Below are 114132 nucleotides of genomic sequence, written 5' to 3' on the forward strand. Positions count from 1 at the left end.
CCCCCGAGGGCGGAGCCGATCGCGATCGTGCCTTGGTTGGTGGCCATCGAGGCCGAGGAGACCCTCCCCAGCAGGCACGGCGGACGCATGTCTGGTCCGCACATGTCATGAGGCCCTTGTTCAAGAAGCAGCGCCGGGTGTGCGGCCCGCTGAAGGGACTTCCCTGTCGCACACTCGACGCTGAACAGCGGAGTCACGCCGTCGCGGCTGCCGCCCCGCCGGCTTCGACTGCGGCCTTGAAGTCAGGGTGGACCCCGATCTGGTCAAGCCACACGCTCATCAAGTTGTAGCAGTTGAACCTTTCGATCTTTCCGTCACGGAGGTACCAGAGGTCCGCCGCCGGCACGTCGATCCGGTTCCCGGTCGGCGGGATCTCGCCGGCCGGAGTCGGAAACCCTCCGAGATGCGTGCCCTGGATGCGCAACTCGACGGCGACGACATCACCGAACGCGTGCACCGCGAGCAGCTCACGGTGCACATCGGGGAACGAGCGGGCGAGACCCGCGATCACCTGAGGAATCTGCTCCCCGCGGAAAGTCTGCGAGGTCGACATGTCGTTGAACGACCCGTCCTCGGTGAACAAGGCCAGGAAACCGTCACCGTCGAGGATGTTCCCTTCCGCGAGCCGGTAAGCCTCACGAATGATCTTTTCGTTACTTTCCATTCCTGCTCTCCTCTGAGTTCGCAGCACGCCCACGGCCCGCGCTTGCCACTGAGCGACCCTTCAACTGTCGCAACAGTAATTGTTACAACAGATTGTCGCAACCTTCACTGTTACGACTGCACTGTCGTAACGTGGATCATTGCGATCGGAGGAGGCATCATGAGCGCCAACAGCAGGCTGACCATCGCCGCCCACGCGCTGGCCTGGATCGGTCTCTACCAGCGTCAGGGCCACGAGGTCGCCACCTCCGAGGGGATCGCTGCCAGCGTGAACACCAACCCCGTGGTGATCAGGCGGCTGCTCGGCGAGCTGCGCAGGGCCGGGCTCGTGGAGTCCCGGCGAGGCGCGGGCGCGGGCTGGTCGCTGGCGCGCGAACTGGGGTCGATCACCCTGCTCGACGTGTACGAGGCAGTGGAACCCGGCCCGCTGTTCGCGATGCACCGCACCACCCCGGACCAGGGGTGCGTGGTGGGTCACGGCATCCAGCCGGCGTTGCGGGACATCTACCAGGACATCGAGGAGACCCTGAGACACGAACTGGCCGGCGTCACGCTCGAGAAGGTACTCACAGACGTACTCGCGGCGCCTCGCCGGCCCCTCTGATCACTGGGCGGCCCCGTGCGCACGGATGGAGGCGGAATCCCGCGCCGAACTCGTTCGATCCACCGCCGGCACAGACGGCGGGCGCAGGCCGAGCTCAGTCCGCGACGCTCGTGATGAACGCGCGGATGTCCGCGGCCAGGGTGCGCATGTCCTCCCCTGCCTCGTGCCATGTGCTGGTCTCGAACCGCCATTCCTCCGTGGGCGCCCCGTCGCTGATCACCCACGTCAGTCGGACATGGCCACCGGAGTGGTGCTCCGCCGAGAGGGTCAGGTCGTCGCAGAGCGAGTGCCAAGTGCGCGCTCCTCGCCAGCCACGGAAGTCTCCCGCGAGTGAGGCGAGGAAGGTGTCGAGGCCGTCGCCGTTCCAAGTCTCCACGCTGGTCCCGACGCTCCCCCAGCGCCCGCGAGCCTGGACGAGGAAGTAGAGCGAAGAGTCGCCCTCGTACGGCCGGATCGGTTCCGACAGCAGGAAACCCTCGGCCACCTGGACCACGAGGACGCCGGACTCGTCATAGTCGATCACCCCAGCAGACTAGAGGCCCGGGCCGGGGGCACTGCGGCGGGGCGGCTGCTACCGTCCGTCACCATGACCGACAGCGTGTACGTGGGCAACGCCGGCAAGGATGCCGCGCTGGACCGGGGGTGGCTGCTGGGGCATTTCAAGGATGCTTCCGATCCCCGTCACAGTGAGGACGTGGAGATCAAGTGGGGTGTCCACCCGAAGGGGGACGAGCGGGCCCGGTGGGTGACCGGCGAGGAGCGCACCGCGCTGCTGGTCCTCGTCAGCGGGCGCTTCCGGGTGGAACTGCCCGGGCGCAGCGTCCTGTTGGCCGAGCAGGGGGACTACGTCGTGTGGGGCAAGGGTGTCGATCATTCCTGGTACGCGGAGGAGGAGTCCGTGGTGCTGACGGTCCGTTGGCCTTCCGTTCCCGGTTACAAGGTGACCGGGGAAGGCGTTGTGTGAGAGGGGCTTACGTCCTCGCCCCCGGGATTCCGAGAGGCCGCCCCCGCCGAACGGTACGCCATCGCGCAACCTCCGCACAGGCGCGGGCGATCGGCAGGCACGGAACGGCAGCCGTGTGGACCGCACCCGATCGCGCGGTCCCGCGCCCCGGAGGGTGACGCCTTGTCGTGGACCGCCCGATCAGGGGTAGAGGGAGGTCCACCGGAGCGGGACCACACGGAGTGGGACCACACGCCCTTGCAGGAGGTACCGACCATGACCGACGACGCCTATCTGGTGCTGTTCGACGACCCCGCCGTGTCGCTGGGTGTGCCGCTCGCCGCCGTGGAGGACGCGTCCTTCCTGGACACGCCGGCCGTGCGGGCGTGGCTGGAGGCGCAGGGCGTCACCGTGACGTCGCCGGGGCTGCGGCTGCTGCCGCCGGAGGAGACCTCCGCGATTCCGGAGGACGCCGAGCGGCTGCCCGTTCCCCTCGGGGACGAGGAGCTGATCCGCGTGCGGCAGCTCAACGCCCCTTACGACGTCGCCAAGATGGAGGAGGAACTGCTCGCCTACCGCTCCAGCACCGAGGGCCGTGAGGCACTGCTCACCCGTGCCGTCGCGGCCGGCGTTCCGGCGCACCGGATCGCCGAACTGACCGGTGAGGATCTGACGACCGTCAAGGCTCTCGTCCACTGACACGCACGGGGTGTCAGGGCTGCGCCACCGGGCTCTCCGGCATGGCGAGGTGGGCCAGGTCGCCCGGCGGAGGGGTGCTCACCGGCCACAGCGGGGCGGGCGTGCCGTCGGCGACCGCCGCCGGCGCGTCGGTGAGGTTCATGCGTTCGCGCAGCCGGCCGTAGAAGTCCATCGGGCCGAGGCGTACGGCGCGCAGCTTGCGCGGGGACGCGTACACGCCGATCCAGTCGCCCGGGCCGATGACGCCGCGGACCTGGCCGTCGACGCTGACGGCCGCCCGCCCGGACCGCTCCAGGACGCGCAGCCCGACGGCCTCGTCGGGCGCGGCCACGACCGAGCGGTTGAACGCCATGTGCGGCGCGACCGGCGTGAACACCAGCACCTCCGCGCGCGGCGACACGACCGACCCGCCTGCGGCGAAGCTGTACGCCGTCGAGCCGGTCGGGGTCGCGACCAGCAGCGCGTCGGCGGAGTACGAGGCGAGCAGCCTGCCGGAAATGTAGACGCCGACGGAGATCTGCCGGTCCCGGGCGAGCTTCTCCAGGACCACGTCGTTGAGTGCGGCCACGTCCAGCGGGACGCCCCACTCGCCGCCCGACTCGCAGTCGGGACGCACGCTGGTCGGCGGCAGCAGCGGGCCGCGTCCGTAGCGCATGAGCGCCTCGATGTCGGAGGGGACCTCGAGGCGGCGTGAGGCGCGCATCGTCAGCATCATCCGCTCCTCGACGTCGTGCCGGCCCTCGTACACCGCGTCCAGTGCGGAGCGCACGTCGGTCATGGGCACCTCGGTCAGGAAGCCCACCCGGCCGAGGTCGACGCCGAGGACCAGGGCGTCCGCGGCGGCGGCCAGCCGGGCGCCGCGCAGGAACGTGCCGTCGCCGCCGAGGGTGACGACCAGGTCGGGGTCGCCCGCGGCGGCCACCTCCTGGCGGGCGCTGCGCCGCTCGCCGGTGTCCCACACGTCGATGTCCTTGCAGGCGATGCCGTGGTCCGCGCTCCACTCGCGGACCGTGCCGGCGGCCGCCACCGCCTCGGGGTGTCCGCCGTGCACCACCATGCCGACCCGGTTCACCGTCATCTCCGCCTCCCGGCTGCCGTGCGCCCCGCCGGGACGGCACACCGGCCCGGTCCCGCGACGTCCCTCCCATCCTGGCCGTGCGCCGGTGTCCCCGCACGGCCGGGCGCTCGCGCGGGGACACGCCGACGGACGGCCCCGCGCGGTACGGGGACACGACGGCCCGGCACCGCACTGTGCGGTACGGGGACACGCCGACGGCCCGGCACCGCGCTGTGCGGTGCCGGGCCGTCCGGACGTCGTGGCGCCTGCGGCTCGTCAGCCCTGGCGGGCCTTGAAGCGCGGGTCCTTCTTGTTGATCACGAAGGTCACGCCCCGGCGGCGCACCACCTGGGCGCCGGGCCTGGACTTCAACGAACGCAGGGACTTGCGTACCTTCATCACGTACTCCTAATGAGAAGGCCCTGGTGAGGGCCGGTTCCGGTCAGCGGCCGGCTGCCGCGGCGCCGTAGCGCCGCTCGAAGCGCTCCACGCGTCCCGCGGTGTCGAGGACGCGGGCCGTGCCGGTGTGGAACGGGTGGCTCGCCGACGAGATCTCCACGTCGACGACCGGGTACGTCGTGCCGTCCTCCCACTCGACCGTCCTGTCGGAGTCGAGGGTGGAGCGGGTCAGGAACTGGAACCCTGCCGCGCGGTCACGGAAGACGACCGGACGGGAGACGGGGTGGATGCCATGCCTCATGGGTGTCCTTTCTCGCGGCCTCCGCCGCCGGGAGCGGCGGAGGCGGTGTGTGCGTCGACGACCTCGCGTGGACGTGCTTCGCCGGCTGCCCGAACGCTCTCGCGCGCGTTCGGCGCCCAGGCGCTCCTCGCGTCAGCGCTCCTCGCGGAAGAGGACGTGCTGTCCGGCGACCGCGTCGTACTTGCGCAGGACCAGCCGGTCGGGGTCGTTCAGACGGTTCTTGCGCGTCACGTAGGTGACGCCGGTGCCGGCCGTGGACTTCAGCTTGACGACCGGGCGTGCCGTGCTGCGTGCCATGAGGTGCTCCTTCCGCCGTCACCGCCCGAGTCGAATGACTCGCGCATGTCAGGCAGCAGGTGTAACAGCGGCCCCCGGTCCCCTATTCCGCCGCTCGCACGGAGTCAGTAGGCGCGTGCCACCACGGCGATGTTGCCGTGCTGGTCGTCGCTCTCCGGGACGGAGCCGTCCTCGGCGACCAGGCACCGCACGGTGACGCCCTGCTCGGCGAGCCTGGCCTCTCCCTCCACGCCCAGCGTGTCCCAGGCGATGCGCGCCCAGCCGGTGCGCGCCGCCTCCGCGGCCTCCTCGACCGTGGTCACCTCGACGGTGCGGTCGTGGCGGCGCTGACGGGACTGTGCCAGCAGCAGCGCCTGGTCGTCCTCCAGTACCGAGGGCAGGATCTCGAGCAGTGCCCCGATCGGCGTCGGCTCCTTGCTTCCCGGCACGCGGCGGACCAGCACGGCGGTCCCGTTCTCCACGTCACGTGGCCCGACCTCGACGCGTACCGGCACCCCCTTGAGCTCCCAGTCGACCGCGCGGCGGCCGAACGGCGTGTCGGTGCGGTCGTCGACGTGGACGCGGAGGCCGGCCGCCTTCAGCCGGTCGCCGATCCCGCGGACCGTGTCCAGGACCGCGTCGTCGCCCTTGACGGCCAGGACGACCACCTGGACCGGGGCCAGACGCGGAGGGACGCGAAGGCCGTGGTCGTCGCCGTGCATCATCACCAGGGCGCCGACCATCCGGGTCGTGGAACCCCACGACGTCTGCCAGACGTGTTCCTCACGGCCGTCCTTCGACAGATAGCGCGTCTCGAACGCCTTGGCGAAGTTCTGGCCCAGTTCGTGGCTCGTGGTCAGCTGGAGGGCCTTGCCGTCGCCCATCATGCCTTCCAGGGTGAGCGTGTTGATCGCGCCGGCGAACCGCTCCCTGACCGTCTTGCGGCCCGGTACGGCATCCATGGCGAGGACGTTCTCCAGGAAGTCGGCGTACACCTCCCGGTGGATGCGCGCGGCGTACTCCCGGGCGTCCTCGTAGGTGGCGTGCGCCGTGTGGCCCTCCTGCCACAGGAATTCCGTCGTACGGAGGAACACCCGGGGCCGCAGCTCCCAGCGGACCACGTTCGCCCACTGGTTGATCAGCAGCGGCAGGTCACGGTAGCTCTGCACCCACTTGGAGAAGTAGTCGTTGACGATCGTCTCGGACGTGGGGCGGACGACGACGGGCTCTTCCAGCTCCTTGCCCCCGCCATGGGTGACCACGGCCAGTTCGGGTGCGAAGCCCTCGACGTGCTCGGCCTCCTTTGCCAGGTACGACTGGGGGATGAAGAGCGGAAAGTACGCGTTCTGCGCGCCGGCCGCCTTGATCCGGGCGTCCAGCTCCTGCTGCATCCGCTCCCACAGGCCGTAGCCGTACGGTCGGACGACCATGGTGCCGCGCACCGGCCCGTTGTCGGCCAGTTCGGCCTTGCCGACCAGGTCCTGGTACCAGCGGGGGAAGTCGTCCGCCCGGGGTGTGAGAACGGGTGCCTTTGCCATGACGCGCAGGGTAGGACGCGGCTCCGCCGAGGCGCGACCCGATTACTTCCGCACGCCGGGGTGCCTTCCGTGCATGCGGACGCGGAGGTTTCCGGACGGTCCGCTCGCGGCGCTGCGACCGCGCCCGGGCGCGACGAGGGGCGGGTGTCGTGCACCCGCCCCTCGCCACGTCGTCGGCCGCCCGCGTCAGAACTTCGGTGTCGGCGCCTGCGCCTGCACCAGCGCCGCGGCCTCCTCCTCGGTCTGCACCGAGGGCGGGGAGCCCTCCAGCGGCTGCTGCGCCGTCTCCTTCATGAGGGCCACCGAGATCACACCGACCAGGGCGGCCGCCATCGCGTAGTACGCGGGCATCATGTCCGAGCCGGTCGCGCCGATCAGCGCGGTGATCACCAGCGGGGTGGTGCCGCCGAAGAGCGAGGCCGACAGGTTGTAGCCGACGGACAGCGAGCCGTAGCGCACGGGCGTCGGGAACATGGCGGGCAGCGCGGCCGACATGGTGCCGAGCAGGCAGACCAGGGACAGGCCGAGCATCAGCATGCCGGCCGACACCGCGATCAGGCTGCCCTGCTGCACCAGCACGAACGCCGGCGCGGACAGGATCAGGAAGCCGAGCATGCCGGTCATCAGCAGCGGCTTGCGCCCGTAGCGGTCGTTGAGCTTGCCGACCTGGTTGATGATCAGCATCAGCACCACCATGGTGGCGACGAGGATCAGCAGCCCGTGCGACTCCTTGTAGTGCAGCTCGTCGGACAGGTACGTCGGCATGTACGACAGCAGCATGTAGTCGGTGATGTTGTACGCGCCGACCAGGGCGATGCACAGCACCAGGGGCCGCCACTGATGCCGGAAGATCTTGGCGAGGTCGCCGCGGGCGGTGGTCTCGACATGGTTCGCGGCGTCGGAGACGTGGACGTTGCCCTCGCCCAGCTTGAGGTAGGCGGGGGTGTCGTCCAGCTTGAGCCGCAGGTAGATGCCGACGATGCCGAGCGGACCGGCGACCAGGAAGGGGATGCGCCAGCCCCACGCGTCCATGGTGTCGGAGCCGAGCCAGGCGGTGAGCGCCACGACCAGGGCGGCCGCGCCGGTGTAGCCGGCGAGCGTGCCCAGCTCGAGGAAGCTGCCGAAGTAGCCGCGCCGCCGGTCGGGGGCGTACTCCGCGATGAAGGTGGAGGCGCCGCCGTACTCGCCGCCGGTGGAGAAGCCCTGGAGCAGCCGGAAGAGGATCAGCAGCAGCGGCGCCCAGAAGCCGACCGCCGCGTAGCTGGGCAGCATGCCGATCGCGGCCGTGCCGATCGCCATGAGGATCATCGTGAGGGCGAGGACCTTCTTACGGCCGATCTTGTCGCCCATCGGTCCGAAGACCATGCCGCCCAGCGGTCGCACCAGGAACGCCACGGCGAAGGTGGCGAACGACGACAGCAGCTGCACCGTCTCGTTCCCCGAGGGGAAGAAGACGCGGCCGATGGTGCCGGCCAGGTACGCGTAGATGCCGAAGTCGAACCATTCCATGGCGTTGCCGAGCGAGGCGGCCTTCACCGCGCGCTTGACCGCCCGCTCGTCCGTCACCGTGATGTCCGAGCGCCGCAGCGGCGGGTTCCGCCGGCGGCGGATGGCACGGAACAGGGTCGGATGGCGCTTGGCCGCCTCGGGGGGCGGAGTCGGGCCGTTGTCGGTGGGGGACGTGGCTTCGTTCCTTTCCGGACAGAACGGTGCACCGGGAACGTAACAGCGTTCCCGTGCGGGCGCCGTGGCAGAGGCGCCCGTTGGGGTCGTCACGGCCGCCGTTCCGGGTGTGCCTCCGGGCGGGGCCACGGGCCCGTCTTCCCCCTGGTCTCACCTGTATGCCTCCGCTGCGCTGGTCGCCCGGGCCGAGCGGTGGTGCTGTGGGAGGCCGGGGGGAGCAAGCGTGCCCGGTGCGCGTCGGCGCCGGGCGGACCGTCCGTCCCACAGGAGGCACACGTGACCACCCCTCGCCCGCTCGTCCGGCCGGCCCGCGTCCTGGCCGCCGCCCTGGCCGCCGGCACGCTGTTCGCCACGGCCGCCTGCTCCGGCTCGGACAGCAGCGCCTCGCCCGAGTCGGACGCCTCGTCCACGGTCGCCGAGCGGGGCCTCGCCGCCGCCCAGACGACCTCGCCCGCCGCCTCGGAGTCACCGTCGGACCTCAGCGAGGAGGGCGCCCGGAACGCGCTGATCACCCCGGCGGACATCGAGGACGACTGGACGCAGGTGCGGGACCCGCGCGAGTGGCGGGACACCCTGCTGGTGGGCAGCGTCGACGTGGCCGCGTTCGTCGACGGCCAGAGCGACGTGCAGGACTGCCAGCGGCTGGTCGACGCGCTGTTCCAGGAGACGCTGCTGGGCAAGCCCACGGGGGCCTCCGCCGTGACGGGCTTCCAGCAGGGCGACTCCCGGCTGCTGTACCAGGTCGCCGCGTACGACAAGGCGGAGCTGGACGACTCCATGCAGTGGCTGAGCGAGCTGCCCGACGCCTGTGACCAGTTCACGCTGACCGGCGGTGACGCCGGGGAGCGCACGGTGCAGGTCATCGAGACGTCGCTGCCGCAGGCCGGCGACAACCGGCAGGGGCTGACCGTGACGGTGAAGGGCGAGAGCAACGGCGACCCCGTCACGCTGAGCCTGGACGTCGCCGCCGTGCAGATCGGCGCGGACGCGATCACGGTCACCAACGGCGGTCTCGACGGCGCCGACCACGACACCACGTCGGCCGCGGTCAAGCAGGGCACGCAGCGGCTGCAGGAAGTGCTGGCGGGGCTCACGCCGTCGCCGACGCCGAGCGGTATCAACTGACCGGGGCACGCGGGTGACGGATCCGGCGGGTTCCCCGGACGGCGGGGCGGACGCGGGCGGGGGGCCGCCTCCGGGCCGCGGTGACGGCGCGCCCGACGACGGTCCGCCTGACGCGGGCGGAGGACTCTACGGCCGGGAGCTGTTCCCGCCCGAGGACCCGCACGAGTCGGAGCGCATCGACGCCGCCGCGCTGGTGTACGACCCGGTCACCACCCGGCGGCTGAGCGAGCTGGGCGCGGGTCCGGGCATGCGGTGCCTGGAGGTCGGGGCGGGCACGGGGACCGTCGCACGGTGGCTCCTGGAGGAGGCCGGGGTGGCGGAGGTCGTCGCCCTGGACCGGGACACCCGCGCCCTGGCCGCCTGGGAACTGCCGGGGCTGCGGGTGCTCAGCGCGGACGTCACCGACGAGGACCTGGACCCGGGCCGGTTCGACCTGGTGCACGCCCGGTTCGTGCTGATGCACCTGCCGGGGCGCCGCGGGCTGGTCCACCGGCTGGCGGGCTGGCTCCGCCCGGGCGGTCTGCTGGTGCTCGGCGACGCGGTGGAACTGCCTGACACCCTCGACCGCTCCTCCGCCTACCGGCGCACCATGGACGCCATGTGGGCGGCGCTGTGGGCGACGATCGGCACCGACATCACCGAGGTGCCGGCGTACCCGCGTTACCTCCGCGAGGAGGGCCTGCGCGACATCGGCGCGGAGGTGGTCTGCCCGCCCCTGCTCCCGGGCGGCCCGGCGGCCCACTTCTGGTCGGACACCTGGCGGCGCATGCGCCCGGAAGTGGAGGCTACGGGCTTGGTGGACGCGCGGGTGGTGGACGAGGCACTGGCGTACCTGGAGTCGCCGCAGCTGGCGGAGGTGGGTCCGGGGATGGCGATGGTGTGGGGGCGCCGGGAGGACTAGGTGTGCTGTTCGGCGGATCACGCCGAGGACGCGGGTTGCAAGGCGCCACTCGTTTCCCCCGACCTGATCCGCCGGACAGGCCCTATCCGTCCGAGGTGGCCGGGCCCGCGAGGCGGTCCACGGGAAGGGCGGGGACGGTGCGTCCGGCGTATCCGGTGGTCGTGGTGGCGGCGAGGAGGGAGTTGAGGACGGCCTCCTCCACGGCGTCGAGGACCGCCTCGAAGAGGGGGCTGAGGGCGGCGTCGGCGAGCGGGGGCGCGGTGCCGGGGCGGGTGGTGGTGAAGGCGACGGCGTAGTCACCGCTGCCGTGGCTGTAGGCCGCGCCGGTGCGGGCGAGGGCGAAGACGGCCCGGCGGGCGACGCGGGTGAGCTGCCGGGCGTCGAGCGGGGCGTCCGTGGCGACGACGATCATGCAGGAGCCGGTCTCGGAGGCCGGTCCGCCTCCGTCGAGGGTGCGCCCGAGGACGCGCAGGGTGCCGCCGAAGTTGGCCTGCACCAGGGCTCCGACGGTGAAGCGGCGGTCGCCCGCTTCCGGTGTGCGGGAGGACGTCCCGATGCCCGCCTTGAACCCGAGGGCGACGGTGCCGGTCCCGGCCCCGACACACCCCTCGGCCACCGGCCCGTCCGACGCTGCGTCGAGCGCGGCCCGCACATGCTCCTCATGCACGGGCCGGCTCCGGATGTCGGACAGATACCCGTCGTTGCACTCCCCCACGACGGGATTGAGGCTCAACACACCTTCGCAATCCGGCTGTTCGAGCACCCACCCGACGAGCGCGTCGGCGACCCGGAACGCGGACAGCGTGGAGGTGAGCAGCACGGGGGTCTCCAGCTCCCCGAGTTCGGCGAGCTGGGTGGAACCGACGAGCTTCCCGTACCCGTTCCCGGCGAACACCCCGGCGGGAACCGCGGCCCCGGGCCGCACCCCGTCGGGCACGACGGCGGTCACCCCGCTGTGCACGTCGGGCCGGGGCCGGACGGTGGCGTGCCCGACGCGTACTCCCGGCACGTCGGTGAGGGCGTTGAGGGGACCGGTGGGGGTGGGCCCGACGACGATACCGAGGTCACGGGCGCGGGGGCGGGGGGTCGCGGACGGGTTCATGGGGCCAGACCGTACGGCACGGTGCGGCGCACCCGGCTGTCGGGCCACGGCTCAGGCCCGGTCACGGAGTGCGTACCTGTGGAGCTCGCTGCGGGCCTCCTCCGTGTCCACGCGCAGCCAGGAGCCGTCGCGGAAGCGGATCAGCAGGATCTGGGTGTCGAACTCACCGCCGAAGGGGTCTTCCAGCGTGGCCTCGCCGGGGGACAGCCGCGCGACGACCTGGGCACGCTTGTCGCGTCCCGTGCTGACCCGCTTGGGCGGTGCCGCGAACACGATGCCGTCCGGGCCGGCGAACAGCAGCCGCTCGTGGTGGGTCGAGTGGCTGTACCACCGCAGGAGGAACTGGCCGGCGGCGCCGTTCCAGTCACCGTCGAAAACGCTGTCCAGGCCGCGCTCTCCCACCGCCGCGTCCCTGCGCTTCTCGTCCTCCTTCTTGGCCCGGTGCCGCTCCTTCTCCTCCTTCGGGTCGAGGAAGCGCCCGACCGCCTCCTCCGCCTGGGCCAGCAGCATCAGCAGCAGAAGGAGCGGCAGGAACGGCGCACCGAGGATCGTCCCCGTCATGGCCAGTGGCGGTCGCCGGGCCGGCCGTGTCCGAGGATGGCCGGCGGCTCGCAGGACGTCCGCCGGGGGCTGCGGGATCTCCCCGATCCAGCACCACTCACCCGCCTCCGCCCGGACGTCGAGCCGCTCGGCCGTCCCGCTCTGCCTCGGTCTGCGCGCCATGCCAGAGGCTCCCTTGTGTACCGGCCGTGCGTGCGAAGGCGGGCATCCCGCGCTCAACCCAGCTTCGCCGACTGCGTCTTCACCACCGCCGGCGGCAGCTTCGCGTCGCTCGGACGGCCGGTGACCATCGCCATGCCGTCGGCGGCGAAGTAGACGCCGACGACGTCGCCCGCGCGGACGACCTGGGTGTGGAGGGTGTGCGACACGCCCTGGAACGAAGTCGTGGCCGAGAAGCCCACCGTCTCCTCGCCGGCCGGAGCGACGTCCTCCGCCTCGACCGACTCGTACACGGTGCTGCCGTTGCTCCCCTTGGCGGTGAAGCCGTCCCCGCACGCGGCCACGGCCTTCTTCACGTCCGCCAGCACGGCCTGCGCCTCGCCCTGTGCGTACGTCGTGAGCGTGACGTACGTGTCGGGCGCGCCCTGGGACTCCGAGTCCAAGGACCGCGTGAGGTCGGCCTGCGGCTCGCCCAGCGGCAGTTGGTTCAGCGCGAGGGCCAGCGGTGTGCAGGCCGGCTTGTCGGCGGTCATCTCCGACGAGGACGTGGCGAGGGCGAACTGATCGTCGTACGGCTTCACCACGTAGCCCTTGACCTCGGCGGGGGTGACCATCAGCCCGGCCAGCCGCTCGGCCGGCGCGGCCTGCTCCGACCGGGTCGCGGTGGGCCTGGGCTCACCCGTGGAGTTCTCCGGCTCGCCGCCTCCGCCGCACGCGGTGAGCGCGGTAAGGCAGAGAACGGCCAGGGCGGGGACGGAACGGTTCACGGAAGGGCTCCTCGTAAGCCTGTGGGGGGATGGTGAGGGGGTCAGCCGGCGAGCGGCGCTCGTGGTGGGGGGAGCAGACGAGGGTGTCCGTCTCGGGCGCTCGGCCTCGGCGGTACCGCCGCGTCGCCGCGCGGCGCCCTCAGCGCCTGTGCCTGGCATCACCGTGATGTCTCCCCCGCATCCCTGACCACCGTGCGTCGCGCGGCGCGTCTCGCCGTCCGGGTCAGGACGGCGGCACCGGTCGTCGGCCTCGGCGTCGCCGGTGATGATAACGAACGGCACTCACGCGGCCGGTGTCAGGGCGCGGGCGTCCCCGCGTCCGCCGCCGTCCCCTCCCCCGGCTGCTCCGTGTCCTCGGTCGTCAGCGCCCGCGCCAGAGGCAGGCGGGACAGCGCCAGCACGCCCGCCGCGATCAGTGCCGCGCCCAGGAGCTGGGGGATCAGCCACCAGCCCGTCCGGACGTACTCCTCGTAGACGGTGATCCCCAGCGCCAGGCTCACGCACGCGTCGCCCAGCGTCAGGGCCGGCTGGGAGGCGACCAGCGGGCCGGACTGCATCGCGTTCTCGAGGAAGAACAGCGCGCACACCCCGAACAGGGCGAAGCCGTACGTCTGCCAGGCGGTGAAGAAGGCGGTGACGCCGACGTCGTCGAGGGTGTGCATCGACGTCTTCATCAGCGCGGCCGTCATGGCGTACGAGATGGCCGTGGCGAGTCCGAAGCAGGCGGCGCGGCCGCGGCCCTCGGGGCGGCGGAGTGCCTCGACGACGAGCGCGGCGATGGCGGCGACGCACACGGCGAGGGCCGGGATCCAGTGGGTCATCGGCACCTGGGTGCGGTTGCCGGCGGGCGAGGCCGCGAACAGGACGATGCCGAGGCCCACCACGACCGTGCCGACGGCCAGCCAGCCGGCTCGGGACAGCCGCCCTTGGAGCAGGGCCGCGGCGACGACGAGAGCGAGGGGCAGCTCGAGGACGAACAGGGGTTGGACGATGGTGATCGGTCCGGTGGCGAGCGCCACGGCCTGGCAGACGCCGGCGGTGATCACGGTCGCGATGCCGGCCAGCCACACGGGCCGGCGCAGCAGGTCGAGGATCAGTCCGAGGCGCAGTCCCTCGGACTTGGGCACCGTCAGGGCGGCCTTGCGCTGGAGCACGGTCGCGAGCGCGTTGCTGAGCGCGGCGCCCAGCGCGAACAGGACCGGCAGCAACATGTCCACCCTCCACGACGAGTCGGTCCGCCCCCGGTCCCTGCCATGGTGACCGTCCTGCGGACGGCGCGCGAACGCGGGAGGGCGACCGGCTCGTCATCGGGCGGGCCGCCCACAGTGAGACTCCTTAAAGGCGCAGGGCCGCCCAGCGGTGGTACGCCTCGCGGGCGTCGGGGACGAACTCCTCGTCCCGCACCAGCTCGGCGAGCTGGGGCTCCGTCAGCCAGTCGTGCCAGGCGATCTCGTCCGGGTCGGGGGCGAAGGGCCCGGTCACCTCGGCCTCGTGCAGTCCGAGCCAGTAGGGGCTGATCACGCCCGCGCACCGGAACTTGAGGACGAAGCGGGGGCGGGCCCGTACGCCCAGTTCCTCCGTCAGCTCACGGGCGGCGGCCTTCTCGTAGGTCTCGCCGGGCTCCGCCGCTCCCCCGAGCATGAAGTTGACGCCGCCCGGGAAGCGGACGTCGTCGTGCGGCCGGCGGTGCACGAGGATCCTCCCCCGTGTGTCCCGGCAGACGACCGTCGCGACGCGGTGCAGCCACCGCCTGCGGATCGCCTCGCCCCTGTCGACCGCGCCGATCACGCGATCGTCGTCGTCCACCCGTTCGACCAGTTCCGTCATGATCACATGGTGCCCGAGGGGCGCCGCCCTGTCAGTCGTGCAGGCCGCGGGCCGCCGTCCAGGTCTCCGGGCCGCCGCCGCGCCATTCGACGCTCGGGGACCGTCGCAGCCAGTCGCCGTCGGCGTCGTCCATGCCGTGCAGCCGCAGGAACTCCACGACGTCCAGGAGGGTGTAGGCCATGCCCAGGAAGTGCGGGCCCGCGCGGACGCGGCGCCCGCCGTCGCCGGAGGGCGGGTAGATCACGACGGTGGGCTGGTCGCTCGCCATGGGTCCAGCGTGCACGGGCGGGCAGGGGCGCGCATGCGGGCGGCGGCTCGCCGCGGCCGCGGGGTCAGCCGCCGACCGGGCTCGGCTCGGGGACCGGCCGGCCGGGGAAGGAGCGGTCGCCGAAGAGGATGCGGGCCGCCGCGGCGCGGCCGGGCGGGGTGCGCAGAAGAGTGAACGCCGCGGTGGTCGCGGCGGGCGTCCGGATGTGCGCCAGTCCGTTGCGCAGTGCCAGCCGGCCGCGGAAACGGGAGCGGAGGGAGGCGCCGCTGTAGTGGGTCAGGGGGTCGGGGGCGCCGGTGCGCAGGGCGTCGTCGAGGACCTGGGCGGCCAGGTCGGACAGGCGCAGGCACGGGTCGAGGCCGCCGGCGGTCAGCGGCGACACCGCGCCGGCCGCGTCTCCGACCAGGAGTCCGTCCGCGCAGCCGATGCGGCGCAGCACCCCGCCGACGGGTATCGGCCCGCCGCGCCGCTCCACCGTGCCGGGGCGGCGCACGCCCTCCAGGCCGGGCGCGTGGGCGCTGAAGCGTTCCATGGCGCGGCGCAGGCCGTGGGGGAAGCGGTCGGCGTATCCGGCGACGCCGACGTGGGCGTGCTCCCCGTCGTTGACCGCCCAGGCGAGGTATCCGGGGGCGATCCGGGGGTCGAGGACGCAGTGGAAGGTGGGCGGTTCGCCGTTCGGGGCGACCGGGAAGACCTCCTCGGCCCCGACCAGCAGATGCCGGTTGCGGTCGAGGCCGAGGTCGCGGGCGACGCTCGACCGGGCGCCGTCCGCGCCGACGACGTACCGGGCGCGGACGCGATACGGCCCGTCGCGGCCGATCAGGTGGTACGTCCCGTCGTGCCGGCCGGCGTAGCGGGTGCCCAGCGCGAGCCGTACGCCCGCCTCGACGGCGACCGCGGCCGACGTCTCGTACAGCCCGGCCATGTCGCCGACGCGGAACTCGTCCCGGTCGCTGACCAGGGCGACGGGACGGCTCAGGCCGGGCGGGTAGAGCAGCATGCGCCGGATCGGCGGGCCGAGGTGGCGCTCGGGGAGCGGGAAGTCGTCGAGCGTCTTGCGCACGAAGATCCCGGTGGTGCGGATGGCGCCGGCCAGGGTGGTGCGCCGGTCCACGAGGAGCACGTCGTGCCCCTGCCGGGCGAGCCGGGTGGCGACGTGCAGCCCGGCCAGTCCGGCCCCGACGACCAGCACGTCGGTACAGGTCACACTCCCGGACGCCGGGCGGGCGGCGGGCGCGGGGGCAGGCGTGGCTGAGGGCATGAGGGGCTCCAGGGCTCGGGACGCGGACAGGGAGGCGCGGTGCCGACGACACCGCGCACACACCTGCACACCGATCGAATGACGATGGGAAACTATCGAAATTCGATAGGTGCGGCAAGTGCGGGTCCCGTCCGTGCGGGGCCATCAGGGTGGCGGCGGGCCGTGTCGGGCACCCGTACCCCGAGGGCGCTGGCCATCCTGGGCCGTGCGGCGCCTTCCGGAAGCGAACAAGGAGTACGGCATGTCCATGGACTCGGTCGAGCGTTTCCTCACGGCCCTGGACCCGGAGCACCGGGAAGCCGTCAGCGCGAAACCCGACGAGGAGCAGCAGCGGCTCGCCGACGCCTGGGAGCGGGAGCTGGCGGGCGACACGGAACTGGACACCCTGGACGAGCTCTCCCCGCCGGCCGCGGAGGCCGAGGCGGCCCGCCGCGTCCTCGGCCTCGAAGCGGGTTAGGGCCTGTCCGGCGGATCAAGTCGGGGGAAAGGCGCAGCGTCTTGCAACCCAGGTGAGCGGGGTCTGGTGCGTCCAGCTGCAAGGCGGAGGAGGGAGTCGACGCGGAGCGTCGGCGAGTGACGACAACGCCGCAGATGGGCGTGCCAGACCCCGCGTCCTCGGCGTGATCCGCCGGACAGGCCCTAGGGACACCGAGAGCGCCGGCGTCCGGGCCGGTACCGGTCAATTCCCCACTCCCAGCGTGGACATGAAGGCGGCCGGGTAGCGGTCCCCGCGTGCCGAACCCGGCGGCACCGCCTTCTCGATCTCGGCCAGGTCGTCCGCGGTGAGCTCCACGTCGAGCGCCGGCAGCGCCTCCGCCAGCCGCTCACGCGTACGGGCGCCGACGAGCGGCACGAGGTCCTCGCCCTGCGCCGCCACCCACGCGATGACCAGTTGGGCGACGGTGCATCCCTTCGCCGCGGCCACCCCGCGCAGCGCCTCGACGAGCGCGAGGTTGTGCTCCACGTTCCCCGCGGCGAACCGCGGGGAGGCCGCACGGTGGTCGCCCGGCCTGCCGGCCCGGTCCGGCGACCAGTGCCCCGAGAGCAGCCCGCGGGCCAGGACGCCGTACGCGGTCAGGCCGATGCCCAGCTCGCGCAGGGTCGGCAGCACCTCCGGCTCGACGGCGCGGGAGATCACCGAGTACTCGATCTGCAGGTCGGCGACGGGATGCACGGCGTGCGCCCGCCGCACGGTCTCCGCGTCGACCTCGGAGAGGCCGAGGTGCCGGACGTAACCGGCCTCGATCAGTTCCTTGATCGCGCCGACCGTCTCCTCGATCGGCACGTCGGGGTCGCGCCGGGCGGGCCGGTAGATGTCGATGTGGTCGGTGCCGAGTCGGGTCAGCGAGTGGGCGAGGAAGTTCTTCACCGCGGCGGGGCGGCCGTCGACCCCGCCGTACGTCGGGCTGGGGCCGCTCAGCATCCCGAACTTCACGCTCAGCACGTAGCTGTCCCGGTCCCTGCCGCGCAGCGCCTCCGCGAGCAGCAGCTCGTTGTGGCCCATGCCGTAGAAGTCGCCCGTGTCGATGAGGGTGACGCCGGCGTCCAGCGCGGCGTGCACGGTCGCGATGCTCTCGGCGCGGTCGGCCTCGCCGTACGAGCCCGACATGCTCATCGCGCCCAGGCCGAGCGCGGAGACCCGCGGTCCGGTGCTGCCCAGTGTGCGTGTGCGCATCATGTGCTCCTTCTGATCGGTACGTCGTCGTCGCCTCCACTGTGTGACGGCGACGGGGCGGGCGGGAGCGGAGCGTTCATCATGGGAGCGGCGCTCCCTGGATGGGAGTCCGGCCGCGCGGGACCATGGGGGCGTGGAACGAGAACAGCTCGCCGACTTCCTGCGCCGCCGTCGTGAGGCGATCCGCCCGGCCGAGGTGGGCCTCGCCGACGGCCCCCGGCGCCGTACGCGCGGACTGCGCCGGGAGGAGGTGGCGATGCTCGCCGGCATGTCGGTGGACTACGTGGTCCGCCTGGAGCAGGGCCGCAGCAGCCAGCCGTCGGCGCAGCTGCTGGTGGCGCTGGCCCGCGCGCTGCGTCTGTCCGACGACGAGCGGGACCATCTGTTCCATCTGGCGGGTCACCGGCCTCCGCCCGCGGACGGCACGGCCCGGCTTGCCCGGGCGGGGCTGGTGCGGATGCTCGACCTGCTCGGCGACACCCCGGCCGCGGTGCTGTCCGACCTCGGCGAGATGCTGGCGCAGAACCGCGCCTCCCTGCTGCTGATGTCGGACCTCACCGGCTTCCGCGGCGACCGCCGCTACATGATCTACCGCTGGTTCACCGAGCCGGAGGCGCGCGCCGTCTGCCCTCCGGAGTACCGGGAACTGCACGGCCGCAGGCTGGTCGCCGACCTCCGCGCGGCCGCCGGACGCCGGGCGGGCGACCCGGAGGCGGCCGGACTGGTCGAGCGGCTCGAGGCCGCCAGCCCCGAGTTCAAGGCCCTCTGGGCGGAGCACGAGGTCGCGGTCCGGCGCGCGGACCGCAAGACGCTGCTGCATCCCCGGGTCGGCCCGCTGCTCCTGGACTGCGAGACGCTGGTCACCCCCGACCAGCGGCAGGAACTGCTGGTGCTCACTCCGGCGGACGACGAGACGCGTGAACGGATGGAGTTGCTGCGGGTGCTCGGCAGCGAGGAGTTCCCGGCGGGGACGGCGAACCGCGACGGGCGGTGACGCCGCGCAGGGTCGACGCGCGGCGCGCCGCGAGCGCCGTAGAGGTGGCCTTCCGGACCCGTGGGCCACTCGCGTCCCGTCGGGTCCGGTCAGTCCGGCGCGCGGTTCCGCGTGTCATCCGGTCGCGTGACCGGCTCCGCGCGGCGCCCCGCCCGGTGCCGCAGGCACGACAGGACGACGACGAACGGCCACAGGGACTGCATGGCGGTCACCACGCGTTCGGCGACGCCCGCCATACCGTCACGGTGCATCTCCACCAGGAACCACGCCGCACCGGCGACCATCACCGACGTCGCCGCGAACGACGGCATCGGCCGCAGCGCCCAGGGCGTGCCGCGGCCGACGGTCGCGGCGAGGACCGGCCACAGGGCGAGCAGCGTGAACCCGACGGCGGCCACCGAGCCGTGCCCCAGGGAACCCCCGCTGCTCGGAGCGGGGACCATCGCCACGGCCAGTGCGGCCACTCCCCCTCCGGCGAGCGCCACCCGCCCCGCCGCCGCGGCCGCCCGCAGCCCCCACGCGGTGAGCAGATGGCAGACGCCCACCGCGAGGAACGCCCCGGTCATCACCCAGGAGCCCGAGGCGCCGTACGCCGCCAGGACACTGATCGTCTGCGTCACCGGGTCGTAACCGGCCCCCTCGAGCGCAGCCGAGATCGCCCAGCCCGCGATCAACAGCAGGGGCGCGCACCCCGACGAGAACAGAACCCACCTGGGAACAAGCAGCATTGGACCACCATATGCGGATCAAGCGGTTCGTATTGGTCCAAGTCGGTCTTGCTCTGAACCTCCCGAGATGAGCGGTTCGTCTCTTCGGCGTAAGGTGATTGCCGTGCATCCGGCCGTGGCCCCGAGCTGCGGCCGCAGTCCCTCCGGCCGGCCGGAATCCGCCCGTGCGCCCCTCCTGTGCGCCGGCGGTCGCGCACCGGCCCGGCCGCCCTAGCCCCATCTTGCGGAGGACCAACCATGGGCACGGTGACGACTTCTGACGGGACGACGATCTTCTACAAGGACTGGGGTCCGCGTGACGGGCAGCCCCTCGTCTTCCACCACGGCTGGCCGCTCAGCGCCGACGACTGGGACGCGCAGATGCTGTTCTTCCTGCAGCGCGGCTACCGGGTGATCGCCCACGACCGGCGCGGCCACGGACGCTCCGACCAGACGGCCGGGGGCCACGAGATGGACACCTACGCGGCCGACGTCGCGGCGCTGACCGACGCGCTCGACCTGCGCGACGCCGTGCACATCGGGCACTCCACCGGGGGTGGCGAGGTGACGCGGTACGTGGCGCGCGCCAAGCCGGGCCGGGTCGCGAAAGCGGTGCTCGTGAGCGCGGTGCCGCCCGTCATGGTCAAGTCCGAGAGCAATCCGGGCGGCACGCCGATCGAGGTCTTCGACGGGTTCCGCAGCCAGCTCGCGGCCAATCGCTCCCAGCTGTACATCGAGATCGCGTCGGGACCGTTCTACGGCTTCAACCGGCCGGGCGCGGAGGTCTCCCAGGGGCTGATCGACAACTGGTGGCGGCAGGGGATGACGGGCGCGACGAACGCCCACTACGAGTGCATCAAGGCGTTCTCGGAGACCGACTTCACCGAGGACCTCAAGAAGATCGACGTGCCGGTGCTGGTCATGCACGGCACGGACGACCAGATCGTGCCGTACGACGACTCGGCGCCGCTGACGGTGAAGCTGCTGAAGAACGGCACGCTCAAGACCTACGAGGGTTATCCGCACGGCATGTTGTCGGTGTATCCCGACGAGCTCGACACGGACATCCTGAACTGGCTCGAGTCCTAGCGGACGGTGGGCAGTCGGCCCCGCTCCTGGCCCCTCGCGGGTGCCGGGGCGGGGCCGCTGTGCCGTCGGGCCTACGGGGACCTGCGCCTTCCGATCGACGCCGTGGCGGAGGACGGGGACCGGGTGTGGGTGCGGCTCCGGATGCGGGGACGCCACACCGGTCCGTTCGTGCGGTACCGCGAGGGGCGGCTCGACCAGGCGGTGCCGCCCACCGGCCGGGAGATCGACTGCGAGCAGATCCATGTGCTCGCCCTGCGGGAGGGCCGGGTCGTGGGGCCACGAGGCGGTGCGGGACGACGTGACGATGCCGCGGCAGCTGGGCGTGTTCCCGCCGTCCCCGGCGGTGGCGCCGCGGATGGCCGCCTGGAAGGTGAGCGGGCGGGCCGCCCGGGCGGCGGAGGAGGTTACGCGGCGTGCTGCGGAGGCGGCATCGTCGGTGTGACCGGGCTCCGCGGAGGCGGCTTCGCCGTGACCGAACGCAGCGGAGGCGGCTTCGGCGTGACCGAACGCAGCGGAGGCGGCTTCGGCGTGACCGGGCGGCGCGGTCGGGAGGGAGAATGCCGGTGACCAGGCTCTCCCGGGTGCGGGAGCCGTGAGCGGGTGTGCGGGGTGAGGGCGGATGGAGCGGCGGGAGCAGCGGGAGCATCGCGTCGGCGTGCTCGTCTTCGACGGGATGAAGATGCTGGACCTGTCCGGGCCCGCCGAGGTGTTCAGCGAGGCGAACCGGTTCGGCGCCGCCTACCGGCTGAGCATCGTCTCGGTCGGCGGGAAGCCCGCGCGGTCGTCGATCGGTGTGCCGGTGCCGGCCGACGCGGACGCGCTGGACGCACCCGCCTTCGACACCTTCCTGGTGGTCGGCGGTGACGCGTTGCCCGCCGGCCCCGTCGATCCCGGGCTGAGTTCCGCCGCCGCGGGGCTGGCCGCGCGGGCGGGGCGGGTCGCGTCGATCTGCACGGGCGCGTTCGTGCTGGGCGCGGCCGGTCTCCTCGACGGCCGGCGGGTCACGACACACTGGCAGCACACCGCGCTGCTGGCCCGACGCCACCCGGCCGCCCGCGTGGAACCCGACGCGATCTTCGTCAAGGACGGCGGCACATACACATCGGCCGGGGTCACCGCGGGCATCGACCTGGCGCTGGCCCTGGTGGAGGACGACCACGGGCCCGATCTGACGCGCGGTGTCGCCCGCTCGCTGGTGGTGTACATGCAGCGCGCGGGCGGCCAGTCGCAGTTCTCCGCGTCGCTCCAGGGGCCGGCCCCGCAGACACCCGTGCTGCGGCTCGTGCAGGACGCGGTGCAGACGGACCCGACGGGCGACCACACGGTGGAGTCGTTGGCGGCGCTCGTCCGGGTGAGCCCACGCCATCTGACCCGGCTCTTCCGCGCGGAGCTGGACACGACGCCGATGAAGTACGTGGAGGTGATCCGCTTCGACATGGCGAAGGCGCTGCTGGACGCGGGGCACAACGCCACGGAGGCGGCGGCGCGTGCGGGATTTCCGAGCTACGAGAGTCTGCGACGGGCGTTCGCACGGCATCTGGGGGTGTCACCTACGCGGTACCGGCAGCGGTTCGCCTCGACGAGGAGGAACGTTTCCTGAGGGCGCCGGGTTCGGTGTCCGTTTGCGTGGGGTTGTCGGCCGTACGTGAGCGGCGCCGGGCGGGGCCGTCGTCGCAGGGTGGAGGTGTTCCGGTCACGGTCGTCCCGAACCCTTGGAGGCAGTCATGAGCGAGAAGATCGCCGGTGTCACGATCCCGGACAGCACGTTGGCGCGGGAGGCCACCGAGCTGATCCGCGACACCACCCCGCCGCTGATCTACCACCACTCCCGCCGGGTGTTCCTGTTCGGCAGCCTCCAGGCCGCCGCGCGCGGGCTCCGGCCCGACCCCGAACTGCTGTACGTGGCCGCCCTGTTCCACGACACCGGCCTTGTGGAGCCGTACCGCTCCGACGACCAGCGGTTCGAGATGGACGGCGCCGACCAGGCACGGGCGTTCCTGCTGCGCCACGGGCTGTCCGAGAGCGACGCGAACACGGTGTGGACGGCCGTCGCCCTGCACACCACCCCGGAGGTGCCGTACAAGATGGCCGCGGAGGTCGCGGCGACGACGGCGGGCGTGGAGACGGACGTGCTGGGCCTGCACCTGGACGGCCTCAGCCGCGCACAGATCGACGAGGTGACCGCGGCGCATCCACGGCCGGACTTCAAGCGGCAGATCCTCCAGGCGTTCGCCGACGGGTTCAGTCACCGGCCGGACACCACGTTCGGCACGGTGAACGCGGACGTCCTGGAGCACTTCGTGCCGGGATTCCGCCGGGTCGACTTCGTCGACGTCATCCAGAACTCGGCGTGGCCCGAGTAACCCTGGTGTGACGGCAGGCGGTTGGGCCCGACGCCCGTTACGCCCGGTCCCCCGGCCGGCCGGGGGACACCGGCGACCGGGCGATCTCCTGCTGGGCCGCCTCGATGATGCCGAGCACGGCCGCCGCCGCCGCGTCCGGGTCGCGGGCCTCGACAGCCCGTACGACGGCGCGGTGGCCCGGCAGCGAGGCCTCCACCGCGCCCGGGGTCCGGGTGCTGATGTCGAAGCTGTGCCGCAAGGCGATCTCCACGGCGCGCCCCAGGGAGCCGAGCAGCCGGTTGCCGCCGGCGTCCAGCAGGGCCCGGTGGAAGGCGATGTCGGCCGCGACGTAGCCGCCGCGCGCGGGTGACGCCGCCGCGGCCTCCATCGCGGTCACGGCGTCATGGAGGGCGCGCACGTCGTCGGGTCCTGCCCGTTCGGCGGCGAGGCGGGCCGCCTCGGGCTCGACGATGCGCCGCAGTTCGCCCGTGTCCCGCAACAGGGCGCCCGCGTCCCCGGCCTGCTTCCAGCGCAGGACGTCCGGGTCCAGGTGGTTCCAGTGGTCCGGGGGCAGCACGCGCGTGCCGGTGCGGGGCCGTACGCGCAGCATGCCCTTGGCCACCAGCGATTTGACCGCCTCCCGCAGTACCCCGCGGCTGACGCCGATCTCCGCCGCGAGGGCGTCCTCGACCGGCAGCGGGTCCCCGGGCTGCCACGCGCCGGCCACGATGCGCCGCCCCAGTTCGTCGGCCACACGCTGCTGCATGGTCGGGAAGTTCGTGTCGATCTCCGCCCACCCCCTGGACGCCATTCATCGAATCATTTAATGATTGAGGCTCCAGGGTAGCGGGGTCCGCGCCTCGACCACGCCCCATCCGCGCAGCGGACGACGCCGGAGCCACGGGAGTGTGCACATGACCGACCGTCGGAACACGGACCGCCGTAGTCAGGCCTGGTTCGGCGCACAGGGACGCAGCGGGATGCTGTACCGCTCGTGGATGCGCAACCAGGGCTTCGGGCACGAGGTGTTCGACGGGCGTCCGGTCATCGGCATCGCGACCAGCGCGTCCGAACTGGCGCCGTGCAACGCGCACTTGACGCGGGTCGCGGAGGCCGTGAAGCGCGGGGTGTGGCAGGCGGGCGGGCTGCCGCTGCAGTTCCCGACGATGGCGACCGGCGAGACGCTGATGCGTCCGACGGCCATGCTGTACCGCAACCTCATGGCGATGGAGGTCGAGGAGCTGATCCGGGCCAACCCGCTCGACGGGGTGGTGCTGCTGTCCGGCTGCGACAAGACGACCCCGGCCATGCTGATGGGCGCCGCGAGCGTGGACCTGCCCGCGGTGATGGTGACCGGCGGGCCGATGCTCAACGGCAAGTACCGTGGCCAGGACGTGGGTTCGGGCACGCATGTGTGGAAGTTCGAGGAGGACCTGAAGACCGGGCGGATGACCGAGGAGGAGTGCTTCTTCGCCGAGGGGTGCATGGCGCGCTCCAACGGTCACTGCATGACGATGGGGACCGCCTCGACGATGGCGTGCGTGGCGGAGGCGCTCGGCATGCAGTTGCCGGGCTCGGCGGCCTGGCCGGCCGTCGACTCGCGGCGGATGGAGACCGCGCAGGCGGCGGGGCGGCGCATCGTCGACATGGTGGAGGAGGAACTGCGGCCCTCACAGATCCTCACGCGGGAGGCGTTCGAGAACGCGATCCGGGTCAACGCGGCGATCGGCGGCTCCACCAACGCCGTCATCCATCTCACCGCGCTCGCCGGACGCGTGGGGGTCACGCTCGACCTGGACGACTTCGACCGGCTGGTCCGCGAGACACCGACGCTGGTGAACCTGATGCCGAGCGGCACGTACCTCATGGAGGACTTCTGTTACGCGGGCGGACTGCCCGCCGTGATGGCCGAGCTGCTCGACGGCGGTCTGCTGCACGGCGGGCCGGTCACGGTCACCGGACGGACCGTCGCGGAGAACACCGCGGGGGCCGAACGCGTCGACTCCGACGTCATCACCCCGCTCGACGCGCCCTTCCAGCCGGCCGGCACGGGCATCGCCGTACTGCGCGGCAACCTGTGCCCGGACGGCGCGGTCATCAAGCAGTCCGCCGCGTCACCGCACCTGCTCACCCACCGCGGACCGGCTCGCGTCTTCGACTCCCCCGAGGCCTACCACGCCGTGGCCGACGACCCCGGCCTGGACGTCGACGAGAACACGGTGATCGTCATCCGCAACGCCGGGCCCAAGGGCTACCCGGGGATGCCAGAGGTCTCCAACGTGCCGCTGCCGGCGAAGCTGTTGAAGGCGGGGGTCACGGACATGGTGCGCGTGTGCGACGGCCGGATGAGCGGTACGGGGTACGGCACGGTCGTCCTGCACGTGACCCCCGAGGCGGCCGTGGGCGGGCCCCTCGCCCTGGTGCGCGACGGTGACCCCGTCGTCCTCGACGTCCCCGGCCGCACCCTGCACCTGGACGTCGACGACGCGGAACTGGCACGGCGCAGGCAGGAGTGGACACCGCCTGCCGAGCGGTACGTGAGCGGCTACACCTGGCTGTACACCCAGCACGTCGAACAGGCCGACCGGGGCGCCGACTTCGGGTTCCTGCGCGGCGGGCGGGGCCATGAGGTGCCGCGCGACTCCCACTGAGCCAACTGTTTCGAGGAGTGCACAGACCGTGGAAGCAGCAGCAGCGCACCCCCGTCCGGCCCTGACCGCGGACTCCGTCCTGCCCGAGGACGCCGGCCGCGCCGCCCTCGTCGCGCGGGTCCACGACCCGGAGGCGGGCGGACCGTGCGTGGCGGCGGTGCGCGGGGAGGACGTCGTCGACCTGACGGCTGTCGCGCCCACCGTGTCCGGCCTGCTGGAACGCGACGACGCGGTGGAGGTGGTACGGGAGGCGCCCGGCGGACGGCGTTGGCGCCTGGACGACCTCCTGTCGGCCCAGCCCGGTCGACCTGACGTGCCACACCTGCTGGCTCCCGTGGACCTCCAGGTCATCAAGGCGGCCGGAGTCACCTTCGCGCGGAGCCTGCTGGAACGCGTCATCGAGGAACGCACGGGCGGGGACCCGGCGCAGGCGGCGCGGGTGCGGGAGCGTGTGGTGCGGCTGGTGGGCGGCAGGCTCGACGGCATCAGGCCCGGATCGCCGGAGGCTGCGAAGGCCAAGGACCTGCTGGTCGCCGAAGGGTTGTGGTCGCAGTACCTGGAGGTCGGCATCGGGCCGGACCCGGAGGTGTTCACGAAGGCGCCCGTGCTGTCGGCGGTGGGTACGGGCGCGGACATCGGCGTGCTCCGCGCCTCCGTGTGGAACAACCCCGAGCCGGAGGCGGTCCTCGTCGTGGACTCACGCGGCCGGGTGCGGGGCGCGACGCTCGGCAACGACGTCAACCTCCGGGACGTGGAGGGCCGTAGCGCCCTGTTGCTGTCCCGGGCCAAGGACAACAACGCCTCCTGCGCGATCGGCCCGTTCGTCCGCCTGCTCGACGACGGCTTCGGCATCGGCGCGGTACGCGACCTCGACATCGGCCTGCGGATCGAGGGACCGGACGGCTATGTGCTGCGGGGCAGCAGCTCCCTGCGCGAGATCAGCCGCGACGTACTGGACCTGGTGTCCGCCACCCACGGCGCCCACCATCAATACCCGGACGGCTTCGCCCTGTTCACGGGCACGCTGTTCGCCCCGACGGAAGACAGAAAGAACCCGGGCGAGGGCTTCACCCACGAGTACGGGGACGTCGTGCACATCTCCAGCCCGCGGCTGGGCGCCCTGGTCAACAGGGTGGTCCCGAGCGAGGAGGCACCGCCGTGGACGTTCGGGGTGGGGGCGCTGATGCGGAGCCTGGCGGGGCGGGGGTTCTTGTAGCCGACGAGCGCGCCGTCAGCTGAGCCCCGCCGCCCTGGCGGCTTGCTCGAGCTTCGCGACGTGGGCCGCGCGGGCCCTCTCGTCGATCGGTCGCTCATGCTCCGCCCGCGTCCCCGTGCGGCCGTCCACCGTTTCGCGCAGTATGTCGGCGTGGCCCGTGTGGCGGACGGTCTCGCCCAGGACGTGGAGCATGACCGCGAGCAGGGTCGTGTTCGGGTGCGGGTCCGGCCACCAGGGGACGTGGCCGGGGGTGTCGAACGTCAGCGCGGCGATCGTCGCGTCCGCGTGGGCCCATGTGCGGCGGTAGAACGCGATGATTTCGTCGCGCGTCTCGTCCTCGGCCGCCCAGTGGTCGCTGCCGTCGGAGTCCTGCCAGCGGCACAGCGCTTCCGGGGAGGGGCGGCCGAAGGCCTCGCCGAAGTATCTGGCCTCCACCGTGGCCACGTGTTTCACCAGGCCGAGGAGATTGGTCCCCGTCGGCGTCAGGGGGCGGCGGGCGTCGTACTCGGACAGTCCGTCGAGTTTCCAGAGCAGCGCCTCACGGTCCCGCCGCAGTCTTCTGTGCAGGGTGTCCTTCGCCGCATCGTCGTCGACCATGCGGCCGAGGGTGTCACGGACGTCCCTCCCCCATCCACCGGGCGGGGTGCGCAGCCCCCTGACGTGTGCCGCGCACCCCGCGGTTCATGCGGCGGCCGGCTTCTGCACGAACGTGGCGTGCAGGCGTCGGGTGTGGTCCACGTGGCGTTCCGCGCCGGTCAGTGCGACCCGGCTCGTCAGGCGCGGATTCGCGCTCGACGCCGCCAGCCTCAGTTCCAGCGCCCCCGGTTCGACCACGCGCCTCCCGTCGCGGCCCGTGAACGACGCCAGGTCGGCCGGGACCGTGACCGTCAGCCGTCGGGCCTCCCCCGGTTCCAGGGTGACCCGCGTGTAGCCGACGAGACGCTGCACCGGCTGGACGACCGACGCGACCGGGTCGTGCAGGTACAGCTGGACGACCTCCGTGCCGGAGCGGTCCCCCGTGTTGCGGACCGTGAAGGTGAGTGTGAACTCGCCGTCCGTCGGGGCTTCGTCGGCGTCCACCGTGAGGTCCGTCCAGTCGAACCGTGTGTAGGACAGGCCGTGGCCGAAGGGGAACGCGGGGGTCGGGTCGACGTTCGACACCTCACTGGCCTGCGCCAGCCGTGCGCCGAGGTAGGTGCTCGGCTGGGAACCCGGTGCGCGCGGAACGCCGATCGGGAGGCGTCCGGAGGGGTTGAACCGGCCGCTGAGCACCCCGGCGATCGCGTGCGTCCCCTCCTCGCCCGGGAAGAACGACTGCACGATCGCCGCCGACTCCGTCACCGCCCGTCCGAGCGCGTACGGCCGTCCGGCCAGCAGCACGGTCACCACGGGCGTCCCGGTGTCCAGCAGCGCGTCGAGGAGCTGCTGCTGCGCGCCGGGCAGGTCCAACGTCTCCGCGTCGCAGCCCTCGCCGCTGGTGCCGCGGCCGAACAGGCCGGCCCGGTCGCCCAGCGCCACGAGGGTGACGTCGGCCTCGCGGGCCGCCCATACCGCCTCGTCCAGGCCGGAGAGGTCCCCGTCGTCGACGCCGGTGCCGCGGACGTACGTGATGTCGGCGTCGGGGAACTCCGCAGTGAGCGTCTCGCGCAGAGTGGGCAGACCGATGCCGAGCGGGGTGCCGGGGTGGCGGACGCCGATGTGCTGGGGGAAGGAGTAGCAGCCCAGCACGGCGGTGGGTTCGTCGGCGTTCGGGCCGATCAGGGCGATGCGGCGGGGGCGGTCCAGTGGCAGGATGCCGTCGTTGCTGAGCAGCACGACCGCTTCCTCGGCGAGTGTGCGGGCCAGGGCGCGGTTCTCGGCGCTGTCGAGGTCGACGCGGCCGCGCAGGGACTCCGGGTCGTCCGGGTCCGTGCCGTCGAGGGCCGCCGGTACGGGGTCCCAGTCCGGGTCGAGCAGGCCGAGCGCGATCTTCTGGGTGAGGATCCGGCGCAGGGCGCGGTCGACCAGTTCCTCGGGGACGCGGCCGTCGGCGACGGCCTCCGTGAGCGGAGCGCCGTACGTCTTGACGTTGGGCAGTTCGACGTCGATACCCGCGCGGAGGGCGGTGCCCGCGGCGTCCGCCCAGTCGGCGGCGACACCGTGCAGGAGCGTGAGGAAGGCGACGGCGAAGTAGTCGGCGACCACCGTGCCGTCGAAGCCCCAGGTGTCCCGGAGCAGGCCGGTCAGCAGGCTTTCGTCGGCCGCGGAGGGTACGCCGTCGGTGTCGGTGTAGGCGTTCATCACCGAGCGGGCGCCGCCCTCGCGGATCGCCATCTCGAACGGCGGCAGCACCACGTCGGCGCGCTCCCGCGGCCCCATCGAGGCGGGCGCGAGGTTGCGTCCGGCGCGGGAGGCCGAGTAGCCGGCGAAATGCTTCAGCGTGGCGACGACGCCGGCGGACTCCAGGCCCTGGACGTAGGCGGTGCCGATGGTGCCGACGAGGTACGGGTCCTCGCCGATGGTCTCCTCGACGCGGCCCCAGCGTGCGTCCCGTACGACGTCGAGGACGGGGGCGAGGCCCTGGTGGACGCCGACGGACCGCATGTCACGGCCGATGGCGGCGGCCATGCGCCGTACCAGGTCGGGGTCGAACGCGGCGCCCCAGGACAGCGGGACGGGGTAGGCGGTGGCGCCCCAGGCGGCGAAGCCCGCCAGGCACTCGTCGTGCGCGAGGGCGGGAATGCGGAAGCGGTTGGAGGCGGCGATGCGCGCCTGTGTGCGGGCCAGGGACAGCGCGCCCAGGGCGGGGTCGACCGGGACGGTGCCGAAGGGGCGGGTCAACTGGCCCAGCCCGGTGGGGAGGAGCGCGTCGAGGTCGACGGGGTCCTCCATCTCGTGCTGGTGCGGGGCGACTTCGCCGCCGTCGGCGGAGGCGCCCACCCACACCCCGAACAGCTGGGCGGTCTTCTCCTCGAGGGTCATGGCGGCGATCAGCGCGTCGACGCGTGCGGCGACGGCGGCGGTCGGGTCGTTCCAGAGGGCGAGGGCGGAGGTGTCCTCCGCGGCGACGTCGGCGTTCACTTTCCTCCTCCGCCCGCCGGGCCCCGGACGGGGGCGGAGCGGGCGAACCGGTGGTCGTGTGGGAGTCGGGGCGGGGCGCCGGGCCCCGCCGGTGCCGGTGCCGGACAGGCCGGACGAGACGGGGTCCGGTCAGCGGCTGAAACCCGCGGTCAGGCCGCTCAGCAGCTGGCGGCGGCCGAAGACGTACAGCACCAGCACCGGCAGCGTGGTGAGGACGACGGCGGCCAGCACGGCCGGGACGTTGACCCCGTACTGGCCCTGGAAGGTCCACAGGGCGAGCGGCAGGGTCCTGCGGTCGGGGCTCTGGGTGAGGACCAGGGGCAGCAGGAAGCCGTTCCAGATGGTCAGGGCGTTGAAGATGGACACGGTGAGGACGGCGGGCCGGGTGAGCGGCGCCGCGAGGCGCCACAGCGTCGTCCATTCGGTGGCGCCGTCCACGCGCATCGAGTCGAAGAGCTCCTTCGGCACGTCGCGGATGAAGTTCGCGAGGACCAGCACGGACAGCGGGATGGCGAAGGCGATGGACGGGAGAATGAGGGCGGGCAGACTGTCGTAGAGGTGCAGTTTGATGATGATGAGGTAGATGGGGATGACCGTCGCCTGGAGGGGGATGGCCAGCCCCATGAGGAACAGCCCGTTCATGGCGCGCAGCACGCGCATGCGCCAGCCGCGGACGATGGCGTAGGCCGCCATGAAGGAGACGAGGACGGCCGGTATCACCGCTCCGGCGGTCACCACGACGCTGTTCACGAAGTACTGCAGGAAGTCGGACTCGACGACCAGCCGGTAGTTGTCGAAGGTGGGGTCGGCCGACGGGACGAGCGGGTTGCTCGCGTAGTAGCGGCTGCGGTCCTTCAGGCTGGTGATGAGGGTCCAGTAGAGGGGTACGACGACGACGGCCAGCCAGAGCCAGCCGGCCAGTCCGCCGAGCCAGTTGCGCCGCCGGGCCGCCGGGCGGGAGCGCCGAGGGCTGTCGGGGCGGGCGGCCTGCCTGGGCCGCCGGGTCTTGGTGAGCGTGGTGGTCACGTCAGGAGGCCCCCTCTTGTTGGCTCGCTCCGGCGTCCCGGCCTCCGAGGCGGCGCAGCGCCAGGGCGAGGGCGAGGCCGACGAGGACGAGGATGACCGCGATGGCGCTGGCGGGTCCCATGAGGCTGGCCTGGAAGCCCCGCTTGTACATGTCGAGTGCGAGCACCCGGGTGGCGTCGCCGGGGCCGCCCTCGGTCAGGACGTAGATCAGGTCGAAGAAGGTCAGCGACCCGACGACCATCAGGGTGGAGGAGGTGATGATGGTGTACTTCAGCTGGGGCAGCGTGATGCTGAAGAACTGCCTGACCCGCCCGGCCCCGTCCAGCTGTGCCGCTTCGTACAGGGACTTCGGGATCTGCTGGACGCCGCCCTGGTAGATCAGCGAGTGGAACGGGATGAACTGCCAGGACACGACGAAGACGACGACGCCGAACGCGAGGCCCGGCCGGCCCAGCCAGTCCTTGCTGAGCGCCTCGATCTTCAGTCCGGCGCCGAGCCCGAAGTTCGGGTCGAGCAGCGACTCGTAGGCGATGGCGATGGCGGCGGAGCTGATCATCAGCGGGATGAAGTAGACGACGCCCAGCACCGCGCGGTACCGCTGGCGTCCGGCGAGGAACGTGCCGAGCAGGATGCTGAGCGGTGTCTGCACGGCCCAGGACACGGCCATCACCAGGAACGTCACCCAGAGGGCGTGCGGCAGCCCGGGATCGGTGAGCACCGCACGCCAGCTGGTCAGCCCGGTGAGGCGGATGGAGCCGATGCCGTCCCAGGTGGTGAAGCTCAGCGCGAAGACGCCGACGAGCGGTACGACGGCGAAGCCGGTGAAGAGCAGCAGGGCGGGCGTCGCCAGCCAGGGCAGGATGCTGCGCTGGGGGCGGCGGCCGCTCTGCTGGGCGGTGAGCGTGCTCATGCGGCGGTGACCGCGTTGAGGTTGGAGGCGAACTGCTGTGGTGATACGGACAGTTGGAAGAGCTTGACGATGTTGTCGAGCAGCGTCTCCGCGGCGGTGGGGCTGAGCGCCTGGTCCCAGGACTGCACGAACACCTTGGCCTTGCTGGCGATGTCGTAGGTGAACTGCAGGAACTCGGCGTTGTCGGCGGCGGCCAGCAGTTTCTCCGTGCCCAGCCGGATCGGCACCGATCCGTTGCCGATCCACCGTTTGACCTCCTCCTCCTGGAGGACGCCGGTGGCGAAGAAGTCCTTGGCGACCTTCTTCTCCTCGGCGCTCGCCTTGGAGGAGATGGACAGGTACTGGGCGGGGTTGCCGACGGTGTCGCTCAGGTCGCCCTTGCCGCCCTCGACCGCCGGGAAGGTCATGAAGCCGAGCGAGCCGCTGGGCACGAAGTCCCCGCCGTCGGCCTGCTGGATGCCGTACGACCAGGCGCCGTGCAGCATCATGGCGGCCCGGTCGGTGTAGAGGAGGGCCTGGTCGGCGTTGGAGTCCGCGGTGATGGAGGAGAAGCCCTTCACGAACCCGCCGGCCTTCACCAGGTCCTGGAGTGCGGTGAGCGCCTTGATGGCGTCGGGGTGCGACCAGGCGTTCTTCTCGCCCTCGATGGCGGCCTGGAACACCGCGGGCCCGCCGATGCGGTCGAACAGGAACTCCAGCCACATCATGTTGGTCCACCGGGACTGCCCGCCGAGCGAGATGGGGGCGATGCCCTTCGCCTTGAACTTCGGGACCAGGGCCATGAGGTCGTCCCAGGTCTCGGGCGGGTCCACCTTGACCTGGTCGAACACGCGCTTGTTGTAGTAGAGGACGATCGGCTGCACCGTCTCGCACGGCATCGCGTAGATCTTGCCGTCGACGGTCGCCGCGCCGAACGAGGAAGGGAACAGCCCCTTCTTGACGTCGGGGTTCTCGTCGAACCACGCGGTGAGGTCCTCGACCTGGCCGGCCTCCGCGTAGGTGCGCAGGGTGCCGCCGCCCCAGCCCCAGATGATGGTGGGCGCCTGTCCGGCGCCGATGGCTGTCTTGATCTTCGTCTTGTAGGCGTCGTTCTGGTAGGCCGTGTCCTCGATCTGCGTGTCCGGGTTGGCCTTGTTGAAGGCGTCGACGGCGCCGGCCCTGGCGCCTTCCTGAGGTTGTCCCTGCAGGTACCAGTAGGTGGCGGCACCGCCCTTGCCGGGGCCCGAGGAGCCGCCGCAGGCGGCGAGCGCCGCGGAGACGGGCACGGCGGCCGCGAGGCCGAGAAGGGTACGTCGGGAGAGCGCCATGATTTTCTCCGCACTCGAGAGCCGTCGGCTTCTCGTGGGTCGTGGAAAGGTTTTCGAAAATCACTTCGTCTAGCTCTGTTCGAGCAAGCTAGGTTTCGCGCTGATGCGGTGTCAAGACGCGTGCAGGGGCCTTGTTGCGCGGGCATATCCCTTGTGACACAAGGGCCTTGATCGGCGTGTCCTCAGTCCGGCGCCATCCGAAAATGTTTCGAAACAGCCCGGTGAAAGGCGTTGATGACGCAGCGGCTCCGGGCTGTCACACTGTCCGTGCGCTCCGTCCGGACCGTCAGGTCCGGGACCGCACCGCTCGCCGGACGATCCCGGCGGCGGGGCGGAGTTCACCGGTACGGTTGTGCGGATCAGTCCGCGTGACCGGCCGGACCGGCGGGTCACGCACCCGGCGGCCCTACAGCTGAGAGGAACCGATGCGACCGAACGCCCGGCGCACCACCTTGGCGGACATCGCCCAAGCGGCGGGGGTCTCCGTCGCCACCGTGTCCAAGGTGGTCAACGGCCGCGGCGACGTGGCGCCGCACACCCGCGTCCGGGTGCAGGAGCTGCTGCATCAACACGACTATCTGGCACCGGTGTTCCGGCACACCGAGGCCGTCGAGAGCCCGACGATCGAGGTGCAGTTCAAGGGCGGCCTCAAGTCGTACGTGGCGGAGACCCTGGAGGGCATCGTCGACGCGGCCGCCGAGTCGGGCGCATCGGTAGTGGTGAGCAAGGCGGCCGGCGCGCCGCACTGGGCCCGGGACCTGGTGTCGGCCGGGCGCCGCGCCGTCATCGCGGTCACCAGCGTCCACACCGCGGCCCATATGAAGGAACTCGCGCGGTCCGGACTCCCCCTGGTGGTGCTGGACCCCCTGCACCTGCCGGACAGCCGGGTGCACAGCGTGGGCGCGACCAACTTCGCCGGCGGCCTGTCCGCGACCCGGCACCTGCTGTCCCTGGGTCACCGCCGCATCGCCTACCTCGGCGGGCCCGCCATGGCCGTCTGCAACCAGGCCCGCATGCACGGCTACCGCGCCGCCATGGAGGCCGAGGGTGCCCCGGTGCCGGACGCGTACGTCCGGCCCGGGGAGTTCACCTACGAGGCGGGCCTGGCCGGCGCCGCGGCGCTGCTGGACCTGGACGAGCCGCCCACGGCGGTCTTCGCGGGCAACGACGAGATCGCCGTCGGCGTCGTCGAGGCCGCCCGCGCGCGGGGCCTGCGCGTGCCCGAGGACCTGAGCGTGGTCGGCTTCGACGACACCAGCCTTGCCCAGATGGCGTCGCCGCCCCTCACCACCGTGCGCCAGCCGCTGCGGGAGATGGGGGCCGCCGCACTGCGGACCGCCCTGCGGCTGGCGAACGGGGAGAAGGCGGAGTCGCATCACATCGAGCTGGCCACGGAGTTGGTCGTGCGGGCGTCTACGGGGGCGCCGCGTCGGGACGGGTGAGCGCGCTCGGGCGGGTCATTTCGGGTCTGGGGCGGGGGTCGGGTCTGGAGCGGGGGTCGGGTCTGGGGCGGGGGTCGGTGCTGGGTCCGGGTACGGGGCCGGGACCGCGGCCGGGTCCGGGTCCGGGTCGTAATTGGGGTCCGGAGTCCGGTCCGGATCGGAGTCAGGATTTGAGACCGCGTCCGGGTCGGAGTCGGGATTCGGGTCCGGGTCCGGCCCAAGAGCCGTATCCGCGTCGTGAGCGGGGTCCCCGTCCGGGGCGGGAGCTTGCGGCAGGCGCAGCTCGAAGCAGGCGCCGCCGTCGCCGTCGCCTGCGACGAAAGTGAGAGTGCCGCCGTGGCGGTGGGCGAGGTCCCGGGCGATGGCCAGACCGAGGCCGGTGCCCCCCTGGTCGCGGGAGCGGGCGTCGTCGAGCCGGACGAAGCGCTCGAAGATCCGCTCGGCGTCCTCGGCGGGCACACCCGGCCCGTCGTCGTGCACGGTGACGACGACCTGCTCGTCCTCACCCCGGACGGTCACCTGGACGCGGTGCGCGGCGTGGCGGGCGGCGTTGTCGAGGAGGTTGCGCAGCAGGCGTTCCAGTTGGTCGCGGTCGCCGCGGACGTAAGCGGGGCCGGTGCCGACGCAGGTGAGGTCCAGTTTGCGGGCGGAGAGCAGGTGTTGGCCGGACAGCTGGGACGCGAGGGCGCTCAGGTCGACGGTCTCCGGGTCGGTCGTGGGAGCCCCGGTGTCGAGGCGGGCGAGGAGGAGCAGGTCCTCGGCGAGCGCCTGGAGGCGGCGGGTCTGCCGCGCGGCTGTGGTGGCCGTGGCGGGCCAGTCGGTGCGCTCCGGGTAGGCGAGGGCCACCTCCAGGCTGGTCAGCAGGGTGGTGAGCGGACTGCGCAGCTCGTGGGCCGCGTCCGCGACGAACCGGCGCTGCTGGGCGGCGGCGTGGTCGAGGCGTTGGAGGGTGGCGTTGATGGTGTCGGCGAGCGCGGTGATCTCGTGGGCGGTCGCGGGGACGGTGACGCGTTCGCGTGGATCGGTGACGGAAGCGGTGAGGCGGCGGACGGCTTCGACGGGGCGCAGTGCGATGCGGACGGTGAAGTAGGCCACGGCGCCGATGAGCAGGAGGCCGGCCAGACCGGCGCGGAGCAGCATGTCGTCGATGGCGGCGGCGATCTCTCCCGCGGTGTCCGGGACCAGCACCACGTAGGCACGGAGGGTGGCGTCGGGGCGGACGCCGAGCGCGGCGGCCTGCTCGGGGGTCAGCTGTCCGGCCCAGATGTCGTTGTACAGGACTCTGTACGTCCGGCCGGCCAGGTCCTGCCCGCTGCCGGAGTCGTAGTCGGGGCGGTCCGGTATACGCAGGGGACGGTAGGCGTAGTCCCATCCGTCGGTCATCTCGGGGACCGGGGCGGAAAGCGCCGGCGGGGAGGGCAGCACATGGCCGGCGCTCCGGTCGAAGGCCTCCATGCCTCCCCCGGAGGCCACCGCGGTCGCACGACCCGTCGCGACGACCTCGTACGGCGCGGAACGCCGAGGACCGGGCACGTCCCCCTGCTTCAGTTGGTCGACGAGGGCGAAGAGGTCGTTGCGGGCCTTCTCCTCGGCGACCGACAAGCTCTGCCGGTACACCTCCTGATGCACCCACCACCCCATCCCGGTCAGCACGATCGCCGCGGTCAGCGCGGCGGCAAGTGCCGCGCGGGCCCGTACCGACCGGGGCCACCAACGGCGTCGTCTCTTATTCGCGTTCACGGTCGTCCACCAATCGATAGCCGGTGCCTCGTACGGTCTGCAGGGACTGCCGCCGGAACGCGGTGTCCACCTTTCTGCGGAGTGAACTGACGCGCGCCTCGACCAAGTTGGGGTCGTAGGCCTCGTCGGGCCACGCGTGGTAGAGCAGGTCGCCCTTGGAAACGGCCTGGCCCGCGCGGCGGGCGAGCAGCTCCAGTACGGCGAACTCCCTCGGGGTGAGGTCCACCCGCACCCCGCCCCGCCGGCACACCCGGCCGGCGACGTCCAACGACAAGTCGCCCACGGCGAGGACGGGCGGCGCGGTGGCCGGGGACCGCCGGGCCAGGGCCCGCAACCGGGCGACGAGCACCATGTAGGAGAACGGCTTGGCCAGGTAGTCGTCGGCCCCCGTGTCCAGGGCCTCCGCCTGGTCCCAGTCCCCGTCCTTGGCGGTGAGAACCAGGATGGGCGTCGCGTTGCCCTCCCGGCGCAACTGGGCGCACACCTTGTAGCCGTTGAGACCGGGCAGCATCAAGTCCAGCACGACCAGCGCGTATTCGCCGGTCCGGGCCATCCACAGTCCCTGCCGGCCGTCGTGCGCGAGGTCGACGCTGTACCCCTCGGCGGTCAGACCGGTGCGCAGGGTGTGGGCGAGGTCGACCTCGTCTTCGACCACGAGTATCCGCATGCGCTGCAGCCTCGCACAGCAGCGCAGCCACTTCCTGACCGTGCGATCAGGTTGGATCGGCGCTGCTCGCCGGGCTGGTGTTCCCGCTGCCCCTGTGCAGAAATGCGCGCAGGAGGGCCGCTCGTACGCCCTGGTCTGCGCGCTCGTCGCCTGGGCGACGTACGTGCTGGTGGGCGTCGCCGCACGTCCCACCCGAGGGCGCTGGGCCCTCTACGGCGGCACGATGCCGCTGGCGAGCCTGCTGCACGAGTTCGCGGTGCTCGCCCTGGTCGCGCACGGTGTCACCCTGTTCGCGTCGCGTGTGCCGCGTCCGCTGCTGCGGGCGTGGGCGGTGACGGCGGACACGCATCGTCCTCTCCATGCGTGAACGCTGACCTCGGTTGCCGGGGGGACGGCTCGTCGGCGGCGAGGGGTGCTTGACTGACACTCATGTCATCGACTCTTGGTGTGTCCCGACCCGATCAGGCCGACTACATGCTGCGGGCCGCCGCCACCGACGTGGGCCGCCTGTACAAGCGGCAGTTGGTGGACCTGCTGGATGTCCGGGAGGGGCACACCGTCCTGGATGCGGGGTGCGGCCCTGGCACCGATCTGCCCACGCTGGCCGAGCGCGTCGGGGCCACCGGCACGGTGGTCGGTGTCGACCGTGACCCGGCCATGCTGGCGCAGGCGCGTGAGCGGACGCGGGAGTTGCCCCGGGTGGAGATCCGCGAGGGGGACGTGCTCGATCTGCCCGTCGATCGCGGCACGGTGGATCGCGCCAAGATCGACCGGGTGCTCATGCACGTCGACGATCCCGCGGCTGCTCTGGCTCAGCTGCACCGGGTGACACGGCCGGGCGCGCGCGTGGGTCTGGCCGAGCCCGACTGGGACACGCTGGTCGTCGACGCGGAGGACCTGGAGACGAGCCGGGTCTTCACCCGCTACACCACGGCGCACGTGGTCCGTCACGCGACCGTCGGGCGCAGTCTGGCGCGTCTCGCCGAGCGGGCGGGCTTCGGCGTGGAGGCCGTCCTCGCTCATACGCCGGTGTTCCGTGATGTCGAGGAGGCCGACCACACGCTGGGGCTCGGACGCAACATGGAGGCTGCCATCGCCGCCGGGCACGTCGGCCCGGAGCGTGGGCGTCGGTGGTTCGCGAGCCTGTCGCAGGGGGCGTTCTTCGCGTCCTTCACGCTGGTCACGGTGGTCTGCTCGCGCTGAGGCGCACGGCGCGGACCGTCACGCCCGTTGGCCGGGCGTGACGGGCGGAGGCATTCAGGGCCGGTAGACCTCCCCCGGCTGCGGCTTCGCCGGGGCCATGAGCTGGGGGACCGTGACGAGGATGCACTCCTGGTCGCGGAGTCGCCTGATGATGTCCGGCACGGCGGGGATGGTGCCCGCGTAGCGCTCGTGCAGCAGGATGATTCCGTCGCGCCTCACCCCGTCGAGGACACGCTTCTCGATGAACGCGGTGTCGGTGGTCGCGTAGTCCTTCGCGTGACGCTCCACAGGATTCGCCTCTGATGAGCGACGGCGTCGGCGCCGGGGTCTCGTCCCGGATGCTGCTGAGGCAGGGGAAGGTCCGCGAGGTGGCCCACGCCGCCGACCGGACCGACGCCGACGCCGTGGTCTTCACCAACTCCCTGACGGAGCATCAGCGGCTCTCGCTGACCGCCCTGCTCGGCCGCCCCGCCGTCGGTCTCGCCGACCTCCTCGGGTCCGGCTGACGCACCGGCCGGCCCACTCAGCCGAGCCCTCGGTGGGCGGCCCACAGCGTGCCGGCGCGAGTGGCCGCTTCCGCGACCAGCGACGCCAGTGCCGGGTCGTCCGGCACCGGGAACGAGACGTACGCGCCCCGGCCGCCGGCGACCGGGCGGCCGTACGCCTTCACGGCGAGGTGACCGTCCCGGAGGAGGCGGACGTTGAGGGTGGTCAGGTGGAACTCCTGGCCGCGCCGCATGTCCGTCCAGCGGAGCGCCTCCGGGATCGTGGCGTTGACGGCCAGGGCACTCACGTCGAGATCGCCGCTCATACGACGGATGCTCTCACGCGCGCGGTGCGGGCCTCCCCCGCGGCCGCAGCGGCACGTTGGGCAGCTCGGGTGCCGGCAGCGGGTCCCCGTCGTAGCCCCTCACCTCGCCGAAACGGTCCCCCGTCCCCGACTCCGTCTCCGCCGTCCAGTCGCCTCGCGCGCGGACGATCTCCTCGTGCGTGCGGCCGATGAAGTTCCACCACATGATGATCTCCTCGCCGAAGGGCGGGCCGCCGAGGAGGATCAGGCGGGCCGGGGTCGTGCCCCGGTTGGTGAGGGTGAGGCGGGTGCGGCCCGGGGCCGTGCAGGCGAGGGCGGCCCGTTCCACCGGGGTGTCCTCGACGAGGACGTCCCCCGTGTCGACGAGCACTCCGTGTTCGAAGGCGGGGTCGACGTCCAGCACCAGCCGTGCACCCGGGGACACGGTGAGTTCCGCGCCCAGCAGCGGGGTGAAGGTGCGGACCGGTGACGACGCGCCCGCGAGCGTGCCGAGGAAGACGCGCGCCTCACCGCCGTTCAGGGCGACCGGGTGCGGGACGTAGTGCTGGAAGTCCCGTTCCGTGCCGCGGTGTTCGTCCGGCAGCGCCACCCACAGCTGCACGCCGTGCAGGATCGTCGTGTCCGGGGTCGAGAACTCCGAGTGGGCGATGCCGTGACCGCCGGTCATCAGGTTCAGCTCGCCGGGGCGGACGTAGGCGTGGCTGCCGAGGCTGTCGCGGTGCTCGATCTCCCCGCTGAACAGCCAGCTCACCGTCTGCAGACCCGTGTGCGGATGCGGGGGGACGTGCATGCCGCCGGTGCCTGCGACGTCGTCGGGGCCGTAGTGGTCGGCGAAGCACCAGGCGCCGATGAGCGACCGGGCGCGCTGCGGCAGGGTGCGCCGTACCCGCATCGCGCGCGGGCCGCCGAGCGGCACGTCACGGGCGGTGAGGATCTCGACCTCGGCCGGACGGTCCGCCTCGGTCTCGCCGCCGCACCTCATCTCCGCCGGTCGTGTCTCCGTGTTGCTCATGCCGGGTGCCTCCCACCGAGGACGTTCGACCTTCAAGGAAGTTCGATATTCAACATTCTCTGCAGGGACGACTATAGGACGCCGTTCGCCGCCCTGCGCGCCGAAGGGCTTCCCGGGCCGGAAAAGCCCCGCCGATCATGCCTCGGCCGGGACCGGCCTGCGCAGCAAATAGCCCGCCGCCGTCACCACCAGCGCCGCCATGCACGCGATGAAGACCAGCCCCGCATTTTCCAGGCCCAGCGGTTCGGTCAGCAGACCCACCCCGATGACCGGCACCGAGATGCCCGCGTACGCCACGACGAACAGCGACGAGTTCACCGCCGCCCTCCTGTCCGGCGGGGACGCCCTGCTCACCGCGGTCAGCGCCCCGCGGAACGCCAGCCCCTGTCCCACACCGCCGACGAGCGCGCTCGGCACCACCAGCGCCAGCGTGTCCCAGTGCAGGGCGCCCGCCAGCAGGGCGAGTCCCGCGAGCAGCCCGGCGCAGCCCAGCGGGAGGGACCGGCCCACCCCCACACGGCCGACCGCCGTCTGTCCGGCGATCGACGCGAAGAACGCTGTCGCGACGACCGCGCCGCTCACCGCGTGGTCGGTCACGTCGAGGTACTGCGCGAGGAACGCGGGGCTGACGGAGGTGAACACGCCGAACAGGGCGAAGCCGACGAACGCGGCCGTCGCCGCCGGTCCGAACACCGCCCGGACGTGCGAGGGCACGCCGGGGCGCTGCGGCCGTACGGTACGCAGCGGGCGCAGGTCCCCTACGGTCTCCGGCAGCCGCAGCAGCACCGCCACCGAGCAGGCGACCAGGGTCAGATGGACGGCGTAGGGCAAGTAGAGGGGCCAGGGGGCGTACTCCGCGAGGATGCCGGCGAGCAGGGGGCCGCAGCCGAGGCCGCCCATGTTGACCGCCGTGGCGACGAAGGTGGCGCGGGAGGCCCGGCCCGGCGGGGCCGACTCCATCACGTAGGCTGTCGCGGCTCCGGTGAACAGGCCCGCCGACAGGCCCGACAGGAGCCGTCCGGCGTACAGCCAGGCGATCTCGGTGGCCAGCAGGAAGCAGACCGCGCTCCCGGCCGCGCAGACCAGGCCCCACAGCAGGACGGGGCGTCTGCCGACGGCGTCGGAGGCGTTGCCCGCGAGCAGCAGGGCGCCGATGACCGCGAAGGCGTACACCGCGTACACGACGGTGACCGTCAGCTCGGAGAAGCCGAACTTCTGCTGGTAGAGCGGGTACAGCGGGGTCGGCAGCGTGGTGCCGGTCATGCACACCGCGAACACGGCACCGCCGAGCAGGCACACGCGCCATCCGAGCCGGTCTCCGGTCATGCCCCGACGCTAGCCGTGGAGCGGCCGGGCGCGCGCCTCAGTACGCCAACGGCGTGAGCGCCCGGAAGCATCCCGTCGAGTGATCACTCGAACGCAATTTTGCATGCCATGCATTTTTGCATAGCATGCACATCATGACGGGGAAGGACGCCGTGGGCGGCGGGCTGCGTGAGCGCAAGAAGCGCGCCACCCGAGCCGCGCTCGCGGAGGCGGCGGTGCGGCTGGCCGCCGAGCACGGGGCGGACCAGGTGACGGTCGAGGCGATCAGCGCCGCGGCCGGTGTGTCCGTGCGGACCTTCTTCAACTACTTCGACTCGCGCGACGACGCCTTCGTCGTCGTGGACGCCGACGCCAGCGAGCGCGTACGGCAGGCGTTCCTCGCCGCACCGCCCGGGCTTCCGCCGCTGGAAGCCCTGCGCGAGGCGCTCGCCGCCGAGCTGCGGGAGGCCGAGCGGCAGCACGAGCTGTGGAGTCTGCACGCCCGTGTGCTGCGGTCCGCCCCGCATCTGCTGGTGCGGAACCTCGGCGCGCAGATGGCCGACGAGTCGGGGCTCGCCGAGGCGATCGCCCGGCGGATCCGCGCCGAGGACAGCTCCGTGCCGTCCGAAGGCGACTCCGGCCGGGCCGCTCCCGGCCTGTACCCGCGGCTGCTCGCCGCGGTCGCCGGCACAGCGGTGCGGGTGAGCGTGCAGCACTGGTGCGAACGGGCCGACGAGGTGTCGTACGCCGAGGTGTTCCGCGAGGTGTTCGACCTGCTCGCCGCCGGACTGCCCGCCCCGGCCCGGTAGCCGCCGGGGACCGCTCGGCGCGCCGGGCCCCCACAGCACACCGGTCTCCCCCCCCCACCGCTTCCGCCCCTTCCGGGGCGTGACCCGCCTTTCCCAACGATCCCTGAGAGAGACGACCGTGACCGCAACACAGGCGCCCGACGCGGCGCCGCCCACCGCCATGACCAACCGGCAGATACTCCAGGCCATGTCCGGGCTGATGGCCGGCATGTTCGTGGCGATCCTGGCGGGCACCGTCGTGGCCAACGCGCTGCCGACGATCATCGCCGACCTGGGGGCGAGCCAGTCCTCCTACACCTGGGTCGTCACCGCGGAACTGCTGGCCATGACGGCGACCGTGCCGCTCTGGGGCAAGCTGTCCGACCTGTTCGACAAGAAGCTGCTGCTCCAGCTGTCGCTGGGCATGTTCGTCGTGGGCTCGCTCCTGGCGGGCTTCTCCCACGGCGTCGATCTGCTCATCTTCAGCCGTGTCGTGCAGGGCATCGGCGCGGGCGGTCTGACCGCGCTCGCGCAGGTCGTCATGGCGGCGATCATCCCGCCCCGCCGGCTCGGCAAGTACGCCGGCATCTTCGGCGCCGTGTTCGCCATCGGCACCGTCGCCGGACCGCTGGTCGGCGGCGTGCTGGTGGACACCTCGTGGCTGGGCTGGCGCTGGTGCTTCTTCATCGGCGTGCCGTTCGCGCTGCTCGCCATCGCGCTGCTCCAGCGCACCTTGCGTCTGCCGGCGGTGGCCCGCCGCGAGGTGAAGATCGACTTCCTGGGCGCCTTCCTGATCGTGGCGGGCGTCTGCGCCCTGCTGATCTGGGTGACCCTGGCGGGCAACGAGTTCGACTGGGCCTCCTGGCAGACCGCCGCGCTCACCGGCGCCGGTGTGCTGCTGCTGGTCGCCGCGGTGTTCGTCGAGGCGCGGACCGCCGAGCCGGTCATCCCGCTGGACATCTTCCGCAACCGCACCGTCACCCTCACCACCGTCGCGAGCCTGCTGGTCGGTGTCGCCATGTTCGGCGGCACGGTGTTCCTCTCGCAGTACTTCCAGGTGTCCCTCGGCAAGTCGCCCACCGTGGCGGGTCTGATGAGCCTGCCGATGATCCTCGGTCTGCTGGTCTCGTCGACCGTCGCCGGCCAGGTCATCTCCAAGACCGGTGTGTGGAAGCGCTACCTGGTGGCGGGCGCGGTGATCATGACCGTCGGCCTCGGCCTGCTGTCCACGATCGACGCGGACACCTCCTTCACCCTGCTCAGCGTCTACATGGCGGTGCTCGGCATCGGCGTCGGCATGCTGATGCAGAACCTGGTGCTGGCCGCGCAGAACGACGTCCCGGCGAGCGAACTGGGCGCCGCGACCTCCGTGCTGTCCTTCTTCCGCAGCATGGGCGGCACCATCGGCACCAGCGTTCTGGGCGCCATCCTCGCCAACCGGGTCGCGTCCGAGATGACCAAGGGCCTGGACGCCGCGGGCATCCCCTCGGGCGGCGACGGCGGCGGTGAGAGCAGCGTGCCGGACATGAGCACGCTGCCCGGGCCGGTGCGGCAGATCGTCGAGCACGCCTACGGCGTCGCCACCGCCGACCTGTTCCTCGTCGCCACGCCGTGCGCGCTGCTGGCGCTGCTCACCGTGGTGTTCATCAAGGAGAAGCCGCTGAAGACGACCAGCGGCATGGAGCGCCTCGCGGCGGAGGCGGGCGCCGCGACGGAGACGGACAAGACCGTCGTCGGGAGCTGATTCCCTCAGCACGAACGTCGGGCGCCCCCCGGCCTGCACGGCCGCGGGGCGCTCGTCTCATCGGCCGCAGGCGCCTCACTGACCGCCCAGGCCCGTCGTCGCCACCGACTTCACGATGTGCCGCTGGAAGAAGACGAACACCAGCACCAGCGGCAGCGCGGCCAGCACCGAGGACGCCATCGTCTGGGCGTAGTTGACGCCGTAGGCGTCCTTCACGGCGGTGATGCCGACCGGCAGGGTCATCAGGGCCGGGTCGGAGGTGGACACGAACGGCCACAGGAAGTTGTTCCACGCCCCGATGAACACGAAGATCGACACCGCGGCGAGCATGGGCCGGGACAGCGGCAGCATCACCGACCAGAAGATCCGCGCGTGGCCGGCGCCGTCGAGGCGGGCGGCCTCCTCCAGTTCGCGCGGGATGGTGTCGAAGTGCTTCTTCAGGATGAACACCATCACCGGGGCGACCGTCTGCGGCAGGATCACCGCCGCGTAGGTGTCGACCAGGTTCAGCGTCAGCATCTGCTGGAACCACGGCACGATCAGCATCTGCGGCGGCACCAGCACCGACGCGATCGTGAGCGCGAACAGGACACGGCGCCCGCGGAACACCGTGCGGGAGAAGGCGTAGCCCGCCGCCGCCGACACGGCGACCGTGACGAGGGTGACGGCCGCGGAGACGAAGAAGCTGTTCCACATCCACAGCGGCAGGTCGCCGCGTTCGATCACCGTGCGGAAGCCGTCGAGGGTGAAGCCGGCCTGCGGCCAGACCCAGTGCACCGGGTCGCTGGCGTCCTGTTCCGACTTGAACGCCGTGAGCACCGCCCACGCCATCGGCAGCAGCCAGAGCACGGCCGGCGCGGCGAGGGCGGCCAGGGCCAGCGTGCGGGCCGTGCGGGTCGGGCCGAGGGTGAGGTTGGGGCCCCGCTGGACGTCCCGTCGGGCGCGGCGGGCGGCCGGGAGCGGGGAGACCGTGGGGCGTGCGGGCCGTGTCCGGAGGTCTGCGGAGGTCATGTCACTTCTCCCTGCGGCGGAAGGCGGCGAACTGCGCGGCGGAGACGAGGACGACGAGGGCGAAGAAGACGTAGCTGATGGCGGAGGCGTAGCCGAGCCGGTAGCCGGTGAAGCCGACGTCGTAGAGGTACTCGACGACGGGGCGGGTGGCGCCGTCGGGGCCGCCCTTGGTCAGCAGGTACACCTGGTCGAACACCTTCAGCGAGGCGAGGATCTGGAGCACCGTGACCACGCCGGTGATACGGCGCAGCTGGGGCAGGGTGACGTGCCACAGCCGCCGCCAGGCGCCCGCCCCGTCGAGCGCCGCCGCCTCGTAGAGGTGGTCGGGGACGGCCTGGAGCGCGGCCAGGAACAGCAGGAAGTTGAAGCCGACGGTCCACCACAGAGTGGCGACGACGATGGCATAGAGGGCGACGTCCTTGTCGCTCAGCCAGGCGAACCCGTCGAGGCCGGCGGCCTGGAGCAGATGGTTGTAGAGGCCGAGGTCCGGCTGGTAGAGCCAGCCCCACAGCAGTCCGATGACACCGACGGGCAGCAGGTAGGGGGCGAAGAACGCGAGCCGCCACACCCACTGTCCGGGCAGCCCGGTGTGCACGAGCAGCGCCATCGCGAGGGCGACGGCGACCAGGGGCACGGTGGAGACGGCGGTGAACCAGACGGTGTTGCCGACCGCCTGCCACATGTCGGCGTCGCCGAGGGCCTCCGCGTAGTTGTCGAGTCCGACGAACGACGGGTCGTGCGCGGAGAGCGAGGTGTCGGTGAGGCTCATCCACGCGCCGTGGACCAGCGGCCACACCATGAAGAGGGCGAACAGGACGAGGAACGGCAGGGCGAAGAGCAGGCCCGGCGGGACGAGCCGGCGCGCGGTCGCGACGGGGCGGGTGACCCTGTCGCCGGCGGGCGCCCGGTCCGGCGCCGCGAGTGGGGTGGACATCTGCTGCCTCCTTCGAGGCGGTCAGGCCGGACTGGGCTGGGACAGGGCGGTGTTGATGCGGTCGACCATGGCGCGGGCCGCGCGGTCGGGCGCCAGGCCGTCCAGCAACGCCTGCTGGAGCACCTGCGACATGGCGTTCTGGAAGTCGGAGCCGGCCCCCGCGAACCACACGGGCGGGTCGAGGACGACGTGGTCGGCGGCCGTGACGTAGCGGGCCTGGGGTTCCAGGCGGGCGTACTCACGGGTGCGGGTCACCGGCTGATACGCCGGGATGTGACCGGCCTTCGCCCAGGTCTGGCCGGCCTTGAGGATGGCGGCGACCGCCTGGTGGGTACGCCTGCGGTGCGCCTCGTCGGGGTCGGGGCGGCGGGGCAGGACGAAGGAGTGCGCGTCGGCGTAGACGGCGGGGGTGCCGAACACCGTGGGGAAGGAGGCGGCGCCGAGGTCCGGGTCGGCGGCGCGGAAGGTGCCGAGCTCCCACTCGCCGGAGAGGATCATGCCGGTCTGCCCGTTGGTGAAGCCGGCGAGCGCGGCAGGGTAGTCGAGGCGGTGCGGGTTCGCGCGGTCGCCGACGAGCTTGGTCATGAAGGAGATGACCTCGGCCATGGCGTCGGTGTCGGCGGTGACGGTGCCGCCGACCGGCAGGTCGAAGTCGTTGCCGGTCTGCCGGTAGAGGCCGTAGAACAGCCGCCAGCACTGGGCGGTGTCGTTGACGTAGCCGAAGGCGATGCCCTGTTTCCCGGTGGCGCGGGCCAGTTCACGGCCGGCCTCGAGGAAGCGGGCGGGGCTGGAGAAGGCGTCCAGGTCGAGGTCGCCGTCGCGGGTCAGGAGACCGGCCTTGCGCGCGGGTTCGGGGTGGAAGAAGACGATGAACGGGTGGGTGTCCAGGGGCACGGCGTACGCCTGGTCGCGGTACCGGGTGCGCTGCCACACCGCGTCGGCGAAGTCGGCCTCGCGGACGCCGAATTCGGCCAGCAGGCTCGTGTCCCAGGGGTCGAGCAGGCCGAGCGGGGCGTAGCCGGCCAGGCGTGACATGTGGCAGACGGCGACGTCCGGGCCGCGCCCGCCGGCCGAGGCCATGGCGAGCTTGGTGTAGTACGGGGTGCCCCATTCGAGGACGGTGCGGTCGACGTCGGTGCCGGGCATGTCCGGGGCCGCGATGCCGATCAGCTCGTCGAGCAGGGCGCCGTCGGCGCCGCTGAACAGGTCCCACATGCGCACGGTGTCCGGGTCCGCGGCCGCGGCGGCGCCGCAGCCGGCCAGGGCGCCGCCGCCCAGGAGGGCGGCGGCGGAGGCCAGGGAGGCGCGGAGCACGCCGCGCCTCGACGGAGCGGCGCGGTGGTCCCCCGGCCGGGCGGAGGCGGCCCGTGGGCCTGGCAGGTCGGCCATGACACTACCTTTCTTTTTCCATCGATGTACATCACCGGCGGACGCCGCGGCCGGCGGGCGGTGCGGTGCGGGGGTGGTACGGGGCGCGGACCGACGGGAGTCGGCCCGCGGCCGGGCGGGCCGGTGTCAGCCGGCGGTCTCGGAGGCGGCCGGCCGTCGCTGGACGCGGGCCAGCACGGCGGTGTCGAACTTGTCGGAGCGGTCGAAGCCGTAGACGCCGTTGCGCTCCTGGAAGACGTCGGTGAGCTGGGTGTAGCAGTAGCCGAACATGTCGGGGCCGTCGAGCAGGACGTCCACCAGGCCGGTGAAGCGCTCGATGAACTCCTCTACGCTGCGCGGGCGTTCGCCGTAGCCCCAGGACGACCCGGTCTCGTCGCCCGCGGCGGTGGCGGCGGCCTCGGCGTCCCACCAGATGCCGCCGAACTCGCTGCAGAAGTACGGCTGTCCGCGGTACGGCAGCGACCAGGGGCGGCCGTCGGGGCCGGTGTTGACGTACGGGCGGTCCTCGGCCAGGCCCGCCATGGTCTTGGCGAACGCCTCCGGGTCCTGCTCGTAGCAGTGGGAGTCGTAGACGTCGGTCTCCAGGACGCGGTGGGCGTAGCCGGAGGCGTCGATGACAGGACGGCTGGGGTCGGCCTGCTTGGTGGCGAGGAACATCGCCCGGGTGACGTCGTCGAGCTGGGTGATGCGGTCGTGCAGGTGCTGGTACGTCTCGTTCAGCGGGCACCAGCCGACGATCGACGGGTGGGAGTGGTCGCGCTCGAGGGCCTCGAGCCACTGGGCGACGTAACTGGCGTCAGGGCGCTGGTTGTCGTCGCGTACGCCGGTCTCGCAGCCCCAGTCGCCGAACTCGCCCCACACCAGGTAGCCGAGCCGGTCGGCGTGGTAGAGGTAGCGCTCCTCGAACACCTTCTGGTGGAGGCGGGCGCCGTTGAAGCCGGCGCGCAGGCCGAGTTCGATGTCGCGGACCAGGTCGGCGTCGGTGGGGGCGGTCATCAGGCCGTCGGGGTAGTAGCCCTGGTCGAGGACGAGGCGCTGGAACACCGGTTCGCCGTTGATGAGCACCCGCTTGCCGTGCAGGGCGACCGAGCGCATGCCCGCGTAGGAGGTGGCCTCGTCGACCACGCCGCCCTCGGCGTCGAGGAGCTGGAGGCGCAGGTCGTACAGGTGCGGGTCGGCCGGCGACCAGGTGCGCAGCCGGTCCTCGGGGACGGTCAGCACCAGGCGGGGGCACAGGTCGAGGTCGGCGCGGGCGGAGGCGGTCACCACCTCGCCCTCGGCATCGCCGAGCACGGCGCGCACGCGGTGGCCGGGGAGGTTGCCGGTGACGGGGAGGTCGAGGTGGAAGGAGCCCGAGCCGAGGTCGGGGGTGATGCGGGGGCGTTTGAGGCGGGCGGCGGGGACGGGTTCCATCCACACGGTCTGCCAGATGCCGGTGGTGCGGGTGTAGTGGCAGTGCGAGTTGGCGTACCAGGTGGCCTGCTTGCCGCGGGCCTGCGGGCCGTGCCGGGAGTCGCGCGCGCGGACCACGATCACGGCTTCCTCACCGGGGGCCGCGACGCCGCGCAGCTCGGCGGTGAAGGGGGTGAACCCGCCCCGGTGGCGGACCACTTCGGTGCCGTTGACCCACACGGTGGCGTCGTGGTCGACGGCGCCGAAGTGCAGCAGGACGTCGTCGCCGGCCCACTCGGCCGGGACGGTGACCGTGCGGCGGTACCAGACGGCCTCCATGAAGTCGGTGTCGCCGATCCCGGACAGCTCGGACTCCGGGCAGAAGGGCACGACGATCTCCCCGGCGAGGTCGCGGTCGCGCAGGCCCCGCTCCAGTCCGCTGTCGCCGCGGTCGGTCTCGAACTGCCAGCGGCCGTTCAGGTTCAGCCACGCCTCGCGGACGAACTGGGGCCGGGGGTACTCGGGACGCGGGACGTCCGGGGGCAGGGCCGTGCTCATACTGCTCCTCATCACTGCTGGTGCGCAGGTGCGCTGCGGACTGGGGCCATGCGACCATACGATTACATCGATGTAAATGGGAGTGGCGAAAAGTTTTCGGCGCGGCCCTCCGAGGCTCCCCCGCCGTCGGCGGTTCCGCCCACAGGGGCGGCCGATACGATCCGGGAGGCGGCAGGAGGGCGAGAAGGGAAGCATGGGCAGGCCCAGGATCAAGGACGTCGCGGAGTACGCGGGCGTCTCGGCGAAGACGGTGTCCAACGTCCTCAACGACTACGAGCACGTCTCCGAGCGGACCCGCGCCGCGGTGCGGGAGGCGATCGACGCCCTCGGCTACCGGGTCAACATCGCGGGCCGCCAGCTGCGCCGGGGCCGTACGGGGGTGGTCGCGCTGGCCGTGCCGGAGCTGGACATCGCCTACTTCGCGGAGCTGGCCAAGCACGTCATGGCCGAGGCGGAGCGCCGGGGCCGCACCACGCTGCTACTGGAGACCGGCGGGCGGCGCGAGAAGGAACTCGCCGCCGTGCAGGGCTTCGACGCGCAGTTCACGGACGGGGTCATCCTGTCGCCGCTGGCCCTTCAGCCGCGTGACCTCCAGGAGCGGGACACCCGGCTGCCGCTGGTGCTGCTCGGCGAGTGCAACCTGCCCGGCAGCGCGGACCACGTCGCCATCGACAACGTGGCGGCGGCCCGCGAGGCGACCGCGCATCTGCTGGCGCGGGGGCGGCGGCGCATCGCGGTGATCGGCGGTGACCTGCGCGGCGGGCTCAACACCGGCCGGCTGCGCACCGTCGGCTACGAACAGGCGCTGACCGAGGCGGGCCTGGCCGCGTCCGAGGAGCTGGTCCTGCCGGTGCCGGCGTTCCGCTGGGCCGACGGCGCCGCCGCCGCGCGCGCTCTGATGCGGCTGCCGGAGCGCCCGGACGCGCTGCTGTGCCTCAACGACCACCTGGCGCTCGGCGCGGTGCGCTCGCTGCACGAGGACGGCTGGTCGGTGCCGGGCGACGTGGACGTGGTGGGCTTCGACGACATCGAGGCCACGAGGTACAGCATCCCGACGATCACCTCGGTCGCCCCCGACAAGCCTGGCATCGCGCGGCGGGCGGTCCGGCTGCTGCTGGACCGGATAGAGGCGGACGGCGACGGGGGCCCGGCGGTGGACGAGACGGCGGGGCACCGGCTGGTGGTGCGGGAGAGTTCGGGCGGGTAGGCACGGGGCTGACCTGCGGGTGCCGGAAGGCGCGGAGGGCGAGGGGCGCAGGACGTACGGGCGAGTTTCAGGACGTCACGAACCCGCCTCGGGACCCCCGTCCGGAGCCTTGTCATCGTCCGGTCACGGCGTGTATAACGTTGTAAAACTTGAGCCCAGCGGCCCGGCACACGCCTCTCGAGGTGACGGCACCGCCATCCGCACCCGCCTACCGGGTCGGGCCGCTCACGAAGGGATTGCCGTGCGGGTCAGCCTCAAGGACGTCGCCGCGCACGCGGGGGTCTCCATCAAGACCGTCTCGAACGTGGTGAACAACTACCAGCACGTCACGCCTGCCATGCGCGAGCGGGTCCAGCGGTCCATCGACGCGCTCGGCTACCAGCCGAACCTCGCCGCGCGGCACCTGCGCAAGGGCCGTACGGGCATCATCGCGCTCGCACTGCCCGAGCTCGGCAACCCGTACTTCGCCGAGCTCACCGCGTCCGTCATCGACGCGGCCTCCCAGCACGACTACATCGTGCTGCTGGACCACACCGGCGGCTCGCGCGACCAGGAGCTGCTGGTGAGCCAGGGCTTCCGGGCCCGCGTCATCGACGGGCTGATCCTGAGCCCCATCGAGCTGGAGGCGGAGGACCTGCGCGACCGTGACCAGGACGTGCCGCTGGTACTGCTCGGCGAGCGGGACTACGACCTGCCGTACGACCACATCGCGATCGACAACGTCGCCGCCGCGCGCGACGCCGTGCGGCACCTGATCGCACTGGGGCGCCGCGAGGTGGCGTTCATCGGCGCGCGCCGCGACCGCAGCGAACCGGCGCAACTGCGTGTGCGCGGCTGGCGGGAGGAGCTGACGGCGGCAGGGCTGCCGGCCGACGAGGGGCTGGTCGCGGCGGTCGACGGCTGGGGTCACGCCGACGGCGCGCGGGCGATGCGGCAGATTCTGGACAGCGGCCGGCAGCCGGACGCGGTGTTCGCCTACAACGACCCGATGGCGATCGGCGCGATGAGGGTGCTGCACGAGCGGGGGCTGCGGGTCCCCGAGGACATCGCGGTGGTCGGCTTCGACGACGTGATCGAGGGCCGCTTCGGCGCGGTGACCCTCACCTCGATCTCCCCCGACAAGGCCGCGATCGGCCGCCTGGCGGTGCAATCGGTCCTGGCCCGCCTGGGCAACGACGCCCCGGAGCCTCGCCGTATCTGGGCGGACTATCAACTGGTCGAGCGGGAGAGCACGTTGGGGCGTCCGGGCGCACCCTGACGCCGGCCCCGTATCAACTCGTCACCCAAGCGTCACCTTTGAGGTGCCGTCACAGTACGCGCTTACCGCGGGCGCGCGCTTCCGCGCGCCCGCGACTCCCTTCCGGGCACCCCTCTCCCCACCTTGTGCGCAAGGGGTTTACAGCCCCCTTCCAACGATGTAAAACCTCCTTGGCGGCGCACCGGACGCCGTTGTGCACAGGGGGAGCAGTTCCACCATGCGCGTCCTTCGGGCTCCCCAGTTTCCTTTCAGCGTCACCCGGATCGGGGTCACCATGCAGCGCACCACTCACCGTTCCCGTCTCCTCGCCCGTCCCGTGCTCGTGGCCTTGGCCGCCGCCGTGGCCCTCACCGCGACGTCCTGCGCCAAGTCGGAGGACGACGCGGCGGACGGCAAGAAGTCCACGGCCGCCGCCGACGCCGGCCAGAAGGTGGCCGAGCCGAAGCCGGGCAGCAAGACCTGCGCCATCGACGCCTACGGCGGCAAGAAGATCGATCTGAAGGGCGCCACGGTCGGCTTCTCCCAGTCGGAGAAGGAAGCCAACCCCTTCCGTATCGCCGAGACGCAGTCCATCAAGGACGAGGCCGCCAAGAGAGGCGTCAAACTGCTGACGGCCAACGCCCAGTCGCAGTTCTCCAAGCAGATCAGCGACGTCCAGGACCTGCTCGCCAAGGGCGCCGACCTCCTGGTGATCGCGCCCCTGAACTCCGACGGCTGGGACCCGGTCCTCCAGGCCGCCGCGGCCAAGAAGGTCCCGATCGTCACCATCGACCGGAAGATCAACGCCACGGCCTGCAAGGACTACGTGTCCTTCATCGCCTCGGACTTCGTGGAGCAGGGCCGTCGCGCCGCCGACCAGATGATCGAGGCGACCGGCGGCAAGGGCGAGGTCGCGATCCTGCTGGGCTCGGCGGGCAACAACGTCACCACCGAGCGCACCAAGGGCTTCAAGGAGCGGCTCGCCGAGAAGGCCCCCGGCCTGAAGGTGGTGTTCGAGCAGACCGGTGACTTCACCCGTGAGAAGGGCCAGCAGGTCACCGAGCAGCTCATCCAGTCGAAGCCCGGCATCAAGGGCATCTACGCGGAGAACGACGAGATGGGCCTGGGCGCGGTCGCCGCGCTGAAGGGCGCGGGCAAGAAGGCCGGCGACGTCAAGATCGTCACGGTGGACGGCACCCGCAACGCCGTCCAGGGCGTCGTGGACGGCTGGATCAGCGGTGTCATCGAGTCCAACCCGCGGTTCGGCCCGCTGGCGTTCCAGACGCTCGACGACTTCACCCAGGGCAAGGACGTCGCGCAGGACATCATCATCCAGGACGGCGCCTACGACGACGGCAACGCCGAGCAGGACCTCGGCAAGGCCTACTGATCCCGTCGCGGGGGCCCGCGTCACGCCGGGCCCCCTGTCCGTCCGTCACCCTTTCCCATCCTGGAGGCACAGGTGGCTCCCCCCGCCGAAGTCCTCGCCGTCCGCGGACTGAGCAAGACGTTCCCCGGCGTCCGGGCCCTGGACGACGTGGACCTGACCCTGCACGCCGGTGAGGTCCACGCCCTGATCGGCGAGAACGGCGCCGGCAAGTCGACGCTCATCAAGCTCCTCACCGGGGTGTACCGGCCCGACGCCGGTGACATCGTTTTCCAGGGCCGTCCGGTCTCCTTCGCCACTCCGCTGGAGGCGCAGAAGGCCGGCATCTCGACGATCTACCAAGAGGTCAACCTCATCCCGCTGCTGAGCGTGGCCCGCAACCTGTTCCTCGGCCGCGAGCCGCGGAACCGTTTCGGTCTGCTGGACTTCGCCCGCATGCACCGCGAGGCGGAGGAGACGCTGCGCGGGTACGGCGTCCGCGTCGACGTGCGGCGGCCGTTGCGCAGTCTCGGTGTGGGCGCGCAGCAGATGGTCGCGCTGGCGCGGGCGGTGGCGAGCGAGGCGCGGATCGTCATCATGGACGAGCCGACGTCGTCGCTCGAACCGCGCGAGGTCGAGACGCTGTTCTCGGTCATCCGCCGGCTGCGCGACGAGGGCATCGCCGTCGTCTACGTCAGCCACCGCCTGGACGAGCTGTACGCGGTGTGCGACACGGTGACCGTGCTGCGCGACGGCCGCCGCGTCCACCACGGCAGGCTCGCCGACCTGGACCGGCTGTCCCTGGTGTCCACCATGCTGGGCCGGGAGCTGGGCGAGGTGCGGTCGGAGGGGCTGACGAAGTTCAGCGGCGACCACCACGCCACGGACAGCCGGCCGGTGCTGGAGGCCACGGACCTGACGGTCCCGCACCAGCTGCACGGGGTGTCGGTCAGCATCCGGCCCGGCGAGGTGGTCGGGCTCGGCGGGCTGCTCGGGTCCGGGCGCACCGAGACGGCGAAGGCCATCTCCGGTGCGCTGCCGGTGACTTCGGGCCGCGTGGTGGTGGCGGGGACGGCCCTGCGCGGGGGTTCCACGCCGGCCGCCATCCGCGCGGGCGTGAGCCTGCTGCCGGAGGACCGCAAGAGCGAGGGGATCGTGCCCGGGCTCTCGGTCCGGGAGAACATCTCGCTGGCCGTCCTCCCCCGCCTCTCCCGCTTCGGCCTGGTGTCCGAGGCGCGCGTCGACTCCATCGTGAACACGTTCATCGAGCGGCTGCGCATCAAGGCGTCCTCGCCGCAGCAGAAGGTCGGCGAACTGTCCGGCGGCAACCAGCAGAAGGTGCTGCTCGCCCGCTGGCTGGCGATGAACCCGAAGGTGCTGCTGCTCGACGAGCCCACCCGGGGCATCGACGTGGGCGCGAAGGCCGAGGTGCAAAAGCTCGTGGACGAACTGGCCGCGGACGGCCTGGGCGTCCTGCTCATCTCCTCCGACCTGGAGGAACTGATCGAAGGGTCCGACCGCGTGGTCGTACTGAAGGACGGTGCCGTCGTCGGCGAGCTGACCGGCGACGAGGTCACCGAGGACAAGCTGATGCGGACCATCGCCGGGGACGCCCCGGCACGGGACGCGGGTGGGGAGGCGGCCACCGATGGCTGAAGCCGCTCTGAAGACCGTCCCGCTGGACAGGGCGCGCGCCCTGCAGTGGCTGCAGCGGTACGGCGTGTACGCCGGTGTGGCGCTCCTGCTGGTCGTCAACACCGTGATCACCCCGCACTTCCTGACCGCGGAGAACTTCCGCACCCAGGCCGTGCAGGTGGCGCCCGTCATCATCGTCGCGCTGGGCATGGCCCTGGTCATCGGCACCGAGGGCGTCGACCTGTCGGTGGGCGCCGTGATGGCGCTGGCGGCCTCGGTGACCGCGCTCTACCTGGGCTACGGACTGGTGCCGGCGCTGCTCGTGGTGGCGCTGTTCGCCGCCGGGGTGGGCCTCGCGAACGGGGCGCTGGTGGCGCTGGTCGGGGTGCAGCCCATCGTGGCGACCCTCGCCCTGATGGTGGGCGGGCGGGGCCTGGCCCTGGTGCTGCTGCCGCAGCTGAAGGACCTGCGCAACCCGCAGCTGGCATCGCTCGGTTCGGGCGACGTGCTGGGCATCCCGTACCTGATCCTGATCGCGGCCCTGCTGGCGCTGCTGGTGGCGTTCACGGTGCGCCGCACCACGTTCGGGCGGCAACTGCTCGCCATCGGCGACAGCCGTCCCGCCGCGCAGCTCGCCGGCCTTCCGGTGCGGCGTGTGCTGATCGTGGTGTACGTGGTGTCGGCGCTGCTCGCCGCCGTGGCGGGCGTGCTCGCCACGGCGCGGCTGCAGGCCAGCGACCCGACGTCGCTGGGCAATCTGATGGAGCTGTCCGCCATCACCGCCGTCGTGGTCGGCGGCACGCCGCTCACCGGCGGCCGGGTCAACATCGGCGGGACGGTGGCGGGCGCGGTCCTCATCCAGCTGCTCACCGCCACCCTCATCAAGCACGATCTGCCGCCGTCGTGGACGCAGATCGCGCAGGCCGTAGTGATCGTGGCCGCGGTCTACGCGGCGCGGGGACGGGGGAAGCGATGACCGTCACGAAGACGCAGGCGCCGGTGAGCGTGGACGAGGGCAAGCAGGCGGCGGGCGCGGAGCCGGTGGGGCCGGCGCGGTCGGAGCGGCTGAGCGCCCTGGTGCAGCAGCACGGCGCGCTGGCGGTACTCGTCGTCGTCTCGCTGGTGGCGACGTTCAGCTTCGACTCGTTCGCGACGGGCGACAACGTCAGCAACATGGCGACGAGTTCGGCGTTCCTCGCGATCGTCGCGCTCGGCATGACGTTCGTGATCATCACCGGTGGCATCGACCTGTCGGTGGGCTCGCTGTTCGCGCTGGGCGGGGTGCTGGCGGCCTGGGGTTCCCGGCACGGGACGCTGGTGGCGCTGCTGCTGCCGCTGGTGGTGTGCGGGGCGGTCGGTGTGGTGAACGGGCTGCTGGTGGCCCGGTCGCGGCTCGCGCCGTTCATCGTCACCCTGGCGGCGATGCTGGGCGCCCGGGGTCTGATGCTGGCGATCACCGACGAGGGTGCGAACACCTACCTCATCGGCAAGAGTTCCTTCCTCGCGGAGCTGGGGCAGGGCACCACGCTCGGCCTGGGCAACCCGGTGTGGATCATGCTGGCGCTGTTCGTCGCCGGGGCGGTCGTGCTGCGGCGCACCCGGTTCGGCCAGCATGTGTACGCGGTCGGCGGCAACGAGGACGCGGCGGCGCTGATGGGCGCACCCGTGGCCCGCACCAAGATCCTCGTCTACACGCTGTCCGGTGTGCTGGCCGGTCTCGCCGGGGCGCTGAACGCCGCGTGGCTCGCCTCCGGGGTGACCATCCTCGGCAACGGCATGGAGCTGGAGGCGATCTCCGCCGTGGTCATCGGCGGCACCCTGCTCACCGGCGGGCTCGGCTACGTCAGCGGGTCGCTGGTCGGGGTGCTGCTGCTGAAGGTGATCCAGAACGTCATCAACCAGATCGGCTCCCTGGACTCCTCCTACCAGCAGGTCGTCAGCGGCGCCTTCCTCGCCGTGGTGGTCGTCGCCCAGACGTGGCTGGGCCGCCGACGGCAACTGATGTAGACCCCGGTCGCGGCGGCGGACCTCCTGGCTCCCGCCGCCGCGTCCGGTACGGCGGCCGGTCACGCTCCTCGCGCACCCGGCCGCTTTTGGCACGCGCACGTCTCCCACCCCCACCTTCCCGAGGAGTGACGATGCGTAGAACACCCGCACCCGTCCCCCACGCCGGCCGCCCGAGACGGCGGTGGACGGCGACCGTCCTGGCGGTGCTGGCCCTCCTGGCCGGCACCGCCCTCACCATTCCCGGGGCCGCGACCGCGGCGCCGGCGGCGTGGACGCCGAAACCCGCGCCGATGACCACCCCGTGGACCAACCAGGTCCCGGTCGACAACCCGCTGCCCGAGTATCCGCGCCCGCAGCTCACCCGCCCCGACTGGGCGAACCTCAACGGCATCTGGGACTTCGCCGTGACCTCGGCGGACGCCGGCCGGCCCGCCGCCTTCCCGGAGCAGATCCGGGTGCCGTTCGTCGCCGAGTCGGCGCTGTCCGGCATCCAGCGCCGCATCACGCAGAACGACAAGCTCTGGTACAAACGCGTCTTCACCGTCCCGTCCGGCTGGGACGGCCGGCGCGTCCAGCTGCACTTCGGCGCGAGCGACTGGCGCACCACCGTCTGGGTCAACGACCGGCAGGCCGGGGCGACCCACGACGGCGGCTACGACGCCTTCTCGTACGACATCACCGACCTGCTGAACCGGGGCGGCACCAACACCGTCGTGGTCTCGGTGTGGGACCCCACCCAGACGGGCACGCAGGCGGTCGGCAAGCAGCGGCTGAACGACGTCCTCCCCCACCCCGGCGGGGGCATCTTCTACACGGCCGCGTCCGGCATCTGGCAGACGGTGTGGCTCGAGCCCACGGCGGCGGCGCACATCACCCGCCTCGACATGGTGCCGGACCTCACCACCAACCGGCTCAAGGTCACCGTGCGGGGCGCGGGGACGAGCGGCCACCAGGCCCGCGTCACCGTCTCCACGGGCGGCTCCACCGTCGGCACGGCCACCGGACCCGTCGGCACGGAGTTCACCGTCCCGGTGCCGAGCGCCCACCGCTGGACGCCCGACGACCCGTTCCTCTACGACGTGCGCGCCGATCTGCTGTCCGGCTCCACGACCGTCGACTCGGTGGGCAGCTACACCGGGATGCGCACGATCGGTCTGGCCCGGGTGGACGGTGTGCTGCGGCCCGTGCTGAACGGGCAGTTCGTGTTCCAGACGGGCACCCTCGACCAGGGCTACTGGCCGGACGGCATCTACACCGCGCCGACCGACGCCGCCCTGCGCTTCGACCTGCAGAAGCACAAGGACCTGGGCTTCAACATGGTGCGCAAGCACATCAAGGTGGAACCGCAGCGCTGGTTCTACTGGGCCGACCGGCTCGGTCTGCTGGTATGGCAGGACATGCCCTCCATGGAACGCACCCCCGACGCGGCGGGGCGGACCCAGTGGGAGGCCGAGTACCGGCGGATCATCGACCAGCACCGCAGCTCCCCGTCGGTCGTCATGTGGGTGAACCAGAACGAGGGCTGGGGCCAGTACGACCAGGCGCGCATCGCCAACGAGGTGAAGGCGTACGACTCTTCGCGGCTGGTGGACAACATGAGCGGGGTGAACTGCTGCGGCGCCGTCGACGGCGGCAACGGCGACGTCGTCGACCACCACGTCTACGTGGGCCCCGGCACCACGGTGCCGGATGCCGACCGGGCCGCGGTGCTCGGCGAGTACGGCGGGCTGGGCTTCAAGGTGGCCGGGCACGAGTGGTACCCGGGCGGCGGCTTCAGCTACGAGGACCAGCCGTCCCTCGCCCATCTGGACAACCGGTTCGTCGGGCTCCTCGACGGCATCCGCGAAGTGCGGCTCCCGCGGGGGCTGTCGGCGGCCGTCTACACCGAGATCACCGACGTGGAGAACGAGGCCAACGGGCTGCTCACCTACGACCGTCAGGTGGTCAAGGTCGACCAGGCGCGGGTCCGGGCGGCCAACCGGGCGCTGATCGACGCCTCCCGCTCACCGGCCGCCCCGGTGACACTGCCCACCGGCCAGTTCCGCTCCCTGCGCGTCACCACGCCCGGCTACACGGACCGGTACATGCGGCACAAGGACGGCGCCGTGTTCACCGAGGTGGTGAACGCCGGCAGCACGGCGCTGCTGAAGGCCGACGCCACCTGGCGGATCGTCCCCGGCCTGGCGGACACCTCGTGCTACTCGTTCGAGTCGCGCAACTACCCGGGCGAGTATCTGCGGCACCGCAACTCCCGTGTGTACAAGGAGGGCGGCAGCGGCGACCTGTTCCGCGCCGACGCCACCTTCTGCCCGGTACGGGGCGCGAACGGCGGTGTGAGGCTGTCCGCGTACAACTTCCCCGGGCAGTATCTGCGGCACTATGACGCCGAGTTGTGGCTGGCGATCCCCGGCGGCAGTCGCGCCTACGACTCCCCCGCCCTGTTCACCGAGGACACCACCTGGGCGGTGGAGGCGCCCTGGACACCCTGAGCCGTAGGTGACGGGCACGCGAGAGGGGGCGGACGCCGTGGCGTCCGCCCCCTCGTCGTGGACGGTGTTACGGCTTCTCCGCCTCGTGCAGGGCGGTCACCTCCTCGCCGGTGAGCGCCCTGTCGTAGGCGTGGACCTCGTCGACGGAGCCGTTCCAGAAGTCGGTGTCGTCACCGTTCCACTTGGCGCGGCCCACCGCGAGCGGGCCGGAGCCGACGTAGTTCGGGCCGCCGGTGACGGTGGCCGCCTTCTTGCCGTCGACGTACAGGGTGATCTGGTTGGTGGCGCCGTCGCGCACGCCCACCAGGTGGTACCAGCGCCCCAGTTCGGGCCGGATCTCCAGACGGGCCCGCTGTCCGGCAGGGGTGCTGAAGGCGAACGCGCCCTGCCCGTACTGGAGGTAGAACGGGCTGGCCTGGCGACGGCCGTCCTGGCTCACCGCCGTGGCGTAGTTGCCGGGCAGCGCGTCGAGGGTGACCCAGGCGGAGACGGTGTAGCTGCCGGTGGTGTCGAGGACCGGACCGTCGGTCTGGGCGAACTGTCCCTGCCCGTCGAACTTCAGGGCGCTGCCGCTGACTCCGGTGGTCCAGGTGGCGCCCTCGGTGAGGGTCAGCGCCTTGCCGTTGGGGCCGTCGTCCTTCGCGGTGGTGCCTGCGCCCTCGTCGAGGGACCAGTGGCCGCCGCCCTTGAGCTGCTCCCGCTGACCGGCGGAGGCGCCGGCCGCGATCACCTTGAGGTTGACCGCCCGGACCTGCTTCGGGTCGACCTTGATCTCCCGGCGGTCGTACGTGTAGAGGCCGTTGAGCTCGTTCTCCAGGTCGGTGATCTGCGTGTACACGGAGCCGGACAGCTCCGCGGCGGCCTGGTCGACGTAGAACCTCTCGGTGTTCTCGACGTACTTGCGGGTCAGCGCCTCCTTGCTGTCCACGCCGCTGTAGATGACGGTGGGCGGGCCGGGCCACATGTGCCCCGGGGTGCGGAGGGTGAAGCCGCCGTGCTCGCCGTCCATCGCCGCGCGGTGGTCGGGGAAGGGCGGGTCCTCGTTGGTGTAGTCGTGGTGGTCGATGATGTCGCCGGTGCCGGAGTCGCCCTTGCTGTTGCAGCAGTTGACGCCGCTGTGGGCGTTGACGACGCGGGACGGGTCGGCGGCCTTGACGGCCTCGGTGAGCTTGCCGGTCTCCTGCCGGTCCCACTCGCCCCAGCCCTCGTTGAAGACGATCCAGCCGATGACGGAGGGCGAGTTGTGGTGCTGGCGCATCATCTCGCGGCCCTGCTCGGCGAACGCCTGCCGGCCGTTCGCGCCGGTGAGGTTGCCGGAGACGAAGTCCTGCCAGACCAGCAGGCCCAGCCGGTCCGCGTGGTAGAACCAGCGCGGCGACTCCACCTTGATGTGCTTGCGGACCGCGTTGAAGCCGAGCTGCTTGTGCGCCTTGAGGTCGAACGCCAGGGCGTCGTCGCTGGGCGCGGTGTACAGCCCGTCGGGCCAGAAGCCCTGGTCCAGGGTGGCGAGGGAGAACACCGGCTTGCCGTTGAGGACGAGCTTCTTGTAGCCGCCCACGTCCTCGACGCCGATCTTCCGCATGCCGAAGTAGCTGTCGACCGTGTCGGTGGACCGGCCGTCCTTCAGCGTGACGTCGAGGTCGTAGAGGTACGGGTCGTCCGGGCTCCACAGGTGCTGGTTGGCGACCGGCAGCTTCAGCTGCCTGTTGGCGGGGCCGGTCACCTTGCCGACGACCTTGCCGCGGTGGTCGCGGGCCACCGCCTCGACGCGCGCCGTGGCGGACGCTCCGGCGGACTCGACGGTCACCGCGAGGGTCCTGGTGTCGATGTCCGGCGTCGTGACGACGTTGTCAATGGACGTCTCGGCGACGGGCTCCATCCAGACGGTCTGCCAGATGCCGGAGGACTGGGTGTACCAGATGCCGCCGGGGCTGGTGGACTGCTTGCCCACGGGCTGGTCGGGGCCGCCGGTGTCGGTGACCGCGACGACGATCTCCTGGGGGCCCTTGCTCTTGAGCGCGTCGGTGATGTCGGCGCTGAACGCGTTGTAGCCGCCGGTGTGTTCGGCGACCTTCTGACCGTTGACATAGACGCGGGCCTGGTAGTCGACGGCGCCGAAGTTCAGCTTGAGCCGGTCCCTGCCGCTCTTGCCGACCTTCCAGTTCTTCGGCACGTCCACCAGCTTGCGGTAGAACATGTGGTCCTCGTGCCGCTCGATCCCGGAGAGCAGCGACTCCGCCGGGAACGGCACGATGATCTTCTCGTTCAGGTTCTTGCCGAAGACGGGCTGCTCCCCCGCCTTCGCGCCGCTGAACTGCCAGGGGCCGTTGAGGTTCTTCCACTGCTTGCGGACCTGCTGGGGGCGCGGGTACTCGGGCAGCGGGTTGTTCTTGTCCACCTTGTCGCCCCACGGGGTGGTGAGGCGGTGGGTGGAGACGTTCTCGGCGTAGCGGGCTATGCGCGGCACGGCCTCGCCGCCGGCGCTGAGACCGCCCTCGCCGTCGTAGACGACGCGGACCGTCTGGGCCTTCTGGACCGCCTCGGAGAGGGTGACCTGGAGGGAGTTCCGGTCACCGGGGACGGCCTTCACCGACTTGATCGGAAGGGCGGTGGTGTCGGCCTCGACCTTGAGGTGCTCGGCCGCCTGCGCGAGGTCGCTCACCGGGCCGTCGAAGCGGGCGCGCAGGGTGCGGCCGTCGCGGCCGACGGTCAGCTCGACCGGGTAGACCTCGAAGTCGGCGGGCGGGGTGAACGCCGTCATCGGCACGAGCTGCTTGGGGAGCGTCGGCGTGGACCAGCGCAGGTACATGTTCGAGCCGCCGAAGTCCTGGAACATCTCCAGGCGGAAGTCGTACGTCCTGCCCGCGGTCAGCTTCACCGGGGCGCCGGTCTGCTCCCGGTCCCAGTCGGGCTCCCAGTGGTCGATGACCGGCTCGCCGTCGATGTACAGGCGGAAGCCGTTGTCGCCGATGGCGTAGAAGGTGTAGTCGTCGGTCTCGGGGACCTCGATCTGGCCGGTCCAGCGGGCGGTGGTGTGCTCCGTCCGCCCGGTCAGCTCCTCGAACGTGCTGGTGAGACCGGCGAAGTTGATCTGCGGCTCGAGCTGGGTCCCGCCGAGTTCGGCGAAGTCCCGTGCGCCCGGCGCGGACATGCGGAAGTACTCGCCCTTCAGCCCGTGCACCGTGACGTCGGCGTCCGCGGCCCGGGCGGCGGAGGCGGCGCCGGCCGTCTCCGGTGCGGCGGCCGTCGCCGCGGGCGCCAGGGCGCCGGTGGACAGAGCCAGCGCCGTCACGGTCAGCACGGCCCACCATCTGGATCTCGGGCGGGTGAGTTGTCTGGTCATCGAACCTTTCCTCGCGCTGGGTGCATGGGGCCACGGCGGAGCGAGGGCGCGGCCGTCGACTCCGCCGACTGTTCTTCCAACGTTGGAAATCCGGTGTGCAGCGGAATGACAACACGCGGTGGGACGGCTGTCCAGGCTTTGCGCAGAGGTGACTGTGCGTCATGACCGCCTGCGGCGGCGGCAGGTGGGGTGGGTGGGTGTGACGCACGGCTCCGCCGCGGGGCGGCGCCGACCCGGCCGCGTCCGGCCTCACTGCTCCCTGCTTAGGCTGGAGGTCATGACCACAGTGAAGGAGGCGCGAGGTCCCCGCCCCCTGCTCGCGGGGGCCTCGCGCCGGTGGGTCCGGCTGTTGCCCCGGGTCACGGCGGCGGTGCTCTGCGTCGTCCTGCTCCCCGGCACCAGCATCGTTCTCACCACCGCGTACGGCGTGGGCGGCGGTGTGGCCTCCGCCCTGGCCGTCGCGCAGACCGTGCCCCTGCTCATCGCCGTCGTCCACCCGCTGCGGGCCTGGTACGCCGTCCTCGCCGCGGACGTGGCCGGTGCGCTCGTCCTCCTCACCGCAGACTTCCCGCAGCGGCTGCTGTGGCCCTTCCCACCCATGGTGACCGTCGGCTACGTCGCCCTGTGTCTCGCTCTCGGCCTGCGGGAGCGGCGCCGGACGCTACTGCTGCTGTGGCTGGCCACGGCCGTCACGAACGTGACCCTGCTGTTCTTCTCCCCGCACGGCGGCGGGGCCCGGGATCTGCTGCTCACCGGGCTGAGCGGCGTCGCCCTGCTGCTGGCCGGAGCGCTGCGGGAACGGGCCGAGGCGCAGCGCAGGCTGGTCGAGCAGGAGACCGTCAGCGAGACCGAACGCGCCCGGCGGACTCTGCTGGAGGAGCGGGCCCGGATCGCCCGTGAACTGCACGACGTGGTGGCTCACCACATGTCCGTCATCACGGTGCAGGCGGACACCGCACCGTACCGGCTCGAGCAGCTGCCGCCCGACGCACGGGAGGAGTTCACCTCCATCGCCTCGACCGCGCGCGCCTCGCTCGGCGAGATGCGGCGGCTGCTGGGTGTGCTGCGCGACGAGGACGCGCGGGGCGAACGCGTACCGCAACCGGGACCGGACCGCATCAGTCAGCTGGTCGAGGCGACCGCGCGGGCCCACGGGCCGGTCGAGCTCGTCCCCCTCGACGGCGACGCCCAGGTCCCCGAGGCGGTGGGCCTGTCCGCGTACCGGATCGTGCAGGAGGCCCTCGCCAACGTCGTCCGGCACGCCCCCGGGGCGCCCACGAGGGTGTCCCTGTCGGTCACGGGACCCGACGCCCCGGACGGGGAGGGCGCTGCGCAGCTGACCGTCCTCGTCGTCAACGGACCGCCGCCCGCGCCGCCCGCCGTGCCCCTCGAACCGGACGGCACCGGCCACGGCCTGGTCGGCATGCGCGAGCGTGTACGGCTGCTCGGCGGCGGCCTCGACGCCGGGCCGCTGCCGGACGGCGGTTTCCGGGTGGCCGCCCGACTCCCCCTCAACGCGAAGGACCACACGTGACGACACGCGTCATCATCGTCGACGACCAGGCCATGGTGCGGGCCGGTTTCGCAGCCCTGCTGGCCGCCCAGAGCGACATCGACGTGGTGGGCGAGGCCCCCGACGGCGCGCAGGGCGTCGACCTGAGCCGCCGAACCCGTCCCGACATCGTGCTGATGGACGTGCGGATGCCGGTGATGGACGGCCTGGACGCCGCACGGCTGCTGCTCGGTCCGCCCGCGGGGGCGGCCCACCGGCCACGGGTGATCATGCTGACGACGTTCGACGTCGACGACTACGTGTACGAGGCGCTGCGGGCCGGGGCCAGTGGCTTCCTGCTGAAGGACGCGCCGCCGGCCGACCTCCTCGCGGCGGTCCGGGTCGTCGCCGCGGGTGAGGCGCTGCTCGCGCCGTCCGTGACGCGCCGGCTGATCGCGGAGTTCGCCAAGCAGCGCTCCGTGGCGCGCGGCATGCCCGCGCAGCGCCTGAAGGACCTGACCGCGCGCGAGACCGAGGTGCTGGCCCTGGTGGCCCGCGGGCTGTCCAACCAGGAGATCGCCCGGAGTCTGGTGCTGGCCGAGCAGACGGTCAAGACCCACGTCCACCGGGTGCTGACCAAGCTGGGCCTGCGCGACCGCGCCCAAGCGGTCGTCTTCGCCTACGAGTCGGGGCTGGTGGCGCCGGGCGGGTAAGGGCCCCCGGCCGAACGGCCACCCCCTACCCCGGTATCACCCCGGCGCGGTCCCGATGCAGGACGTCCAGCCTGCGGCCGCGCTCCGGCGCGGCGCTGCGTGAGCAGTCGTGCACGCACGGTCCAGGCACGGCGTCGACGGCGCCCGCCGAGCCCCCACACCCCCTACCGCGGTATCACCTCCACCTTCGCTCCCCCGTACGACGCGGTGCGCGGGGCCGCCGCCGCACACTCCTTCGCATCGGGCCCCGCCCTCCCCGCGCGGGCCGACCGAAGTCTCCGCACCCCCCTGGAGGTCCGCAGTGCCACCGCAAGAGGACACGACCGCGCCCGTCGACGGATCCACGACGACCGTACGCGCGGGTGACCTGGAGGTCGGGGTCATCGACATCGGTTCCGGCGTGCCGCTCGTGCTCGTGCACGGCGGCGAGAGCGACCGCACCCAGTTCACGGCGCTGCGCGCCCGGCTGGGCGACGGCATCCGGGCGATCTCGTACGACCAGCGGGACTCGGGCGTCACCGTCTGCCCACCCGTCCCGTACTCGCTGTCCGACCTCGCCGACGACCTCGTGCACCTGCTGGACGCGCTGGAGCTGCCCACCGCGCATCTGCTGGGCGCGTCCTTCGGCGGGGTGGTGGCCCAGCATGTCGCGCTGCGGCATCCGGATCGGGTCGACTCCCTGGTCCTGGTCGCCACCGCACCGAGTTACGCCATGGGGAGCCCGGCGCTGGACGACCTGCTGACCATGCCCCACGAGGAGCGGCAGCGCGCGGCCGTGGAGTACTTCTACACGCCCGAGAGCGAGGCCGCCCGCGCCGGACGGGCCGGCACCCTCTCCCTGCGCAGCCCCGAGCAGAGCGCCCGCCGCCACCGGGTCGCGCAGGAGCACGAGGTCTGTGACCGGCTGGCGGACATCGCCGCGCCCACGCTCATCGTGCACGGCACGCACGACCTGCTGGCGCCGTTCTCCGGCGCCGTGCTGATGCAGCAGCGGATCCCGAACGCGAAGCTGCGGCCCATCGACGGCGGGCGGCACGCCATCGTGGCGGAGTTCCCCAGCACCGTCGCGCTGCGGGTCCGCGAGTTCCTGGGGCTGGAGGCGACATGACCCACGACCACAGCAGGCCGGAGCGGGCCCCGGCGGAAGGTTCCCGGGAGGTCGCCGACCGTATGGCGGAGGCGGCCCGGGCGTGGCTGGACTCCCTCGACCCCGAACAGCGACGGCTGGGCACCGGACCCGCGCCGGGGACGGACGGCGCGGCCGAGGCAGACCGCACCCGCTGGTACTACACGCCCACCGACCACGGCGGGCTGACGTTCGCCCAGCAGCGGCCGGCCCAGTACCGGCAGGTGATGCGGCTGGTGGCGAGCGGGCTCTCGGAGGCCGGGTACAACACGGTCGCCACCGTCATCGGGCTGGAGAACGTGCTCGACCGCGTCGAGGACTTCTCGGTGCTCTGGGGCCGGGAGCGGTCGCGCGATCCGAACATGTACTACCTGCGCGTGTTCGGGGAGCCGGGCGGGGACCGGCCGTGGGGCTGGCGGTTCGGCGGCCACCACGTGTCGCTCAACTTCCTCGTGGCCGACGGTCGGGTCGCGGCCACCACACCGCTGTTCATGGGCGCGGACCCGGCCGCGTCACCCCTCCTGGGCGGGACGACTCTGCGTCCGCTGGCGGCGGCCGAGGACCTGGCCCGCACGCTGGTCCGCTCCCTTTCCCCCGCGGCCGGCGGGCGCGCGCTGCTGCTGCCGCGCCCGCCCTACGACGTCGTGGCCGGCAACAGTCCGCGGATCGACGACCGGCTGATCACCCGCCGGCAGCTGTGGCATCCGGACCAGATGGTGCCGGACCGTCCCGACACGCCGCACACTCTGCTCGACGACGACGAGCGGCGGGCGGTGTCCCTCGCGCCGCCGCCGCGGGGGGTGCCCGCCGCCGACCTCGACGCCGGTCAGCGGGAGCTACTGCGTGAGCTGCTGGGCACCTACCTGGGCCGGGTGCGGGAGGAGATCTCCCCGCTGTCGCGCTACGACGACCCGGAGCGGCTGGACGCGGTGCACTTCGCGTGGGCCGGCTCGACGGAGCCGGGCGAGGCGCACTACTACCGCCTGCACGGGCCGCGCCTGCTCATCGAGTGGACCAAGGTCCACCGGAACGCCAACCACGCCCATGCCGTGTGGCGCGACCCGCAAACCGACTTCGGCGGCGACGTCCTCGCCGCCCATCACGCCGCGTACCACGTGCACTGAGACCCCGTGGGCTCCGGGCTTTTCCCCGGGCCCGGAGCCCACGGCCGCGGCCTCGCGCGGGTCCGCGGACCCGCCGCACCGCACGTCCGGGCCCCGCGCCCGGCCACCACCTGCCCCTCCCCTCCTCTCCCGGAACGGAAGGTGACCCATGCCCGCTCGGCATCGAGCACCGACCCACGCTCCCCCTCACCAGACCCGCCCGACACTGCGCGGCACGTTCGGGATGGCCGCCTCGACCCACTGGCTCGCGTCCGCCACGGCCCAGTCCGTGCTGGAGCGAGGCGGCAACGCCTTCGACGCGGCCACAGCGGGCGCCTTCGTGCTCCACGTGGCCGAACCTCATCTCAACGGGCCCGGCGGTGACCTCGTCGCCCTGCTGGCCACCGCGACGGATCCCACCCCCCGCGTCCTGGCCGGGCAGGGCCACGCCCCGCGCGGCGCCACCATCGAGCACTTCCGCGCCGAGGGGCTCGACCACGTCCCCGGCGCGGGCGCCCTGGCCGCCGCCGTTCCCGGCGCCGTCGACTCCTGGCTCTGGCTGCTCGCCCGGCTCGGCACCTGGGAACTGCGTGACGTCCTGGCCTACGCGGTCGACTACGCCGAGCGCGGCGTGCCCGTGGTGCCGCAGCTGGCGAACGTCCTGGCCACCGTCGAGGACCTCTTCCGCACCCACTGGCCCGCCTCGTACACGCTGTGGATGCCCGAGGGACGCGTCCCCGGACCGTACGACACGCTCGTCAATCCCGTGTACGCCCGCACGCTGCGCCGGCTGGTCGCCGAGGGCGCCGGCGCGACGCGCGAGGACAGGATCGAGGCCGCGCGGCGCGCCTGGCGGACCGGGTTCGTGGCGGCCGCCGTGGAAGAGGCCTCCGCGGTGCCCCACCGGCACTCCTCGGGCACCGACCACGCCGGGGTGATCACCGCCGCCGACTTCGCCGACTTCGAGCCGTGTCTCGAACCCGCCGTCACCGCGGAGTTCCGCGGCACGACGGTGGCCAAGGCCGGGCTGTGGTCCCAGGGCCCGGTGCTGCTCCAGACGCTCACCCTGCTGGACCGGTTCGACGACGCGCGGATCGACCCGTCGACCGCCCTGGGCGTCCACACCGTCGCCGAGGCGCTGAAGCTGGCTCTGGCCGACCGGGAGGCGCACTACGGGCACCGGGATCCCGCGGAGGCCGACGAGGTGCTGGCCCGGCTGCTGGCGCCGCGGTACACCGAGGAGCGCGCGGGTCTGATCGGCCCGACCGCGTCGACGGCGTTCCGGCCCGGCGACATCGGTCTCCCGTCGTACACGCCGCCTCTGACCACGCGGCGGCCGGACGTACGCGCCGACGGCGTGGGCGAGCCGACCGTGCAGCAGACCGGGGCGACCCGGGGCGACACCTGCCACATCGACGTTGTCGACCGGTGGGGCAACATCATCTCCGCGACGCCGTCGGGGGGCTGGCTCCAGTCCTCCCCCGCCGTGCCCGAGCTGGGCTTTGCCCTCGGGACGCGGCTGCAGATGACATGGCTCGACCCTGCCGCGCCCTCGCGCCTGGAACCGGGGATGCGCCCGCGGACGACGCTCACGCCCACCCTGCTGCTGCGCGACGGTGTGCCGGTGGCGGCGCTGGGCACGCCCGGCGGTGACCAGCAGGACCAGTGGCAGGCGCTGTACCTGGTGCGCACCCTCGCCCTCGGTGTCGACCCGCAGCAGGCGATCGACGCTCCCGCCTTCCACACCACGGCGGTGCCCGGCTCGTTCTGGCCGCGGACCTGGACGCCGGGCGGGCTGGTGATCGAGGAGCGGGCGGACCCGGCGGTGGTCGAGGAGCTGCGCCGGCGGGGTCACGCCCTGACCATCTCCGGACCGTGGAGCCAGGGCCGCCTGTCGGTGGTCACCCGTGACCCGGACACCGGCGTGCTGGGGGCGGCGGCGAACCCGCGCGGCGCCCAGGGCTACGCGGCGGGCCGGTGAACGCCCCCACGAGCGGGGCGCGGTGGGTGACGCTGCCCGGCCTGATGCTCGCGCTCACCTTCGTCACGGGCGTCGTCGACGCCGTCGGATACCTGCGCCTCGACCAGGTGTTCGCGGGCAACATGACCGGCAACGTGGTCATCCTCGGGATGGCCGCGGCAGGCGGGTCCCGTCTGCCGGTGCTCGGTCCCGCCCTGGCCCTGGTGTCCTTCCTTGCCGGCGCGGCCCTGGCCGGGCGGGTGCTGCGCGGCGCCGTGCGGCCCGGCTGGAACAGCCGGTGCACGGCCCTGCTGGCCGGTGGTGCGGCGGCCCTGGGCGCGTCCGCGGCCGCCCTGACCGTCCTCGGAACGGACGGTCACGCCACGCGTGCGGCCGCGGCCTCGGCGCTCGCCCTGGCCATGGGCGCGCAGGCGGCGACGGCCCGTCACCTCGCGGTGAAGGACGTCACCACGGTGGTGGTCACCTCCACTCTCACCGCCCTCGCGGCGGACTCCCGGCTGGGCGCGGCCCGCCCCCAGGGGTCGCTGCGGCGGCTGTCCGCCGTCGTCTCGATCGTCCTCGGCGCGGTCGCCGGCGCGCTGCTGTGCCAGGCGGACGAAGGGCTCGCCGTGGCGCTGGCGGCGGTCGTCGTCGCGGCCGTGACCTCCCTCGGCCCGCTCACCGCCCGGGCTGGTTCCACCACCCCGGCCTCCGGTCCGGCCCCGTCCGCTCCGGGGGCCGGTCGCCCTTCCTCCTCGGCGGACGCCCGGGCGGTCACGGCTCCCGCTCCCTCCGTGGCCGGCTTCCGTACGGCACCCCCGTCAGGCGCCGAGGCGGACACCCCGCGTCCCGGTCGCCGGGACGACGGCTCCCTCCGGACCGCGGGTCGCCCACCCGCCCGTCAGCAAAGGACAGGACGCCCATGACCCTTCCCGTGCCAGCACGGCCGGCCCGCGTGACCGGGGCCGCTGTGACGGCCCTCAGCCTGCTGGCGGTCTCCACCGGCAGCCTCGAGTCGGTCGTCTCGCCCACCCTGCCCCTGCTGCAGCGCGAGCTGGACATGACCCCGGCGCAAGGGGCGCTGCTGAACATCGTGCTCCTCATCACCGGTGCGCTCACCGCGCCGATCGCCGGCAAGCTCGGTGATCGCTACGGCGGCAAGCGGGTGCTGACGAGGCTGATGGCCGTGGTATCGCTGGGCGGTCTGCTGTCCGCCGTCGCCCCGAACCTGCCGGTGCTGCTGCTCGGGCAGGTGCTCCAGGGCGTGATGGTCGGCGCGCTGCCGCTGTCGTTCATCGTCGTCCGCAAGCATCTGCCCCCGGGCCGCGCCAAGGCGGCGATCGGTCTGGTCAGCGGCATGTTCGTGGGTGGCTCGGTGGTGGGTCTGCTGGCCGCGGGGCCGGTGGCGGAGCAGTTCTCCCGGCACTGGATGTTCGCGGTGCCGACCTGCGCGGTCGTCCTGTGCACCCTGGCGGTGTACCGGCTGATGCCCGCCGACGCTCCGGGTCTGGCGCAGGACACCTGCTTCGACTGGGCGGGTCTGCTGCTGCTGAGCGGATTCCTGGCGTTGCTGATGCTGGTCCTCGCGCTGTCACCCGAGGCGGGCTCGGCGCCGGTCCTGTTCGGCGTCCTGGTGCTGGTCCTTGGGGCCCTGGCGGCCGGGTGGGTCGCCGTGGAGCGCCGGGCGTCCGCGCCGATGATCGACTTGCGAATGCTGGCGCGCCCTGTGGTCTGGAAGTCGTGCGTCGTGACCTTCGTGATCTGTCTGGGCACCGCGACGGGCGTCTATCTGGTGCCGCAGCTGCTCGACGTGTCCGGGGACGGCTACGGCTTCGGGGCGGGACCCACCATGATCGGGTTCGTCCTGCTGCCGGGCGCCCTGGCCGCCACGCTGGCCGGCCCGGTGGCTGGGGTCGGCGAGCGGCGCTTCGGCCCGCGCGCGGTGGTGGGCACCGCGACGGTGCTGATGGCCGTCGCCCTGCTGGGGCTGGCCGCCCTGCACGGCGAGATGTGGCAGATCGTGGTGGGCAAGACCCTGATCTCGCTCGCCAACGGCCTGTGCGTCACCGCCCTGATGACGTCCATCGCGTCCTCCGTGGACGAGTGCGACACCGGCATCGCCACCAGCCTCGTCCTGGTCACGCGTGTCCTGGGCTCGGCCGTCGGCGGCATGTTCGGCGGCGCGCTGCTCACCGCACGGACCCCCGCCGGCTCGTCCGTGCCGGCCGAGTCGGCGTTCGTCACCGGCTTTCTCGTCGCGGGCGTCACGGCCGTGCTGTGCCTTTTCGTCGTCCGCACCCTGCACAAAAAAGGAGTCACCGCATGACCCTCACCGACCACCGCAGCCGTCCCCGGACGGTCCTGATCTCCGGGGCCAGTATCGCGGGCCCCGCCCTCGCGTACTGGCTGCACCGTTACGGCTTCAAGGTCACCGTCGTCGAGAAGGCGCACGCGCCACGGCTCGGCGGGTATCCCATCGACATCCGCGGCACCGCCCTGGGCGTCGTCGAACGCATGGGTCTGCTTCCCTGGCTCAAGGAGGCGCAGGTCGACGTGGACCGGATGACGTTCCTGGAAGGGGACGGCAGCGAAGTGGCGTCCCTGCACCCGCACGCGGTCACCGGCAACTCCGACGGACAGGACCTGGAGGTGCGGCGCGGCGATCTGACCGACGCGCTGTTCGCGACGGTCCGCGACGACGTGGAGTTCCTGTTCGGCGATTCGATCGCCACGCTCGACCAGACCGGGCAGGGGGTCGACGTCACCTTCCACGGAGGAGCGGCCCGGACGTTCGACCTGGTGGTCGGCGCGGACGGGCTGCACTCGGCCACCCGCGAGAAGGTGTTCGGCCCCGAGCAGCCGTTCCATCACTACCTCGGGTACTGCTTCGGCATCTTCCTGATGCCCAACACCTTCGGGCTTGCGAACGAGACCCGGATGTGGAACGGGCCGGGGCGGGCCGCCGCCCTGTACGCGGTGGGCGACACCGACGAGGTGTACGCGTTCCTGACCTTCGCCCGGTCCGAGCCCCCGTTCCCCGCGCTGGCCGATCCGCGGGACCAGCGGGCCGCGGTCGCCGAGGCGTTCGCCGACGTAGGCTGGCACGTGCCGGCGATGCTGAAGGCGCTGCCGGACGCGGACGACCTGTTCTTCGACGCGGTCAGCCAGATCCGGATGCCGCGCTGGAGCGAGGGCCGGGTCGCGCTGGTCGGGGACGCGGCGTTCGCTCCCTCGTTCCTCACCGGGCAGGGCACCAGTCTCGCCCTGGTCGGCGCATACATGCTCGCCCACTCCCTCGCGGAGCGGGATCACGTGGCGGGGTTCGCGGCCTACGAGCACGACGTGCGGCCCTTCGTGACGGCCAACCAGGCGCTCGTCGGCTCGGGCACCGCTCCGCTCATCCCGCGCACCGCGCAGGAGCTGGAGCGGCGCAACGAGCGGCTGCGCGGCTTGAGCACGCTGCCGCCCGGGCGGGGCAGGACGGCGCACTCGGCGCTCGTCCTGCCCGAACCTCCGGCCACGGGCCGCCCGTCGTAGCCCCGCCGGGGGCCGGCTGCTCAGCCCTCGGCCAGGGCGAACGGGCCGCCGGCCGCGAACACCCGGGCGGCGAAGTGTTCGCCGATGCGGCGGTGCGCCGCCGCGTCCGGGTGCAGCCCGTCGGGCAGCGGGAGTTCGGCGTGGTCCTGCTCGCCGTACAGGAGGCGGCCGTCGAGGAGGTGGAGGTGCGGGTCGTCCTTGGCCCGCGCCTCCACCACCCGCTCCAGTTCCTCACGTACGGCGTTCAGCGTCAGCTTGCCCTCGGCCCGCTCCTCGGGGTTGCCGGAGGCGGTGAACGCCAGCTTTCCCTCGGCGAGCCGGCTGAAGTCGAAGGCCGTCGGGCCCGGGGTGTCCTCGTGCATGGGGCAGAGGATCGGCGAGACGACCAGCAGCGGGGTGTCGGGGTGGCCGTCGCGGATGGTGTCGAGGAAGCCGTGCACGGCGGGGCCGAGCGCGCGCAGTCGCATCAGGTCGGTGTTGACGAGGTTGATGCCGATCTTGAGGCTGATCAGGTCGGCGGGCGTGTCGCGCATGGTCCGGGCGACGAACGGGTCGAGCAGGGCGCTGCCGCCGAAGCCGAGGTTCACCAGGTCCACGTCCCCCGCGGCCGCGGCGAGCGCGGGCCAGATGGTGGTGGGGCTCGCGGCGTCGGAGCCGTGGCTGATGGAGCTGCCGTGGTGCAGCCAGGTACGGCGGCCGGAGGCGGGCGCGGGCTCGACCGGGGCGTCGGTGCGCAGCGCGACAAGCGCGGTGAGTTCGTTGTACGGCAGCCAGATCTCCACGGTCTTGTCGGCGCCGGGCAGCCCGTCGAAGCGGACGGCGCCCGCCGGTCCGGAGCTCATCTCGGCGTTGCCGGTCGACAGGTCGATGGTGACGGTGTTGCCGCCGGTCGCGGACGCCTGCCCGGCGGGCCGCCCGTCGACGAGCAGGTCGTACAGACCCTCGGGGCGGGGCGGGGCGCCGGTGTAGACGCGCTTGGTGGGGACGGTCTCCAGCTCGACGACGGTGGCGCGGGTGCGGAGGACCAGACGGACGCCGGAGGGCTGGGACTCGGCCATGGCGAGCTGCCCGTCGGAGCACTGGGCGCGCGCCCAGGCGGGCAGGCGGTGCGGCAGCAGTCCGTCGGGGGTCTCCTCCAGTTCGAGGGCGCCGCGTACGAGGTCGGGGGTGATGGGGGTGGTGACGAGCGCGGAAGGCATGTCGGGGTCCGTCTTTCGGGGGTGGGTGGATGTGAGGCGGGGGGCGCGAGGTCAGGGCGCGGGGGGCCAGCTGCGCAGGAGGGCGTCCAGCGCGTCGAGGACGCGGGACCAGGTCTCCTCCGTGTCGGGGGCGCTGTGGCTGAAGCCGCCGCCCATCTCGATGCTGACGTAGCCGTGGAAGACGCTGCCGAGCAGGCGGACGGCGTGGGTCTGGTCGGGTTCGTCGAGGTCGTAGCCGCGCAGCAGGGCGCGGGTCATCTTCGCGTGCCGTACGCCGGCGCTGGCCGCGGCGGTCTCGGGGTCGAGCCGGAACTGCGCGGCCGCGTACCGGCCCGGGTGCTCGCGGGCGTAGTCGCGGTAGACGTTCGCCAGGGCGACGAGGGCGTCCTTGCCGGCGCGTCCGGCGAGCGCGTCGGCGGCGCGGTCGGCGAGTTCCTCCAGGGCGAGGAGGGCGATGCGGGTCTTGAGGTCGTGCGAGTTCTTCACGTGGGAGTAGAGGCTCGCCACCTTGACGTCGAAGCGGCGGGCGAGCTCCGAGACGGTTACGTGGTCGAAGCCCACCTCGTCGGCGAGGGTTGCGCCTGCCTGGGTCAGGCGCTCGGTGGTGAGTCCTGCTCGGGGGGTCATGGGCGTCCTTCCGTTTTTGGCTAACGTAAGCATGCCCGTGCCTAAAGCTTTTAGGCAAAACACTTAGGGATGAAGCTGGTCACATGCCGGCTGCGGGCCGGCGGGGGCTGGGCGCGCAGTTCCCCGCGCCCCTGTGGGGCGTTTCGGACAACCGGTGCTGCTCGGCGGGCCCGGTTTCCCAAGGCGCGTACCCCGGTCGGCGTGTGCCGCACGGGCAGGACGTCGGCCGAAATACGTGTGTTCGATCGCGGCGCGCCTCTCGTTGAGTGTCGTGCCGTCGCCCTCACCCCTCTGACCAGCAGGGAGAAGTGCCGTGACCCGACCGACCACCCGTGCCGTCCCGCCCCCGCCTCCCGCCGAGATCACCTTTTTCCGGACACCAGTCCGTGAACCCGCTCGGCCAGATCGGCTTCCGCGCCCTGTGCTCGCAGCTGCCCAAGGTGCTGCGGCGGATCTGCGTGATGGCGTGGCGCATCGACCGCCGGGCCGTGGTGCTGCTCCTCGTCTGCCAGCTGGTGACCGGCGTGTCGGCGGCCGCCCTGCTCACCGCGACGGCCCGGGCCATGGGCCCGCTGCTGGACGCCGGCGAGGTCGGCGACCGGCTGCGGGACGCGCTGCCCGCGCTGGTCGTCGTCGCGGCGGCGAGCGCCGTCGCCCGCGCGTCGGTCGCGCTGGCCTCCTACGCCGAGCGGCGCATCACCCCGCGGCTGACCACGGAGACCGACTGCGCGCTGGTCGAGGCCGTGTGCCGGGTGGAGGCCGAGGCGTACGCCGTGGACGGTTTCGCCGACCGTCAGGAGGCCGCGGAGATGGGCGTGATGCGCACGCACGTGATGGTGATGGACGCCCAGCGGTTCATGGCGGCGCTCATCAGGATGGTCACCGCCTGCGGCGTCCTGTCCGTCCTCAACCCGCTGATGCTGCCGCTGCTCCTGCTGGCCGTCGCCCCGGCGGGCGCGGGCGCCGTCCTCACCGCGCGCGTCGACTACGAGATCCACTACGCGAACATCGCCGACCGCACCGTCCGCGGCATGACCCGCTGGTGGGCGACCACGCCGAAGTACGCCGACGAGGTCCGTGCCAACGGCATGACGGACTACCTCCTGTACTGGTACCGCGCCCTGTCCGAGCGGGTGGACAAGAGGTCGCTGACGGCGGCCCCGCGGACCCTGCGGATCGCCCTGCTGTCGTCCCTCGCCGGCGGCGCGTTCCTGGTGCTGACCTGGGCCGCGCTCGCCTGGCTCACGGCCTCCGGGCGCATCGCCCCAAGCGTCGCCGCCACGGCCGTGATCGCCGTGCAGACCACCCTGGCCGCGCTGTCCCAGGTCGTGATGAACGGCGCGGCGGTGTTCCACACCAGCCTCTACCTCAGCGACATGCAGGCCTTCCTCGACGACGCCGCCGCCCGCGCTCCCCGGCGGGGGCCGGCCGAGGTCGCGTCGCCGGTGGAGGAGATCCGCCTGGAGGAGGTCACCTACCGCTACCCCGGCAAAGAGACGCCGGCGGTGGACGGTGTGTCGCTGACGTTGCGGCGCGGCGAGATCCTCGCCGTGGTGGGGGTGAACGGGTCGGGGAAGAGCACCCTGACCCGCCTGGTCACCGGCATCTATCCGGCGGACAAGGGCCGGGTCACCTGGGACGGCGTCGACCTCGCAGGCGCCGACCCGGCGTCGGTGTGGCGGAGTACGGGCCTGGTGCCGCAGATCTTCGCCCAGTGGCCGCTGCGGGTGCGGGAGAACGTGACGCTCGGGCAGCCGCGGGGCGCGGACGACGACGAGGTGTGGGAGGCGGTCGACGCGGTCGGGATGCGGGACGCCGTGGACGGACTGTCCGCGGGGCTCGACACGCTGCTCGCGCGGGAGATCTTCGGCGGCGCCGAGCTGTCCGGCGGCCAGTGGCAGCGCCTCGCCTGCTCGCGGGCGCTGTACCGGCGGCCGCCGCTGCTGATCCTCGACGAGCCGACGTCCCAGATGGACCCGCGCGGGGAGCACGGCATCTTCGAGCGGATCAAGGCGATCGCGGGCGACCGCATCACCATCGTGGTCACCCACCGGCTGGAGAACACGAAGATCGCCGACCACATCGTCGTCCTGGAGCAGGGCCGCATCACCGAGCACGGCACGTACGACGACCTGGTGCACGCGGGAGGCACCTTCGCCGATCTGCTGCGGCTGTCGCAGGACCGCTGAGCCCGGCCCCTCCGCCGTCAGGCGTCGCCGGCGTCCGTCGCGGGTGCCTCCTCGCGCAGGACCGGTGCGCTGCGGACGAGGCGCAGGGACGTGGTCAGCAGGAGGCCCCCGACGACGTTGCCGAGGACGGCCCAGCCCAGCCAGGCCAGCCAGTCGGCGTACCCGTAGGGCGTGCCGCCGGCGTGCAGGCCCGCGAACGCGATGAGGGAGTCGAGGACCGAGTGCCACAGCCCGAGTCCGGCCAGGATGAACGCGGCGGACACCGACGCGGTGATCTTCCCGGTCATGGACTCGGTGCCGTGGTGCATCCGGGTCATGAGGGTGATGACTCCCCCGCCCAGCACGCTGAGGCAGAAGGTGCCCAGGGTGTAGCCGCCGTCGACGAACCGCGTGCCCGCCTCGGCGGCCGTGGAGTGCAGGTCGGGGAAGGCTTCCGTCACGATCCACATGAACGCCCATCCGCCGACGAGGTTCATCACCAGGACCGTCAGCCACAGGCGCAGCAGGTCCAGCCAGGTGGCCGCGCCTGCGATCACGGTGCTGACGGGGACGAGGAAGCCCTCGGTGAACAGTTCGCTGTGACCGAGCAGCAGGGCGATCAGCCCCACGGAGAAGGCCAGCCCGGCCAGGAGGTCGCTGCCCGTCTCGTGCTTGACGAACAGCAGCGTCATGACGCCGACGCTCACGTCGATGCCGCCCAGCAGCGCGGTGGCCACCAGCGTCGCCCAGGTGCGGTGCAGACGCGGCCGGCCCTCGGCGACGATCCGTTCGGCGGCCTCGGCGACGCGGTGCTCGCCCGGGCCTTCCATGATCTGGTCGTCAGGCTCCATGGCGGCGCTCCGCGGCCGGGCCCGGGGTCAGTCGTCGAGCAGGGCGGTCGGGGTGTCGGGGAACAGCCGGGTGAGTTCCAGGTCGGGTCTGACCTCGGTGGCGAGCATGAGCAGGCGTAGCGGCTGAGGTGCCAGGTTGGTGACCGTGATCCTGCGCACCGGACCCTCCGGCGACCGCTCCTCGAACAGCAGGTGCAGTCCGGCGACGTCCATGAAGCGGGCGTGCTCCAGGTCCCAGACCAGTTCGGTCACGCCGGGCGCCAGCGCGGCGGCTGCGGCCCGGAGCAGCGGAAGGGTGTCGTAGTCGATCTCTCCGTGCACGGCGATGCATGCCGTGGAGCCGTCGATCCGTGTGGTGAAGTGCATGGCGGGCTTTCCCCCTTCGAGGGGGTGGTGAGCCCAAAGGCGATGCGCACCCCGGGGTGCGGCAGCCGACGATGGCGGGGGCTGGCTGCCCGGAAAGGGGGCGACGCCCAGAACCCACGAGTCGGCACCATGACGCCGACCAGTCTCGTGTTCCCCCATCATGGCACGGGGAGTTGACAAGGCCATACGATGCCATCATGATCCACCCTTCGGATGATCTTCCGCCGCGGGCGTTTCGACGCGCGATTCTCAGCGGTTCCGAGTTCGAGGAGCGCATCGGGTACGCCCGTGCCGTGGTCGACGGCGACCGGGTGCACGTGTCCGGGACCACCGGCTTCGACTACTCCACGATGACGATCTCCGACGACGTCGTGGAGCAGGCGGAGCAGTGTCTGCGTAACATCGGCGCCGCGCTGGCGGAGGCCGGCTGCACGTTCGCCGACGTGGTCCGGGTGCGCTATCTGCTGCCGGACCGGGCGGACTTCGAGCCGTGCTGGCCGGTGCTGCGCCGGTGTTTCGAGGAGGTGCGGCCGGCCGCGACGATGATGGTCTGCGGTCTCGCCGATCCCCGGATGAGGATCGAGATCGAGGTGGACGCCCGCCGTCTGTCCGGCGCCGGCTGACGCGTCCGCGCCCTGTCAGCCCTGCGTCGGGGTGAGCAGCACGAAGTCGGCCTTGAACGGGTCGAGACACAGGGCCATCCGGCCGACGCCCTCGGCGTCCACGGGGCCCATCTGCACGGTGCCGCCGTTCTCGTTCACCTGGGCGACGGCCGCGTCGCAGTCGGCGACCGCGAAGACGGGGTGCCAGTAGGGCCGCCCGCCGGCCAGGGACAGGGCGTCCTCGCCGACCTCCAGCAGACCGCCGTGCATCCGGTCCTCGGGCTGGCCGGCCGGGGTGATCAGGGTGTACGTGCCCTCGCCGCCCGGCATCGGCATGTCGGTGAACCGCCAGCCGAAGACGTCGCCGTAGAACCGCCTCGCCCCGCCCGCGTCGCTCGTGTAGAGCTCGGTCCAGCACAGGGAGCCGGGCGCGTCGACCAGGTCGACGCCCTTGCTCTCGCCGGGCTGCCACACGGCGAACTGGCCGCCCAGCGGGTCGCTGTACTGGGCCATCCTGCCCCACTGCTCGATGTCCGTCGGCGCCACGCGGACGGTGCCGCCGCCCGCCTCGACGGCCCGGGTGGTGGCGTCCGCGTCGGCGACCGTGTAGTAGATCATCCAGGCCGGGCGGGCGCCCTCCTCGGTGAGCCTGCCGAGGCCGGCGACCATCTTGCCGTCCTTGCGGAACATGCCGCCCTCGATCTCCTCGCCCATCGGCTCGTAGTCCCAGCCGAGGACCGCGCCGTAGAAGGACGCGGCGGCCGGGACGTCGGGGACGCCGACGTCGAGCATGCAGGGCGAACCGGGGACGAAATCAGTGGTGATCACCGCGAGGTCCTTTCGGAGACTCCGTTCGGACTCAGCGTGCCACCGGGCGGCCCGGCCCGCCCTCCGGCTTCGCCGTCCGGGCGTCCCGGACGGCGAAGCGCCTCGGACGTGGGCCTTGCGTGGTGAACGGCAGGGCCGGTGGGGAGGGGCGGGCGGCGTCGCGGTAGATCGTGTGGGTGACGGGGCCCGATCCGGCCACCGACCGCCGGGTGATCACCGTCGCGACGGCCACCAGCACGGCGTTCGCCGTCAGCTCCGCCTACCGGCTGCCGGCCGAGCGCGCCCCGCACACCACCCTGCGGGTGCGGACCTCCACCGTGCCGAGCGAGGCGACCTTCGTGGAGCAGGGCGTCGAGAACAGCTCGAGTCCGAACTCGAGCAGCGTACGACGGGTCATCTGCTTCCGCGCCCCGCGAAGGTTCGCCATACGCGGATGCTGACGCGGTCAGGCACGGCGGACGCATGCGCCGCACAAGGTCCGGCCGGGGCGTAAAGCGTGGCCGTACGACGCCGTCGTCGCAGGTCGGCGCCCGGACGGTCCCGGGCACAGAGGTGTGGCCGGGGCCCGCGCCCCCGGCCACACCCGCGTGTCTCACCGCGGCGGCGTCAACTCAGCGGTTCGACACGGATGTTGCGGTACCGCACCGCGTTGCCATGGTCCTGGAGCCGGATCGCCGCTGCCGCGGGTCCCTCGGGCGCGCCGCCGCCCGTGGGGCCGTCCACCGCCACGTCGTCGTGGACCTTCTTGCCGTTCCACACCACCGTGATCCGCGCGTCGGACGTCTTGTCGCCCTCGGCGTCGTAGCGGGCGGCGCGGAAGACGATGTCGTACGACTGCCACGTCTCCGGCGGACGGGCGGCGTTCACGTCGGGCGCCTTCTTCTGGTAGATCGCGCCCGCCTCGTCGGTGGCGAGGGTGGTGTCGCCGTACGAGTCCAGGATCTGCACCTCGTAACGGTCCTGGAGGTAGACGCCGCTGTTGGCGCGGTCCTGGCCGGTGACGTCCGGGGGCAGCTTCGGCAGCCAGTACTCGACGTGCAGCCGGAAGTCGTCGTAGCTGTCCTTGGTGCGGATGTCACCGCAGCAGACCTCCGCGGCCCCGCCGTCCACGGGCCACTGCACGGGGCGTCCGTCGGTGTGCTGCCAGCGGCCGAGGTTCCGGCCGTCGAACAGGGTGACCGGGGCGCCGTGCCGGTCGACGGTGAGGAGGTCCAGGTTGACGTGCCCGGTGTCGCCCTCGTCGACCCGGTAGGCGACGGTGTTGTGCCCGGCGCGCAGCCGTACCGTCTCCCGCTGCGTGGACCAGGTGTCCCAGTCGCCGGTGCTGCGCAGCTCGGTCTGCTCGACCTTGCGTCCGTTGACGTACAGGGAGACGGACTTGGCGCCCTGGAAGGGGTTCGGGCCGTTGGAGTAGCGCAGGCCCAGGTCGTAGGAGCCGGCCCGGTCCACGGTGACGTCGAAGGTGGTGGTGGCGCCCGGGGTGCCGTACCGGTCGACGAAGCCGCTCCCGGAGTAGCCGCGGTGGTCGGTGTTGATGCCGGCCGCCCCGGTGAGGGTGGCCTCCTCCGCCTCGTACACCGGGCCGGGTGCGGGCTCGGCGCCCGGGAGCGCGTTGAGGGTGTACCAGGCCTCGGTGCTCCACAGGGTCTCGCCCGAGCCGGAGCTGAACGGGCGCGGGGAGCGCAGGTGCACCACGCGGCCGGGTTTGAGGCCGTCGATCGTCAGGGTGACCTTCCTGCGGTCGGCGGACAGGGTCGCGGAGGTCACCTCGAGGGTCTCCTCGGCGATCTTGGGGCCGCCGTAGTCGCGGGTCGGGGTGTAGCGCCACTGCTCGGCTTGGTAGTGGCTCACCAGGTCCTCGGCGGTCTCCTGCGACAGGGGCTGGGTGTACTCCAGCTCGAACCCGCCCTTGCGCACCCGCATGGCCTGGATGTCGAAGGTGTTGCCGCCGTTCGGCGTCAGCTTCTGCAGGCCGAACCGGAGCTTGCCCTCCTGGCCCCAGTTGCCGTCGGCGCCCAGACCACCCACGTAGATCGCGCCGTCGGGGCCCACGCTGATGCGGTTCACGCCCGCTTCGAGACCCTGGGTGAAGCGGAACACCGCGCCCTGGTACTGGCCCTTGACCTTCTCCAGGTAGGCGCGCTGGAGCCCGCCGTAGGTGACGTCGCCGAACAGCATCTGCCCCTTGAAGCGTCCCTCGGTCAGGTACAGGGGTGTGCTGGGCGAGTTGGCGATCTCGTTCTGCGGCAGCCACAGCACCGGCTGGGTCACCGGCTGCTTGTCGAAGGGGCCTGCCGGGTTGGTGTAGTGGTTGAAGAAGCGGTCCTGCTTGATCTGCACCAGCTTGGACGCGGGCAGCCAGCCGCCCTGGTTGTCGGTGACGAACATGCCGCCGCCGGGTCCCCGGCCGATGCCGTTGGGCGTGCGCAGCCCGCCGGCCAGGTAACTGACCTTCCCCGTCTTCTTGTTCACCTTGACGGTGACGCCGCGGCCGGGTGCGGGCTGCGGGTCGGTGGTGGCGCCGCCGTAGTCGATGGCGACGGACAGGTTGAGGTAGAAGTACCCCTTGTCGTAGAGGAGTCCGAAGGCGAACTCGTGGAAGTTCCCGCCGTACGGCCAGGTGGCGACGGTGCGGGACCGGTCGAGGGAGCCGTCGCCGTCGCTGTCGCGCAGCTCGGTCAGCTCGTGCTTCTGCGAGACGTAGACGACGCCGTCGACGACCTTCAGGCCCATGGGCTCCTTCAGCCCGCCCGCGATCTTCGTCGCGGTGACCTTGTCGGGGCCGGTGGCGCCGGTGACGTGGTCGAGGGCGTAGATCTCGCCGGCCGTGTTGTCGGTGCCGCCCCAGGTGCTCACGAGCAGCCGGCCGTCGGGCAGCCAGTCCATGCCGGTGACCTGGGGTTCGAAGCCCTCGGGGCGCAGGTCGGTGAGGGTGTGGTCGGGGCGTACGGCGTTCAGCGGCAGGCCGTCGCCGGGCGAGTCGGTGATGCCCTCGCACTCCTTGCGGCCCGGCGCGGTCACCCGCACCACGCCGGCGTCGGTGCTCAGCGCCTCGTTCGGCACGGTCGTGAAGGCGTCGGCGCCGGGCGGCCGCCAGGCGAGGGTGAGCTGCTGTCCGCCGCCGCGCTCGAAGTGGTCGATGCGCAACGCGTGCGGGCCCTCGGTGAGTTCGACGGTGCCGTCCTTGGGTTCGGCGCCGTGCAGCCCGTCGTGGTCGATCACCACCTGGTCGTCGATCAGCAGCCGTGAGCCGTCGTCGCTGGTCAGCCGGAAGGTGTAGGCGCCGGCGGCCGCGACGTGGACGTTGCCGGTGACCTGGCTGACGAAGTTGTCGGCGAACCCGCCGAAGTCGTCGGCCGAGCTGAAGTCGACGACGGGGGCGAGCCGGTCGACGTTCGGGGTCTGTCCGGGCTTGAGGGTGCAGATCGTCTCGAGCGGGACCTGCACGTCGAACACGCGGAGCGTGACGCCGGGTTCCTGGGGCGGTACGTCCTGAGCCGCCGCGCCCGGGCGGGCCGAGGCGAGGGGCGACCCCCATACGCCGCCGGCCAGGAAGGCGCCGACGAGCAGGCCGGTGAGTGATCTTCGGACTTGCCGGTACAGCCGTGCGTCCATGCTGCTGCCTCCTGCTGGGTCGACCGGAGGGCCGGACAACTCCGGTGCGGATCACGTGTGTTCACGAGTACGCCAACGGTTGCGCCGACACGCTAGGAGACTTCCGCTCAACTCGTCCATACTTTGTACTCGACGAGTTCAAAGTTGGTCGCACGGACAACGAAGACACGGACAACGAGGAGGCGGGCCCCGGGTGTTGCCGGGACCCGCCTCGGTGCTCGGGAGGCCGGAAGGTCAGGGCTTGCGGGCCAGCCCGCCGTGCTCGGCGATGACCTGCGGCTCCGGCGCGTCCTCGTCGGGACGCCACTGCTGCACGGACACGACACCCGGCTCGACCAGCTCGAGCCCGTCGAAGAAGGAGGTGATCTCCTCCACCGTCCGCAGGTTGTACGGCACCGCGCCGCTGGAGTTGTACGCGTCCTGCGCACGCTCGAAGACCGGGTCGATGCCGCGCGAACCGTCGTTGACCGACAGGAAACTGCCGGACGGCAGGGCCGCCATCAGCCGGTCGACCACCGAGCGCGCCTCGTCGTGGTCGGCGATGTGGCCGAGGATGTTGCTCAGGATCAGCGCGGTGGGACGCGAGAGGTCCAGGGTGCGGCTCGCGGCCTCCAGGATGCGCTCGGGCTCCCGGACGTTCGCGTCGACGTACGCCGTCGCGCCCTCGGGCGTGGAATAGAGCAGCGCGCGGGCGTGGGCCAGGACCATCGGGTCGTTGTCGACGTAGACGATCCGGGACTCCGGGGCGATCCGCTGCGCGACCTGGTGGGTGTTGTCGGCCGTCGGGAGGCCGGTGCCGATGTCGAGGAACTGGCGGATGCCCTGCTCGCCCGCCAGGTACGTGATGTTGCGGCGCAGGAAGGCGCGGCTGCTGCGGGCGATGGCGACGATGCCGGGGAAGACGGCGGTGTAGGCGTCGCCGGCCTCCTCGTCGACGGGGTAGTTGTCCTTCCCTCCCAGCCAGTAGTTCCAGATGCGGGCCGAGTGCGGCACCGAGGTGTCGATCTTCTGCTGTGCGGATCCTGGCGCCGTGGCAGGGTCGGTCATGAGTGCCGTCCGTGGTGTTCCGAGAGCTGTTGTCGCCGCTCAATCTACGGTCGCACAGCTCCTGTGCGCAGGCTTGTTCGACAGCTCGCAGGGCGTTCGTACGGGGTCGCCGTCGATGATGGACGGCGACCCCGTACGGGCGGCATATGTCAATCGGGCTTGACCAGCCCGTCGGCCTCGGTCAGGCGAGTTCGACCAGAAGGTCGCCGCCCTCCACCTGCTGGATGCGGTTGATCGCCAGCCGGGCCACCGTGCCGGACTTCGGGGCCGTGATGGCCGCCTCCATCTTCATCGCCTCGATGGTCGCCACCGTGGCGCCTGCCTCCACCTGGTCCCCCTCGGCGACCGCGAGGGTCACCACGCCGGCGAAGGGCGCGGCCACATGGTTCGGGTTGGCGCGGTCGGCCTTCTCGGTGGCCGGCACGTCGGAGGCGGCGGCGCGGTCGCGGACCTGGATCGGCCGCAGCTGGCCGTTCAGGGTGGCCATCACCGTGCGCATGCCGCGCTCGTCCGCCTCGCCGATCGCCTGGAGCTCGATCAGCAGCCGGACGCCCGGTTCGAGGTCGACGCCGTACTCCTTGCCCGGGCGCAGCCCGTAGAAGAAGTCCTTGCTGTCCAGGACGCTGGTGTCGCCGAACGACTGGCGGTGCGTCTCGAACTCCCGGGTCGGGGCGGGGAACAGCAGCCGGTTGAGGGTCGGGCGCCGGTCCTTGGCCAGGCCCTCCCGGTCCTCGTCGGACAGCTCCGGCGCCGGCTTGGGCTCCGTGCGGCCGCGCAGCGCCTTCGTACGGAAGGGCTCCGGCCAGCCGCCGGGCGGGGTGCCGAGCTCGCCGCGGAGGAAGCCGACGACCGAGTCGGGGATGTCGAAGCGGTCCGGGTTCTCCTCGAACTCGCGCGGGTCCACACCCGCGCCGACCAGGTGCAGGGCGAGGTCGCCGACCACCTTGGACGACGGGGTGACCTTGACCAGCCGGCCCAGCATCCGGTCGGCGGCCGCGTACATCGCCTCGATGTCCTCGAAGCGGTCGCCGAGGCCCAGCGCGATCGCCTGCGTGCGCAGGTTGGAGAGCTGGCCGCCGGGGATCTCGTGGTGGTAGACGCGCCCGGTCGGGGAGGCGAGGCCCGCCTCGAAGGGGGCGTAGACCTTGCGGACGCTCTCCCAGTACGGCTCCAGGTCGCCGACCGCCTGGAGGTCGAGGCCCGTGGGCCGCTCGGAGTGGTCGGTGGCGGCGACCAGCGCCGACAGCGAGGGCTGCGAGGTGGTGCCCGCCATGGAGGCCACCGCGCCGTCCACCGCGTCCGCGCCCGCCTGGATCGCGGCGAGGTAGGTGGCGAGCTGACCGCCCGCGGTGTCATGCGTGTGCAGGTGCACCGGCAGGTCGAACTCCCGGCGCAGCGCCGACACCAGCTTCGCCGCCGCGGGCGCCCGCAGCAGGCCCGCCATGTCCTTCACGGCCAGGACGTGCGCGCCGGCGTCGACGATCTGCTCGGCGAGCCGCAGGTAGTAGTCCAGCGTGTAGAGCCGCTCGGACGGGTCGGACAGGTCGGAGGTGTAGCAGAGGGCGACCTCCGCCACGGACGTGCCGGTCGCGCGGACGGCGTCGATGGCGGGCCGCATCTGGGAGACGTCGTTGAGCGCGTCGAAGATGCGGAAGACGTCGACGCCGGTGGCGGCGGCCTCCTGAACGAAGGCGTCGGTCACCTCCGTCGGGTACGGCGTGTAGCCGACGGTGTTGCGGCCGCGCAGCAGCATCTGGAGGCAGATGTTCGGCACGGCCTCGCGCAGCGCGGCGAGCCGCTCCCAGGGGTCCTCGGCGAGGAAGCGCAGGGCGACGTCGTAGGTGGCGCCGCCCCAGCACTCCAGGGACAGCAGCTCGGGCAGTGTGTGGGCGACCACCGGGGCGACGGCGAGGAGGTCCTTGGTGCGGACGCGGGTGGCGAGCAGCGACTGGTGGGCGTCGCGGAAGGTGGTGTCGGTGACGCCGACGGTCGGCGACTCGCGCAGCCAGCGGGCGAAGCCCTCGGGGCCGAGCTCGGCGAGGCGCTGCCGGGACCCGGCCGGCGGCTCCGCCGCGGGCGCCTCGGGCAGCTTGGTCAGCGGGTCGATCAGATCGGGGCGCTCGCCGTGCGGCTTGTTGACGGTGACGTCGGCGAGGTAGGTGAGCAGCTTGGTGCCGCGGTCGGCGGAGTGGCGGGCGGTGAGCAGCTGCGGGCGCTGCTCGATGAAGGAGGTGGTGACCCGCCCGGCCTGGAAGTCGGGGTCGTCCAGCACGGCCTGCAGGAAGGGGATGTTGGTGGCCACTCCGCGGATGCGGAACTCGGCGACCGCGCGCCGGGCGCGGCCCACCGCCGTCGCGAAGTCACGTCCCCGGCAGGTCAGTTTGACCAGCATCGAGTCGAAGTGGGCGCTGATCTCCGTGCCGGCGTGGGTGGTTCCGCCGTCGAGGCGGATGCCGGAGCCGCCGGGCGAACGGTACGCGCTGATCCGGCCGGTGTCCGGGCGGAAGCCGTTGGCCGGGTCCTCGGTGGTGATGCGGCACTGCAGGGCCGCGCCGCGCAGGGTGACCGACTCCTGGGACAGCCCGAGGTCGGCGAGCGTCTCGCCGGCGGCGATGCGCAGCTGCGACTGGACGAGGTCGACGTCGGTGACCTCCTCGGTGACCGTGTGCTCGACCTGGATGCGCGGGTTCATCTCGATGAAGACGTGGTGGCCTTCGCGGTCGAGGAGGAATTCCACGGTGCCGGCGTTGCGGTAGCCGATGTGCCGGGCGAACTTCACGGCGTCGGCGCAGATCCGGTCGCGCAGCTCCGGGTCGAGGTTGGGCGCGGGGGCGAGCTCGATCACCTTCTGGTGGCGGCGCTGCACGGAGCAGTCCCGCTCGTAGAGATGGATGACGTTGCCCTCGCCGTCGGCGAGGATCTGCACCTCGATGTGGCGGGGCTCGACGACGGCCTTCTCCAGGAACACCGTGGGGTCGCCGAACGCGGAGGCGGCCTCGCGGGACGCTGCCTCGACGGCCTCCCGCAGCTGGGCGGGGTCCTCCACCCGGCGCATGCCCCGGCCGCCGCCGCCCGCGACCGCCTTCACGAACACGGGGAAGCCGATTTCATCGGCGGCGCGCACGAGTTCGTCGACGTCGTTGGAGGGCGCGGAGGAGCCGAGGACGGGAACTCCCGCCTCCCGGGCGGCGGCCACCGCGCGCGCCTTGTTGCCGGTCAGCTCCAGGATGCGGGCGTCGGGGCCGACGAAGGTGATGCCCGCGTCGGCGCAGGCCTTGGCCAGCTCGGGATTCTCCGACAGGAATCCGTAGCCCGGGTAGACGGCGTCGGCGCCGGCCCGGCGCGCGGCGCGCACGATCTCCTCGACGGACAGATACGCCCGGACCGGGTGTCCCGGCTCGCCGATCTCGTAGGCCTCGTCGGCCTTCAGCCGGTGCAGCGAGTTGCGGTCCTCGTAGGGGAAGACGGCAACGGTGCGCGCACCGAGTTCGTAGCCCGCGCGGAACGCCCGGATCGCGATCTCGCCGCGGTTGGCGACGAGCACCTTGCGGAACATGGTCGATCCCTTCAGCCTGCCGGTGACGATCACCATCGTGTCCGGGGCGCGGGCCGTACGCCATGTGAGCCGGGCCACTCGTTCCGGCGGGCCGGGGACACGGGCTGTCATTTCGGGACGTACAGGGGCCGCAGGGGGAACGTTTCCCCTGCGGCCCCCGCGCCCGGCGGGCGCGCGCGTGCGTGCCCCGTGCTACTCGGTGACCTTCAGCAGCTTGTTGGGCGTGCCGGTGCTCGGGTTGCTGATCGCGTCGGCGGTGGCGCCGTCGGTCAGCGCCTTGGCGACGGCGGCCGGGTCGGCGTCGGGATGGGCCGCCAGGTAGACGGCGGCGGCGCCGGCCACGTGCGGGGAGGCCATCGAGGTGCCGGAGATGGTCTTGGTGCCGGTGTCGCTGTCGTTCCAGGCCGAGGTGATGTCGGAGCCGGGCGCGTACAGGTCGACGGACTCGCCGAAGTTGGAGAAGTCCGACTGGGCGTCGTCCTCGGTGCTGGAGGCGACGGTGAGCGCCTCGGGTACGCGGGCGGGCGAACCCTGGCCGGCGTCGGCGGACTCGTTGCCGGCGGCGACGGCGAAGGTGACGCCGGAGGCTATGGCCTTCTGCACGGCCGCGTCGAGCGCCGGGTCGGCGGCGCCGCCCAGGCTCATGTTGGCGACGGACGGGCCCTCGTGATGCTCGGTGACCCAGTCGATGCCGGCGACGACCTGCTCGGTGGTGCCGGAGCCGTTGTCGTCGAGGACTCTCACGGCGACCACCTTGGCCTTCTTGGCGACGCCGTGGTCGGCGCCCGCGATGGTGGCGGCGACGTGCGTGCCGTGGCCGTTGCCGTCGTCGGCGCTGTCGTCGTTGTCGACGGCGTCGAAGCCGTGGCTGGCGCGGCCTTCGAAGTCCTCGTGCGTGATCCGCACGCCGGTGTCGATGACGTACGCGGTGACGCCCTCGCCCGCCTGGTCGGGGTAGGTGTACTTGCTGTCGCCCGCGGTGTCCTGCTGGTCGATGCGGTCCAGGCCCCAGGACGGCGGGTCGTCCTGGGTCGCGGTGGTGCGGTAGACGCGGTTGGCGACGACGGCGCCGACGGACGGGTCGGCGGCGAGGCGCTTCGCCTCGGTCGCGCTGAGCCCGTCGGCGGAGAAGCCCTCCAGGGCAGCGCCGTAGGACCGGCTGAGTTCGCCGCCGTACTCCTGGGCCAGTTCCTTCTGGTCGGCGGCCGTCGTCTTCTCGTCGAGGAGGACGATGTAGCTGCCCTTGACCGCGTTCGCGGCGCCGAGGCCGTAGACCGTGCCCTCGGCGGGCTGCTGGGCCTGGGCGGACGAGGCCCCGAGCAGGGCCGCCGTGCTCGCGGCGGTCACCGCGCAGGCGGCGGCGGTGACTTTCAGTGCGGTGGTGCGCTTCCGGTGCGTCATGAAGAGGGGTCTCCTCGTCAGGTGGTGTGGGGGGTTGACCTCCGGCATGACGAGACGCGGAGGCTGACGAGAAGACTGACGACGTGTCGCGTTCAGATCAATGGTGTCCGGGGGGCGGCGGACGCCGTGGTGCGGCCGATCTCCACAACGTCCGCCCAAGTCCGAGCCAACCGATCCGCGAAACCCGAGCTGAGCGCGGTACTTGAACACACCAACCAGCGCGTGCGCGAGATTCGTGACCATTGCGTCACCCGATCCTCACGGTGCGAGCGTTTCGTACCCGCGAGTAACGGAACGGTCGTTCGGGTCCGTCGGTCAGCGGAACAGGCCGGCGTTCCGCCGGGCCCAGTCGGCGAAGGCGCGCGGCGGACGGCCGAGGACGTCCTCGACGCCGAGGCCGGTGCGCAGTTCGTCCTCGGTGGGCTCGCCCAGGATGCCGAGCGTCGTGTCGACGACCTCCTCGGGCATGAACCGCAGCATCTGATCCCGGGCCTCGGCGCGCGGCAGGTCGACGAAGCGCACCGGCTCGCCGAGCGCCTCCCCGATCGCCGCCGCCTGCTCGCGCGGGGTGACGAGGGCGGGGCCGGTCAGCTCGATCACCCGCCCGCCCGGCGCTCCGTCGCGCAGGACGGCGGCGGCGACCTCGGCGATGTCCGCCGGGTCGATCAGCGGCAGCCCTACGTCGCCGAACGGCGCGGCGACCGTCCGCGCGGAACGCACCGCCCCCGCCCACGCCAGGGAGTTGGACTGGAACCCTCCCGGGCGCAGAATCGTCCAGTGCGCGTCCGACTCCCGTACGGCGTCCTCGACGGCGCGCGCCACCACGCCGTGCGACGCCGAACCCGGCCGGGTGGCGACGCCCTGCGAGGACAGCAGCACGATGCGGGTGACGCCGGCGGCCTTGGCCGTGGCGACGATCTCCTGCGGGTCGATCCGATGCGCGGAGGCGCCCCCGTTCTGCAGGAACAGCGCGTCCGCGCCCTCGAACGCCTCGCGCAGACTGCCGGCGTCGGTCAGGTCGGCGCGCACCGGCCGTACCCCGTCCGGCACATGGTCCGCCGTGATCCCCCTCGACGTCGCCGTCACGGACGCGCCGCGCTCCGCGAGGGAACGCACCAGTTCCCGGCCGACGTTCCCCGTTGCCCCGGTCACCACAAACATGAACAACTCCCCTGTTGTCTCGGTGTGGTGAGGACGCTAACAGCCTGAATATAGTAGGTACCTAGGAGATAGTGACTTCCCCGAAGGGGTGCGCATGGCCGGAACGAAGCAGGCGACGACCACGGTGAGCGGACCCGAATTCGCCTGCCCCGTCAGCCCGGTGGTGGACATCGTGTTCAGCCGCTGGACGACCCCGGTGCTGTGGGCGCTGCACACGTACGGGCGGCAGCGGTTCGTCGAGCTGGAGCGGCGCATCGGCACCATCACGCCGAAGGTGCTGACCCAGCGGCTGCGGCAGCTGGAGCGGGACGGTCTTGTGGTGCGCACGTACCACCCCGAGGTGCCGCCCCGGGTGGAGTACGAGATCAGCGAGCTGGGCCTCAGCCTGGCGCCGCTCTTCGCGCACCTGACCGAGTGGGGTACGGCCAACCTGGGCCGGGTCGAGGAGGCACGGCGGGCGTACGACGCGGACCCGGCCCGTCCCCGTCCGTGAGGTGCCGCCGGGCGCCGGGGATGCGCCTGGCGGGGCGTCAGGCCTGGCCCGTCTCGAAGCGGGTGATGCGGCCCTCGTCGTCGACGGTGAACGACCAGGTGGTGCGCATCTCGCCGTACATGTCGTTGCTGTAGCGGGCGACGAGACGGCGGCCGCCGTCGGACTCGTTCTCCACCTCCATGTGGCCGTGGGAGGAGAAGATCTCCCGGTCGGTCCAGTCGGCGAGGTCCCGTTCGGTGCCGTCGTCCGCCATGGTCGCGCCGGGCGCCAGCAGGGCCATGAAGCCCTCGTGGTCGTGGTTGTTGACGGCCGCGACGAAGGCGCGTACGGCGGGGTCGCTGAGGCGGGTGATCTGAATGGTCATGCCTGCCAGGGTCGTACCGGTGCGGGGACCCCGCCACCCGCGTCACCCGTTCGGCGCCGGTGACGGGCCGGGCGCGCGGGTGCGGTGCGACGGTGGTCGGGCCAGACCACCCTGCACGGGGAGACGACGTGACCTGTTACGACCGGCGTGACCTGGGACTGCTGCTGCTCCGGCTGGGGACCGGCGGGGTGCTCGCGGCGCACGGCACGCAGAAGCTGTTCGGCTGGTTCGGCGGTGGCGGCATCGAGGGCACCGGCCAGTTCATGGAGTCCATCGGGTACGCGCCCGGCAAGGTCAGCGCCACGGCGGCCGGTGTCGCGGAGACCGGGGGCGGATTGCTGCTGGCGCTCGGCCTCGCCACACCGGCGGCGGGTGCGGCCGCCGCCGGGGCGATGGCGGGCGCGTCGGCGGTGCACGCGCCGAACGGGTTCTTCAACCAGGAGGGCGGGTTCGAGTACGCGGCGTCGCTGGGGCTGACGGCGGCGGGACTTGCCGTCGCCGGGCCCGGACGGCTCTCCCTCGACCATCTGCTCGGGCATGCCGTCGACCGGGGGTGGATGGTGCCGGCCGCCTTCGGCGTGACGGCGGCGGTGACCGCGATGGCGGTGGGGGTGCGGAGCCGGCGGTTGCGGAAGGCGCGCGAGGGGGAGCAGGGGGCGCTTTTCGAGTAGGGCGGGTGACGGTTTGGGGGGCGGGTGACGGTTTGGGGGGCGGGTGACGGTTTGGGGGCGGGTGCGGGCTGTTCGGGATTGATCGCGCAGTTCCCCTCGCCCCTGAGGGTGTTGCCCCTCAAGGGCGTTTCTACTCCGCGAGTTCCGGTTTGCCGAACAACGTGGCGTAGCTGGACGGGAGTTGGCTCAGTATCTGGTTGAGTTCTCCGCCGCTGATCGCCATCGCCACCGTCGTGAGGACGGCGCTGGCGTCCCACTGGGCCGTGCGGGGGCGGGCGCCGGTGCGTTCGGCGACCCTGCGGTAGAACTCCTCGATGCCGAAGCTCTCGGCCTGCTGCGGCTTCGCCTCGCTCAGGGTCTTCCCCAGGGAGCCGGGGAGCTGGGACGCGAGGTCGTCGACCTCGCCGGGGCTGATCCGCTGGGCCAGCACCTGGAGGACCGCCTCGGTGACCTTCTCGGCCTCGTCCTGGCTGTCGTACTCACCCAGCTCACGTACGCGGGCGAGGAATTCGTGCTGCTGCATCCTTCGTCACCTCCGGGGGGACGTCACGATTCGTCGCTCACGGCGTTGATCGTGAGCTTGCCGTCGGCCGCGTCGACGCGGGCCCGGTCGCCGGGGCTCAGTGCGCCGGAGAGCAGGAGGTCGGCCAGACGGTCGTCGAGTTCGCGCTGGATGGTGCGGCGCAGCGGCCGGGCGCCGTACTCGGGCTGGTGGCCGATGTCCGCCAGCAGGTCGGCCGCGGCGTCGGTGATGTCCAGGGTGATGTCCTGGGCGTGGAGCCGGCGGCGGGTGTGTTCGAGCAGCAGGTCGACGATCTGCCGCAGTTCGGCGCGTTCCAGGCCGCGGAAGACGATGATCTCGTCGATGCGGTTGAGGAACTCCGGGCGGAAGTGCTGCTGCAGCACCGGCATGACCGACTCGCGCACCTTCGCGTAGTCGTCGACCCCGGCGCCGAGGATGCGGTCGGCGCCGATGTTCGACGTCATGATGACCACGGTGTTCTTGAAGTCGACGGTGCGGCCCTGCGCGTCGGTGAGCCGGCCGTCGTCCAGGATCTGCAGCAGCGCGTTGAAGACGTCCGGGTGCGCCTTCTCTATCTCGTCGAAGAGCAGCACCGTGTACGGCTGGCGGCGCACCTTCTCGGTGAGCTGGCCGGCCTCCTCGTAGCCGACGTACCCGGGCGGGGCGCCGACCAGGCGGGAGACGGTGTGCTTCTCCTGGAACTCGCTCATGTCGAAGCGGACCATGCGGTCCTCGTCGCCGAAGAGCGCGGCGGCGAGCGCGCGGGCGAGTTCGGTCTTGCCGACGCCGGTGGGGCCGAGGAAGAGGAAGGAGCCCACCGGCCGGTTGGGGTCGCCCATGCCGGCCCGGGCCCGGCGCACCGCGCGGGCGACGGCGGTGACGGCCTCGTCCTGGCCGACGACCCGCTGGTGGAGGTGCTCCTCCAGCTGCATCAGCCGCTCGCGTTCCTCCTGCGTGAGCTGGGCGACCGGGATGCCGGTGGTGCGGGAGACGACCTCGGCGATGTCCTGCGGGGTGACCTTGGGCTCGGTGCTGTCCCGGGTCTGGTCGCGTGCGCTCGCCAGCTCCTGCTCGGTCTCCATGATGGTGTCGCGGAGGTTCTTGGCGCGGTCGTAGTCCTCCTCGGCGACCGCCTGGTCCTTCTCCCGTCGCAGCGCGGCGAGCTTGTCCTCCACTTCCTGGGTGTCGGCCGGGGTGCTCTTCGCCCGCAGCCGGACGCGCGCGGCGGCCTGGTCGATCAGGTCGATCGCCTTGTCGGGGAGGAACCGGGAGGTGATGTAGCGGTCGGACAGCTCGGCGGCGGCGACGAGGGACTCGTCGAGGATGCGGACCTGGTGGTGGGCCTCGTAGCGGTCGCGCAGACCGCGCAGGATCTCCACCGTGTCGTCCACGGTCGGCTCGCCGACCAGGATCGGGGCGAAGCGCCGTTCGAGGGCGGCGTCCTTCTCGATGTGCTTGCGGTACTCGTCGACCGTGGTGGCGCCGATGAGGTGCAGTTCGCCGCGGGCGAGCGCGGGCTTGAGCATGTTCCCGGCGTCCATGGCGCCCTCGCCGCCCCCGCCGGCGCCCACGACGGTGTGCAGCTCGTCCAGGAACAGCACGAGCTCGTCGCCGTGCTCGCCGACCTCGTCCAGCAGCTTCTTCAGCCGTTCCTCGAACTCGCCGCGGTACTTCGTCCCCGCGACCATGCCCGCCAGGTCCAGCGAGACCAGCCGCTTGCCCTCCAGCGTGGCGGGCACGTCCCCGGCGGTGATGCGCTGGGCGATGCCCTCGACGATGGCGGTCTTACCGACGCCGGGGTCGCCGATGAGGACGGGGTTGTTCTTGCTGCGCCGGGAGAGGACCTCGATGGTCTGCTCGACCTCCTCGTCCCGGCCGATCACCGGGTCGAGCTTGCCGGCCCGGGCCTGCTCGGTCAGGTCCCGGCCGAACTCGTCCAGCGTCGGGGTGCTGCTCGGCCTGCGCTGCTGCTCGCCCGACGCGTTCGGCGCGTGGATGTCCGCCGCCCGGCCGCCGGCCGCCTCGTACAGGGCGCGTCCCGCCGACGACTCCGGGTTGTCGGCGAGGGCCTGCACGATGTGCTCGGGGCCGATGTAGGAGGTGCCCAGCCGCCGCGAGAGCTGGTAGGCGTCCAGCAGCGCCCGCTTCGCGGACGGGGACAGCTCCTCCGGACCCGCCTGGGCCGAGTCGGCGGCCAGTGCGGGGCCGGTGCCGAGGCGCTCACGGAGCCGGTCCACGTCGACGCCGGCCTCGGTGAGCATGCGGAGGGTGGTGTCCACGTCGAGGGCGGCGGCCAGCAGGTGCCGTGAGTCCAGTTCCTCGGCCTTCTCCGCGGCGGCGATGCCGCGGGCCCTGATGACGAGCTCACGGGCCCGTTCGGAAAGGAGGCTGCCGACGTCCACCTGGCGTGGCCGCCGGGTGGAGACCGGGCTCTGCCCGAAGAAACGGGCGAAAAGGTCGTCGAAGCCCTCGAAGGGGGAAGGGCCGAAGCCGAAGCCGGAGGTCATGTGGTCCACCTCTTTCGCTGCTCACGCTGCGGTGTTGTGGCACAGGTCACCCGTGTACCCATGTGGGTGGGAGGCTCACGGGGCTACGGCATCACATTCCGCGTGCGGGTGGTGTGTGGCTGCTCGCGCAGTTCCCCGCGCCCCTGGGGGGGTCGGGCGGCCGGTGCTCTCCTGAAGCCGCGGCATGGGTCCGGCGGCAGGTGCGGGCAGTTCGTGGCTGGTCACGCAGTTCCCCGCGCCCCCGGGGGCCGGGCGGCCGGTGTTCCCCCTGGAACCGCGGCATGGGACCTCCGGCAGGTGCGGGCAGTTCGTGGCTGGTCACGCAGTTCCCCGCGCCCCCGGGGGGTCGGGCGGCCGGTGTTCCCCCTGGAACCGCGGCATGGGTCCGCCGGCAAGAGCGGGCAGTTCGTGGCTGGTCACGCAGTTCCCCGCGCCCCTTTCGGGCGCCGGTCCTGGGCGGCGAGGGCGTCAGGTGCGGGTGTTCTCCAGGAAGTGGAGGACCGCTGCCACGCGGCGGTCCGTGCGGTCGGTGGGCGGCAGGTCGAGCTTGGCGAAGATGTTGCGGATGTGCTTGTGCACGGCTCCGTCGCTGACGACGAGGCGTTCCGCGATGGCCGCGTTGCCGAGGCCCTCCGCCATCAGCGCGAGCACGTCCCGCTCGCGGGGGCTCAGCCGCTCCAGGCGGGTGTCGGGCCGGGAGCGGGTCAGCAGCTGGGCGACGACCTCCGGGTCGATGGCCGTGCCGCCGTCCGCCACGCGGTGCAGCGCCTCCAGGAACTCCTCGACCCGCCCCACCCGTTCCTTCAGCAGATAGCCGAGCCGCGCGCTGCCCTGCGCGAGCAGGTCGGTGGCGAAGGCCTGCTCGACGTACGCGGACAGCACGAGCACCGCGAGGCCCGGCAGGCGCCGCCGCGCCTCCACGGCGGCGGTGATGCCCTCGTCGGTGTGCGTGGGCGGCATCCGCACGTCGACGATGGCGACGTCCGGGCGTTCCGCGTCGACGGCGTCGAGGAACGCGGCGGGGCCCTCCGCCGTCGCCACCACGTCCAGGGACTCGGCGCGCAGCAGCAGCGCCAGCCCCTCGCGCAGCAGGGCGTCGTCCTCGGCGATCACGATCCGCATGGCAGGGTCACCTTCAGGGTGGTGGGGCCGCCGGGAGGGCTGGCCAGTTCCAGTGTTCCGTCGTGGGCCTCGACGCGGCGGCGGATGCCGGTGAGCCCGGTGCCGCCGTGCTCACCGGCGCCGCCGTGGCCGTCGTCGCGGACCTCCACGTGCAGCAGCCCGCCGGCCGCGCGGACGGCGACCCGCGCCTCGCCCGCGCCGCTGTGCCTGGCGATGTTGGTGAGGGCCTCGGCGACCGCGAAGTACGCCGTCGCCTCGACCGCCGCCGGGCAGCGCGTGGGCATGTCGGCGTCGACGCGGCAGGGCACCGGGCAGCCGGCCGCGAGCGCCGTGAGGGCGTCGGGGAGGCTGCGGTCGGCGAGGACCGGCGGGAGGATACTGCGGACGACCGCCCGTAGCTCGGTGAGCGCCTGTTCGGCGGCGTCCTGGGCGCGGTCCAGGACGGCCGCGGCCTCCTCCGGGTCGCGGGCGAGGGCGCGCCGTGCGGCGCCGAGCAGGACGGTGACGGCGACGATGCGGTTCTGCGTGCCGTCGTGCAACGCCCGCTCCACGCGGCGGAGTTCGGTGATATGGGCGTCCAGGGCGGCGGCGCGGGTGGCGGTGAGCTCGGCGACCCGCAGGACGAGGTCGGTGCCCGGGTCGGGGCTGAGCAGCCGGCGTCCGGGCCAGGCCTGGAGCCGGGCGAGGGCGGGCGCGCACAGCACGATGACGCCGGCCAGGGCCACGCCGACCGCGCTGACGCCGAGGGCGCCGGGCCAGTCGTGGACGGTCCACCAGCCCACGGCGGACGCGGCCTCGCTCTCCGGCAGGAACGTCCAGTACAGCGGGAAGGTGACGTCGTGCGCGGCGCTGAGCGGCAGGGTCGCTCCGACGAGCCCGAGGAACAGGCCGAGGAGCGCGTGGGTGACCACCCAGCGGACCTCACGGCGGACGGCCCGGTCGCCGAGCATCGCCCTCGGCCCGTGGGGCGCGGGGGACGGGCCGACGATCTCGGGCCCCCACCGGGAGAGCCGGCCCCGCTCGCGGTCGGCGACCGCACGCACCGCGTGCAGGGCGGACGGCAGCAGCCAGAGGCCCACGCCGAGGAGACAGGCCGCCGCGGTGAGGGCGAGCCAGAGCGTGGCGAGGAGGGCGAGCAGGGCGGTGCCCAGTCCCCCGACCAGGTGCTCGAGCGCGTCCAGCGCGGCCCGGGCGCGGACGCCCACCGCCCGCCGCCAACCCGGCCGTCCGTCCGCCGGGCGGTCGTGCGTCACCACCATCCGCACCTCCCAGGCACGGAGGATAGAACGCGGGGCCGGCGCCCTGCTCGGCCGCCCGCTGTACGGGAGTTCGGGGTTGGGGGTAGGGGCAGGAGCGAGAGGGCGGGTCCGGGCGCGTGACCGGGTGCGGGCGGGCGTGCCCGGCGCGGTGGGCGTCCCGAATCCGCCCGGCACACCGGCGCCGGGGGAGGCGCGAGGCCCGGACAGCGCGCCCGGGCTGCCCGGCTCACGAGCGAGAGGCGCGCCGGCGGCGGGCGTGAGAGGGTCGACACGCGCGTCGGCGGCCGGTGTTCCCGAAGCGGCGAGCTCAGCCGAGCCGGGGCACTGCCAGAACCCCCACGCGCGCGGCGGCGAGCGTGCGAGGGCCGACGCGCGCGTCGGCGGCCGGCGTTCCCGAAGCGGCGAGCTCAGCCGAGCCGGGGCACGTGCCAGAACCCCACGCGCGCCGGCGGCGAGCGTGCGAGGCCGACGCGCGCGTCGGCGGCCGGCGTTCCCGAAGCGGCGAGCTCAGCCGAGCCGGGGCACGTGCCAGAACCCCCACGCGCGCCGGCGGCGGGCGTGCGAGGGCCGACGCGCGCGTCGGCGGCCGGCGTTACCGAAGCGGCGAGCTCAGCCGAGCCGGCGCGCGTGCCGGAACTCCCACCCGCATCGGCGCCACCAGCCCCCCTCACTCCCGCACGCCCATCCCCTCGACCGGTGCCGTCCGCAGGACGCGGCTCACCGGGACCACCGTTGCCAGCAGGGCCAGCGCCGCCGTTCCGCCCAGGAGGGTCGCCCAGCCCACGGCCGGAACATGAGGCACCGCCGCGCCGGTCACCGCTCGGACGATCGTCGTGAGGGTGACCGCCGCGATCGCCGCGCCGATCAGCAGAGCCACGCCCAGCAGACCCGCCTGTTCGGCGTGGATCATCCGCTTCACCTGGACGCGGGTCACTCCGACCAGGCGGAGCAGGGACAGTTCCCTGGTGCGGGCCAGCGCGGCCATGACCAGGGTGTTGGCGGCGGCCAGGACCGCGTAGCCGACCAGGACGGTGACCAGCATCTTGTTGAGCCAGCCGCTCACCGCCACGTCCTCGGCGAGTTCGCCGGTCAGGCGGGCCGTGTCCACCACCTGGCCGCCGGGATACCGGCGGGCCAACTCGGCGAGGGCGCCCTCCGCACCGGCGTGCGGAGCAGTTCGGATCAGTACCCGGTCGTCCAGACCCGTGACGGTGTGGCCGTCGAGCGTGCGCCGGTGCAGGGTGATGTCGCCGAAGCCCCAGCCGCGCTCGTACAGGGCGACGACGCGCAGGGTGACGGGTGTGCCGTCGCCGAGCCACAGCCGGGCCTTGTCCCCCAGCCGCCAGCCGGCCGCGTCCGCGCGGGCCGTGGAGACGGCGACGGTGCCTTCGCGGAGGGCGTCGAGACTGCCCGAGCGGATCCGCAGGTCCAGGGTGCGATCCGCGCCCAGGGGGTCGATGCCCTGGGCGGGGACGGTCTGCGGTTCGAGCCGGTCGAACACGACGACGGAGGTGCGGCGCACGCCGGTCGCCGCGACCACGCCGGGGACGCGACGCGCCTCGGCCGCGGCGGAGGCGGGCAGTCCGGCGCCGGAGGTCAGCGCGTACTGGGCCAGGACGCCCTCGCGGCTCTGCACGACCGTCTGCCGCTCCAGGTTGTCCTGGAGGAACCACACGGTGCCGCCCAGCCCCACGGACAGCACGAGCGCCGTGAGCACAGCGACCATGCCGCGGGCGTTGGCGCGCAGATTGGCGGCGGCGAGGTAGCCGCTGTTGCCCCACACAGTGCGCAGCACGGGACCGAGCAGCCGGGCCGCCGCCTGGTTGATCCAGGGGGCCAGCAGGGCGACGCCCAGGACGAACAGGTAGAGCATCCCCATGGCGGCGCCCAGCGCCGTCTGTCCGTCGGTGGCGCCGGTCAGCACCGTCAGGGACAGTGCTCCGGCCACGCAGGACGCGCCACAGATCAGGCGGACCCGGCCCCCCGTGACGGGTTCCACCGCCGCCTCGCCGAGAGCCTCGGTGGGCCGGATACGGGTGACGCGCAGCGCGGCGATCCAGGTGGACAGCAGGGCGACGACGGCGACGGTCACGACGGCGGCCGCGGCGGACAGGGCGCCGCCCCGGACGGCGAAGTCGTCCGGAAGGAAGCCGCGGGAGACGAGCGCGTCGCGGACCTGGTGGGTGGCGAGCAGTCCTGCGGGGACACCGACGGCGCCGGCGAGCGCGGCGAGCAGCCCGGCCTCGGCGAGAAGCATCGACCGCACCTCACCGGGGGTGGCGGCGACGGCCCGCAGCAGGGCGAGGTCGCGGCGCCGGTGCCGTACGGACAGTCCGGTGGTTCCGGCGACGACGAAGCCGGCGATGGCCGCCGCGTACCCGGCGAAGGCGGCCCCGGCGCCGAGGGCGAGGGAGCGGGCGGCGGCGCTCTCGGGCTCGGCGGCGAGTCCGCGGTCGTCGCCGGTGTACGCGGTGACGCCGGCGGCGTCCGCGATGCGCCGCACCGAGGCGAGCACGGCGTCCCGGTCGGCGTCCGGCGCGGTGAGCACGCCGACGGCGTCGTAGCGGCCGGGGCGCGGGTCGAGGGCGGCGGCGTGCGCGTCGGTGAAGAACAGCGCCGCCCGCCCGCTCGCCGTGCCGTCCGCGTCCACCACACCGCTCACCTCGTACGTACGGCTCACCCCGCCGGTGACCACCTCGGTGGTGGCGCCGGGTGTGAGGCCCGAGGAGCCGGCCAGCCGGGCGTCGACGGCGATCTCCCCGTCCGTTCGCGGCGGCCGTCCGGACAGCAGCCGGTACGGGGCGAGGGCGGTGCTCGACCAGCCGTGGCCGGTGGTGGGCAGCTCGGAAGCCGCCGTCGTGGTGACGACGAGACGCCGGTCGCCCACCGCGCGGTCCACGCCGGGCACGTCGGCCAGTTCACCGGCCACCTTCTCGGGGACGCTGCCCCGCTCCGGCAGGAGGACGGTGGTGCGCTCGGTCTCGCCGAGCACCGTCGGCCCGTCGACGGTGAGGTCGCGGTCGGCGACCACGGCGACGGCCGCGCCGTACCGCTGCGGGTCGCCCTGGTGCCGCCACCCGGACTCGACGAGGAGCGCGCAGGTCATGAGGACGGCGACGCCCGCAGCGAGCGCGAGGAACGTGGCGAGGAAGCCGCCCTTGCGGTGGCGCAGCGTCCGCGCCGCCAGCCGGAGCACGCGTCAGCCCTCCCGGGTCGCGACGGGCCGGCGGTGGCCGGGCAGGGCGAGCTGTTCGGCGATCCGTTCGGCGCTCGAGCGTTCCATGTCCCGGACGATCCGCCCGTCGGCGAGGATCAGGACGCGGTCGGCGTAGGACGCGGCGACCGGGTCGTGGGTGACCATGACGACGGTCTGCCCGTACGCGTCGACCGCGGACCGCAGCAGGTCCAGGACGGCCGCCGCGGAGCGGGTGTCGAGGGCGCCGGTGGGTTCGTCGCAGAAGATCACCTCGGGGCGGGTGACCAGCGCGCGGGCGATCGCGACGCGCTGCTGCTGGCCGCCGGAGAGCTGGGCGGGCCGGTGCCGCAGCCGCTCGCCGAGGCCGACCCGGGCGACGACCTCGTCGACCCAGGCGGGGTCGGGGCGCAGGCCCGCGAGGCGGGACGGCAGCAGGATGTTCTGTTCCACGTCCAGCGCGCCGATCAGGTTGAACGCCTGGAAGACGAAGCCGACGCGGGCGCGCCGGAGTTCGGTGAGCTTCTTCTCGGACAGGGACGACAGGTCGGTGGGCCCGATCCGCACCCGCCCGGAGTCCGGCCGGTCGAGTCCGGCGGCGCAGTGCAGCAGGGTGGACTTGCCGGATCCGGAGGGTCCCATCACGGCGGTCGCCGTGCCGCGCGGGAACACGGCGCTCACGTCGTCGAGCGCCACGACGGACTGGTCACCGCCGTACGTCCTGCGTACGCGCTCGAGGGCGACGGCGATGCCGTCCGGGATCAGGGGCATGGTCGGAGGCCCTTCCGGGTGCGGTTCCTGGGGACCTCCCCGACGCTAGGGCGGCCGCGGACCGCCGCCCATGCAGCCGGCTGCCCACTTCAGGTGGTGCAGGCGCTACCGTCCGGAGGCCGCCGTTGATCGAGTGGTGGGCGGTGAGGGGCCCGCGTACGGTCGAACGGTGGACTCCCGGAAGGGCGACCCCATATGACCAGCAGTCCGCGACCGGCCTCCACGCAGGAGGCGGCACGGGAAGGCCGGGGCCGCGGCAACGCGATGGCCCTGTTCGTCATCGCCTCGTGCCAGCTGATGGTGGTGCTGGACATCACCATCGTGAACATCGCGCTGCCGCACATCCAGCGCTCCCTCGACTTCTCGACGGCCAGCCTGTCGTGGGTGGTCAACGCCTACACCCTCACGTTCGGCGGGCTGTTGCTGCTGGGCGGCCGGGCCGGTGACATCCTCGGCAGGCGGCGGGTGTTCATCTTCGGCGTGCTGCTGTTCGTGCTGGCGTCCCTGCTGGGCGGGCTCGCGCAGAACGCGGGTCAGCTGCTGGCGGCGCGTGCGCTGCAGGGCGTGGGCGGCGCGATCGCCTCGCCGACGTCGCTGGCCCTGATCAGCACGACCTTCCGCGAGGGACCCGAACGCAACCGCGCCTTCGGGGTGTTCGCGGCGGTGTCCGCGGGCGGCGGCGCGATCGGGCTGCTGGCCGGCGGCATCCTCGTGGAGTGGCTGAACTGGCGGTGGGTGCTGTTCGTCAACGTGCCCATCGGCCTGCTCATCGCCCTCGCGACGCCGCGTTACATCAAGGAGTCCGAACGCCATCCGGGCCGTTTCGACGTCGTCGGTGCGCTGACCTCCACGGCCGGCATGGTGCTGCTGGTCTACGGGTTCATCCGGGCCGCGCAGGACGGCTGGCGGGATCCCCTGACGCTGGCGTCGTTCGCGGCCGCGGTGGTCGTGCTGGTGGCGTTCGTGCTGCTGGAACGGCGGTCGCCGCAGCCGATCACACCGCTGCACATGTTCGCGGACCGCAACAGAGCGGGTACGTACGGGATCATGCTGTGCCTGGCCGCGGCGATGTTCGGCATGTTCTTCTTCCTGACCCTGTTCGTGCAGAACGTGCTGGGCTTCAGCCCCCTCCGGGCGGGCCTCGCCTTCCTGCCGGTGAGCGCGGTCATCGCGATCAGCGCGGGACTGGCCTCGCGGTTCCTGCCGGTGTACGGCCCCAAACCGTTCATGGTGGCGGGCGGTCTGTTCGCGGCGGCGGGTCTGGCGTGGCTGACGCTGACCGACGTGCACTCCACGTACGCGGGCAGCGTGCTCGGTCCGATGCTGGTGTTCAGCTTCGGCATGGGCATGGAGTTCGTGTCGCTGACCCTGATGGCGCTGTCCAATGTGCCGGTGCAGGAGACGGGCGCGGCCTCCGGTCTGCTCAACGCCACGCAGCAGGTGGGCGGCTCGCTGGGCCTGTCGATCCTGGTGACCATGTACGGCACGGCCAGCAGGAACGAGGCGGAGGATCTGGTCCCGCGCTTCCTGCAGCAGGCGACCCCCGCCGAGCGGATGGAGTTCCAGCGCACGGGGGAACTGCCCGGGCTGTGGGGCGCCCAGGTCCTCACCTCCGGCGTGTCCGCCGCGTTCGTCACGGCCGCGGTCTTCGCCGGGCTCGCCGCCCTGGTCGCGATGGTGGCGATCCAGGTCCGTCCGTCGGACCTGGAACGTCTCCAGGGCGGCGGGCCGGGCGTCCCGCCCGGGTAGAACGCAGGCTCGGCTCAGCGGTCCTTGCGGGGCAGCCGCAGGTCGGCGACGACCGGACGGTGGTCCGACGCGTCGGTGGCGTGCGTACGGGCGTCGGTCACGGCGATCCCGTCCGAGACGGTGATCAGGTCGATGCGCTTCTGCGGTGCCACCGCCGGATACGTGAGACCGGCGTCGGGCGCCGCGTCGCGCAGGGTGTGCCACAGGGGCGCCAACTCGGGTGCGGACGGCTCGGCGTTGAAGTCGCCGACCAGGATCTTCGGCCCCTGGTCGTCGGCGAGGATGCCGAGCATGTCGTCGACCTGGGCGGCGCGGATCGACGGGTCGGCGCGGTAGTCCAGGTGCGTCGAGTAGACGTGGGTGCGGACGCCCTTCACGCGGATCTCGATCTCGGCGAAGCCGGGCGCGGGGGCGGGCACCGGGTCGGAGGTCTGGGTGGACAGCCGGGTGATCTCGTGGTTCTCGGCGTGCAGCACGGGATAGCGGCTGAGCACGGCCACGCCGTACCGCCGGCGTTCCCCGCCCTCGGTGGCCGGGTCGAGGTCGTAGATCGGCGCGAAGAAGACCCGCATACGGAGCTTCCCGGCGAGCGCGCGGGCCTCGTCCGTGAAGGCGCTGCGCTCGCCCCAGTGGACGTCGACCTCCTGCAGACCGATGACGTCGGCGTGCAGGTCGCGCAGGGCGGCGGCGGTGCGGTCGAGGTCGAAGACCTGGTCCTCCCCCGCCCCCGCGTGGATGTTGTACGTCGCCACGCGGAGCGGCACGGCGGGGGCGCGGGAGCCGGCCGTGGCGGCGTCCTCCGCGGCCGTGGCCGGGGCCGCGGTGAGCGACAGGACGGCGGCGAGGAGCAGGGCGGCGACACGGGCGGTGCGGGCGGGACGTCTGGGTCCTTGCGGCATGCCTTCTCCTGTCTGCGGATGCGGTGTTGACGCACGGTCAGTGCGCCGACACCGCATGGAAGCACAGGCGGGGGCGGGTGCCGAGTGCCTTGGCTGTTCCTTTTCCGGTCGGCCTGCTCCTGGCCGGCCGAGTTGAACCGGTGTCGATCGCGATGGCCGCCCTGGACCAGCCGGCCCGGACGGGCGCGGCGCCTTGCGGAGACGGTCGTCCGGGCCCGTGCCCGGTACGGCCCGGAGGGCTGACCAGAGGCGCCGGACGAGCCCGATGTAGCGTGCACATACAGGGCCGTGGGCCCGTCCGGCTCCCGGACGCGCGGGGTGGAGGCGGCTTGTAGCATGGTGAGCGCGGAGCCGGAAGGGGCGACCATGGACGCTCGGGACGCATCCGATTCCCTGGACCGGGCGACGGACGAATTCCTCGCGGCCCGTCCTCAGCTGTTCGGGATCGCGTACCGGGTGCTCGGCAGTGCCGCGGAGGCGGAGGACGTCCTCCAGGAGACCTGGGTGCGGTGGCAGAACACCGACCGCTCCGCCGTCAAGGAACCGGCCGCCTTCCTCACCACGATCGCCGCGCGCCTCGCCATCAACGTCGCCCAGTCCGCGCGCGTACGGCGCGAGTCGTACGTCGGGCCGTGGCTGCCGGAGCCGGTCGACACCCGGCACGACCCGCAGCTGGGCGCGGAGCGGGCCGAGGCTCTGGAGATGGCGGTGCTGCTCCTGCTGGAGAAGCTGAACCCGGTGGAGCGGGCCGCGTATGTGCTGCGGGAGGCGTTCGACTACCCGTACAAGCAGGTCGCGGAGATCCTCGAGACGAGCGAGCCGAACACGCGGCAGCTGGTGAGCCGCGCCCGCAAGCATCTGTCGGCCGAGCGCAAGGAGCCGGTCAGCCCGGCCGATCACCGGCGGCTGCTCGAGGTGTTCCTCGCGGCGGCGCAGACCGGCGGCATGCGGGTGCTGGAGAACGTCCTGGCCGCCGACGTGGTCAGCTACGCCGACGGCGGCGGCATCCGCGGCGCCTCGCGCATCCCGGTGGTCGGACGCCTGCGCGTCTCCAAGTACCTGGCCGCGTTCGCGCCGCGCTTCTGGCCGCCGGCCGAGACCCGGTGGGTGGAGGCCAACGGCGGCCCCGCCGTGCTCGTCACGGCCGGCGGGGACCCGGTGGCGCTGCTGTCGGTCGACGCGTCCGAGGACGGCATCCGCCGCATCATGTGGGTGATGAACCCGGAGAAGCTGGCGCCGTACGTGACGTCGCTGGCCGCCTGACGGCCGGTCCCGGCACCGGGCCCCGCGGCGGTGTGTCACATACGCGTGATCGTCGCGGTCTGGTGGGTGACCCGCAGGACCCACCGAGAGGCACCATCATGACCGGACGCACCGTGTCCGTGCGTGAGGGCGGGCGGCCGGCCCGCACCGTCACGGTCGGACCGCACCTGCTGACCGCGGACGAACCCGGACCGCTCGGCGCGGACACCGGACCCACCCCCGAGGAGCTGCTCCTCGCGGCGCTCGCGTCGAGCACGTCGATGGCGGTCCGCGCGTACGCGGCACGGCAGGGCTGGGGGCTCGGCCATGTCGGCGTGGACGCGCGGTTCGGGCCGCGCGGGCAGATCGTCAAGCACGTCCGGCTGACCGGCGAGCTGGACCCGTCGCAGGTGGAGCGGCTGCTGAAGGTCGCCGGGCGCTGCCCGGTGCAGCGGCTGATCACGGGGGACGTGACGGTGACGACCGTGCCGACGGTGGAGACCACGGTACGGCGAATCGCCGCACCCGCTCCCCTGCCGGAGTAAGCGCGCCCCGGTGCCCGTCGTCCGGTCGCCGGACGGCGGGTACGGCCGCGTCCGCGCCGGGTCGACCGCCTCCCGTACGGGGCGCATGCTGGAAGGTACGCGTACGACGTCGCGGTGGTGTCACAGCCCGGGCGGCCGTCCGGTCGTAGTCGGTGAGTCACCTCGACGATCGGAGCAATCGTGGCTGCCACCGAACAACGTCTTTCCACCACGGTGCTGGTCATCGGCACCGGCGGGGCCGGCCTGCGGGCGTCCGTCGAACTGGCCGAGGCCGGCGTCGACGTCCTCGCGGTCGGCAAGCGCCCCAAGGACGACGCGCACACCTCCCTCGCCGCCGGCGGCATCAACGCGGCCCTGGCCACGATGGACCCCGAGGACAGCTGGCAGCAGCACGCGGCGGACACGCTCAAGGAGAGCTACCTGCTGGGCGACCCGCGCACCACGGAGATCGTCACCCGGGGCGCCGCCCGGGGCATCGACGACCTGGAACGCTACGGCATGGCCTTCGCGCGGGAGCACGACGGCCGTATCTCGCAGCGCTTCTTCGGCGCGCACAAGTTCCGCCGCACCGCCTTCGCCGGCGACTACACGGGCCTGGAGATCCAGCGCACCCTCGTCCGGCGCGCGGAGCAGCTGCGGATACCGGTGCTGGAGGGCGTGTACATCACGCGGATCCTCACCCACGAGGGCGCGGTGTTCGGGGCGTACGGCTTCGGTCTGAAGGACGGCACGCGGTACCGGGTGCACGCGGACGCGGTGATCCTGGCGGCGGGCGGGCACACCCGGATCTGGCGGCGCACGTCGTCGCGGCGGGACGAGAACACCGGGGACTCCTTCCGGCTGGCCGTGGAGGCGGGGGCGCGGCTGCGCGACCCGGAGCTGGTGCAGTTCCACCCGTCCGGGATCATCGAGCCGGAGAACGCGGCCGGCACGCTGGTCAGCGAGGCCGCGCGCGGCGAGGGCGGCATGCTGCGCAACGCGCTCGGCGAGCGCTACATGAGCCGCTACGACCCCGAGCGCATGGAGCTGTCCACCCGCGACCGGGTCGCCCTGGCCTCCTACACGGAGATCAAGGAGGGCCGCGGCACGGAGAACGGCGGGGTGTGGCTGGACGTCTCCCACCTGCCCCGGCAGACGATCATGAACCGGCTGCCCCGGGTGTACCAGACGCTGCTGGACCTGCAGATGCGGGACATCACCCGCGACCCGATCGAGGTGGCGCCCACGGCGCACTACTCGATGGGCGGGGTGTGGGTGCGCCCGGAGGACCACAGCACCGACGTGCGCGGCCTGTACGCGATCGGCGAGGCGTCCAGCGGCCTGCACGGCGCGAACCGGCTCGGCGGCAACAGCCTCATCGAGCTGCTGGTGTACGGCCGTATCACCGGGCAGGCGGCCGCCGCGTACTCAGAGTCGCTGACCGCGCAGCCCCGATCGGCGGCGGCCGTCGCCGAGGCGCGGGCGGAGGTGGACGGACTGCTCGCGGCGGACGGGCCGGAGAACGTCCGCGCGCTGCAGCGCGCGGTCCGCAACACGATGACGGAACACGCCGGTGTGGTGCGCGACGAGGACGGGCTGCGCACCGGGCTGGCCGAACTCGCCGCGATCGAGAAGCGGATGGAGGACGTCGGGGTCCACCCGGACATCGCCGGCTTCCAGGATCTCGCCCACGCCTTCGACCTCAAGGCGGCGGTGCTGGCCGCGCGGGCCACGCTCGAGGCGGCGCTGGAGCGGCGGGAGACGCGCGGCTGTCACAACCGCAGCGACTACCCGGACATGAGGGAGGAACTGCGGGTCAACCTCGTGTGGTCGCCGGCGGCCGGCGTCACCCGGGAGAGCATCCCGCCGGTCCCCGAGGAGATCGCCTCCTTGATGGAGGAGGTGCCGACGGACGGCAGGTTGCAGGAATGAGCGGGCCGTCGCAGGCGCCCACACGCACCCATCTACCCACAGCATGAAGGGAATCGACTCATGAAGGTCGTAGTGATCGGCGGCACCGGGCTCATCGGCTCGAAGGTCGTCACCCAGCTCCGGGCCGAGGGCCACGAGGCGGTGCCGGCCGCGCCCGACACCGGCGTCAACACCCTGACGGGTGAGGGACTGGCCGAGGCCCTGGACGGCGCGTCGGTCGTCGTCGACGTGTCGAACTCGCCGTCGTTCGCGGACGACGACGTCATGGAGTTCTTCCGTACGTCGACCACCAACCTCCTCAAGGCGGAGTCGGACGCGGGGGTGGCCCACCATGTCGCCCTGTCCGTGGTCGGGACGGACCGGCTCCTGGAGAGCGGCTACTTCCGCGCCAAGCAGGCGCAGGAGGACCTGATCAGGGACTCCGGCATGCCGTACTCCATCGTGCACGCCACGCAGTTCTTCGAGTTCATGAAGGGACTCGCGGACCTGTCGACGGTCGACGGGACGGTGCGGGTGCCTCCGGCGAGGTTCCAGCCGATGGCCTCGGACGACGTGGCCGCGGCGGTGTGCCGCGCGGCGGTCGCCTCCCCGCTCGACGGCATGGTCGAGGTCGGCGGCCCCGAGGCGCTCCTCCTGGCCGACCCCATCGGCACGGCCCTGTCGGCCGCGGGCGACCCGCGCGAGATCGTGACGGACCCCGAGGCGAGCTACTCGGGCGCCCCCGTGACCGAGTCCACCCTCCTCCCGGGCCCGGACGCGGAACTGGCGACGACGCGGTACGAGGACTGGCTGGCGGCGCAGCAGTAGACACGTGCCGCGTGGTGTGGCCCTCGTCTTCGGGCGAGGGCCACAGGCGTGCCCTGTGCTATGAACGGGCGATGCGACTCAAGATCGAGAAGACCGGTGCGCGCGCGTGGGACGAGGCGCACCTGAAGGAGCTCTTCAGCGAGGGGTTTCCGGAGTTCGTCACGGCCGACCCGCTGGTGAAGAACTACATAGGCAGGGTGCGGGAGTTCTTCGCCGGCCTGGACCTGATGCTGGTGGACGAGGACGGCGTGCCGGTGGCCTCGGGGTGGGGTGTTCCGATCCGCTGGGACGGCCGCCCCGAGTCGCTGCCGTCGGGCTACACCGAGGCGCTGGTCCACTCCGTGGAGGGCCATGAGCGGGGCGTCGCGCCGGACACGCTGGTGATCTGCGGGGCGATCGTCACCCCGTCGCTGAAGGGGCGCGGGCTGGCCGGGGAGACGCTGAAGGCGCTGCGTGCGGCGGCGAAGGACGCCGGCTGGGAACGGGTGATCGCCCCGGTCCGTCCGACGGCCAAGGCGCGGTACCCGCTGACCCCGATCGAGACCTACATGCGCTGGACCCGCGAGGACGGCTCGGCTCTCGACCCGTGGATCCGCACGCATGAACGCCTGGGCGCCACCTTGCTGTCGGCCGCCCCGGCGTCCCAGACCATGACCGGCACGGTCGCGGAGTGGGAACGCTGGACGGGCCTGGTCTTCCCGGAGTCGGGTGACTACGTGATCCCGGAAGGCCTCACGCTGCTGCACATCGACCGGGAGTCGGGCGAGGGCGTGTACAGGGAGCCGAACGTGTGGATGCGGCACCGCTGACGTCGCATCACGCGGGGCCGCAGCCCGGACGGGTGAGGGACCACCCGTCCGGGCCGCGGCGTGCCGCTCCGTGCTGTGTCGGCTCAGCCGAAGGCGTCGGCTCAGCCGAAGTCCACGTCGCTGCACATCAGGTAGGCCTGGTCGAGGTGGGAGGCCTGCCAGATGGTGAAGACGATGTGGTGTCCGGAGTAGCCGGAGGTCTGCACCGGGAACGTGATGTCGTTCGCCGGGGCGTAGCGGCCGGTCTGGGTGATGAAGTCCAGGTCGTCCCAGCCGAGGGCCTCGGTCTTCGGGTCGAAGCCCTGCTTGCTGACGTACACCTTGAAGTAGTCCGCGCCGTGCGACGCCTGGTCGTACAGGTGGATGGTGAAGTTGTCACCGACGGGCGTCGTCGTCCACGGACCCGGGTTGTTGAGGCTCTCGAAGTTCGGGTGGTTGTTGCTGCAGAGCTTGCCGTTCGGGATCCGCGCCTCGAACTGGCCGCCGAGGCCGTCCTGGAGCATGCTCATCCAGTTCCACATGGTGTTGGGGTTGGCCTGGTAGGCCTGCCAACACATGGGGTCCTCCTGCGCCATGGCGGGATTCATGTGGTCGTTACCCCACTCCTCCCAGCAGTGGTACGCGCGGGAGGCGGGTCCAACGACGGAGCCGTGCGCCTGGGCGGTGCCCGAGAACGTCAGCGCGCCGGCCAGCACGGCGAACAGCATCAGGAACGCCTGGAGGAGGCGGCGTCCGGTCGGCCGGGAAGTACCGGCGGATAAATGCGAGTTGTGCATGGGGGGATGACTCCAATCCTGTGGGTGAAACCTGATGGGAGCGCTCCCAAAGGTAGAAGGCGTGCGTGCAGGTTTCGTGGAGCGAACGAAACGGTTTCGGGGAGACGTTCGGCCGCATTCGGTCGGCCAACACGTCCGACATGAATGATCCGCATACTGGGCAGCCGCATCCTGCCTGTTCAGGCGGCCGGTTGAGGCACGATCAAGATCGAATCACCCTCAATTCATCCCGGTAATTTCGATTACAGCTGCTTTGCGTCGTCGAAATGTTTCGACTGAGCGAACTCATCCAGCTCGACTCGGTGACGCATACGCCGGGGTCGCATCGGTGAAGGCGCCGTGGACGAGGGCCACGGCGGGCTCGGGAGAGGGGGAGCGGTGCGGTGCCGCCGGGCCGACGGAACGGGGTCGCCCTTCGCTTCGACGACCGGGCCGGCAACCCATGTGCGGCAACAGCCGCGCACACAGGAAACGGCGCCGGGCCGGCCCCCGTGAAGGGGCCGGCCCGGCGCCGTCCGTGCGGCCGGTCTCCCGGCCGGAGGTCAGACCTTCTCCGCGACGCGCTCCTCGGCCGCCACCGGGGCGGGGGACGCCGGCGCCGTCTCGTCGGGCGCCGCGTTCAGCTCCGCGAGCATCGTCTTGGTGAAGCCGAACCAGTACGTCGCCACGAAGCCCGCCACATAGCCGACGATCAGGCCGGCCGCGTAGACGGCGATCGTCTGCGCCAGGCCGTGGTTGCCGTCGAGGAGGGGGAACAGCGCCCAGCCGGACGGGCCGATCGCCGTGGAGCCGACGTCCGTGCCCAGCTGGTTGAACAGGCCGACGAACGCGCCGCCGAAGGCGCCGCCCGCGCAGGCGGTGACGAACGGGCGGCCCAGGGGCAGGGAGACGCCGTAGATCAGCGGCTCTCCGACACCCAGGAAGCCCGGCCACAGGGCGGACTTGATGGTCGTGCGGATCGAGGTGTTGCGGGGCAGCCGCAGGTAGATCGCGAGGGCCGCGCCGACCTGGCCCGCGCCCGCCATGGCGAGGATCGGCAGCAGCACGGTGAAGCCGGCGCCCTCGATCAGCGTGGTGTGGATGGGGATGAGCGCCTGGTGCAAACCCAGCATGACCAGCGGGAGGAACAGACCGCCGAGGAGGAAGCCGGCGCCCGCGCCGCCGTGGGCGAGCAGCCAGTCGGCGGCCTCGCCGATCCAGGACGACACCTCACCGGCGAGGAACATCAGCCCGAACAGCGTCGCCAGACCGGAGACCAGCACGGTGACGGTGGGCGTGACCAGCACGTCGACGGACTCCGGGACCCAGCGGCGGCACCGCTTCTCGACGTACACGCCGAGGCAGGCCGCGGCCAGCGCACCGAGGACACCGCCCTGGCCAGGCGAGAGGTGCTGGCCGAACGCCTCGACGTCGGCGACCTTGGCGTAGACGATGATCGACGCGACGGCGCCGCCGAGGATCGGTGTGCCGCCGAACTCCTTGGCGGTGTTGTAGCCGACGAAGACGGCGATCAGCGCCATGAAGCCGGAGGCGATGGCGGCCAGCGCCGGGGTGATCCCGGGCAGCCAGCCGAGGTTGACGAGCAGGCCGTTGAGGCCGGCGATGATGCCGCAGCCGATGAGCGCGGGGATGAGCGGCACGAAGATGTTCGCGATGCGCCGCAGGAACAGCTTGAAGGGGGTGGCGTTCTTCGCCTTCCGCTCCGCGCGGAGCGCCGCCCCCTGCGCCGCCAGCTCCTCGGCGGTCACGGGGTCGGAACCGCCCGCGGGAGCGGCGGGCTCCTCCGGGGCGTCCGCCCGCTCCTCGGCCACCAGGGCCTCGAACTCCGGGGTGACACGGGCGACGGCGCCCGGGCCCAGCACGATCTGGTAGGTGTCGTCCTCGACGACCCCCATCACCGCCGGCAGTGCCTTGAGTGCCTCCTCCTGGACGAGGGACCGGTCGCGCAGGCCCAGCCGGAGCCGGGTCATGCAGTGGGCCACCGACGTCACGTTCGCCGCGCCTCCGACCAGGGGGAGGATGGCGGCAGCAGTGGCGCGATGCTTGTTCTCTTCGCTCATGGTGCGGTCATGCCTTGCTGTGAGGTGGGGCAGGCCGCGTCAGGCGGCTGCGGCTTCCAGTGCCTTCCGCAGGTGCCCGTGGGCATCCTGCAGCAGGCGGGCTGCGGTGGGGGCGTCCACGGACGCCAGGAGGGTGAGGATGGAGTTCTTGACCTCGCCGTCGTTGTCGGCGAGGGCGGTCTCGACGGACTCGTCGCGCGCGCCGGTGGCGAGGGAGACGATCCGGTGGGCGCGCGCCCTGAGCTTCTCGTTGGAGGCGCGGACGTCGACCATGAGGTTCCCGTAGGTCTTGCCCAGCTTGATCATCGTGATGGTCGAGATCATGTTGAGCACCAGCTTCTGCGCCGTGCCCGCCTTGAGCCGGGTGGAGCCCGTCAGGGTCTCGGGGCCGACCACCACCTCGATGCCGTGGTCGGCGGCCGCGGCCAGCGCGCTGTCCTCGTTGCAGGACAGGCCGACGGTGAGCGCCCCGAGGGCGCGGGCGTGGCGTACGGCCGCGACGGCGTACGGGGTGCGGCCCGAGGCGGAGATGCCGACGACCACGTCGTCCGCGGTGAGGGCGAGGGCGTCGAGGTCGGCACGGGCGGCGTCCTCGCGGTCCTCGGCGCCCTCCACGGCGTTGACCACGGCCGTGGGGCCGCCCGCGATGAGGCCGACGACCTGGGCGGGGTCGGTGTTGAAGGTGGGCGGGCACTCGGAGGCGTCGAGGATGCCGAGCCGCCCCGCGGTGCCGGCGCCGGCGTAGACCAGCCGGCCGCCGCGGGCCATGCGGGCGGCGACGCCGTCGATCGCGGCGGCGATCTCCGGCAGCCGGGAGGCGACGGCCGTGGTGACGGTGGCGTCCTCCGCGTTCATGAAGCGGGCGATGTCGAGGGTGGGCAGGCGGTCGATGTCCGCCAGCTCCGGGCGGTACGCCTCCGTGGTCATGGTGGCCAGCTGCTCACGCAACCGGCCGCTCTCCACGGCGTCTGCGGCGGGCACGGACGTCACTCTCCCGGGGTCGAAATTTACTTTCGGTCGATCACTTGATCCTGAAAGATATTTTCAGCCATCGCGCCCGTCAAGGGTCGTCGTGCAAAGGTCCGATCACGACTTCGCGGCGGGTCGCACTCCTCACGGGCATCCACACGGAATGGCCCATTCCACTACTGTCGCCGCCACGTCACCCCCTCCCACAGGCCCGGACCGGGTGACGTGCGCCACCTCACACCGGGACACCCCCGTGACCGTGTAGAAGGGACCGGTGAACAGCACCGGAGACCTCGCCGCGGAGCGCCCCGAGCGTGTCCGCCCCACGCCGCACAGCCTGACGGGGGTCGGCGTCGCCGTCCTCGACGCCGAGGGCCGCGTCCTGCTGGGACTCGGCCACGACGGCCGCTGGGAGCTGCCGGGCGGCAAGGTGGACCCGGGTGAGGACTTCGAGACGGCGGCGGCGCGGGAGCTGGCGGAGGAGACCGGGCTGTCGGTGCCGGCCACGGCCGTGCGGGTCCTGGCCGTGGTGGTGGACGGCCTGCGCGGGCTCACCCGGGTGACGGCCGCCGCGGTCGCCGAGGGGGCGGAGGGCACGCCCGAGGTGACGGAACCGGACAAGATCGTGCGCTGGGAGTGGTTCGCGCGGGACGCGGTGCCGTCGGCGCTGTTCGGACCGTCGGCGTCGGTGCTGGACTGCGTGTGGCCGGAGGCTTCGCCGCGCGGGGCGGCGAAGGCACACCACTACCCGGTCCGGCCGGCAGGGTGAGGGCAACACCGTTCCCGCCACGCCGGGTTGAAGCGCGGGGTGGCGGGGCGCGGCTGCACTACGATGCGAACGTTGTCGCCGCGGTCTTGTGATATGACGTCAATCACCTTGCCGGACACGGTAGTTGTCGCCGCAGGTGCCCTGTTCCTCCCCCACACTCAGGAAAGAAGCGGATGCGGATCAAAGACGTGAGCGTCGCACTCGTCGGTTCCACCCTGGTCGTCACCCTGGCGGCGTCCCCCGCCCTCGCCGACTCCGCCGCGCCCTCGCTGCCGGCGCCCGACGTCGCCGCCGTGGCCGCGGTGCACCGGACGGCGCTGTCCCAGGGCGCACCCGGAGCGCTGACCCGGATCGACGAGGGGCCGCGCAGCTACCACGTCGCCACGGGAGAGGCCGACACCGCCGCGCACACGCCGATGGACACCGGGCGGCGGTTCCGCGTGGGGAGCGTCAGCAAGACGTTCACCACGGTGGTGCTGCTGCAGCTCGTCGCCGAGGGCAAGGTCGACCTCGACGCGCCGGCCAACCGCTACCTGCCCGAGCCGCTGCCCGACGAGCGCATCACGGTCCGTCATCTCCTGAGCCACCGCAGCGGGTTGTACGACTACACCAACGACATGTTCTACAACACCGTCCCCGGCTTCGAGGCGGTGCGGAACAAGGTCTTCAGCTACCAGGAGCTGATCGACCTGTCGACGGCGAAGCCGCTGAACAACGCGCCGGGCGCCGCGTACAGCTACTCCAACACCAACTTCGTCGCGCTGGGCGCCATCATCGAGCATGTGACGGGCACGCCCGTCGCCACGCACTACCAGCGGCGCATCTTCGCGCCCCTGCGGCTGAAGAACACCTCGTACGTCCACCCGCGGACCACCATCTCCGGCACGTACGCGCGCGGTTACCTGCGGCAGGACGACACCACGCTGCCGCTGGTGGACTCCACCGAGCAG

At 72.4% G+C, this 114132-nt stretch carries 99 protein-coding genes and 3 pseudogenes (1 of these 102 running past the window's edge); 47 read left to right on the plus strand and 55 right to left on the minus strand.

All coding sequences use genetic code 11. The annotated features are described in order from the left end of the window. Positions 1-193: 193 nt before the first annotated feature. Positions 194-664 (minus strand): nuclear transport factor 2 family protein, encoded by a 471-nt coding sequence (locus AY578_RS00785; protein ID WP_019525790.1) that lies wholly within the window; start codon positions 662-664, stop codon positions 194-196. Positions 665-823: 159 nt separating this feature from the next. Between AY578_RS00785 and AY578_RS00790 the strand changes: the two genes are divergently transcribed. Next, positions 824-1267, plus strand: coding sequence for an Rrf2 family transcriptional regulator (locus tag AY578_RS00790; protein ID WP_019525789.1), 444 nt, complete (start codon positions 824-826; stop codon positions 1265-1267). A 94-nt stretch (positions 1268-1361) separates the two neighbouring features. On the opposite strand, the gene AY578_RS00795 is transcribed toward AY578_RS00790, so the two are convergent. Further along, positions 1362-1790: a DUF6228 family protein gene (locus tag AY578_RS00795; protein WP_019525788.1), complete on the minus strand. Its 429-nt coding sequence runs from the start codon at positions 1788-1790 to the stop codon at positions 1362-1364. 63 nt (positions 1791-1853) lie between these two features. Here AY578_RS00795 and AY578_RS00800 point away from each other — a divergent pair, with 63 nt between their 5' ends. After that, entirely contained in the window at positions 1854-2231 is a 378-nt protein-coding gene (locus AY578_RS00800; protein WP_215188865.1) for a cupin domain-containing protein, read from the plus strand. A 255-nt stretch (positions 2232-2486) separates the two neighbouring features. Continuing rightward, positions 2487-2909: a DUF6003 family protein gene (locus tag AY578_RS00805; protein ID WP_161107575.1), complete on the plus strand. Its 423-nt coding sequence runs from the start codon at positions 2487-2489 to the stop codon at positions 2907-2909. Positions 2910-2922: 13 nt separating this feature from the next. Here the strand turns inward: AY578_RS00805 and AY578_RS00810 are convergent, their stop codons facing one another. The 6 genes from AY578_RS00810 to AY578_RS00835 all read right to left on the minus strand — a co-directional run bounded on the left by AY578_RS00810 (position 2923) and on the right by AY578_RS00835 (position 8103). After that, complete coding sequence (locus tag AY578_RS00810; RefSeq protein ID WP_019525785.1) at positions 2923-3987, minus strand: NAD(+)/NADH kinase; 1065 nt, start codon at positions 3985-3987, stop codon at positions 2923-2925. A 255-nt stretch (positions 3988-4242) separates the two neighbouring features. Beyond that, positions 4243-4365, minus strand: a complete 123-nt coding sequence (gene ykgO / locus AY578_RS00815) for a type B 50S ribosomal protein L36 (RefSeq protein WP_019525784.1) — start codon at positions 4363-4365, stop codon at positions 4243-4245. Between the two features lie 43 nt (positions 4366-4408). Next, positions 4409-4666, minus strand: a complete 258-nt coding sequence (locus AY578_RS00820; protein WP_019525783.1) for a type B 50S ribosomal protein L31 — start codon at positions 4664-4666, stop codon at positions 4409-4411. Between the two features lie 132 nt (positions 4667-4798). After that, positions 4799-4963 (minus strand): 50S ribosomal protein L33, encoded by a 165-nt coding sequence (gene rpmG, locus AY578_RS00825; protein ID WP_006130960.1) that lies wholly within the window; start codon positions 4961-4963, stop codon positions 4799-4801. A gap of 104 nt (positions 4964-5067) precedes the next feature. After that, positions 5068-6480, minus strand: coding sequence for a proline--tRNA ligase (gene proS, locus AY578_RS00830; protein ID WP_028958872.1), 1413 nt, complete (start codon positions 6478-6480; stop codon positions 5068-5070). A gap of 186 nt (positions 6481-6666) precedes the next feature. Further along, the gene (locus AY578_RS00835) at positions 6667-8103 is read right to left on the minus strand and encodes an MFS transporter (RefSeq protein WP_258907166.1); all 1437 of its coding nucleotides are present in this window, start codon (positions 8101-8103) and stop codon (positions 6667-6669) included. A gap of 336 nt (positions 8104-8439) precedes the next feature. Between AY578_RS00835 and AY578_RS00840 the strand changes: the two genes are divergently transcribed. Together AY578_RS00840 and AY578_RS00845 are read left to right on the plus strand one after the other, a co-directional pair. Then, entirely contained in the window at positions 8440-9288 is an 849-nt protein-coding gene (locus AY578_RS00840) for a hypothetical protein (protein ID WP_258901634.1), read from the plus strand. A gap of 13 nt (positions 9289-9301) precedes the next feature. Further along, a complete protein-coding gene (locus tag AY578_RS00845; protein ID WP_028958871.1) occupies positions 9302-10189 on the plus strand; it encodes a class I SAM-dependent methyltransferase in 888 nt (295 codons plus the stop codon). A gap of 82 nt (positions 10190-10271) precedes the next feature. On the opposite strand, the gene AY578_RS00850 is transcribed toward AY578_RS00845, so the two are convergent. From AY578_RS00850 to AY578_RS00880, 7 genes are all read right to left on the minus strand, one after another. Continuing rightward, positions 10272-11291: a P1 family peptidase gene (locus AY578_RS00850; protein WP_028958870.1), complete on the minus strand. Its 1020-nt coding sequence runs from the start codon at positions 11289-11291 to the stop codon at positions 10272-10274. Positions 11292-11342: 51 nt separating this feature from the next. Beyond that, the gene (locus tag AY578_RS00855) at positions 11343-12014 is read right to left on the minus strand and encodes a hypothetical protein (protein ID WP_028958869.1); all 672 of its coding nucleotides are present in this window, start codon (positions 12012-12014) and stop codon (positions 11343-11345) included. A 53-nt stretch (positions 12015-12067) separates the two neighbouring features. Then, positions 12068-12778 carry a hypothetical protein gene (locus AY578_RS00860; RefSeq protein WP_028958868.1) on the minus strand — a complete coding sequence of 237 codons (711 nt, stop codon included), beginning with the start codon at positions 12776-12778 and terminating at the stop codon, positions 12068-12070. A 296-nt stretch (positions 12779-13074) separates the two neighbouring features. After that, positions 13075-13989, minus strand: coding sequence for a DMT family transporter (locus AY578_RS00865; protein WP_037952905.1), 915 nt, complete (start codon positions 13987-13989; stop codon positions 13075-13077). Positions 13990-14113: 124 nt separating this feature from the next. Continuing rightward, positions 14114-14605 carry an NUDIX hydrolase gene (locus AY578_RS00870; RefSeq protein ID WP_028958866.1) on the minus strand — a complete coding sequence of 164 codons (492 nt, stop codon included), beginning with the start codon at positions 14603-14605 and terminating at the stop codon, positions 14114-14116. Between the two features lie 31 nt (positions 14606-14636). Next, complete coding sequence (locus AY578_RS00875) at positions 14637-14873, minus strand: hypothetical protein (RefSeq protein WP_019525773.1); 237 nt, start codon at positions 14871-14873, stop codon at positions 14637-14639. Positions 14874-14937: 64 nt separating this feature from the next. After that, positions 14938-16134: an FAD-dependent oxidoreductase gene (locus AY578_RS00880; protein WP_052183207.1), complete on the minus strand. Its 1197-nt coding sequence runs from the start codon at positions 16132-16134 to the stop codon at positions 14938-14940. Positions 16135-16375: 241 nt separating this feature from the next. Between AY578_RS00880 and AY578_RS00885 the strand changes: the two genes are divergently transcribed. Further along, positions 16376-16591 carry a hypothetical protein gene (locus AY578_RS00885; RefSeq protein WP_028958864.1) on the plus strand — a complete coding sequence of 72 codons (216 nt, stop codon included), beginning with the start codon at positions 16376-16378 and terminating at the stop codon, positions 16589-16591. Between the two features lie 222 nt (positions 16592-16813). Here the strand turns inward: AY578_RS00885 and AY578_RS00890 are convergent, their stop codons facing one another. After that, entirely contained in the window at positions 16814-17809 is a 996-nt protein-coding gene (locus AY578_RS00890; RefSeq protein WP_161232231.1) for an aldo/keto reductase, read from the minus strand. A gap of 133 nt (positions 17810-17942) precedes the next feature. On the opposite strand from AY578_RS00890, the gene AY578_RS00895 reads away from it, so the two are divergent. Further along, positions 17943-18803, plus strand: a complete 861-nt coding sequence (locus tag AY578_RS00895) for a helix-turn-helix transcriptional regulator (protein ID WP_215048656.1) — start codon at positions 17943-17945, stop codon at positions 18801-18803. 89 nt (positions 18804-18892) lie between these two features. Here the strand turns inward: AY578_RS00895 and AY578_RS00900 are convergent, their stop codons facing one another. Beyond that, positions 18893-19531, minus strand: coding sequence for a DUF998 domain-containing protein (locus tag AY578_RS00900; RefSeq protein WP_215048655.1), 639 nt, complete (start codon positions 19529-19531; stop codon positions 18893-18895). Positions 19532-19768: 237 nt separating this feature from the next. Between AY578_RS00900 and AY578_RS00905 the strand changes: the two genes are divergently transcribed. From AY578_RS00905 to AY578_RS00920, 4 genes are all read left to right on the plus strand, one after another. After that, the gene (locus tag AY578_RS00905; protein ID WP_019525767.1) at positions 19769-20599 is read left to right on the plus strand and encodes an alpha/beta fold hydrolase; all 831 of its coding nucleotides are present in this window, start codon (positions 19769-19771) and stop codon (positions 20597-20599) included. A 102-nt stretch (positions 20600-20701) separates the two neighbouring features. Further along, positions 20702-21166, plus strand: coding sequence for an ester cyclase (locus tag AY578_RS00910; RefSeq protein ID WP_258901648.1), 465 nt, complete (start codon positions 20702-20704; stop codon positions 21164-21166). A gap of 52 nt (positions 21167-21218) precedes the next feature. Beyond that, positions 21219-22199 (plus strand): GlxA family transcriptional regulator, encoded by a 981-nt coding sequence (locus tag AY578_RS00915; protein ID WP_215048654.1) that lies wholly within the window; start codon positions 21219-21221, stop codon positions 22197-22199. A 124-nt stretch (positions 22200-22323) separates the two neighbouring features. After that, positions 22324-22962 (plus strand): HD domain-containing protein, encoded by a 639-nt coding sequence (locus AY578_RS00920; RefSeq protein WP_215048653.1) that lies wholly within the window; start codon positions 22324-22326, stop codon positions 22960-22962. Positions 22963-22999: 37 nt separating this feature from the next. On the opposite strand, the gene AY578_RS00925 is transcribed toward AY578_RS00920, so the two are convergent. Then, positions 23000-23752 (minus strand): FadR/GntR family transcriptional regulator, encoded by a 753-nt coding sequence (locus AY578_RS00925; protein ID WP_258901657.1) that lies wholly within the window; start codon positions 23750-23752, stop codon positions 23000-23002. 103 nt (positions 23753-23855) lie between these two features. Here AY578_RS00925 and AY578_RS00930 point away from each other — a divergent pair, with 103 nt between their 5' ends. After that, a complete protein-coding gene (locus AY578_RS00930) occupies positions 23856-25592 on the plus strand; it encodes an IlvD/Edd family dehydratase (protein ID WP_161107582.1) in 1737 nt (578 codons plus the stop codon). A 28-nt stretch (positions 25593-25620) separates the two neighbouring features. Further along, the gene (locus tag AY578_RS00935; RefSeq protein WP_019525761.1) at positions 25621-26808 is read left to right on the plus strand and encodes a fumarylacetoacetate hydrolase family protein; all 1188 of its coding nucleotides are present in this window, start codon (positions 25621-25623) and stop codon (positions 26806-26808) included. Between the two features lie 15 nt (positions 26809-26823). On the opposite strand, the gene AY578_RS00940 is transcribed toward AY578_RS00935, so the two are convergent. From AY578_RS00940 to AY578_RS00960, 5 genes are all read right to left on the minus strand, one after another. Continuing rightward, a complete protein-coding gene (locus AY578_RS00940; RefSeq protein ID WP_019525760.1) occupies positions 26824-27405 on the minus strand; it encodes a DinB family protein in 582 nt (193 codons plus the stop codon). An 84-nt stretch (positions 27406-27489) separates the two neighbouring features. Then, complete coding sequence (locus AY578_RS00945) at positions 27490-29868, minus strand: beta-xylosidase/alpha-l-arabinosidase (protein WP_019525759.1); 2379 nt, start codon at positions 29866-29868, stop codon at positions 27490-27492. Between the two features lie 129 nt (positions 29869-29997). Then, on the minus strand, positions 29998-30894 hold the full coding sequence (locus AY578_RS00950; RefSeq protein WP_019525758.1) for a carbohydrate ABC transporter permease: 897 nt from the start codon (positions 30892-30894) through the stop codon (positions 29998-30000). Between the two features lies 1 nt (position 30895). After that, a complete protein-coding gene (locus AY578_RS00955) occupies positions 30896-31804 on the minus strand; it encodes a carbohydrate ABC transporter permease (protein WP_019525757.1) in 909 nt (302 codons plus the stop codon). Continuing rightward, on the minus strand, positions 31801-33111 hold the full coding sequence (locus tag AY578_RS00960) for an extracellular solute-binding protein (RefSeq protein WP_019525756.1): 1311 nt from the start codon (positions 33109-33111) through the stop codon (positions 31801-31803). The genes AY578_RS00955 and AY578_RS00960 overlap by 4 nt, the downstream gene beginning before the upstream one ends. A gap of 425 nt (positions 33112-33536) precedes the next feature. Here AY578_RS00960 and AY578_RS00965 point away from each other — a divergent pair, with 425 nt between their 5' ends. Further along, the gene (locus AY578_RS00965; RefSeq protein ID WP_019525755.1) at positions 33537-34553 is read left to right on the plus strand and encodes a LacI family DNA-binding transcriptional regulator; all 1017 of its coding nucleotides are present in this window, start codon (positions 33537-33539) and stop codon (positions 34551-34553) included. Between the two features lie 255 nt (positions 34554-34808). On the opposite strand, the pseudogene AY578_RS00970 reads toward AY578_RS00965, so the two are convergent. Together AY578_RS00970 and AY578_RS00975 are read right to left on the minus strand one after the other, a co-directional pair. Next, a pseudogene (locus tag AY578_RS00970) lies at positions 34809-36293 on the minus strand (sensor histidine kinase); the annotation flags it as partial. Further along, on the minus strand, positions 36280-36960 hold the full coding sequence (locus AY578_RS00975; protein WP_019525753.1) for a response regulator transcription factor: 681 nt from the start codon (positions 36958-36960) through the stop codon (positions 36280-36282). The pseudogene AY578_RS00970 and the gene AY578_RS00975, both read right to left, overlap by 14 nt. Positions 36961-37054: 94 nt before the next feature. Here AY578_RS00975 and AY578_RS00980 point away from each other — a divergent pair, with 94 nt between their 5' ends. Further along, on the plus strand, positions 37055-37327 hold the full coding sequence (locus AY578_RS00980; protein WP_019525752.1) for a hypothetical protein: 273 nt from the start codon (positions 37055-37057) through the stop codon (positions 37325-37327). 80 nt (positions 37328-37407) lie between these two features. Continuing rightward, positions 37408-38163 (plus strand): methyltransferase domain-containing protein, encoded by a 756-nt coding sequence (locus AY578_RS00985; protein WP_019525751.1) that lies wholly within the window; start codon positions 37408-37410, stop codon positions 38161-38163. A gap of 54 nt (positions 38164-38217) precedes the next feature. Here AY578_RS00985 and AY578_RS00990 read toward each other — a convergent pair. Next, a pseudogene (locus tag AY578_RS00990) lies at positions 38218-38459 on the minus strand (polysaccharide deacetylase family protein); the annotation flags it as partial. Positions 38460-38465: 6 nt separating this feature from the next. Between AY578_RS00990 and AY578_RS00995 the strand changes: the two are divergent. Continuing rightward, on the plus strand, positions 38466-38669 hold the full coding sequence (locus AY578_RS00995; RefSeq protein ID WP_019525749.1) for an HflX-like GTP-binding protein: 204 nt from the start codon (positions 38466-38468) through the stop codon (positions 38667-38669). 17 nt (positions 38670-38686) lie between these two features. On the opposite strand, the gene AY578_RS01000 is transcribed toward AY578_RS00995, so the two are convergent. The 3 genes from AY578_RS01000 to AY578_RS01010 all read right to left on the minus strand — a co-directional run bounded on the left by AY578_RS01000 (position 38687) and on the right by AY578_RS01010 (position 41312). After that, positions 38687-38974, minus strand: coding sequence for a hypothetical protein (locus AY578_RS01000; RefSeq protein WP_019525748.1), 288 nt, complete (start codon positions 38972-38974; stop codon positions 38687-38689). Positions 38975-38987: 13 nt separating this feature from the next. Continuing rightward, entirely contained in the window at positions 38988-39986 is a 999-nt protein-coding gene (locus AY578_RS01005; RefSeq protein ID WP_258901663.1) for a pirin family protein, read from the minus strand. 135 nt (positions 39987-40121) lie between these two features. Continuing rightward, positions 40122-41312, minus strand: coding sequence for an MFS transporter (locus AY578_RS01010; RefSeq protein WP_136237896.1), 1191 nt, complete (start codon positions 41310-41312; stop codon positions 40122-40124). 125 nt (positions 41313-41437) lie between these two features. Here AY578_RS01010 and AY578_RS01015 point away from each other — a divergent pair, with 125 nt between their 5' ends. Both AY578_RS01015 and AY578_RS01020 read left to right on the plus strand, forming a co-directional pair. After that, complete coding sequence (locus tag AY578_RS01015) at positions 41438-42100, plus strand: TetR/AcrR family transcriptional regulator (RefSeq protein ID WP_019525745.1); 663 nt, start codon at positions 41438-41440, stop codon at positions 42098-42100. Between the two features lie 160 nt (positions 42101-42260). After that, positions 42261-43823 (plus strand): MDR family MFS transporter, encoded by a 1563-nt coding sequence (locus tag AY578_RS01020; RefSeq protein ID WP_199781909.1) that lies wholly within the window; start codon positions 42261-42263, stop codon positions 43821-43823. A 75-nt stretch (positions 43824-43898) separates the two neighbouring features. Here AY578_RS01020 and AY578_RS01025 read toward each other — a convergent pair whose 3' ends face one another. The 4 genes from AY578_RS01025 to AY578_RS01040 form a co-directional block, all read right to left on the minus strand. After that, complete coding sequence (locus tag AY578_RS01025) at positions 43899-44834, minus strand: carbohydrate ABC transporter permease (RefSeq protein WP_215049245.1); 936 nt, start codon at positions 44832-44834, stop codon at positions 43899-43901. Position 44835: 1 nt separating this feature from the next. Then, the gene (locus AY578_RS01030; protein ID WP_019525742.1) at positions 44836-45768 is read right to left on the minus strand and encodes a carbohydrate ABC transporter permease; all 933 of its coding nucleotides are present in this window, start codon (positions 45766-45768) and stop codon (positions 44836-44838) included. Between the two features lie 21 nt (positions 45769-45789). Continuing rightward, complete coding sequence (locus AY578_RS01035) at positions 45790-47157, minus strand: extracellular solute-binding protein (protein WP_028958857.1); 1368 nt, start codon at positions 47155-47157, stop codon at positions 45790-45792. A 126-nt stretch (positions 47158-47283) separates the two neighbouring features. Beyond that, a complete protein-coding gene (locus AY578_RS01040) occupies positions 47284-49107 on the minus strand; it encodes a glycoside hydrolase family 2 protein (RefSeq protein ID WP_037952901.1) in 1824 nt (607 codons plus the stop codon). A gap of 193 nt (positions 49108-49300) precedes the next feature. Between AY578_RS01040 and AY578_RS01045 the strand changes: the two genes are divergently transcribed. The 7 genes from AY578_RS01045 to AY578_RS01075 all read left to right on the plus strand — a co-directional run bounded on the left by AY578_RS01045 (position 49301) and on the right by AY578_RS01075 (position 59048). Next, on the plus strand, positions 49301-50314 hold the full coding sequence (locus AY578_RS01045) for a LacI family DNA-binding transcriptional regulator (RefSeq protein WP_136237894.1): 1014 nt from the start codon (positions 49301-49303) through the stop codon (positions 50312-50314). A 241-nt stretch (positions 50315-50555) separates the two neighbouring features. Then, positions 50556-51572, plus strand: coding sequence for a LacI family DNA-binding transcriptional regulator (locus AY578_RS01050; RefSeq protein WP_136237893.1), 1017 nt, complete (start codon positions 50556-50558; stop codon positions 51570-51572). A gap of 274 nt (positions 51573-51846) precedes the next feature. After that, a complete protein-coding gene (locus AY578_RS01055) occupies positions 51847-52941 on the plus strand; it encodes an ABC transporter substrate-binding protein (RefSeq protein ID WP_019525737.1) in 1095 nt (364 codons plus the stop codon). A 72-nt stretch (positions 52942-53013) separates the two neighbouring features. Further along, positions 53014-54573, plus strand: a complete 1560-nt coding sequence (locus tag AY578_RS01060) for a sugar ABC transporter ATP-binding protein (RefSeq protein ID WP_019525736.1) — start codon at positions 53014-53016, stop codon at positions 54571-54573. Then, positions 54566-55528, plus strand: a complete 963-nt coding sequence (locus tag AY578_RS01065; protein ID WP_019525735.1) for an ABC transporter permease — start codon at positions 54566-54568, stop codon at positions 55526-55528. Before AY578_RS01060 ends, AY578_RS01065 begins: the two co-directional genes overlap by 8 nt. Next, positions 55525-56559: an ABC transporter permease gene (locus tag AY578_RS01070; protein ID WP_028958852.1), complete on the plus strand. Its 1035-nt coding sequence runs from the start codon at positions 55525-55527 to the stop codon at positions 56557-56559. The genes AY578_RS01065 and AY578_RS01070 overlap by 4 nt, the downstream gene beginning before the upstream one ends. A 131-nt stretch (positions 56560-56690) precedes the next feature. Beyond that, positions 56691-59048, plus strand: coding sequence for an AbfB domain-containing protein (locus AY578_RS01075; RefSeq protein WP_136237892.1), 2358 nt, complete (start codon positions 56691-56693; stop codon positions 59046-59048). Between the two features lie 67 nt (positions 59049-59115). On the opposite strand, the gene AY578_RS01080 is transcribed toward AY578_RS01075, so the two are convergent. Then, positions 59116-62391, minus strand: a complete 3276-nt coding sequence (locus AY578_RS01080) for a LamG-like jellyroll fold domain-containing protein (protein WP_258901675.1) — start codon at positions 62389-62391, stop codon at positions 59116-59118. A 277-nt stretch (positions 62392-62668) separates the two neighbouring features. Between AY578_RS01080 and AY578_RS01085 the strand changes: the two genes are divergently transcribed. The 8 genes from AY578_RS01085 to AY578_RS01120 all read left to right on the plus strand — a co-directional run bounded on the left by AY578_RS01085 (position 62669) and on the right by AY578_RS01120 (position 72322). Beyond that, positions 62669-63925, plus strand: a complete 1257-nt coding sequence (locus tag AY578_RS01085; protein ID WP_028958849.1) for a sensor histidine kinase — start codon at positions 62669-62671, stop codon at positions 63923-63925. Continuing rightward, a complete protein-coding gene (locus tag AY578_RS01090) occupies positions 63922-64596 on the plus strand; it encodes a response regulator (protein WP_161107593.1) in 675 nt (224 codons plus the stop codon). The genes AY578_RS01085 and AY578_RS01090 overlap by 4 nt, the downstream gene beginning before the upstream one ends. Positions 64597-64897: 301 nt before the next feature. Beyond that, positions 64898-65704, plus strand: a complete 807-nt coding sequence (locus AY578_RS01095; protein ID WP_028958847.1) for an alpha/beta fold hydrolase — start codon at positions 64898-64900, stop codon at positions 65702-65704. Beyond that, positions 65701-66846, plus strand: coding sequence for a DUF3500 domain-containing protein (locus AY578_RS01100; RefSeq protein WP_052183205.1), 1146 nt, complete (start codon positions 65701-65703; stop codon positions 66844-66846). Before AY578_RS01095 ends, AY578_RS01100 begins: the two co-directional genes overlap by 4 nt. 223 nt (positions 66847-67069) lie before the next feature. Beyond that, a complete protein-coding gene (locus AY578_RS01105; RefSeq protein ID WP_215188262.1) occupies positions 67070-68806 on the plus strand; it encodes a gamma-glutamyltransferase family protein in 1737 nt (578 codons plus the stop codon). Beyond that, positions 68803-69711, plus strand: coding sequence for a YoaK family protein (locus tag AY578_RS01110; protein WP_258901688.1), 909 nt, complete (start codon positions 68803-68805; stop codon positions 69709-69711). The genes AY578_RS01105 and AY578_RS01110 overlap by 4 nt, the downstream gene beginning before the upstream one ends. After that, positions 69708-71111, plus strand: a complete 1404-nt coding sequence (locus AY578_RS01115; RefSeq protein ID WP_028958844.1) for an MFS transporter — start codon at positions 69708-69710, stop codon at positions 71109-71111. Before AY578_RS01110 ends, AY578_RS01115 begins: the two co-directional genes overlap by 4 nt. Beyond that, positions 71108-72322, plus strand: a complete 1215-nt coding sequence (locus AY578_RS01120) for an FAD-dependent monooxygenase (protein ID WP_028958843.1) — start codon at positions 71108-71110, stop codon at positions 72320-72322. The genes AY578_RS01115 and AY578_RS01120 overlap by 4 nt, the downstream gene beginning before the upstream one ends. A gap of 20 nt (positions 72323-72342) precedes the next feature. On the opposite strand, the gene AY578_RS01125 is transcribed toward AY578_RS01120, so the two are convergent. Next, entirely contained in the window at positions 72343-73521 is a 1179-nt protein-coding gene (locus AY578_RS01125) for a GDSL-type esterase/lipase family protein (protein ID WP_136237890.1), read from the minus strand. Between the two features lie 51 nt (positions 73522-73572). Then, positions 73573-74148 carry a TetR/AcrR family transcriptional regulator gene (locus AY578_RS01130; protein WP_019525730.1) on the minus strand — a complete coding sequence of 192 codons (576 nt, stop codon included), beginning with the start codon at positions 74146-74148 and terminating at the stop codon, positions 73573-73575. Between the two features lie 313 nt (positions 74149-74461). On the opposite strand from AY578_RS01130, the pseudogene AY578_RS01135 reads away from it, so the two are divergent. Continuing rightward, positions 74462-76337 (plus strand): annotated as a pseudogene (locus tag AY578_RS01135) (ABC transporter ATP-binding protein). 17 nt (positions 76338-76354) lie between these two features. Here the strand turns inward: AY578_RS01135 and AY578_RS01140 are convergent. Then, positions 76355-77167 carry a formate/nitrite transporter family protein gene (locus AY578_RS01140; RefSeq protein ID WP_028958841.1) on the minus strand — a complete coding sequence of 271 codons (813 nt, stop codon included), beginning with the start codon at positions 77165-77167 and terminating at the stop codon, positions 76355-76357. A gap of 27 nt (positions 77168-77194) precedes the next feature. Continuing rightward, the gene (locus tag AY578_RS01145) at positions 77195-77533 is read right to left on the minus strand and encodes an STAS domain-containing protein (protein WP_019525727.1); all 339 of its coding nucleotides are present in this window, start codon (positions 77531-77533) and stop codon (positions 77195-77197) included. 197 nt (positions 77534-77730) lie between these two features. Here AY578_RS01145 and AY578_RS01150 point away from each other — a divergent pair, with 197 nt between their 5' ends. Next, positions 77731-78156, plus strand: coding sequence for a RidA family protein (locus AY578_RS01150; protein WP_136237889.1), 426 nt, complete (start codon positions 77731-77733; stop codon positions 78154-78156). A gap of 15 nt (positions 78157-78171) precedes the next feature. Here the strand turns inward: AY578_RS01150 and AY578_RS01155 are convergent, their stop codons facing one another. Next, positions 78172-78963 (minus strand): VOC family protein, encoded by a 792-nt coding sequence (locus AY578_RS01155; RefSeq protein ID WP_019525725.1) that lies wholly within the window; start codon positions 78961-78963, stop codon positions 78172-78174. 176 nt (positions 78964-79139) lie between these two features. On the opposite strand from AY578_RS01155, the gene AY578_RS01160 reads away from it, so the two are divergent. Continuing rightward, on the plus strand, positions 79140-79403 hold the full coding sequence (locus AY578_RS01160; RefSeq protein ID WP_136237888.1) for a hypothetical protein: 264 nt from the start codon (positions 79140-79142) through the stop codon (positions 79401-79403). Positions 79404-79569: 166 nt separating this feature from the next. Here the strand turns inward: AY578_RS01160 and AY578_RS01165 are convergent, their stop codons facing one another. From AY578_RS01165 to AY578_RS01185, 5 genes are all read right to left on the minus strand, one after another. Then, positions 79570-82578 carry a 3-keto-alpha-glucoside-1,2-lyase-like domain-containing protein gene (locus tag AY578_RS01165; protein ID WP_028958840.1) on the minus strand — a complete coding sequence of 1003 codons (3009 nt, stop codon included), beginning with the start codon at positions 82576-82578 and terminating at the stop codon, positions 79570-79572. A 234-nt stretch (positions 82579-82812) separates the two neighbouring features. Further along, entirely contained in the window at positions 82813-83625 is an 813-nt protein-coding gene (locus AY578_RS01170) for an SAM-dependent methyltransferase (RefSeq protein WP_019525721.1), read from the minus strand. A 181-nt stretch (positions 83626-83806) separates the two neighbouring features. Next, positions 83807-87181: a pyruvate carboxylase gene (locus AY578_RS01175; RefSeq protein WP_026243958.1), complete on the minus strand. Its 3375-nt coding sequence runs from the start codon at positions 87179-87181 to the stop codon at positions 83807-83809. 192 nt (positions 87182-87373) lie between these two features. Beyond that, positions 87374-88582 carry a S8 family peptidase gene (locus AY578_RS01180; RefSeq protein WP_019525719.1) on the minus strand — a complete coding sequence of 403 codons (1209 nt, stop codon included), beginning with the start codon at positions 88580-88582 and terminating at the stop codon, positions 87374-87376. Between the two features lie 315 nt (positions 88583-88897). Further along, entirely contained in the window at positions 88898-89743 is an 846-nt protein-coding gene (locus AY578_RS01185; RefSeq protein ID WP_028958839.1) for an SDR family oxidoreductase, read from the minus strand. A 94-nt stretch (positions 89744-89837) separates the two neighbouring features. On the opposite strand from AY578_RS01185, the gene AY578_RS01190 reads away from it, so the two are divergent. Next, a complete protein-coding gene (locus tag AY578_RS01190; protein ID WP_019525717.1) occupies positions 89838-90236 on the plus strand; it encodes a winged helix-turn-helix transcriptional regulator in 399 nt (132 codons plus the stop codon). A 37-nt stretch (positions 90237-90273) separates the two neighbouring features. Here the strand turns inward: AY578_RS01190 and AY578_RS01195 are convergent, their stop codons facing one another. Next, complete coding sequence (locus AY578_RS01195; protein ID WP_028958838.1) at positions 90274-90600, minus strand: nuclear transport factor 2-like protein; 327 nt, start codon at positions 90598-90600, stop codon at positions 90274-90276. 128 nt (positions 90601-90728) lie between these two features. Here AY578_RS01195 and AY578_RS01200 point away from each other — a divergent pair, with 128 nt between their 5' ends. Beyond that, entirely contained in the window at positions 90729-91271 is a 543-nt protein-coding gene (locus tag AY578_RS01200; protein ID WP_028958837.1) for a DoxX family protein, read from the plus strand. A gap of 130 nt (positions 91272-91401) precedes the next feature. Here AY578_RS01200 and AY578_RS01205 read toward each other — a convergent pair whose 3' ends face one another. The 6 genes from AY578_RS01205 to AY578_RS01235 all read right to left on the minus strand — a co-directional run bounded on the left by AY578_RS01205 (position 91402) and on the right by AY578_RS01235 (position 100646). After that, positions 91402-91794: a DUF2267 domain-containing protein gene (locus tag AY578_RS01205; RefSeq protein ID WP_019525714.1), complete on the minus strand. Its 393-nt coding sequence runs from the start codon at positions 91792-91794 to the stop codon at positions 91402-91404. A 23-nt stretch (positions 91795-91817) separates the two neighbouring features. After that, the gene (locus AY578_RS01210; RefSeq protein WP_258901701.1) at positions 91818-94301 is read right to left on the minus strand and encodes an ATP-dependent Clp protease ATP-binding subunit; all 2484 of its coding nucleotides are present in this window, start codon (positions 94299-94301) and stop codon (positions 91818-91820) included. Positions 94302-94769: 468 nt separating this feature from the next. Next, positions 94770-95423 carry a response regulator gene (locus AY578_RS01215; protein WP_019525712.1) on the minus strand — a complete coding sequence of 218 codons (654 nt, stop codon included), beginning with the start codon at positions 95421-95423 and terminating at the stop codon, positions 94770-94772. After that, positions 95411-96682: a sensor histidine kinase gene (locus AY578_RS01220; protein ID WP_136237885.1), complete on the minus strand. Its 1272-nt coding sequence runs from the start codon at positions 96680-96682 to the stop codon at positions 95411-95413. The genes AY578_RS01215 and AY578_RS01220 overlap by 13 nt, the downstream gene beginning before the upstream one ends. A gap of 667 nt (positions 96683-97349) precedes the next feature. Beyond that, on the minus strand, positions 97350-99878 hold the full coding sequence (locus AY578_RS01230; protein ID WP_136237884.1) for an ABC transporter permease: 2529 nt from the start codon (positions 99876-99878) through the stop codon (positions 97350-97352). 3 nt (positions 99879-99881) lie between these two features. Further along, entirely contained in the window at positions 99882-100646 is a 765-nt protein-coding gene (locus AY578_RS01235) for an ABC transporter ATP-binding protein (protein WP_215187953.1), read from the minus strand. Between the two features lie 195 nt (positions 100647-100841). Between AY578_RS01235 and AY578_RS01240 the strand changes: the two genes are divergently transcribed. After that, on the plus strand, positions 100842-102395 hold the full coding sequence (locus AY578_RS01240) for an MFS transporter (protein WP_078504618.1): 1554 nt from the start codon (positions 100842-100844) through the stop codon (positions 102393-102395). A gap of 14 nt (positions 102396-102409) precedes the next feature. Here the strand turns inward: AY578_RS01240 and AY578_RS01245 are convergent, their stop codons facing one another. Further along, positions 102410-103294, minus strand: coding sequence for an endonuclease/exonuclease/phosphatase family protein (locus tag AY578_RS01245; RefSeq protein ID WP_019525707.1), 885 nt, complete (start codon positions 103292-103294; stop codon positions 102410-102412). A 366-nt stretch (positions 103295-103660) separates the two neighbouring features. Between AY578_RS01245 and AY578_RS01250 the strand changes: the two genes are divergently transcribed. The 5 genes from AY578_RS01250 to AY578_RS01270 all read left to right on the plus strand — a co-directional run bounded on the left by AY578_RS01250 (position 103661) and on the right by AY578_RS01270 (position 108608). Next, positions 103661-104557 (plus strand): RNA polymerase sigma-70 factor, encoded by an 897-nt coding sequence (locus AY578_RS01250; protein ID WP_258901709.1) that lies wholly within the window; start codon positions 103661-103663, stop codon positions 104555-104557. A 98-nt stretch (positions 104558-104655) separates the two neighbouring features. Next, complete coding sequence (locus tag AY578_RS01255; RefSeq protein WP_019525705.1) at positions 104656-105081, plus strand: OsmC family protein; 426 nt, start codon at positions 104656-104658, stop codon at positions 105079-105081. A 180-nt stretch (positions 105082-105261) separates the two neighbouring features. Continuing rightward, the gene (locus AY578_RS01260) at positions 105262-106992 is read left to right on the plus strand and encodes an L-aspartate oxidase (RefSeq protein WP_258901711.1); all 1731 of its coding nucleotides are present in this window, start codon (positions 105262-105264) and stop codon (positions 106990-106992) included. Between the two features lie 60 nt (positions 106993-107052). Further along, a complete protein-coding gene (locus AY578_RS01265; protein ID WP_215047935.1) occupies positions 107053-107799 on the plus strand; it encodes an SDR family oxidoreductase in 747 nt (248 codons plus the stop codon). A 71-nt stretch (positions 107800-107870) separates the two neighbouring features. Beyond that, entirely contained in the window at positions 107871-108608 is a 738-nt protein-coding gene (locus AY578_RS01270) for a hypothetical protein (RefSeq protein ID WP_019525702.1), read from the plus strand. A 101-nt stretch (positions 108609-108709) separates the two neighbouring features. Here the strand turns inward: AY578_RS01270 and AY578_RS01275 are convergent, their stop codons facing one another. The 3 genes from AY578_RS01275 to murQ form a co-directional block, all read right to left on the minus strand. Continuing rightward, positions 108710-109384, minus strand: coding sequence for a lytic polysaccharide monooxygenase auxiliary activity family 9 protein (locus AY578_RS01275; RefSeq protein WP_475360434.1), 675 nt, complete (start codon positions 109382-109384; stop codon positions 108710-108712). A 542-nt stretch (positions 109385-109926) separates the two neighbouring features. After that, complete coding sequence (locus tag AY578_RS01280) at positions 109927-111444, minus strand: PTS transporter subunit EIIC (RefSeq protein ID WP_019525700.1); 1518 nt, start codon at positions 111442-111444, stop codon at positions 109927-109929. Positions 111445-111483: 39 nt separating this feature from the next. Continuing rightward, on the minus strand, positions 111484-112434 hold the full coding sequence (gene murQ / locus AY578_RS01285; RefSeq protein WP_019525699.1) for an N-acetylmuramic acid 6-phosphate etherase: 951 nt from the start codon (positions 112432-112434) through the stop codon (positions 111484-111486). Positions 112435-112687: 253 nt separating this feature from the next. Here murQ and AY578_RS01290 point away from each other — a divergent pair, with 253 nt between their 5' ends. Then, positions 112688-113182, plus strand: coding sequence for a nucleotide triphosphate diphosphatase NUDT15 (locus tag AY578_RS01290; RefSeq protein ID WP_019525698.1), 495 nt, complete (start codon positions 112688-112690; stop codon positions 113180-113182). Positions 113183-113355: 173 nt separating this feature from the next. Then, positions 113356-114132, plus strand: the 5' portion of a protein-coding gene (locus AY578_RS01295) for a serine hydrolase domain-containing protein (RefSeq protein WP_019525697.1). 441 nt of this gene lie beyond the right edge of the window; the window shows 777 of its 1218 coding nt (coding positions 1-777); its start codon is at positions 113356-113358; the stop codon falls past the right edge of the window.

Source organism: Streptomyces thermocarboxydus (assembly GCF_024760485.1).
Lineage (GTDB): Bacteria > Actinomycetota > Actinomycetes > Streptomycetales > Streptomycetaceae > Streptomyces > Streptomyces cellulosae.

Bases quoted from the DNA above. Each gene is read 5' to 3' on its own strand.
- AY578_RS00785 (WP_019525790.1), bottom strand. From the start codon at position 664: ATGGAAAGTAACGAAAAGATCATTCGTGAGGCTTACCGGCTCGCGGAA.
- AY578_RS00790 (WP_019525789.1), top strand. From the start codon at position 824: ATGAGCGCCAACAGCAGGCTGACCATCGCCGCCCACGCGCTGGCCTGG.
- AY578_RS00800 (WP_215188865.1), top strand. From the start codon at position 1,854: ATGACCGACAGCGTGTACGTGGGCAACGCCGGCAAGGATGCCGCGCTG.
- AY578_RS00805 (WP_161107575.1), top strand. From the start codon at position 2,487: ATGACCGACGACGCCTATCTGGTGCTGTTCGACGACCCCGCCGTGTCG.
- AY578_RS00810 (WP_019525785.1), bottom strand. From the start codon at position 3,987: ATGACGGTGAACCGGGTCGGCATGGTGGTGCACGGCGGACACCCCGAG.
- ykgO (WP_019525784.1), bottom strand. From the start codon at position 4,365: ATGAAGGTACGCAAGTCCCTGCGTTCGTTGAAGTCCAGGCCCGGCGCC.
- AY578_RS00820 (WP_019525783.1), bottom strand. From the start codon at position 4,666: ATGAGGCATGGCATCCACCCCGTCTCCCGTCCGGTCGTCTTCCGTGAC.
- rpmG (WP_006130960.1), bottom strand. From the start codon at position 4,963: ATGGCACGCAGCACGGCACGCCCGGTCGTCAAGCTGAAGTCCACGGCC.
- proS (WP_028958872.1), bottom strand. From the start codon at position 6,480: ATGGCAAAGGCACCCGTTCTCACACCCCGGGCGGACGACTTCCCCCGC.
- AY578_RS00850 (WP_028958870.1), bottom strand. From the start codon at position 11,291: ATGAACCCGTCCGCGACCCCCCGCCCCCGCGCCCGTGACCTCGGTATC.
- AY578_RS00855 (WP_028958869.1), bottom strand. From the start codon at position 12,014: ATGGCGCGCAGACCGAGGCAGAGCGGGACGGCCGAGCGGCTCGACGTC.
- AY578_RS00865 (WP_037952905.1), bottom strand. From the start codon at position 13,989: ATGTTGCTGCCGGTCCTGTTCGCGCTGGGCGCCGCGCTCAGCAACGCG.
- AY578_RS00870 (WP_028958866.1), bottom strand. From the start codon at position 14,605: ATGACGGAACTGGTCGAACGGGTGGACGACGACGATCGCGTGATCGGC.
- AY578_RS00875 (WP_019525773.1), bottom strand. From the start codon at position 14,873: ATGGCGAGCGACCAGCCCACCGTCGTGATCTACCCGCCCTCCGGCGAC.
- AY578_RS00880 (WP_052183207.1), bottom strand. From the start codon at position 16,134: ATGCCCTCAGCCACGCCTGCCCCCGCGCCCGCCGCCCGCCCGGCGTCC.
- AY578_RS00885 (WP_028958864.1), top strand. From the start codon at position 16,376: ATGTCCATGGACTCGGTCGAGCGTTTCCTCACGGCCCTGGACCCGGAG.
- AY578_RS00890 (WP_161232231.1), bottom strand. From the start codon at position 17,809: ATGCGCACACGCACACTGGGCAGCACCGGACCGCGGGTCTCCGCGCTC.
- AY578_RS00900 (WP_215048655.1), bottom strand. From the start codon at position 19,531: ATGCTGCTTGTTCCCAGGTGGGTTCTGTTCTCGTCGGGGTGCGCGCCC.
- AY578_RS00905 (WP_019525767.1), top strand. From the start codon at position 19,769: ATGGGCACGGTGACGACTTCTGACGGGACGACGATCTTCTACAAGGAC.
- AY578_RS00915 (WP_215048654.1), top strand. From the start codon at position 21,219: ATGGAGCGGCGGGAGCAGCGGGAGCATCGCGTCGGCGTGCTCGTCTTC.
- AY578_RS00920 (WP_215048653.1), top strand. From the start codon at position 22,324: ATGAGCGAGAAGATCGCCGGTGTCACGATCCCGGACAGCACGTTGGCG.
- AY578_RS00925 (WP_258901657.1), bottom strand. From the start codon at position 23,752: ATGGCGTCCAGGGGGTGGGCGGAGATCGACACGAACTTCCCGACCATG.
- AY578_RS00930 (WP_161107582.1), top strand. From the start codon at position 23,856: ATGACCGACCGTCGGAACACGGACCGCCGTAGTCAGGCCTGGTTCGGC.
- AY578_RS00940 (WP_019525760.1), bottom strand. From the start codon at position 27,405: ATGGTCGACGACGATGCGGCGAAGGACACCCTGCACAGAAGACTGCGG.
- AY578_RS00955 (WP_019525757.1), bottom strand. From the start codon at position 31,804: ATGAGCACGCTCACCGCCCAGCAGAGCGGCCGCCGCCCCCAGCGCAGC.
- AY578_RS00960 (WP_019525756.1), bottom strand. From the start codon at position 33,111: ATGGCGCTCTCCCGACGTACCCTTCTCGGCCTCGCGGCCGCCGTGCCC.
- AY578_RS00965 (WP_019525755.1), top strand. From the start codon at position 33,537: ATGCGACCGAACGCCCGGCGCACCACCTTGGCGGACATCGCCCAAGCG.
- AY578_RS00975 (WP_019525753.1), bottom strand. From the start codon at position 36,960: ATGCGGATACTCGTGGTCGAAGACGAGGTCGACCTCGCCCACACCCTG.
- AY578_RS00995 (WP_019525749.1), top strand. From the start codon at position 38,466: ATGAGCGACGGCGTCGGCGCCGGGGTCTCGTCCCGGATGCTGCTGAGG.
- AY578_RS01000 (WP_019525748.1), bottom strand. From the start codon at position 38,974: ATGAGCGGCGATCTCGACGTGAGTGCCCTGGCCGTCAACGCCACGATC.
- AY578_RS01005 (WP_258901663.1), bottom strand. From the start codon at position 39,986: ATGAGCAACACGGAGACACGACCGGCGGAGATGAGGTGCGGCGGCGAG.
- AY578_RS01010 (WP_136237896.1), bottom strand. From the start codon at position 41,312: ATGACCGGAGACCGGCTCGGATGGCGCGTGTGCCTGCTCGGCGGTGCC.
- AY578_RS01015 (WP_019525745.1), top strand. From the start codon at position 41,438: ATGCACATCATGACGGGGAAGGACGCCGTGGGCGGCGGGCTGCGTGAG.
- AY578_RS01020 (WP_199781909.1), top strand. From the start codon at position 42,261: ATGACCAACCGGCAGATACTCCAGGCCATGTCCGGGCTGATGGCCGGC.
- AY578_RS01025 (WP_215049245.1), bottom strand. From the start codon at position 44,834: ATGACCTCCGCAGACCTCCGGACACGGCCCGCACGCCCCACGGTCTCC.
- AY578_RS01030 (WP_019525742.1), bottom strand. From the start codon at position 45,768: ATGTCCACCCCACTCGCGGCGCCGGACCGGGCGCCCGCCGGCGACAGG.
- AY578_RS01035 (WP_028958857.1), bottom strand. From the start codon at position 47,157: ATGGCCGACCTGCCAGGCCCACGGGCCGCCTCCGCCCGGCCGGGGGAC.
- AY578_RS01040 (WP_037952901.1), bottom strand. From the start codon at position 49,107: ATGAGCACGGCCCTGCCCCCGGACGTCCCGCGTCCCGAGTACCCCCGG.
- AY578_RS01045 (WP_136237894.1), top strand. From the start codon at position 49,301: ATGGGCAGGCCCAGGATCAAGGACGTCGCGGAGTACGCGGGCGTCTCG.
- AY578_RS01055 (WP_019525737.1), top strand. From the start codon at position 51,847: ATGCAGCGCACCACTCACCGTTCCCGTCTCCTCGCCCGTCCCGTGCTC.
- AY578_RS01065 (WP_019525735.1), top strand. From the start codon at position 54,566: ATGGCTGAAGCCGCTCTGAAGACCGTCCCGCTGGACAGGGCGCGCGCC.
- AY578_RS01070 (WP_028958852.1), top strand. From the start codon at position 55,525: ATGACCGTCACGAAGACGCAGGCGCCGGTGAGCGTGGACGAGGGCAAG.
- AY578_RS01075 (WP_136237892.1), top strand. From the start codon at position 56,691: ATGCGTAGAACACCCGCACCCGTCCCCCACGCCGGCCGCCCGAGACGG.
- AY578_RS01080 (WP_258901675.1), bottom strand. From the start codon at position 62,391: ATGACCAGACAACTCACCCGCCCGAGATCCAGATGGTGGGCCGTGCTG.
- AY578_RS01085 (WP_028958849.1), top strand. From the start codon at position 62,669: ATGACCACAGTGAAGGAGGCGCGAGGTCCCCGCCCCCTGCTCGCGGGG.
- AY578_RS01100 (WP_052183205.1), top strand. From the start codon at position 65,701: ATGACCCACGACCACAGCAGGCCGGAGCGGGCCCCGGCGGAAGGTTCC.
- AY578_RS01105 (WP_215188262.1), top strand. From the start codon at position 67,070: ATGGCCGCCTCGACCCACTGGCTCGCGTCCGCCACGGCCCAGTCCGTG.
- AY578_RS01115 (WP_028958844.1), top strand. From the start codon at position 69,708: ATGACCCTTCCCGTGCCAGCACGGCCGGCCCGCGTGACCGGGGCCGCT.
- AY578_RS01120 (WP_028958843.1), top strand. From the start codon at position 71,108: ATGACCCTCACCGACCACCGCAGCCGTCCCCGGACGGTCCTGATCTCC.
- AY578_RS01125 (WP_136237890.1), bottom strand. From the start codon at position 73,521: ATGCCTTCCGCGCTCGTCACCACCCCCATCACCCCCGACCTCGTACGC.
- AY578_RS01130 (WP_019525730.1), bottom strand. From the start codon at position 74,148: ATGACCCCCCGAGCAGGACTCACCACCGAGCGCCTGACCCAGGCAGGC.
- AY578_RS01140 (WP_028958841.1), bottom strand. From the start codon at position 77,167: ATGGAGCCTGACGACCAGATCATGGAAGGCCCGGGCGAGCACCGCGTC.
- AY578_RS01145 (WP_019525727.1), bottom strand. From the start codon at position 77,533: ATGCACTTCACCACACGGATCGACGGCTCCACGGCATGCATCGCCGTG.
- AY578_RS01150 (WP_136237889.1), top strand. From the start codon at position 77,731: ATGATCCACCCTTCGGATGATCTTCCGCCGCGGGCGTTTCGACGCGCG.
- AY578_RS01165 (WP_028958840.1), bottom strand. From the start codon at position 82,578: ATGGACGCACGGCTGTACCGGCAAGTCCGAAGATCACTCACCGGCCTG.
- AY578_RS01170 (WP_019525721.1), bottom strand. From the start codon at position 83,625: ATGACCGACCCTGCCACGGCGCCAGGATCCGCACAGCAGAAGATCGAC.
- AY578_RS01175 (WP_026243958.1), bottom strand. From the start codon at position 87,181: ATGTTCCGCAAGGTGCTCGTCGCCAACCGCGGCGAGATCGCGATCCGG.
- AY578_RS01180 (WP_019525719.1), bottom strand. From the start codon at position 88,582: ATGACGCACCGGAAGCGCACCACCGCACTGAAAGTCACCGCCGCCGCC.
- AY578_RS01185 (WP_028958839.1), bottom strand. From the start codon at position 89,743: ATGTTTGTGGTGACCGGGGCAACGGGGAACGTCGGCCGGGAACTGGTG.
- AY578_RS01190 (WP_019525717.1), top strand. From the start codon at position 89,838: ATGGCCGGAACGAAGCAGGCGACGACCACGGTGAGCGGACCCGAATTC.
- AY578_RS01195 (WP_028958838.1), bottom strand. From the start codon at position 90,600: ATGACCATTCAGATCACCCGCCTCAGCGACCCCGCCGTACGCGCCTTC.
- AY578_RS01205 (WP_019525714.1), bottom strand. From the start codon at position 91,794: ATGCAGCAGCACGAATTCCTCGCCCGCGTACGTGAGCTGGGTGAGTAC.
- AY578_RS01210 (WP_258901701.1), bottom strand. From the start codon at position 94,301: ATGACCTCCGGCTTCGGCTTCGGCCCTTCCCCCTTCGAGGGCTTCGAC.
- AY578_RS01215 (WP_019525712.1), bottom strand. From the start codon at position 95,423: ATGCGGATCGTGATCGCCGAGGACGACGCCCTGCTGCGCGAGGGGCTG.
- AY578_RS01220 (WP_136237885.1), bottom strand. From the start codon at position 96,682: ATGGTGGTGACGCACGACCGCCCGGCGGACGGACGGCCGGGTTGGCGG.
- AY578_RS01235 (WP_215187953.1), bottom strand. From the start codon at position 100,646: ATGCCCCTGATCCCGGACGGCATCGCCGTCGCCCTCGAGCGCGTACGC.
- AY578_RS01240 (WP_078504618.1), top strand. From the start codon at position 100,842: ATGACCAGCAGTCCGCGACCGGCCTCCACGCAGGAGGCGGCACGGGAA.
- AY578_RS01245 (WP_019525707.1), bottom strand. From the start codon at position 103,294: ATGCCGCAAGGACCCAGACGTCCCGCCCGCACCGCCCGTGTCGCCGCC.
- AY578_RS01250 (WP_258901709.1), top strand. From the start codon at position 103,661: ATGGACGCTCGGGACGCATCCGATTCCCTGGACCGGGCGACGGACGAA.
- AY578_RS01255 (WP_019525705.1), top strand. From the start codon at position 104,656: ATGACCGGACGCACCGTGTCCGTGCGTGAGGGCGGGCGGCCGGCCCGC.
- AY578_RS01265 (WP_215047935.1), top strand. From the start codon at position 107,053: ATGAAGGTCGTAGTGATCGGCGGCACCGGGCTCATCGGCTCGAAGGTC.
- AY578_RS01270 (WP_019525702.1), top strand. From the start codon at position 107,871: ATGCGACTCAAGATCGAGAAGACCGGTGCGCGCGCGTGGGACGAGGCG.
- AY578_RS01275 (WP_475360434.1), bottom strand. From the start codon at position 109,384: ATGCACAACTCGCATTTATCCGCCGGTACTTCCCGGCCGACCGGACGC.
- AY578_RS01280 (WP_019525700.1), bottom strand. From the start codon at position 111,444: ATGAGCGAAGAGAACAAGCATCGCGCCACTGCTGCCGCCATCCTCCCC.